Here is a 113,321-nt window from a genome sequence, read left to right on the forward strand (position 1 = left end):
TGACTGGTAGTGACACCCCCAGCATCCGCCGGGAACGTCACGAGGAGCGGAGGCCCCGCCCCTTCATCGCATCAACGGGGAAAGCGGAAGGTCACTCGTTCTGGAAGTAGCTGAGCAGACGCAGGATCTCCAGGTACAGCCAGACCAGCGTCACGGTCAGACCGAGGGCGATACCCCAGGCCGCCTTCTCCGGCGCACCGGCCCGGATCAGCTGATCCGCCGCGTCGAAGTCGATCAGGAAGCTGAACGCGGCGATGCCGATGCAGACCAGCGAGAACACGATCGACAGCGTGCCGCCGCTACGCAGGCCCAGGCCCTCACCCCCGCCGACGCCGAACAGCGACAGCACCAGGTTGCCGATCATCAGGGCCAGCACACCGAACATGCCGGCAACAAGCATCCGGGTGAACTTCGGGGTGACGCGGATGGCGCCGGTCTTGTAGACCACCAGCATGCCGCCGAACACCCCGAGGGTGCCCATCACGGCCTGTCCGATCATCGAGCCGGCGTTGCCGGTGCCCACCGTGAAGGCGGTCAGCACCCAGGAGATGGCGCCGAGGAACAGCCCCTCCAGCACCGCGTAGCCGAGCACCAGCGCCTTGCTGTCCTGCTTGCGCGCGAACATGGCCACCATGACCAGCGCCAGCCCGCCGAACGCGCCGACGAAGGTCAGCGGACCGGCCAGGGCCTGGTTGGCCGACACCAGGAAGAAGGACACGATCGCGGCGACGCTCAGCACCCCCAGCGTGATGCCGGTCTTGGTGACGACGTCGTCAATGGTGAGCGGGCGACTGACTTCCCGCCGGTAGTCGGTCTGCGGGCTCTGCAGACCGGGGTAACCCTGGCTCATCTGCTGCGTTGCCCCGGCAGCACCGAAGCCGGTTCCGAACTGCGCGTAACCGCCCTGTTTGGGCAACGAACGAAATACCGGGTTGCTGGTTTCCCGCACCTTCCCGATCCTCTCTAATGCTGTCTTGTGCTCTGACACGAAAGTTGTGCGAACAACTTGATCAACGATCCAGGATCCGCCGGGGTTCCCAACATCCGGGCCGTTCTTCCGCCAAACCTTACCCGCGGATCAGCGACAGCGGGAAGGGATCTACATTGCGAAGGCGTGACAGGTGAATCTGACGAGGTAGTGGCCCACGTCGAGCGCGGGGTCGGGGTGCTGACGCTCAACCGTCCGCAGGCGATCAACTCCCTGAACCTGCCGATGGTGACCGCGATGACCGCGACCCTTTCCGCGTGGGCCGATGACCCGGCGGTCAGCGCGGTGGTGCTGGCCGGGGCCGGCGAGCGCGGCCTGTGCGCCGGCGGTGACGTGGTCGCGATCTATCACAGCGCCAAAGCCGACGGCGCCGACGCGCGGCGCTTCTGGCACGACGAGTATCTGCTCAATGCCCAGATCGGCGAGTTTCCCAAGCCGTACGTGTCGCTGATGGACGGCATCGTGATGGGCGGCGGCGTCGGGGTCGGCGCGCACGCCAACACCCGGGTGGTCACCGACACCACGAAGATGGCCATGCCCGAAGTGGGTATCGGCTTCATTCCCGACGTCGGCGGCACCTACCTGTTGTCGCGCGCACCGGGCCACCTGGGTCTGCACGCGGCGCTGACCGGGGCACCGTTCTCCGGGGCCGATGCCATCGCGCTGGGCTTCGCCGACCACTTCGTTCCGCATGACCGATTGGGTGAGTTCACTTCGGCGGTGATCGCCGACGGGGTGGAGGCCGCGCTGGCCGCCCATGCGGTCGAGCCGCCGCCGAGCCCGCTTGCCGCAGACCGCGACTGGATCGACGAGTGCTATGCGCACGACACGGTCGCCGAGATCGTGGCGGCGCTGGCCGGCCATTCCAACCCGGCCGCCAATGCCGCCGCCGACCTGATCGGCACCCGCTCGCCGATCGCCTGCTCGGTGACGCTGGAATCGGTGCGCCGGGCGGGTGAGCTGGCCACACTGGAAGACGTTCTGGTCCAGGAGTTCCGGGTGTCGACCGCCTCGCTGCGTTCCCACGACCTGGTGGAGGGCATCCGCGCCCAACTGGTCGACAAGGACCGCAACCCGCAGTGGTCACCGGCCACCCTGGCCGAGGTGAGCGCCGCCGACATCGAAACCTATTTCGCCCCAGCCGAACCCGATCTAGCTTTTTAAGGAGAACCCCATGAGCTACGAGACCATCCTGGTCGACCGTGACGGACGCGTCGGAACCATCACGCTGAACCGGCCGCAGGCACTCAACGCCCTCAACAGCCAAGTGATGACCGAAGTCACCACCGCGGCAGCCGAATTCGACGCCGACCCGGGCATCGGCGCGATCATCATCACCGGCAGCGCCAAGGCGTTCGCCGCCGGTGCGGACATCAAGGAGATGGCCGATCTGAGCTTCGCCGAGGTGTTCGCCGCCGACTTCTTCGCCGCCTGGTCGAAGCTGGCCGCGGTCCGCACCCCGACCATCGCCGCGGTGGCCGGGCACGCGCTGGGCGGCGGTTGCGAACTGGCGATGATGTGCGACCTGCTGATCGCCGCCGACACCGCGAAGTTCGGCCAGCCGGAGATCAAGCTCGGCGTGCTGCCGGGTATGGGCGGCTCTCAGCGACTGACCCGCGCCATCGGCAAGGCCAAAGCGATGGATTTGATCCTGACCGGCCGCACCATCGATGCCGCCGAGGCCGAACGCAGCGGCCTGGTCTCCCGGGTGGTCCCCGCCGATGACCTGTTGGCCGAGGCCGGAAAGGTCGCTGCCACCATCGCGGGAATGAGCCTGTCGGCGGCCCGGATGGCCAAGGAAGCCGTCAACCGGGCATTCGAATCCACCCTGGCCGAGGGACTGCTCTACGAGCGCCGGCTCTTCCATTCGGCGTTCGCCACCGACGACCAGACCGAGGGCATGGCGGCGTTCACCGAGAAGCGCACACCGAATTTCACCCACCGCTAGCCGATGGCCCGGTCGGCCGAAACGCCTTGGTGGATCAGGCACTACACATTCACCGGCACCGCCACCGGACTGGTGTTCATCTGGCTGTCGATGACGCCGTCCCTGCTGCCCCGCGGGCCGCTGTTCCAGGGTCTGGTCAGCGGCGCATCCGGCGCCGCCGGTTACGGGCTCGGGGTACTGATCGTGTGGCTGGTGCGATACATGCGTTCCAAGGACACCAGCCCACCGGCGCCGGGTTGGGCCTGGGCGGTGCTGATCCCGGTCGCCGTCGTCACCCACGTGGTGATGATCGTCCGCTTCCACGACTGGCAGTGGCAGGTCCGCTCGCTGATGGGTGTGCCGCAACTGGCCTGGCACTGCTTCCCGATGGCGGCCGGACTGGCGGTGCTGACACTGTTCGTGCTGGTGGAACTGGGCCAACTGCTGCGCATACTGGTCCGGACCGGTGTGCGTCAGCTGAATCGCATTGCCCCGGCGCGGGTTTCCGTGGTCGTTGTGGTGGCGCTGCTGGTCGGATTGACCATCGCGCTGCTCAACGGCGTGGTGGTGAAGTTCAGCATGCGCGCGCTGAACAACACCTTCGCGGCGGTCAATGAAGAGATGGATCCCGACCGGGCGGCTCCGACGAGCCGGCTGCGGTCCGGGGGTCCCGAATCACTGGCCTCCTGGGAGACGCTGGGCCATCAGGGCCGCATCTTCGTGGCCGGCGGACCGAGCGTCGCGCAGCTCACCGCATTCAACGCCACACCGGCGACCGAGCCGATCCGGGCCTACGCCGGACTGAATTCCGCCGAAGGAATCAGCGCGACAGCCGAACTGGCCGCAGCGGAACTGGCCCGCACCGGTGGGCTGAACCGCGCCGTGGTGGCCGTGGCGACCACGACCGGCACCGGCTGGATCAACGAGGCGGAGGCCTCCGCCCTGGAGTACATGTTCAACGGCGACACCGCGATCGTGAGCATGCAGTATTCGTTTTTGCCCAGCTGGCTGTCCTTCCTGGTCGACAGGGAGAGCGCCCGCCAGGCCGGACAGGCATTGTTCGAGGCGGTCGACAAACAGGTGCGGGCCATGCCGGAGTCCGGGCGCCCCAAGCTGGTGGTGTTCGGCGAGAGTCTCGGCTCGTTCGGCGGCGAGGCCCCGTTCATGAGCCTCAACAATGTGCTGGCGCGCACCGACGGTGCGTTGTTCTCCGGCCCGACGTTTCAGAACACCATCTGGAAAGACTTGACGATCAGCCGCGATCCCGGTTCCCCGCAATGGCTTCCGACCTACGACGACGGCCGCAACGCTCGGTTCGTCGCCCGCGGCGGCGATCTGGCGCGCCCGGACGCCCCCTGGAGCACCCCGCGCGTGGTGTACCTGCAGCACGCCTCGGACCCGATCGCCTGGTGGAACCCGGACCTGCTGTTCCACAAACCGGATTGGTTGTCCGAGCCACGCGGCTACGACGTGCTGCCGCAGGTGCAGTGGAAACCGATCGTGACGTTCCTGCAGGTCTCCGCCGACATGGCAGTGGCTGTCGACGTGCCCGACGGGTACGGCCACCGCTACGTCGCCGACGTCGCCGATGCCTGGGCGGCGATATTACATCCAGCGGGGTGGACCGCAGACAAAACCGAGCGGCTCCGACCGCTGCTGCACTCGAACGCGTGATGGTTTCGACTCCACCAGCGCACCGGCGGCGACCAGGGCGTGATACCCGCCGATGACGTCGGTGGCGCGATGCAAGCCCAGGTCCACCAGCGCGGCCGCGGCCAGGCTCGAGGTGTAGCCCTCCGAGCACAGGATCACCCACTGCACGTCGTCGCCGACCGCCTGCGGCAGCCGGGCCTCGCTGGTCGGGTCGCAGCGCCACTCCAGCACATTGCGCTCGATCACCAAAGCGGCGGGCACCTGGCCCTCCTGCGCGCGCTGGGCCGCCGGCCGGATGTCGACCAGAATCGCGCCGTTGCGCAGCGCCGCGGGCACCTGCTCGGCGGTCATCCGGTTCAGCCGCGCCCGCGCCGCGGCGAGCATCCCGTCGATACGACTGGCCAGCTGGGTGGTGGTCACGATGCCTCCGGGTGTTCGGTGAGCTCGGTGCGTTGCCGGCGCAAGGTGTTGTCGTCCGCGACGTCGTAGTAGGACATCTGCACCAGCGGCGGCGAGTAGGCGTGCACGCTCAGCGTCGGCCCGGGATCGGACGGCGCCCAGACGACGTCATGCACCCAGCCACGCGAAAACGAGGCCTGGTCGCCGGCATTGAGCCGACGCTGCGCCAACTGTTCGCCGTCCCAATGGAATTCGTCCAGTGAGCCGGAAAGCACCGTCAGCGCGCCGAGCGAGTCGCCGTGGTCGTGCAGTTCGGTGGCGTGGCCGGGCGCCCAGCTGATCAGCCAGATGTCGAGCCGCTCGTCGCCGTGGATCCGGGTGAACCAGCGGCTGTCGGTGGGCAGGCCGGATGCCGGCAGCAGGTGCTGGTAGCGCCCGTCGAGCACCGCGTCGGCGGCCAGGTCGGTGGTTTGCAGGAGGTCGGGCAGGCGCAGCGAGCGGGGCCGGGAGGCCGAAGGCCGCAACGCGATGGGATCAGCGATAACCATGGGGAAAACTCCAGAACGGATGGGGTGGATTCAAGACAGGGGTCGGCGGCAGCGTTCAGCTGCGGCAACAACAGCCCTGGAATCCGACGTGCTCCATCACGCGACTCACACTACATCGCCAGGCAGCGTCAGTTCCGCGTCGCCGGCTCCTACCCCGCCAACGGCGACCGCCCTGACCAGCGATGATGTCCGTGATGAGCGAACCGCATGGGTTTTAATCAGCCGTGCGAAAAACTCGCCGGTGGCCCGCCCGTCACAATGGAGGCCGTGACATCTTCTGCTTCCAAGCGGGTGGCACTGACGCTCGGCAGCGGCGGCGCCCGCGGCTACGCCCATATCGGGGTTATCGACGAACTGACCGCGCGCGGCTACGAGATTGTCGGCATATCCGGCTCGTCGATGGGCGCGCTGGTCGGCGGTCTGCAGGCGGCCGGCCGGCTGCATGAATTCGCCGACTGGGCCCAGACGCTGACGCAGGGTGCGGTGCTGCGGTTGTTGGATCCGACCTTCACCGCGGCGGGGGTGCTGCGCGCCGGGAAGATCCTCGATGTCGTCCGCGACATCGTCGGCGACATCAACATCGAGGAACTGCCGATCCCCTATACCGCGGTGACGACGGATCTCATCTCGGGACGATCGGTGTGGCTGCAGCGCGGACCGCTGCACGCGGCGATCCGGGCGTCCATCGCCATCCCCGGCGTGATCTCCCCGCACGTCGTCGAAGGGCGGCTGCTGGCCGACGGGGGAATCCTCGATCCGGTGCCGATGGGACCGATCGCCGCCGTCAACGCCGATCTGACCGTCGCGGTCAACCTGAGCGGCGCCAACGCCGCCGACATCCTCGCGCCCGAGGACTGCGAGGACACCGACGCGGAGGCGAGCCGGGGCTCGACGCCGGCGTGGCTGACGCGAATGCTGCAGAGCACCTCTGCGCTGATGGACAGCAACGCGGCCCACGCGTTGTTCGGCCGTTTCGGCAACGGCGAGACCGAATCCGACGGCGAGACCGAGTCCGAGCCGGAGGTTCCCAAGCTCGGCAGCTTTGAGGTGATGAACCGCACTATCGATATCGCCCAGGCGGCGCTGACCCGCCACCATCTGGCCACACACCCGCCGGATCTCTTGATCGAGGTGCCCCGCACGACCTGCCGAAGCCTGGACTTCCATTGCGCCACAGAGATAATCGACATCGGCCGCAAGCTGACCGCCCAGGCCCTCGATTCCGAGAGACCGGACTAATCAAGGTATTCGGCGAGCGCGGCGGCATGTTGGCGGCCCTGCTCGCGTCCGGCCCACGCCGACGGCACCCGGCAGGCCGGGTCCAGCGGGTTGCTGCCGAAGGCCCGCAACGCCGCGCCGTCGGCGAACACCGGGTAGGCACGCCCGCCGAAGCCCGCGATCTCGGCGGCCGCACCGGCACTGAACGGCGACGGCGCCGATTCCCCGGACGGCACCAGAACTACGGCCACATCGCAATCGTCGGCGACGTCGAGGTTGACCGTGCTGCGCATTCCGCCGTCCATGTAGCGCCGCCCGTCGATCACGACCGGCGGCCAGACCCCCGGCACCGCGCAGCTGGCCGCCACCGCGTCGACGAGATCCACGCCTGAGTCCCGCTCGAACACCATCAGCTCACCGGTGTCGATATCGATCGCGGTGATGCGCAGACAACGATCCGGCCAGCGATGCGACGGCAGCCGACGCTCGATCACGCGCCGGCGCACCGCGACCGGGACCGTCTCGGCGGACAGCGCCACCGCACCGATGCTCTGCATCTTCTGCGCGGCAGTGGTGTTCGGTCTGGTCATGGCGGCCAGGAACAGCTCCGCGATCTCCTCGCCTCCGATCCCGGGGTCGAGTTCGGGCGAGGACTCGGCCACCTGACGGGCGAACAGCTCCTCAAAGCTCATTCCGCTACCGATCTGTGCGCTCACCGCCGAACCGGCCGAGGTGCCGACCAGCACATCGGATTCCAGCAGCGCCGCTGCGGTGGACGGCGACTCGTCTGCGATCCCGCACAGCACGCCGGTCTCCCAGGCGATGCCCGCCACTCCCCCGCCGGCCAGCACCAGGGCTCGCTTGCCTGTCACAACCACGGGTGTTGAGCCTCCTGCGTAGCAGCGGTCAGTTCCTCCCGGCGCAGTTGCCGGGAGGGCGGATCGGGGAAGGCCAGCTCGGTGCGCAGCTGCAGCCCGGCGTCGACGTGGACCAGTTCGCCCGGGGCGAGCAGCCGCCAGCGCGGATCGGTGTCCATCGGCTCGCTGGCGAAAACCACCGCCGGCCGGCCACGCAGCTGTTCGGACTGTGCCCGGATGCGCTGGGTGTACAGGTCCACCCCGAACGGCTCGGCGCCGTCGCGGCGGTCCAGCAGGTGCAGCTGGTGGGTGTCGGGATAGCGCAGCGCCCACATGTCGGTGGCGGTGGCCAGCAGGATGTTGAGCGCGTAGATCGGCACGTGGGCCGCCAGCCAACCGACCGCGTCGCGCAGGCCCGCGCCGACGTCGCCGTCGTGCGCCCGGACCGCGGCGGTGATCAGCGCGAAGACACGCTCGGAATCAGTCTGTCCGACAACCATATCGGCGGTGCCCAGCTCGCGGAGTCGGTCCTCGATGACATCGAGGCCGCGCAGCACGCCGTTGTGGGCGAAGATCCGGCCATCCTGCAGGAACGGGTGGGTGTTGGCGACGTCGCGGGCGCCGGTGGTGGCGTACCGCACGTGCGCGACGAAGGTGGTGCCGGTCAGTTCGTGTGCCTCCGTGGCGAAATCGCTGTCCTGCCAGGCGGCGACGGGTTCTTTGTGCAACTGCGGGCGACCGTCGCGGCCGAACACGCCCAGCCCGGTGCCGTCGGGGTTGCGCCGGCTCTGGGCGGCGAGGTTGTCCGGGGCGTTGAGCAACCAGAACGTGGCCGCGACGGCATCGGTGCCGGCGTGCAGTCCGAACAGGCGGCACATGGGTGCCTCAGCCCTCCAGCAGCGTGGCCAACTGCGCCAGGGCCCGCCGGGCGTAGCCCTTCCACAGTCGCCCGAGCACCGGCATCGCGACTGCGGCCGGCGCGGATCTCGGGTGGATGACCCACCGCCAGGTGACCGTGGTGCCCGCCGCGGTGGGAGTGAACTGCCATCGGCCCTCGACCAACTGAACCAGCGGCGCCAACGGGCCTTTGATCTCGGTCAGCCAGTAGCCGAACGAGCGCGGAGGGTCGACGCTGGTCAGCTCCTCGCGCATGCTGCCCCCGCCGGTCAGCCGCACGAGCCGGGTCTGGCCGACCGTCTCCCATGCCCCGGTCTGGCCCAGCACTTCTTTGATCGGGGGAATCGGCCCGTACCAGTGCCGAAACAGCTGCGGCAGCGGCAGCGGCAGGGTGCCGTCGAACGCGTCCTCGACGGCCACCGCTATCACGCGGGATTGCTCGACGGTGAAGGCCACTGTTCGAGGTTAGCGTTCAGCGCGCCAGTCGCGGGGCGGCCCGCCCGGTGATCAGCGGCAGGTCGAAGAACCCGGCGAACCCGGCCGGGGCCGCACAGGTCGCCGGAATCGCGTTGACGCAGTGCGCCGCGGTCGCCACGACACCAGGGTTGCTGATCAGGCCCTCCTCGACGGTCTCGGGCTGCCAGCCCTTGACGGTGACGAACGTGTCGGGGTTTCCCCGCACCTCCATCTCGTAGCGCTCGCCTGCCGGACCGAACGTCCATGGCGGGTCGAGGTTCTCCTGGCCCATCTGCCAGTTGACCGTGACCCGAGCCACCACCTCGTCGCCGACGGTCGCCTCCCAGTGGAACCGGCGCCCGGCCACCTGGCCGGGTTCGATGGAACCGATCGGCGAGTCGATCGGCGCGGTGGCCACCGCGACCTCCTGGGATGAGCGGACGTGCTCGTCGGCGGCGAAGCCCAATCGGTCGACGCACAGGCGTACCGATTGGCGGAACCCGCCGTCGAGCAGCTTCTGCATCGGGCCGCTCAACGCCTGGTCCGGGGTGCCGCCGAATCCCATCACATGGCGCAGCACGTCCGGCGCGTCATAAGTGCGCAGATCCGAATACTCTTCGCCGCGAATGAATGTCACGCCGGTGGACATCACCGACAGCAGCAGCGGGAACAGCTCGAAGGCCGCGCCCGGCCCGATACCGGCGCCGTGCAGGGTCACGCCACCTTCGCGCGCCGCAGCCTCCAACGGTCCCACCTCCTTCTCGGACGGGTAGAACCAGCCGACCGGGGTGACGACGTTCTTGCCGGAACGCAGCAGCGCGGCGACCTCATCGGGGTTGGGCAGCAGGGGCGCATAGATCACCGCGTCGGCATCGAGCGCCAAGATCTCCTCAACGCTGTCGGTGGCCGTCACGCCCAGTGGCTCGGCGCCGATGATCTCGCCGACGTCCTTGCCGCTCTTGGCTTTCGAGTGCACCCAGCAGCCGACCAATTCGAGGTCGGGATGCTCGAGCACACCCTTGATCGCGGCCACCCCCACCGATCCGGTCGCCCACTGGATCACCCGCAGTCTCATCAGTCACGCACCTCGCTCACCTGGTATTGATCTTCGGAGTATCGGGCCCGGATGGTCTTTTTGTCGTATTTGCCGACGCTGGTACGCGGAATGTCCTCGACGAATGTCCAGCGCTCCGGCAGCCACCAGCGGGCGACCTTGTCGGACAAGAAGCTTCGCAGTTCGGCCGCGCTCACCGAGGCGCCGTCGCGTGCCACCACGACGGCCAGCGGTCGTTCCTGCCAGCGTTCGTCGGGCACCCCCACCACAGCGGCTTCGACCACGTCCGGGTGGCCGATCAGTTCGTTCTCCAGCTCCACCGAGGAGATCCACTCCCCACCGGACTTGATCACGTCCTTGGCCCGGTCGGTCAAGGTGATGAAGCCTTGGGCGTCGATGCGGCCCACATCGCCGGTGCGCAGCCAGCCCGAGGAGAACTTGGACTCGTCCTGGCCGCGGTAGTAGGCGCCGGTGATCCACGGGCCCCGCACCTCCAGCTCGCCGACCGCTTCCCCGTCGTTGGGCAGCACCGCGCCGTCGTCGTCGACGATGCGTGCCTCGACCCCGCACACCGGCTGCCCTTGGGTGCCGCGCAGCGACCAGCGCTCCTCGGGCGGGGTGCCCGGCGGTGGCCAGGCCATGGTGGCCAGCGGCGAAGTCTCGGTCATGCCCCACAGTTGCCGCACCTGCACGCCGTAGCGCTCTTCGAACGCGCGCATCAGCGACACCGGGACCGCCGAACCGCCGCACGCCACCAGCCGCAGCGACGAGATGTCATGGCCGGGTTCGCGATCCAAGTAGTGCATGACGTCGTTCCAGATCGTCGGCACCGCGCCGGCCACCGTGGGTCGCTGCGTTTCGATGAGGGCGACCAGCGACGCGGCGTCCAGATGCCGGTCGGGCATCGCCAGATCCGCACCGGCCATCAGCGCCGAATAAGGCAGCCCCCACGCGTTGGCGTGAAACATCGGCACGATCGGCAGGACGCAGTCGCTTGAGCCGACTCCGATGCCGTTCGTGGTGCATCCCGCCATGGTGTGCAGGTAGCTGGACCGGTGGCTGTACACCACGCCCTTGGGGTTGCCGGTGGTGCCGCTGGTGTAGCACATGGCGGCCGCCGAATTCTCGTCGACGACCGGCCAGTCGAACTCGTCGGACTCGGCCGCCAGCACGTCGGAGTAGCGCAGCACGGTCTTACCGGAGGCCTCCAGCGCCGCGATGTCGCCCTCGCCGACCGCGATCACGGTGTGCACGGTGTCGAGCTGCGCCAACACCGGCGCCAGCAGTCCGGCCAGCGAGACGTCGACCAGGATCACCCGATCCTCGGCCTCGTTGGCGACGAACACGATCTGCTCGGCGAACAGCCGGATGTTGAGCGTGTGCAGCACCGCACCCATCGCCGGCACCGCCAGGTAAGCGGCCAGGTGCTCGGTGTTGTTCCACATGAACGTGGCAACCCGCTGGTCGCCGCTGATGCCGAGCCGCCGTAGGCCATTGGCCAGCCGCGCCACCTGGCCGCCCAGCTCGCGGTAGGTGGTGCTGCGAAAACCGTCGTCGGTCATGGTCGTCACGGTGCGGGCCCCGTGAATGCCGGTGGCGTGGTGCAGGATGGCACCGATCGTCAACGGCCAGTTCTGCATTGTGCTGCGCATCGACATATTCGACCATGCCGACGCGGGCCGTGTGACGGGGGCTACAAGGCGGGTTCGAGCTGAAGCATCCGCTTGACGGCGTCGTCGAGCGCCAGTTGCTCGTGCAGCGACGCCGACGGCGACGGCAGGCCGGCCAGCGAGGCGACGGTCACCGCGCCATCGAAGCCGGCGATGTACAGCCGGCTGCCATCCGGGCTCTCCACCGCGCAGGCCGGCGCCGTGGTCGCGGTCAGCGTGCCGAGGGCCTCGTTGGTGCGAGCGCACAGCACCAGCACACCGGCCGCGGTCACCAGGTAGGCGCGCTCGCCGTCGCGGCTCACGATCAGCTGGATCAGCTGAGTGTCGACGACGAACCCGGCGCCGACTGCGTGGGTGCGGGTGTCGATGGCGTGCACCGCCCCGCGACCATCAGACCCGCAAGTCGCCACGAACAGCCGGGCACCGTCCGGGCTGACGGCCACGTCGACGACGGTCGAGCCGACCTTGATGACGTCGACGACATTGAGTTCGCGGTCCAAGACGGTGACGGTGTCGCCGGCGGGCTGGCGGACCGCCACGTACAGCCGCCGGCCGTCGGGGCTGATCCGCAGGCCGGCTGCGCTGGCCACGGGACTGCTGGACACCTGGGCGACGCCGGCGGGACTCATGGTGGCATCGAGCGCGAGCACCTCGACGCCGGCCGAACCGGTACGGGTGACGTAGACGCGGCTGCCCATCGGGTCGGCGACCAGCTCACCGATGCCCAGGGCCACCGGGTAACACCCGGTGACCTCGGCGGAGTCGACGTCGATCGCCAGTACGGCATCGAGCGCCATGGAGCCGGCGGTGACGTAGGCCCGAGCGGTACCGGCGGGGCCGACGGCGACCGAGAACGGCTCGTCAGTGTGGAACACGGTGGCCACGACGGTGCCGCTGGCGGTGTCGATCACCGAGACGGTGTCGTCGCCGTAGTTGGTGGCCAGCAGCCGGCTGCCGTCCGCGGTGACCGCGAGGCCACCGATCGGGCCGCGCCCCAGCGTGACGGTGTCGATGGTGCGAGTCCTCGGGCCGGGCAATCCGTAAGCCACCACGTCGTCCACATCGCTCCCATCGATCACGTTTCGTATCGTCTTTGCACACACGCCCGCGTAGCTGCCGCAGCTTGGCCAGTACGACCGGGGTGCCAGGACGAGGTGTTCGGTCGATCCTAGCGGTGAATTCCGGGTAAAAGGAAAATGACGTAAGTATTGTGATTGACGTCGCAGGTTAATCCAGCGGACCTTGGGTCGCGGTGGGCGAAGCTCCTGCCTCTGGACATCGCCAGCAATGTATTGCGCTGCGCGTGAGGGGCTGTTATGCCCCTCTAGGCTAACTTGTGATCTGTATCGCAATTAGCATTGAATAAGAAACTAAGAAATCTCTACGGGCGAATTCCAGTTTTCTGGTCACATGATCTTGCAAAAAACCAGCTGGGCGGGTATGGAGGCACCGGGGTCTCGCCAGACAGGACGGCCGCGGGAAGAGATCCCCGAAACCCGAGGCGGCTCGGCTGGAAGGGAACTAACCTCGGCTCAGCTCTTGCCGAAGTCATGCCCGGGAGGTCTTGAATGATCCGTGCACTGTTGTTCGCTCTAGCGTTCGGGGCCGGCTTGTCCACCCTGACGATCCCGTCCATGCCCGCGGCCCACGCCGAAGTCCCGTACCGCAACTGCACCGAAGCAAGGGCAAACGGAGACTGCGACATTCCGGCAACATCCGATAAATACCAGTCCAAACTCGACCGCGACGGCGATGGCATCGGCTGTGAGTGCTAACCAGCCCTCCCAAGACGCGGTTTGATCATTCGCCGCGCGGCATCGGCAGTTCGGCATTCCGCCAGGCTCCGTAGCGGGCGGAGCATGCCGACCTCGGGCACACCGGGCATCTGTGGTGGCTGGACTACGAACCCAGTGCAGTGCGATGTGGTCACTCGGAAGTGCCGCCAGGTCACCACTTACCCCTGAATGCTGGCCGGCCAATGACAACCACCCAATACCGTGCGCAGGCGACGCCACCAGGCAGGAACAGCAGGCTGGCCGTTGCCTCACCACCGACGGCGATGTTTGCGTAGTAAACCACAGCTCTCACAAGAGTCACACGCGTTTCGCGTTACGGTTACGTGTAGCTTGCCTACATAATTGGATCGCACGCGACACGTCGGCACGCATACGCAACTCGTCTACGAACTCGTGTACTGTGCTCAGTATGAACGCAACGAGCGTCGAGCAAGTTCTTATTGAACTTCGACGTGAGTACGACCACGTGGGGTCTGAAGTCGAGGAGCTGCGGGTCCGACTGGAGACTGTGCAAACCCGTCGAGACCGCCTCGGCGATGCGATCCAAAAACTGGAGCTACTCACCGACGGTACCGAGACCGAGCCCGACTCCGTCAGGAACGACACGCCGGATACGCCGGATACGCCAGAAGAAGCCGCCCCAGGACCCGATGTGCTTTCGACCATGGTTGGTGACGAACCAGATACCGCAGTATTGCCACCGGATTCGCCTGTCGCGGAATATCTGCGTGGTGACGGGCATCGACTCCGCTCCACCGAAATGGTGGTTGACGTACTTAACGAAATCGACACAACCGTAAGTCGGAACGAGTTCAAGGCTGCCTTCTTCGCCAAGTTTCCCCGCGCGGACGTAGAGCTGATCTGGGAAAACGTGGACAACGCGATTTCGACGGCCTTGCGCCGGGCGGCGAAGGAAAACTTGATCACAAAGGGTCGTCGGAACGGCAAGATCGAGATCTACGCATCAAAACAGGTAGTTGCACGGATGGTGAAGGAACGGGAACAGCGCGAAGCCGCGTCGCCCAATCCTGTTACGGAGCAAAACGACCGGCGCACCGAACAGCCGGTCATGCACAGTGAAGAGGGCCACGACCAATGGCGATAAAGTTCCCGGCCGAATCCCACGAGTAGCCCACGGACGCGGGGTGGATAGGCCCGGGGTCTAGCAGGCGGCCACCTGCTAGACCCCCAACCTCCAGAGAGGGAGGAGACCGGATAGCGCATCCGGGGACCGCGTACATGCCCTGTACGTATCCTAGCCTGCCGGGCGACGGCCCGGCAGGCAAGCGTCGCGGCGGCACCCGTATCGAATTGTGATGGGGTGCCGCCGTCGTATTTGCGGCCCGGTCGTCTCGCCCGCTCGCCGGGGTGACGCCGGGGTGAAGCCCACCGGCGACCGGACCGACCGAACCAATAAGCGATCTACCAGCACAACCACCGTGCCCCCAGTCGGGCTCGAACCGACACTTGGCGGATTTTAAGAACGGGGCGGGGGCCGTTTTGACCTCGGCGTTAGCAACCCGATGTGACCCTAAACGGGCTGGTAATGAACATGTTTGGTCGATTCTAGCTACCTGACCTTTGGGTGCCCTTTCAGGGTTATCCCCTAGGGGTTGCGTAAAAGTTGCGTAACGGAACTCCGATTTTCCGTGTTTGCTGGCCCGGCGGCGACGGCTGGCGGGGGCGCCAGGACCGCGCCAGGTCAATTGAAGTAGATCGGTGTTCACCGTTGTGTACGATTGGACGTCTCTTGCTGCCGACTCCTGAAGGGAAACGTCTGTGGTGAAGTACCTCGTGGGAGTGTGCGCAGCCGTTTTTGCTGTGGCCGTTTTGGCAGCATGCGGTTCATCGCAAGACGACCCTGTCGCCAAGTCCAGACAGGCGTCGGCGTCGCAGATTGCACCGGCAGAAACGTTCCACGCTGATGTCTCGCCGGATGCGTCAGCAAACAACACGTCAGACTTGGCTATATACGAGAGGGCTCCACAGGAACAGATTCCTTCAGCCATGGCGTTAGCCGACCAAGTGTGGGAAAAATCTGCTCAGAACCCTCCAGCTAATACAGTGGGCACCATCATCGAGGGTATTAATCTGACCGACCTGCGGGATGGTGGACTGCAGAATTCCAAAGGTCTCACTGTGCATGGATACCCGGGCCGCTTCGGCAAGTGTGTCGGTGGTGTCTTGCTCTATACGGTGTTAGAGGGGTCGATGGGTCATCATCCGCCAGGCGATCGATACTTCGTCGTGAACCTCATGGGGCCTGTCACGCTCAAAGACCCAAGTGCGGCTGTCCCCGAATTCACTAACGCGGCAGACGCCAACGCCTTCTTGGCGGCAAATCACGCTCCCTGCTTCGACTGACCAGCACCCTTCCACACGCCACCACCGGTGCCGCGTGCCTCTCCTGCCGTCCCGAGGTTGTCGCCCCTCTACCCAAACAAGGGCACCACGTTCCCCACCACTGCCGGAACTGGCTTCGCCGGGGCCGGGGGCTCCGGCAGGGTGTTCAGCGCCCCGCCATCGGTCTGGGGGATGTAGTCGCCGTACACGTCCAGCGTCAGGGTGTAGGTGGAGTGACCAAGCCACTTGCTCACCTGCATGAAGTGGACCACGGCCGAGCTGCCGCCCCAAATCCCAGATTGGGCTTCGGTAACAATCATCGCCCCGCCGCAGTGCGGGCACCGCTCTGTCGGGTGCTCGTATGTCCTCAATGTTGACCCCGCTCCCGTTCTGGGTCCTGTTGCCTCACGTCAAGATGCGCGCGTAGGAGGATTCGTTGCCTCACGTACTCGTGCGCGTTTGTTGACCTGGGCCTCAGCGGTGGCGCCGGCCTTGGTGGTGGTGAGGGTGAGCAGTCGAGCAGTCAGAGCGTGGACCTGGCGCTGGGTGGCGGCGGGATTGATCAACGAGTAGGCGCGGGTCAGCGCGACGATGCGTTCCACCGTCGTGGTGGGGTGATCGATCACGCGGTGAAACGGGGTGGTGGCTTTGCCGTGCTTCTTGGATACCTTGGCGCCGGTGCGGACCCTGGAGATCAGTTTCTGTTGGGGGTAGAAGTAGTTGGTCAGCTTGGATTGCAGTTGCCAGATCTCGTTGAGTAGCAACACTTCTGCGGCGGTGTCGTAACGGTGGTAACCGACCAGCATGCGTACCACTGTCCAGTTCTTCTGCTCCACGTGACAACCGTCGTTCTTGTTGCCTGGACGTGCTCGGGTGAAGGTGATCTTGTGACGTTGACACCACCGAAACAGGTCGTCGTTGATGAACTCTGATCCGTTATCAGAGTCCACGCCCAGGATCGGGAACGGCATCACACAGGCGATGGCGTTGAGTGCCGCCAACACGCATGTGCTGGTCTTTTCCGGCACCGAGCGGTTCTCAGTCCAGCCCGTGGCAATGTCGGTGACCGTCAGCGTGAACGCGTGACCTCCGCCCCGAATACCGCCGTCATGCCAGACCAGGTCGATCTCCACGAACCCGGGCCGGGCATCGTCCCACTCGGCCCAGGTGCGCACCGGGATCTGACCTTTCAGCAGCGAACCCGGCTTCGTGCCAACACGCCCCCGCACCTGGCGTTTGGCTCGCTCATCGGCCAGCCGCCGGTCGATGGTGGCCGCCGACATCGACACCAGCAGTTCGACGGTGTCCTCGTCGATGGTCAGCTCCCGAAAATGACGCAGAACGCCGACCAGCTCCCCGAGCATCGGCGCCAGCCGCTTGCCGGCCGGCATGCCCAGCACCGTCCAGCACACCGTCAGCGCGGCGACGACATCGTCGCCATACTTCACCGGACGCGGACTGCGCGCAGTGACAATCTTGGGCTGCAGCGCCGACTTCAGCGCCTTACGGGCATGGTTGCGATGCCACCTCGTCGTGGCGCACAACTCGTCCAGAATCCGACTCTTCTCGCGCTTGCTCGCCAGGATGTAACGGACGGCGATCGCCTCCGTCACCGCCCTGCGCTCGGCCAAGGTCAACCCCATCAATCGGGCCTACGCGCGCATTTTTCCTCTTCCGGCGTCGAGATCTCGCCCGGCAATCGGCTCATCGGCCCGCCCCTCTTGTCGCCCGCGAGGGGAGTCCGCTCGCGGCAGTTGCGCCGCGTTCGTGCTGGTAGCCGAGGCCGAGCCGCCGAGTTTGCTACAGAGAACTTAGCGGGGCTAGGTTCCCGCACCATTGCGTAACGGTTGCGTAAGGGAAGTCCGGTGCCTAGCCGATCTAATAACCCAAAAACGCTTTGACCAGAGTAAATACGGTGCCCCCAGTCGGACTCGAACCGACACTGGGCGGATTTTAAGTCCGCTGCCTCTGCCAATTGGGCTATGGGGGCTCGCGGCGAATCTAACGCGGCGACGCCGACGGCAGCCCACCGGCACGGCGGTAGCGGACCCCGTAGCGACTCAGGCGTGCTGCGGGCAGTAGTTCTGCGCAGCGATGCGCGCGAACTCCGCGGCGCGCTGCAGGGTGAATCCCGGGTTGGTGGTCTGCACCGCGACGACGGTGTCCATCGGGGTCAGGCCGGCATCCATCAGCTGACACACGGAGTGACCGGCGGAGATCGCCACCTCGTCGGAGCCGCGGTGGCTCAGGCCAGCTCCGTTCAGCTGGGTCAGGAAGGCGGCGTCGCTACCGACCGGCTCGGCATGCGCGGGCACCGCCAGACCGACCATGGCGGTGAGGCCCGCCAGCAGCAGAAACCGTTTCATGGCTCGTAGTCTGCTGAGCGTTCGTTAAAAGCATGTTACGGAGCGTTTACTCCGCCGGATCAACATGTTAATTCCGCGTTACCGAGGGCTCACATCGTCAGCGAGTCGCATCACCGGCGTCATAACCGAGTCGGCTCGTCGTCGCTAAAGTCCTTGCGTACCAATAAATTTGGCGTGTGTGCGTCATTGGTAGAAATGCCGTCGTACGCACACTGCCGACACGCTGTGACCTGAACCACTTCGCGGGCAGCGACGAAAAGCTTGCCCTTGCCGCTCATAGCCGTCTTGCACGGCTTTTCGTTCCGAGGCCTCGCAAGCCCCGCGGGCTGCCCCGGTCCACCCCGCCTGTCAGAGCGCTGCGAAGGCGCTCGTAAAAAGTTGGGACACGCGGGTTAAGAAGCGGTTAACCAGCTTTCACAATCCCCCAGTGATACGGGACCGTGGTCGCAGGAATCCGGATAACGCTCGGATCCGTGAGGAGAAACCCAGATGTCTTTCGTGACCACGCAGCCGGAGGCCTTGGCGGCTGCCGCCGGCAACCTGCAAGCGATCGGTTCGTCGCTCAACGCCCAGAGCGCCGCTGCGTCCGCTCCGACTACCGGTGTCGTTCCGGCGGCCGCCGATGAAGTCTCGGCGCTGACCGCTGCGCAGTTCGCCGCCCACGCCAGCATGTACCAGTCGGTTGCCGCGCAGGCCGCGGCGATTCACGAGATGTTCGTGGCCACTTTGAACGGCAGCGCCGAGTCCTACGCGGCCACCGAAGCCGCCAACGCGCTCGCAGCGGGTTAGGCGGAATTCATGCTGGATTACGGAGCCCTGCCCCCCGAGATCAACTCCGGGCGGATGTACGCCGGCCCGGGGTCAGCGCCGATGATGTCGGCCGCCTCGGCCTGGCGCGCGATGGCCGGCGAACTCGCTTCTGCCGCACACTCTTACGAGACGGTGGTCTCCCAGCTGTCCAGTGAGGACTGGCTCGGGCCGGGTTCGGCGTCGATGTCTGCGGCGGCAACGCCCTACATCGCCTGGATGAACACCACCGCCGCGCAAGCCGAGCAGGCCGCCGCCCAGGCCACCGCCGCCGCGACCGTGTACGAGACGGCGCGGGCAGCGACGGTCCCTCCTGCGGCCGTCACCACCAACCGGGTGCAGCAGGCGGCACTGGTCGCAACCAACGTCCTGGGCATCAACACCCCGGCCATCGCAGCCCTCGATGCCCTCTACGCCGAGATGTGGGCCCAGGACGCCGCCGCGATGTACGGCTACGCCAGCGGATCGGCCGCCGCGTCGCAGGTGACCCCGTTCAGCGAACCCGCCCAGACCACCAACCCGGCAGGGCTGGCCGGACAGGCTGCTGCGGTCAGCCAGGCCGGCGGCAGCAGCACCGCCAACAGCACCGCACAGACGGCGCAGATGATCTCGGCGCTGCCGAATGCCCTGCAGTCCATGGCCGCCCCGGCAGCGTCGACCGACTGGATCGAGCAGATCATCGAATTCCTGTACAACGACCCGACCAACGGCTACGCGTACATGTTGGGCACCCCGCTGTACAACTTGTTCAACACCGCGGGTACCGGCGCGGCCTTCATTCCGTCTGCGCTGCTGCCAAGCCTCATCGGTTTCATGACCGGCGGGGGCTTCAACGGCGCCACCGGCAGTGCGCTCGGCAGTGGTCTGGGAGCGGCGTTGAGCCCCGGTGGCGCACTCGGCGCCCTGGGCGCGCTCGGCGGTGGCATGGCCAGCGGGGTCAGTAGCGCATTTGGGGTCAGTGCGGTCACCCCGGCGGTCACCGCCGGGATGGGTCAGGCCTCGCTGGTAGGAACGTCTTTCTCGGCGCCGGCCAGCTGGTCGGCCGCCACCCCCGGCGCCGCGGCCCTGACCGGGGGGCCCGGCGGTTGGGCGGTCCCCTCGGAGACCCACAACAACATGGCCTCCATGCCCCCTCCGGTGCCGACCGGCGTCGGTCGGGCCGGGATGAACTATGGCACCCCGCGTTACGGATTCCGGCCCAAATTCATGCCGAAGCCGATGGTGGTTTAGGAGCAACGATGATCGACTACGCACTCCTGCCACCCGAGGTCAACTCGGGGCGGCTGTACACCGGCCCCGGATCGACGCCGATGATGGCCGTCGCCTCCGCCTGGCGCGGCCTGGCCGCGGAGATCACCTCGGCCCTGACGTCCTACGAGACAACGTTCTCCCAGCTCGTCGACCAGGAATGGATGGGCCCGGCGTCGGCGTCGATGACCGCCGCCACCAAGCCGTATCTGGCGTGGATGGCCGACACCGCGGCGAAGGCCGAGGAGGCGGCCACCCAGGCCACGGCCGCAGCGGCCGCATTCGAGGCGGCCCACGCGGCCACCCCTCCCCCGGCAGTGATCGCCGCCAATCGCGCGCAGCAGAAGCAATTGGTGGCGACCAATGTCGTAGGGCAGAACTCCGCCGCGATCATGGCCAGCGACGCACAGTATCTCCAGATGTGGGCCCAGGCCACCGGTGTCATGTACAGCTACGCGGCGTCCTCGGCGGCGGCGACCAAGGTGACACCGTTCAGTGAGCCCACCCAGACCACGAATCCGGCCGGAACGGCCAACCAAGCGGCCGCCGTCAGTCAGGCCAACGGCACGGCCGCCGGCAATACCGCTCAGACGGCGCAAGCGATCTCGTCGCTGCCCAACGCGCTGCAGACCCTGACCTCGCCGGGTCCCGCCGACGCCGGCCTACCCCCGCCCACACTCGCCGGACTCCTCGAGGCCATCGGCAGGAACGCGTCGATCAATGGCGTCGTGTCGCTGTTCACCTACCCACTCAACGGCGGGATGAGCTTCGTCGGGACATCCGCAGCGTTCACCCCGGCGAGTTTGATCCCGACCATGACCACCTTCTTCTCCGGCGGGGGTTTCAACGCCTTCGGCGGTGGTTCGGCAGGTGCCGGCATCGGCGCCCTGCTGGCTCCCGGCGGCCCGCTGAGCAGCCTGGGCGCGCTCGGGGGTGAGGCGGGCGCCGCCTCAGCGGCGGCCGGAGCGTTCACTGCCGGCACCAGCGCGCCGACGGTCTCGGCGGGCGTGGGGCAGGCGACGCTGGTCGGCGAACTGTCCGCGCCGCCGGCGTGGGCCGCGGCAGCCCCAGCCGACGCCGCCGCGACCAGCGCACTCCAGGCCAGCAGTTGGGCTACCCCGGAGGAGATCGAGTCGATGGCGGCGGTGCCCGGCGGGATGCCGGTCGGCGCCGAGCGGGGCGGTTTCGGCCTCGGTACCCCCCGCTACGGCTTCAAGCCGACCGTGATGCCCCGTCCGGTCGTTGCCGGTTAACCTCTGCGACAACGAATTTCAGGTAAGGAGACACAGCGATGGCAACACGTTTTATGACCGATCCGGACGCGATGCGCAGCATGGCGGGGCGTTTCGATGTGCATGCTCAGACGGTGGAGGATGAGGCCCGGCGGATGTGGGCGTCGTCGACCAACATCTCGGGTGCGGGCTGGGGTGGTCTGGCCGAGCGGACCTCGATGGACACCATGGGTCAGATGCAGACGGCGTTTCGCAACATCGTGAACATGCTGCACGGGGTGCGTGATGGTCTGATTCGGGATGCGAACCACTACGAGCAGCAGGAAGCTGCTTCTCAGCAGATCCTGTCGAGCTAGAAGGAGAATCGCAGATGAGCATTAATTACCAGTTCGGTGACGTCAACGCCCACGGTGCGTTGATTCGTGCCCAGGCGGCGTCGTTGGAGGCCGAGCATCAGGCGATCGTGCATGACGTGCTGGCTGCCGGGGATTTCTGGGGTGGCGCGGGTTCGGTGGCCTGCCAGGAGTTCGTGGCGCAGTTGGGCCGCAACTTCGCGGTCATCTACGAGCAGGCCAACGCCCATGGTCAGAAGGTGCAGACCGCCGGCAACAACATGGCCAACACCGACGCTTCCGTCGGCTCCAGCTGGGCCTGACCAGGCCCTAACAAAGCAAACCGGCGCAGCGGAGGGGGCTGCGCCGGTTGTTTTGTCTTCGGCGACTTCACCATGCATCCGGTGGCGGCCGGCTGAGCGGGAAAAGCGGCGCCGGTCCGCATGACCTGCCAGGAATTCCTCACCCGGCTCGGACGAAACTTCCAGGTCATCGACGAACGGCCCAGCACCGACGCAGCGGTGGGAGTCCAGTCGGGCCTGCGCCGGGCCGCCCAGCGCTGTGAAGTACCTGTGCGAATAAACCGTCAAGAATCCTGGCAGGGGCGTTAAGAACCCGTAAACGACTTCTCCGATTCGGCCCTCGGCCGGAGACAGTGGACCCTGCATTCGGCCGAAGGCCGACCCCGTTTTCCACCAGGAGAAGTGATGTCCTTCGTGACCACCCAGCCCGAGGCGATGGCGGCGACCGCCAGCAACCTGCAGGCGATCGGCTCGGCGATGACCGCGCAGAGCGCCGCGGCCGCCGCACCCACCACCGGCATCGCCCCGGCGGGCGCCGACGAGGTCTCGGTCTTGCAGGCGACCCAGTTCGCCGCCTACGGGCAGCTCTACCAGCAGATCAGCGCACAGGCCGCGGCGATCCAGGAAATGTTCGTCAACACCTTGCGCACCAGCGCCGACTCCTACGGCAGCACCGAGACGGCCAACTCGGCCGCAGCCGGGCTGGGCACGGCAACCGCAGGACTGGGCGCCGGCTCGGGGGCCGCTGACCCGACGTTCGGGCTGGGCGGGATCGCCAGCAACAGCTCCATCCTGGCCGCCATGCAGGCCGGCACCATCGGCTCCGCCGCTTCGGAGTTCACCGGGTTGGGCAAGGGCTACATCACCTCCCCGTCCGGGGTGGTTCACCAAGTCGCACCCCCCGACATGCCCCAGGCGGGTCTCACCGGCCAGACCGCCCCGGCCGCCGCAGCAGCACCGGTCACCACGACCGCAGGTCAGGCCGCGGCACGGCCCCTCGGTGCGCCCACGCCACCGGCCTGGGCCGGCGAACCCGTGCCGGCGGGGGCCACGCCCGCGGCGCTCTCCGGCACGAATTCGGCAGCCGCCGCGCCCCGCGCCGCTACGGCGGCCGTGCCCGCTGGGCTGCCGGCGTCGTCTAGCGAGCAGGGCAGCCGCGGCCGGCTGCGCTATGGCATCAAGCCGAAGGTGATGCCGCGCCCACCGGTGGGCTGACGGCAGGCAATCGGTTACCAGCGAACGGAATTGACGAACATGGACTTTGGCGCGTTACCCCCGGAGATCAACTCCGGCCGCATGTACGCCGGCGCCGGTGCGGCCCCGATGATGGCGGCCGCTGCGGCGTGGAACAGTCTCGGCGCGGAGCTTTCCACGACCGCGACGTCCTACCAGTCGGCGATCGCGGCACTGACCGGCGAGGAGTGGCAGGGGCCGGCCTCGGCGTCGATGGCCGCGGCCGTGATGCCGTATGTCAACTGGCTCAACACCACCGCGGCCGCTGCCGAGCAGGCCGCCGCCCAGGCAACCGCGTCCGCGGCCGCATTCGAAGCGGCGTTTGCGATGATGGTGCCGCCCCCGGTGATCGCCGCCAACCGGGCGCAGCTGATGGCGCTGATCGCCTCGAACTTCCTGGGCATCAACACCCCGGCGATCGCGGCCACCGAGGCGCAGTACGCGGAGATGTGGGCGCAGGACGCCATCGCCATGTACGGCTATGCGGGTTCCTCGGCAAGCGCCGGAGTTCTGCAGCCGCTGTCCTCCCCCAATCCGATCAGCAACCCGCTCGGCACCGCCGGTCAGGCGGCCGCGGTCGCACAGGCATCGACCGGGAGCGCCCAGAACGGGTTGTCTCAGCTGGTTTCGGGGCTGCCCAACACCGTGCAGACCCTGTCCTCGCCGCTCAGCGCCGCGGCCGGTCCGGCCCAGGCGGGCGATTTCCTGACGAATTTCATCGATTCGACGCAGAACATCGGGATCTGGAACGCAATCCAGACCTACAGCACCTACGCGGTGACCGCCGGGTCTTGGCATCTGTTCGCCGGCATCGCCAGCGCGCTCGCCATCGCCTCACCCGGCGTGGGTGCCGCCGGTGGAGCGGTCCTGGTGGATTCGGTCGACGCCCCGGCCGGCGCGGCCGTCGCCGGCTCTGCGGCCACCGGCCGGACGCCGGTGCTGGCCGGCATGGCCCAGGCGGCCCCGGTCGGGGGACTGTCGGTGCCGTCGACCTGGCCGGGGGCACTGCCGGGCGGGACCGGTGCGGCGCCGTTGATCACCTCCGAGTGGATTCCCGGCGCGGTCGAGGAAGGGCAGTCGATGACCGCGGTGCCGGCCGGGATGGGTGCCGCCGGTGCGGCCGCAGCGCGCGGCGGTCGCGGTTTCAGCGATCCACACTACGGATTCAAACCCACTGTCATGGCACGCCCGGTCGCCGCTGGCTGAGAACGGCGGTTGCCGGGATGATGGTCGGGTGAGCGTCGTGAGTCAGCGCGGGGAACTCCGCATCTACCTCGGTGCCTCGCCCGGGGTCGGCAAGACCTACGCGATGCTCGGCGAAGCCCACCGGCGGGTCGAGCGCGGCACCGACGTGGTGGCCGCCGCCGTGGAAACCCACGGCCGCAGCAAGACCGCCGAACTGTTGCGGGGCATCGAGACCGTCGGCGCCCCCGACGCCGAACTCGACGGCCAACTCGATGTCGCCGCGGTGCTGGCCCGGCGCCCCGAGGTGGTCCTGGTCGACGATCTCGCGCACACCAACGCCGCCGGCAGCCGTAATCCGAAGCGCTGGCAGGACGTCGAGGAGTTGCTCGACGCCGGGATCACGGTGATCTCCACCGTCAACGTGCAGCAGCTGGAGAGCCTCAGCGACGTCGTCACCAAGATCACCGGCACCGTCCAGCACGACACCGTGCCCGACGCGGTCGTGCGCCAGGCGACTCAGATCGAACTCATCGATGTCGCCCCGGAAGCGCTGCGCCGCAGGCTCTCCCACGGCAACGTCTATCCGCCGGAGAAGGTCGACGCGGCGCTGGCCAACTACTTCCGCGGCGAGACGCTGACCGCGCTGCGCGAACTGGCGCTGCTGTGGCTGGCTGGACAGGTCGACGCGGCGCTGACGAAATACCGCGCCGACAAGAAGATCACCGAGACCTGGGAGGCCCGCGAACGCATCGTCGCCGCGGTCACCGGCGGCCCTGAGTCAGAGACCTTGGTACGTCGCGCCTCCCGGATCGCCTCCAAAGCCGGTGGCGAACTGCTGGTGCTGCATGTGCTGGGCGGCGACGGAATCTCCGGCGCACCGGCGCCCCGGGTGGGCAAGATCCGCCAGCTGGCGATCAGCCTGGGCGCCTCGCTGCACACGGTGATCGGCGACGACGTGCCGGCCGCGCTGCTGGAATTCGCCCGTGACGTCAACGCCACCCAACTGGTGATCGGCAGTTCGAGACGCTCCCGCTGGGCGCGCATCCTCGACGAGGGTGTCGGTGCGGCAGTGGTGCAGCAGTCCGGCGATATCGACGTGCACATCGTCACCGACGAGGACATCAAGCCGAGTTTCCGGGCATTCTCGGTCTCGCCGCGGGAACGGCGGGCGGTGTCCTGGCTGGCCGCGATCGTCGTTCCGTGCGTGATATGCGCAATCGTGGTCGGCTGGCTGGACCACTACCTCGAGACCGGCCAGAGTGCGCTGTTCGTCGTCGGTGTCCTGCTGGTGGCCCTGCTCGGCGGTATTGCCCCGGCGGTGCTCTCGGCGTTGCTGTCCGGGGTGCTGATGAACTACTTCCTGCTCACCCCGCGCCGCGACTTCACCATCGCCGAACACGACGCCGCGGTGACCGAGGTGGTGCTGCTGTTGGTGGCGGTCGCGGTGGCGGCCCTGGTCGACGGCGCCGCCAAACGGGCCCGAGAAGCCGGTCGCGCCTCCCGCGAGGCGGAATTGATGACGCTGTTCGCCGGGTCCGTGCTGCGCGGAGCGGACCTGGACACGCTGCTGGAGCGGGTTCGCGAGACCTACGCGCAGCGATCCGTCAGCCTGGTTCGCGTCCCGGCCGCAACGGCGAAGACCGCGGTCGCCCGCGCCACCAGGGTGGTGGCCTCGGTGGGCGAGCAGCCCTGCACCTCGGTGGATCTCGCCGACACCGCTATCGATGTCGGCGACGACGAGTTCTGGATGCTGATGGTCGGCCGGCAACTGGCCTCCCGGGACCGGCGGGTGCTGTCGGTGGTGGCCCGCCAAGCCGCCGGACTGGTCCGCCAGGAGGAGCTGGCGGCCGAGGCCAGCCGGGCCGACGCGGTGATGCGCACCGACGAATTACGCCGCTCCCTGCTCTCGGCGGTCAGCCACGACCTGCGCACCCCGCTGGCGGCGGCCAAGGCGGCGGTGTCGAGCCTGCGTGCCGACGACGTCGCCTTCTCACCGGACGACACCGCCGAACTGCTGGCCACCGTCGAGGAGTCCGTCGACCAGCTCACCGCCCTGGTGGGTAACCTGCTCGATTCCTCTCGACTGGCAGCCGGGGTGATCCGGCCCGCACTCACCAAGGTGTATCTGGAAGAGGTGGTCCAGCGCGCTTTGATCGGAATCGGCAAGCGCAGCAACGTCTTCGGGCGCGGCAGTTTGGAACAGGTGAAGGTCGAAGTGGGTCCGACAGTGGCTATGGCCGACGCCGGACTGTTGGAACGCGTGCTGGCCAACGTCATTGACAACGCGCTGCGCTACGCCTCGGACAGCGTGGTGCGCGTGACGGCGGGCCAAGTCGGCGACCGGGTGCTGATCAACGTCGCCGACGAGGGTTGTGGACTGCCGCGCGGTGGCGAACTGCACGCGTTCGATCCGTTCCAGCGACTCGGCGACCGCGACAACACCAGCGGTGTGGGACTTGGCTTGTCGGTGGCGCGGGGTTTCACTGAAGCGATGGGTGGCACCATCTCGGCGACGGAGACACCGGGTGGCGGGTTGACCATGGTGGTGGATCTGGCCGCACCGGCAGGAGAAGGCTGATGAGCACACGTGTTCTGGTAGTCGACGACGAGCCGCAGATCCTGCGTGCGCTGAAGATCAACTTGTCGGTGCGCGGCTACGCGGTCGTCACCGCGGCGACGGGTGCCGGTGCGCTGCGCGCCGCCGCCGAACAGCGCCCCGACGTGGTGATTCTCGACCTGGGACTACCTGACATCTCCGGCATCGAGGTGCTGGCCGGGCTGCGCGGCTGGCTGACCGTCCCGGTGATCGTGCTCTCGGCCCGCACCGACTCCGCTGACAAGGTCGAGGCGCTGGACGCCGGGGCCGACGACTACGTGACCAAACCGTTCGGCATGGACGAGTTTCTGGCCCGGCTCCGGGCAGCTGCACGCCGCAATGCCGCCACGGCCGAAATCGACCAGCCGATAGTGGAAACGGCATCGTTCACCGTTGATCTGGCCGCCAAGAAGGTCACCAAGAACGGCTGTGAGGTGCATCTGACCCCCACCGAGTGGGGCATGTTGGAGATGCTGGTGCGCAATCGCGGCAAACTGGTCGGCCGTGATGAGTTACTCACGCAGGTGTGGGGCCCGGCTTACGCCAAAGAAACCCAGTACCTGCGGGTTTATCTGGCGCAATTGCGGCGCAAACTCGAAGATGATCCGTCCAATCCCAAGCATCTGTTGACCGAAGCTGGCATGGGCTACCGTTTTGAGGTTTGAAAATCGCCCATGCGGATATGTATTTGGGACCTAGCGGAAGGAGTTTTACCGTGATGTTCTCCCAGATCGCCAAAAAGACGGCGGTGACAGCGGTCGGCCTCACAACGGCAGGAATGCTGGCGGTGGCACCGGCTTCTGCGGACCCGACAGTGGTCGGGTTCGGTCAAACACAGGAGATCCAAAGCCCAGGCGGTGCCATCGACTACACCGTCGAGAACCTGCAACCCAGCGGTCACAACGACGGAATCTGGTACTCCGACGTGACCGCGAGGGCGGTAAGCGGCTCTCCCACCCCGAACATCGCTGACTTCAACGCGCGCGCGGTCAACAGTTCGACGTTCGCGGTCATGAAGGGCAATGAGGTCGACGGCCTGCCCAACGGCCCGATCGCGCAGGGCAGCCAGACCAGCGGGCGGGTCTACTTCGACGTCAAGAACGGCACCGCGCCGGACAGCGTCGTCTACCGGGACGCCGGCGGCCAGGACAAAGTCGTCTGGAAGCAGGGCTAAGCCCGGCTAGTCGAAGTCGGTGATCGACAGCGCGATTCCGTCCAGGATGTCGTGTTCGCTGACCACCAGCTCCTCGATGCCGGCGTGGTCGGCCAAGGCGTGGGCGAGTTCCTGCACCACAATCGCCCCGCCGCCGATCACGTCGACACGTCCCGGGTGCATCGGCCCCAGCGCGGCGCGCTGCTCGCGGGTCATGCCGAGCAGCTGATCGCAGACCGCCAGTAGATCGCCGAAGCCAACCCGGGACAGGTGAATGACCCCCGGATCGTATTCGGTCAGGCGGTGGGCCAGCGCGGAGAGCGTTGTCATCGTTCCGGCCACCCCCACCCAGGTGCGGGCCTCCCGCACCGGCACCGCCCGCAGGGCCTCGCCGAGCAGTTCGCCGGCGAGGCCGCGGGCGGCGGCGATCTCTTCGGCGGTCGGCGGATCAGAATGCAGGCAGCGCTCGGTCAAACGGACGCACCCGATGTCGGCGGAGTAGCTGGCCCAGACCCCGCCCACCGGATCGCCCAGCACCACCTCGGTCGAGCCGCCACCGAGGTCGACGACAACGAACGGTCCATCCTCGCTGCCTAATTCGCCCACCGCCCCGCGAAAGGACAGCTCCGCCTCCTCGCGGCCGGTGATCACCTCGGCCACCGCACCGGGAACGGCTGCACCTAACACCTGCGCTGTCATGGCGAAGAACTCGTCGCGGTTGGCCGCATCGCGGCTCGCCGAGGTCGCCACCATCCGCACCCGCGAAACCTCATGTGCCGTCAGCAGTCCGGCGTAATCTGTCAACGCCGCGCGGGTGCGCTCCAACGCACCGGAGGCGAACCAACCGGTCGCATCGACCCCTTCACCCAACCGCACCACCCGCATCTCGCGGTGCACGTCATGCAGTCGGCCATCACGCGCATCGGCGATCAGCAGGCGAAGCGAGTTGGTGCCACAGTCGATTCCGGCGACCCGGCTCATTTGCGCGTCATAACCACTGCTCCGGTACCAAGATCCCGGCCATCCCCGGCTCGGCGGCCAGGATCGCCAACGCCTCGTCGCCAAACGGGTTGACGCCGCGCCCCTTGGCCAATGCGTGCGCGATCAGCACATGCAGGCACTTGACCCGGTCGGGCATGCCGCCGCCGGAAAAGGTGGTACCCAGCGGCTCGATCGCGTCCCGTTCGGCGAGAAAGGATTCGTGGGCGTCCCGGTAGCGCGCGGCGAGTTCGGCGTCATGCTGCAGTCGGGCGGTCATGTCAGCCATCAGCCCCGAGGACTCCAGCCGGCTGGCCGCGGCGGTCAACACCGGGTGCGTCAGGTAGTACAGCGTCGGAAACGGTGTGCCGTCAGGCAGTTTCGGCACCGTCTTCACCACGGCGGGCTCACCGTTGGGGCACCGGTAGGAGATCTCCAGGACACCGCGCGGTTCTCGGCCCAGCTGCCGGCCCACCACGTCCAGGTCGGCAGGGTCAACCACCGGGTGCACCCGGGACGGCAGGGGCGGGCAGGACGGCCGGGTTCGGCGGCAGAGCCGGGGCCGGCGGCGGATGCGGAACATCGGCGATGGTGTGCCACAGCGCGGTGTACCAGGGGTCACCACTGGGGCCCGCCTCCCCTTGCTCGACACCCGGTTCGCCGGGCTGCTCCGCGGCCCCCGGCAGCTGCACCTGATAGGGGATCTCCCCGGGCATAACGAAGCCGAGCCGCTGGCGGGCCTGCGCCCGGATATGCGCCGGGTCATCCATGTTGGCCTTCTGCTGCTGCAGGTCCGCGATCTGACCGCGCAGGGTGGCTTCCAGCTGGGACTGCTGCTTCATCTCCGCATGCTGGGCGAAGAAGGTGCGGACCGGGCCGGCGAGGGTCAAGGTGAGCACGCACATCACCGCCGCCAGGATGACCGCACGCCGCGCGGTGAAACCGACCCGCAGCTCCGAACGCTGCTCGGCCGCTGCCGATCGCTGGACCGGCTGGGCCGATGATTCCGGCGCGCTGCGCGAGGTGCCCGGTCCGCGGCGCACCGCCGGCGAGCGGCGTGGGCGGGCGCGTTCGGTTTCACCGGCCCGGCCCGGCCGCGACGTCGCGGAACGCCGCTTTTCGGGCCGTTTCGGATCGGACATGGCAGCGGCCCCGAAAGGCTATTTGCTCTCCGGCGCATAGCGGGGGAAGGCCAGGTCGCCGGCGTAGCGGGCGGCGTCGCCGAGTTCCTCCTCGATCCGCAGCAGCTGGTTGTACTTGGCCACCCGCTCACTGCGGGCCGGTGCACCGGTTTTGATCTGACCGCTGCTGACGGCCACCGCGAGGTCGGCGATGGTGGTGTCCTCGGTCTCGCCGCTGCGGTGGCTCATCATGGTGCGGTAGCCGCTGTGGTGGGCCAGTGTCACCGCATCCAGGGTTTCGGTCAGCGTGCCGATCTGGTTGACCTTGACCAGCAGCGCGTTCGCCGCACCGCGCTCGATGCCCTCCTCGAGACGCTCGGGGTTGGTGACGAACAGGTCGTCGCCGACGATCTGCACCCGGTCGCCGATCTCGGTGGTCAGCGCCACCCAGCCGTCCCAATCGTCTTCGGACAGCGGGTCTTCGATCGAGACCAGCGGATAGGAATCGAGCAGCTTGGCGTAGAACTCGGTCAACTGCGCAGCGGTACGGGTCTGCTTCTCGAACGCATACCCGCTGCCGTCGGTGTAGAACTCGGTGGCCGCGACATCGAGCGCCAACGCCACATCGGTGCCCAGCTTCAGTCCGGTGGACTCGATCGCCGAGCTGATCAGGTCCAGTGCCGCGGTGGTGCCCGCGACGTCGGGGGCGAAACCGCCCTCGTCCCCCAATCCGGTGGACAGCCCCTGCTTCTTGAGCACCGCCTTCAAGGCGTGGTAGACCTCGGCGCCCCAGCGCAGCGCCTCGGCGAAGCTGGGGGCGCCGATCGGGGCCACCATGAACTCCTGGACGTCGACGCCGGTGTCGGCGTGCGCGCCGCCGTTGAGGATGTTCATCATCGGCACCGGCAGGATGTGGGCGTTGGGGCCGCCGAGGTAGCGGTACAGCGGCAGCGCCGCGGAGTCCGCGGCGGCCTTGGCCACTGCCAGCGACACCCCGAGCATGGCGTTGGCGCCCAGCCGGGACTTGTCCGCGGTGCCGTCGAGGTCCACCAGGGCCTGGTCCACCAGCCGCTGGTCATCGGCGCTGATCCCGATGACCGCGGGCGCGATCTGGTCGAGTACCGCGGTGACCGCCTTCTGCACCCCCTTGCCGCCGTAGCGGGCGCCGCCGTCCCGCAGTTCGACGGCCTCGTGCTCACCGGTGGACGCCCCGGAGGGCACCGCGGCCCGGGCAAACGTCCCGTCCTCCAGCGCCACCTCGACCTCGACCGTGGGGTTGCCGCGGGAATCGAGGATCTCGCGGGCGCCGACCTGCTGGATGATGGGCACTGACTTCTCCTTGAGCTGGGTGGGGACGGGCCGTTGTCAGCCTATTGGGAGCCTAACGGTGGTCCCCGCCACCCACCTCACACACACCTCACAAGGGCCGCCCGGCCGCGTACGCGGCGGCCCAGTCCCGAACCGCGCGGGCGTAGATCTCCGACTCGTTGTAGGCCATCAACGCCGTCATCCAGCCTTTGGCGGTGGCGAGATCCTTTCCGCGCCAGCACAGATAGCCGGCCGCCGACAGCGCGGCGTCATCGATGTTGTCCGGGCTGACGATGCCGTCGTTGTTGGCGTCGACGCCGTAGAGACGCCAGGTCTCCGGGATGAACTGCATCGGGCCCATCGCGCGGACCACGCCGTCGTCGTCGGCCAGGTCCGGCTGCAGATTCTCGACGATGTGCAGCGTGCCGCCGGAGCCGTCGAGCCGCACGCCCCGGATCTTGGGGCGAACGTCGCCGTTGCGTGCCACCGTGGCGTGGTTGTAGCGACCGTGATGACTCTCGATCTGGCCGATGCCGGCCAGGGTGGTCCAGCCGAGGTGGCAGTTGGGGTTCTCCACCTCCGCGACGCGTGCCGCGTACGCGTAGGCCTCCAGCGCGGTGACCGGGATGTCGAGCACCGCGGCCCGCTCGGCGGCCCAGTGGTAGAGCTGGTCGGCCGGACGGCCCGCCACCAGCTCGGTGTCCACCGGCGGGACCGGGTCCCCGGGCGGCGGCGGCACACCCTGCGGGATGGGGTTACCGAGCTGCCAGCTGCAACTGGAAGCCAGCAGCACAGCCGTCGCAGCCACGACGGCGGTAGTCCGCAGCCAACGACGCGCCGACACCGCTCTCCCCAACCTCGAAACGCTGATCTGTGTCCATCGTTCCATGACCGCTGCGCCACTGACGGACGTCACCGGGCCGAGTCACGGCCTAACCGGTCAGCTCGTCGCGTTCCGAATCCGCGAGCAGCGCGTCCCGGGCGCGGGCGACCCGGGATCGGATGGTGCCCACCGGGCAGCCGCACACCGCGGCGGCGTCGCGGTAGGACAGCCCGAAGAGCTGAGTCAGCAGCAGCGCCTCGCGCTGTTCGGCCGAGAGCCCGGCAATCAGGGTGGTCACTTCGACGACGTCCTCGAAGCCGCGGCTGGGCCGGTCGCGGTCGAGCAGCAGCTCGGGGTCTGCGCCGGCCGCGGTGCGCGGACGCGACCGCAGATAGCGAATGTGGTCGGCGACCACCCGGCGTGCGATAGCCAGCAGCCAGGTCCGGGCACTGGAACGCCCGGAGAACCGCGGGATCGCGCCGATCGCCCGCAGGAAGGTCTCCTGCGTCAGGTCGTCGGCGTGGACACCGTCGAAGAGATAAGCCACGAACCGCCAGACATCGCGCTGGGTGGCCTTGATGAACGCCTCCAAAGCCCGGGCGTCCCCGTCGGCGGCGGCAAGAGCCAATGCGGTGACAGCTTCGTCGTCACCCCGGTCAGCTGCCGCCATGAACACCCACCTTAGACCCGGCGCCGGAACCGCCCTACGACGCATGGTCGTAGCCATATCCGGACCGTTCACCGACCGCAGGTGCCGGCCCCTCCGGCCGAACCCGCGGCGGTCGGTGTCCGCCGGCGGCAGCGCCTCGTCAGCATCGCCGTCAGCGGCCCGCGAGCCAGAGCCACCGGCCCGGTGACGCATCACCAGCAAAGCGAATACCAGCCCGATCAGGACCGGCAGATGGCTCGCGATCCGCGCGGCGGTCACCTGGCCATGGTAGGCGTCGATTGCCACGTACCCGGCCAAGGCCAGGGCGAACACCCCGGCGATCGCGGCGACGCCCGCCGCCACGCCGGGCCAGATGCCAGCCGCGATCATCGCCCCGCCCAGCGCCAACAGCCACGCGGTGGATTCGTGCAGCAAATGAGCCCCGGTGGCTGCCCCGTGGCCGTGCGCCGACACCATGCCGAAGTCGACGCCGACGATCTGGGCCAGCGCCATGGCCACCTGAAGCACCCCGACCGAGATCAGCGCCAGCCGCCGGTAACCCCAGCTCGACCAGCGTCCGCCGGCCGAGATTCCGCCGGTGACCGACGTCACCCCGGCGGCCGCCAGGATCTGTGCGGCCAGGTCAGGGCCGTCTCGGGAGTCGGCATCGCTGTCGATCGTGGTCAATCGGCGGGCCTGCGCGGCGGCACCGACCAGCCAGCGCCGGCAGCTGCGGCATGATGCCAGATGCGCGTCGACCTGTTGCGCCGGCAACTCCTGCTGCTCGCCGTCGAGCAGCGCCGACAGGGTTTCGCGCACCACCTCGCACCGCATGCCGACATAGTCGCCTATTCGGCGGCCTTTCACAAAGGTCACCGGCGCGGGAACCAAATCGGGCGCCGATGCGACCACTGGGTGTCGGAGACGAAATCACGATCGTTGGGAGAGGTGTTCCATGACCGCACCGGTCTGGCTGGCGTCGCCGCCGGAGGTGCACTCGGCGCTGCTGAGCGCCGGGCCCGGACCCGGTCCACTGCTGGAAGCGGCGTCGGCGTGGTCGGCGATGAGCATCGAGTACGCCGAGGTCGCCGCCGAGCTCGACGCGGTGCTGGCCGGGGTGGAAGCCGCCGCCTGGCAGGGGCCGAGCGCCCAGCAGTACGCGGCCGCGCACGTTCCCTATCTGAGCTGGCTGACCGAGAGCGCCGCCAAGAGCACCGCCGCGGCGGCCGTGCACCAGACGGCGGCCGCCGCCTACACCACCGCGCTGGCCGGTATGCCCACGCTGGCCGAACTCGCCACCAACCACGCCGTGCACGCCACGCTGGTCGCAACGAACTTCTTCGGCGTCAACACCATCCCGATCGCGTTGAACGAAGCCGACTACGCCCGGATGTGGGTTCAGGCCGCGGAGATGATGACCGTCTACCAGGGCGTCGCGGACGCGGCGCTGGCCTCGGTTCCGCCTGCCACCCCCGCGCCGCCGATCGTGGCCCCGGGGACCGCTGAGGCCGCCGCCGGTACCAGCTGGGAACAGCAGATCGCCGACTGGCTCACGCAGTTCAACATGGGCTTGGCGGACCCGATCGCCAAGTGGCTGTGGGCACAGTTGGGTGTCGACGGCTATCCGATCGAGGCGTTTCCGTTTGCCAGCGCGGTCACCCAGATGCTGGCGCAGATCCCGGGAATGTCTCCGATTCTGGCCGGGGCCCTGGGATGGACCACCTTCCACACGCTGATGCTGTTGTGGCCGATGGGGCAGATCGCCGTGCAGATGGCGATCCCGATCGTCATGGCCGCGGCACCCGCACTCGCGGCTGCCGCCGGCCTCGGTGCGCTCGGCGCGATCGGCGCGGTGGGCGGCGTGGAGCAGGCCGTCGAGCCGACCCCCGCGCTACCGGTGACGGGCGGCGTCGCTGGCGCCCCGGTCCTCAGCACCGTGGTACCGGCCGGCGCGGAGGTGTGCGCCTGTGCGGACCCGATCTCATCGGCCGGCCCCACTGCTCCGGGCACCGTCAGCGGCGGGATGCCGGCCGGCGGCGGCGCGGCCGGCGGCGGCCCGGGAGTCGGTTTCGGGCCGACCTCGTGTCTGTACCTGGTGAGCAGCGCCTCGTCATCGGCCCGGCAGTCCAGCGGCTCGCGGCGCTCCCGCAGCGCCGAAGAAGACGCTTCGGAGAGCCAAGGCGCCCCCGGCGAGGCCCAGACGGAGGCCCTAGCCCAGAAGCGCCAGCGCCGGCAGCGTGCCCAGCAGCGCGGGTTCGGCGACGAGTACATGGACATGAACATCGGAGTGGCCCCGGACTGGAGCGCACCCGGCGGTTCAGCGAGTCTCGACGGAGGAGAGGCGAAGGTGGGACCGCCGCATGCACCCGGAGCGTCTGATTCCGGTGCCGGCCCATTAGGCTTCGCCGGCACCGCCACCGCGGTTCGCCGCCGGGCGGCCGGGATCACCGTGCTCGCCGGCGACGGTCTCGACAACGAGCCGCGGATGCCGATGCTGCCGGGCGGTTGGGGCGAGGACTCCGAGTAGCGGTCGGCGCCGCACTACACCGGCCAGTGGGCGCGCCACTCCGGCTCGCTGATCTCACCGAGTGGCGCGGGATCATCGAGAACGTCCACCCCGCCGCGTGCCGCCGCGATCGCCTCCTCGACAGCGCGGACGGTATCCATGAATTCTAAAATCGCTGTGCGCAAACGGTTTTCGATGTCCCCGTCAGCGGTGATGGTGACCGCGGTGATCGCGTCGGGGATCAGCTCGGCGGGCAGGCCGGCGCGGGTGACGCGCTGCAGCACCTTGCTGGCCAACGCCAATGCCGGCTGGGCCGTCGACAGGTCGTCCATGATCGAGTTCCGGGACGCCTTCTCCAGTGCTTTTCGTTCGTGCCACTGCGCCACTTGGTCTTCGAGTGAGATCTCCTGGCCGGCAAGCACTGTCGGCACCCGATTGCCCAGTTTGCGCAGCAGTGCGTCGGCGACGTCGTCGATGCCGAACGGGTGCTCGGGGGCGTCCTCGGCGATGCGGGCGTGGAACAGCACCTGCAGCAGCACGTCGCCGAGCTCTTCGCGCAGTTCCTCGGCATCGCCGCTGCGCACCGCGTCGAACAACTCGTAGGTCTCCTCGAGCAAGAACCGCCGCAGTGAATCGTGGGTCTGCTCGCTTTCCCACGGGCCGGCCGTGCGCAACCGGTCCATGATCGCGACCGCGTCGATCAACCGCTCCCCCGGCGGCGCATCCGGTGCGGCGATCAGCGTCTCGCCGGCCGCCAGGCGCGCCACGACGGCGGGATGATCGCGATCCGAGGACAACAGCACCGCGGCCTGCCCGCAGGCACCGGAGAGCACCGACTGGGCCGACGGCAGCGACCACGGCACCGCGATCGGCAGTTCCTCGGTGTAGACGACGTCGCCGGTCAGCAGCGCCAGAGCTTCCACCGGCACCAGCGAGGGCCGGCGCGGGTCGACCAGGACGACGGTCATCGTCGGCCGGCCGGGGCGGCTTCCGAAACCGACGCCGTCACATCGACATGGCCCGGCGGCTTGCCATTCAGCGCCGAGATCAGATCCGCCACCATCTGGACCAGTTCGACGTCGCGGATGCGCGGCGCCCCTACCGAGGAGCCGGCGCGAGGGATGGGGACCTGCACGGTGGCGGTGGTGGCGCGGTAGCTGGCGGACGGGTGCAGCCGCTTGAGCCGCAACTGGGCCGAATCGGCCAGCGTCATGGGGGCCAGCCGCAGCGTCGTCGCCGAGGCAACGCTGATCTCGGTGACACCGACGCTGCGGCACAACAGCCGCAGCCGGGCCACCGCCACCAGCCGGCTCGCCGGCTCGGGCAGCGGCCCGTACCGGTCGGTCAGCTCGTCGATGACGGCGTTGATCGCCCCGTCATCGGGGGCAGCGGCCAGCCGGCGGTAGGCCTCCAGCCGCAGCCGGTCGGAGTTGATGTACTCCGGCGGGAGGTGGGCGTCGACCGGCAGGTCGATGCGGACGTCCTTGGTCTCCTCGCTGGTGACGGTCTCGCCGTTGAAGGCCGCCCGGTAAGCCTCGACGGCCTCGCCGACCAGCCGCACATACAGGTCGAAGCCCACCCCGGCGACGTGCCCGGACTGCTCCACCCCCAGCACGTTGCCCGCGCCCCGGATCTCCAGGTCCTTCATCGCCACTGCCATCCCGGCGCCGAGTTCGTTGTTCTGGGCGATGGTGGCCAGCCGGTCGTGGGCGGTCTCGGTCAGCGGCGATTCACGCGGGTAGAGGAAGTAGGCGTAGCCGCGTTCTCGGCTGCGGCCCACCCGGCCCCGCAGCTGGTGCAGCTGGGAGAGCCCGAAGGTGTCGGCGCGTTCGACGATCAGGGTGTTGGCGTTGGAGATGTCCAGACCGGTCTCGATGATCGTGGTGCACACCAGGATGTCGTACTCGCGGTTCCAGAAGCCCTGCACGGTGGTCTCCAGCAGTTCCTCGGGCATCTGGCCGTGCGCGACCACGACCCGGGCCTCGGGCACCAGCGCACGCACCCGAGCGGCGGCCGCGTCGATGGAGCGGACGCGGTTGTGCACGTAGAAGACCTGGCCGTCACGCAGCAACTCGCGCCGCAACGCCGCCGCCACCTGCTTCTCGTCGTGCGGGCCGACATAGGTCAGCACCGGGTAGCGGTCTTCGGGCGGGGTCAGGATCGTCGACATCTCCCGGATGCCGGCCAGGCTCATCTCCAGGGTGCGCGGGATCGGGGTGGCGCTCATGGTGAGCACGTCGACGTGGGTGCGCAGCGCTTTGATGTGCTCCTTGTGCTCGACGCCGAAGCGTTGCTCTTCGTCGACGATCACCAGGCCCAGGTTCTTCCAGCGCACGCCGGTCTGCAGCAGCCGGTGGGTGCCGATCACGACGTCGACGGAGCCGTCGGCCAGGCCGTCGATCACCGCCTTGGACTCCTTCGGGTCGGTGAACCGGGAGAGGCCCTTGACCGTCACGGGGAACCCGGCCATCCGGGTGCTGAACGTCTGCAGGTGCTGATCGGACAGCAGCGTGGTGGGCACCAGCACCGCGACCTGCTTGCCGTCTTGGACGGCTTTGAACGCCGCCCGCACCGCGATCTCGGTCTTGCCGTAGCCGACGTCGCCGCAGATCACCCGGTCCATCGGGACCGGTTTTTCCATGTCGGCCTTGACCTCGCCGATCGCGGTGAGCTGGTCGACGGTCTCGGTGAAACCGAAGGCGTCCTCCATCTCGGCCTGCCATGGGGTGTCCGGGGCGAACGCGTGGCCGGGCGCGGCTTGGCGCTTGGCGTAGAGCGCGACGAGTTCGTCGGCGATCTCGCGCACCGCCTTGCGGGCCTTGGTCTTGGTCTGGCTCCAGTCGCTGCCGCCGAGCCGGGACAGCGCCGGCGCCTGCCCGCCGACGTAGCGCGACAGCTGATCCAGCGAGTCCATCGGCACGTAGAGCTTGTCGGTACCGTTGGCGCCCCGTTTGCCCGAGGCGTATTCCAGCACCAGGTATTCGCGTCGCGCCCCACCCACGGTGCGCTCGGTCATCTCCACGAACTTGCCGATGCCGTGCTGATCGTGCACCACCAGGTCGCCCGCGGTCAGCGCCAGCGGGTCGACGGCGTTGCGGCGCTTGGCCGCCAGCCGCTTGCCCTCCGGCCCGGCGACCCGGTTGCCGGTCAAGTCGGTCTCGGTGACGATGACCAGGTTGGCACCCGCGATCACCAGACCGGTGTGCAACGGCCCGGCCAGCACCCCGACCACCCCGGGCTTGGGGGCCGCGCCGGGCTCCAACAACGTTGCCGCAGTGTCGGATTCGGCCAGCTGCTCCACCAGCCGCCGTGCGGTGCCGACACCGGGAGTCACGATCGCCGCGGTGCCACCGGTCGTGACGTGCGCGCGCAGCATGGCGAAGATCTCGTCGATATCGCGCTGTCGGCCCCGCGCCGCCGGTGACGGCCGCACCTCGAGTTGGATCGCCGCCTCGTCGGAGAGCTGACTCAGCGTCCACCACGGATGGCCGGCGGCCGCGGCGGCCTGCGCGACCTCGTCGAGCTCCCGGAATCCCGACCCGCCCAACTGCTCGATGTCGATCGGCGCGTCGCCGCCGATCGCCGCGACCGACCAGGACGCCTCCAGGAACTCGCGGCCGGTCTTGATCAGGTCGGCGCCGCGGGCACGCACCTTCTCCGGGTCGCAGATCAGCACCGGGGTGCCGGCGCCGAGCTGGTCGGTCAGCAGAGCCTGCGGGCCGGGCCGCAGCACCGGACCCAGCGCCTCCATCCCGTCGACCGGGATGCCCTCGGCGAGCTTGGCCAGCATGTCGCCGACGGTGCCGGTGACGGCGTTGCCCTCGGCGTGCGGTTGGTCGCGTGCCAGCGCCGACATTTCCATGGCCCGCTCCCGGACGCTGTCGGTGAGCAGCAGCTCCCGGCAGGCCACCGCCACCACGGTGCCGGCCTCGATCTCGGGGATGGAGCGCTGGTCGGCCACCGAGAACGGCCGCATCTCGGTGATCTCGTCGCCCCAGAACTCGACACGCACCGGGTGCTCGGCGGTCGGCGGGAAGACGTCGAGGATCCCGCCGCGCACCGCGAACTCGCCGCGTTTGCCGACCAGGTCCACCCGGGTGTAGGCCAGCTCGACCAGCCGGGCGATCACCGCCTCGAAGGGTGTTTCGTCGCCGACGGCCAGGATGACCGGTTCGATCGTGTCCAGTTGCGGGGTCATCGGCTGCAGCAGCGAGCGGGCCGCGGTCACCACCACCCGCAGCGGCGGCCCCAGCCGTGCGTCGTCGGGCCGCGCCAGCCGGCGCAGCAGCAGCATCCGGGCCCCCACGGTGTCCACGCCGGGTGAGAGCCGCTCGTGCGGCAGTGTCTCCCACGACGGGAACAGCGCCACCGTGTCGCCGTAGACTCCGCGCAGCTCGCTGGTCAGATCGTCGGCCTCGTGGCCGGTGGCGGTGACCACCAGCAGCGCAGTGTTGCGGGCCAGCGCGGCGGCGGCGAAGGGCCGGGCCGCGGCCGGACCCACCAGGTTGAGCTCGGCGGGCCGGTTACCGGCACGCTCGATGAGATCAGCGAAGGTCGGCGCGCTCAGTGCGGCTTCGACGAGCCCCGCGATCGGGGTCTGGACAGTCGGGTGCCCCGGTGCGGTCATGATGCGGACAATTCTAGGCGGTGCTGAGCCGGGCGCCGATTTGCGTTGGGGTGCATGCCTTATTCATCGTGCAGGGCCGGATCGACCTCGAGGTGCGACAGTCCGTTCCAGCACAGGTTGACCAAGTGCGCGGCCACCACTTCCTTCTTGGGTTCGCGCACATCCAGCCACCACTGGGCCGTCATCGACACCGACCCGACCAACGCCTGGGCATACAGCGGGGCGGTCTCCGGATCCAGGCCGCGCCGGGAGAAATCGCCGGCCAGAATCGACGACACCTGCCCGATCGCATCGTTGAGCAGGGTGGAATAGCTGCCGGAACTGATCGACGCCGGGGAGTCGCGGATCAGAATCCGGAAACCGTCGGTGTGCTCGTCGACGTAGGTCAGCAGCGCCAGTGCGACCCGTTCGACCCGCAGCCTCGACTGGTTGTTGGTCGACTTGGTCAGCGACGTGGTGATGCCGTCCAGCAATGCCGACATCTCCCGATCGACCACCACGGCGTAGAGCCCCTCTTTGCCGCCGAAGTGCTCGTAGACCACCGGTTTCGACACGTTGGCGCGCAGCGCGATCTCCTCGATGGAGGTGCCCTCGTAGCCGCGCTCGGCGAACAGCGACCGGGCGACGTCGATGAGTTGGTGACGACGCTCGCTGCCGGTCATCCGGGCCCGCGGGGGCCTACCATCCCTGTCCAGAGCAGCCACACGGTCCAGGATATCGAGTTCGGTAGAGTCTCCTTGCAATCCATCCGTCGTGGTGTAATCGGCAGCACCTCTGATTTTGGTTCAGATAGTTCAGGTTCGAGTCCTGGCGACGGAGCAATCCCCTGGTACATGCCCTTTGGATGTTCTAGACTCCCTTCCATACCGGCAGTCACTCGGTTGGGGATTGCGTCGCGACCGCCCCGGATCGATGCCTCAGATGCGCCAGCGAGGGCCCATGATCCTTCCGAAATGGCCTAGCCAGCTTCATTTTCGCGCGGACCTGGGAACTCTCCCTACCCGAACCTGCGAGGCGGACGGCGATCCGCAGCACGCTCCGGTGGCCCCGATAGGCAGCGTTTTCGCTCGAGCCGCGCTGCCGTGGCATTCACCGCCACGCCAAGATGAGCAGCAACGCCCACTCGGGCTGGCCAGCTCATGGCCGGGAGTCACCGCGACGTTCCTCTTCGACGTCGCGGTGCTGGTGGCGATCAGCCACCTGCCCGATGGCCGACCGGGGACCGTGGTGTGGTGGTTGGGCGTCACCGCCGCGGCGACGGTGACGATCGCAGCGGCACTCACCTACCACGGCGTCACGGTCGTCCCTGCTCTTGCCAAGTGGTTGTGGAGCTGGTTCCGCTACTGGAGGCAGTCGACCGCGACAGCGCAGCCGGCGTCGATCCCGGGAAGCCCCCCGGGCATTGATCACTGGCGCCGCTTCGGGCACGGAGTGGTAGGCATGCGTGAGCTCCGCGGCCAACTTGTCGCGGTGATCGCCGTGAACGATGCAGCGGACATGTCGCCGGGTGGGCGCCAGTACCCGACGGGCTCGTCGGCCACCTTGCCGGTTCCAGCGGTCGCAGCGGCGCTGCGCCAGTTCGATGTGCGCCTCGATGCCATCGACATCGTTTCGGTCCGGAAGCGCAACGCCACCGAGCGCACCGGTCCGCCGGTTCCGCACACCGTGGACAGTGCCCCCACCGGAGGCCAGAACGGTACGTGGCTGGTCTTGCGGATGGATACCCAGCACAACGTCGCCGCGGTCGCGGCGCGCGATTCGGTGGCCTCGACCTTGGCAGCGGCCGTCGAACGGCTCACCGGCGATCTGAACGCCCGGCGCTGCACGGCCCGGCCGGTGGCTGGGGACGAGTTCGCCCGCGTGGACGCCGCCGTGCGGGCGGGCCTGCAGCGGACTCCGATCCGGCCAGGATTGTGCAACCTCAGGCACCTCGACAAGTACGTGACCAGCTTCTGGGTGGCACCTCGACGCATCACGTCAGGGAACCTGAACATGCTGTGCCGGCAAAACACCGATGCGACCGTGATGACAGTTCGGCTGACCGCCACCGCAGGCCGGGCCGAGGTGTCGGCGTGGGTGCGCTATCACAGCAGCGAGCCGCTGGGTAAGGACTTCTGGACCGCGGCCGGCCTCAGCCGCCTTATGGGCCACCAGTTGGCGGCGGTTCGAGCCAGCCTGCCGACCCCGGTGCGACGGCCAACGCTGGTGGTGCCGTCACGGGAACTACGTGACCAGGACCAGCTCGCAGTGCGGGTGGGCACCGTTGAGGCTGAGCTGGCCGCGGTCACCCGACGCCCGAACCCCGGATTGAGCGACGGCGCCTGGCATGCGAAGGCCATCGGCGCGTGCAAGGGGGCGGCTGTTCGGACGGCGGGGCTTCTGGGACACGGCATCAGACGCCGGCATGATGGGCTTCCCGCACGCCCCGACGAGAAGTCGCCGTTACCGCTGGTGGCGAAGTGACCGCCAACCGGCGCGATGGCCACCGCCCGCGCTGGACGGGTCTGCTGAAATCAGCCGCAGCCGCGCTGGCCATGTGGATCGTCTTCGGCGTTCCCCTGGGTGCCGACGACCGGAACGCGGTCAGCCGGGCGGACGCCGGAAACGCCTGTCCGCCGGCACCACGGGCGGTGGTCGACGACTTCTCCGGTCCCGCCGGTGCGCCGCCCAATCCGCAGCTGTGGAGCTACTTCCTGGGCGCCGGCGGCGCGGACGGCCAACTGCAGGCATACACCAACAGTCCCCGCAACGCGTCCCTGGACGGCAACGGGAACCTCGCGATCAATGCCTTCAACGAGCCGGTCGACGTGCCAGGATTCGGCACGTTCCCCTACAGCAGCGCCTGGCTGAACACCCCCGGGCAGCTCGACTTCTGCTTCGGCACGGTCGCCGCCCGCATCAAGCTGCCTGCCGGCTCAGGCCTGCGGCCCACGTTCTGGCTGTTGGGCTCCAACGTCGGCACGGTGGGTTGGCCCGATGCCGGCGAAATCGACATCATGGAATTGCCCGACGGCGGGTCGACCCTGCACGGCGTCGGCGGGTACCTGCTGCCGTTCCGCGTGCCGCTCGCCGTCGGTACGGGTTGGCATGAGTATTCGCTGAATTGGCGGCGCGACGAAATCTCCACCTTCATGGACGGACAGCTGGTGGGTACTTGGACGCCGGCGTCGCTGCCCCCCGGTACGCCATGGACATTCAACGACAACCCGATGTTCGTGATCCTCAGCATGCCGATCGGCGGGCCCTATGGGATGCCGGACGCTTCGACCCCGTTCCCGGCCACGATGCTTGTCGACTGGGTGCGCTACACACCTCTCGCATGATCCGGCTCGCCGCAGCTGCCCTGGAAGCGCGCCTTGAGAAACGCCAACTCCTGATACAGCGACGTGCCCTCCCACTCCGCGAGCGATATCAGTTCGTCCCGCGGCACTGCTCGCATGATCACGACACCGGGTTGACCCGAAAAACATTGTGAGAAAACAAACCGCGCCCGTGGCAGGTGATGGCGCCAACTGACCACGATGATCCGCTTCCAGTGCCGTTCGGTCGCCAACTGGCGGGCCGCCAGCGCCTCCCCGCGCGTGGTCGCCGGCGCCGGGCGGGGGCAGATGACGGTAATACCCCGGCCAGAACCGGCGCAGGCACGCCGCATGACCGGGTCGTCGGCGGCATACGGGTCGGACAGCACCAGTACTGCTGCCGAGACCTGCCGGGCCACCGCAAGGCCATATGATTCGCGGCCATCATGGGCCCCCGCCAGCACGACAACGGCGTCGGCGTGCTGCAGCGCGTCATCACGCACCCGTCCCAGCCACAGATACCCACCGAGACCGACGACGATCAGCACCGCCAGCAGCGCGGTCGCCGCCGCGGTGACAACGCAACCGAGAATCGCCGCCGCCGTCTCCTTGGCGCGCGATTTCGACCGAACCGGCATTTCCTGGGCTTCATCCGGCGCGGGAATGCAGGGCGAGGTCATCGCTGTGGCCCCGCCGCCCCGGTGTCACGGCGTAGCGCCGCATGCCGCGCCCATAACGGCCGCGACTGACCTGTCGAAAGCCGAGCCGGCGTCACCGACCCGGTCAGCCGATCTGCCGATGCCTCGACGCGGTTGACCGCGACGATCGCTGCTGCACAGCCCACCATGTAATACAGGAAACGGTCGGTCAGCTGATTCTCCACCGCACCGATGGCCAGCCATGCCACAACCGATATCATCAGATAGGCCCCGAGCACTTCGCCGTCGCGCTTCGCCACCCGGCACGATTGGATCGTGCCGAACCAATAAACAAGCATCCCGACGAGAAGAACGCTCCCCCCAGCCGACACGATCTGCAGATAGATGTTGTGCGCTTCGTTGATGTGTTTTATTCCGATGCCGAAAAAAGGATGATCTTCGAAGTCGGACCACGCTTGGGCGAAAAGCTGGCTGCGCTCTTCATCACTGGATGCACTGGTACTCACCCCGGGCAGCGTGATGCCGGCTCCGAACCGAAACAGTTTGTCGAGAATTCCAGGGACCAATTGGCCCAGCACAGTGACCACGCCGAGGAACGACGCGACGAGGGTAACCGCCAGCCATCCCACGACCTTCTTCTTATGCGGCGAGGCGAAGACCGCAGCGAGTACCGCGACCGGCAAGGCCAGTTGCGCCCCCCGCGACCCGGACGCCACCACACCCCCGCCGAGCAGCACCAGCGCGGCGCACGGCAGCCAGCGACGTCGCGACTCGCTGATGAGGTGCACCGCGAAGGGTGTTGCGATGACGCAGACCAGGCCGAGCGTATTGGGATGGTCGGAGAGGCCGGTTTGCCTATCGGAGTCGAATTGGTAATCGAGCGAACGCGCGAAATGGGTGAGTTTGGTCAGATCAGTCAGGGCGATAAGACTGGAAACGCACACCCCCGCAAGGAAAGACGCGGCAATCCACTCCGGTGCGCGTGGCTCCAGTGCGGTAGCGGCGAGAGCGGCGATCGGCACGACCACCAGCGCGATGATCCAGAAGGCCGACTTGACGATACTGCCCGGCGTGCTGGAGACATCGACGCCTGCGCTTTGAAGAGTGTGTTCGTACCGCACTGCAAAAGACGCGGCCGGAATAGGACGGTATGTCAAGGCGGTGGAGCATACGAGCAATGAGACAGCCGGCGCCCAGAGCCATCGGGGAATACGGAAGCGCAGGTTTCCGAATACCGCCATCGCCGCCGCAACGACGAAGGTGAAAAGAAGAAAAACGTCGGCCGGCTGAATGCCGCCGAGGTGGATGCCGCCCCACGTCGCGGTGAAAGATGCCACCAGGAAGGAACCCACCACCGCCTTCGCCAGCCACGGCGGAAACGCCACCGCGCCCGGGACATTCCCCCGGGTCACTCGTCCGGCCGTCAGGCTCGCCATCCGCCCGGGACCCCCCACGCGACACCGCAGGGCCTTCCGCTGCTGCACATGCTGACCATCTCCACCGTTCGTCTCGAGCGATCGGCCGACATAACCATCATCTGAGGGGATACTCTCAAAGGTCAACACGCGGTATGTTAGATCCGGGTAAATCATGCAGTATGACTCTTATCGCCGCTGAGATGAGGGACCCGGGATGCGATCTACCGAGTCGGCCGGCAAGCGAGACTGGCTAAACGTCCTTGTCCGCGAGTGGAAACTCACCATGGGCATCCCGGTCGTCTTCGGCTTGCTGACACTGCTCGTGTGTTCGCTGCAGACGCCGGTCTACGAAGCCACCGCCACCCTGTACGTGACGGCGGGTACGAACGGTGAAGGCCGTGCTCAGCCCTACGAGAATGTGCTGGGCGCGGCGGGCCGGGTCACCTCGTACGTCAAACTGGCCTACGCCGACGAGGTGATCGCGAGCGCAATCAACGATGTCGGCCTTGACATGACGACAGCTGAGGCGCGGGCATCGGTGCGATCCGCGGTGGTGCCGGAGAGCGAAATGTTCACCATCAGCGCCCAGCATAAGAATCGCGAAGTAGCCCGACGCTTTGCCGGCGCACTGGCCCATGCGATCACCGACACCGTCGCCTTCCTGGAAGTCCCCAACGGCGGAGGGCACCCGGCCGCCAGGCTCAGTACCGTGACCCCGGCCACGGTCAATCCAAATCCCGTGGCGCCGAACACCTTAATGAACGTGATCCTGGCAACGATCGGCGGTCTGGTGATCGGCGCGGCCGCCGCCTTGACCCGTGAGCGGCTCAATAACACCGTCCGCGACGAGCGGGACATCGAGAGTCTCTTCGGAACAAGCCTGCTCGGGTGCATCCCTCATGACGACATCCTCGGCGCTGAGAAGACCATCGACTTCGGGGCTCCGGCCACCGCGGCGGCCGGAGCATTCCGGCATCTGCGCACTGCCCTGGCTGTCGCGCATGCGAAACGTTCGCTTACCACGATCCTGGTGACGAGTCCCCGTAGAGGCGAAGGAAAGTCCACGCTCGCACTCAATCTCGCAGCCGCATTAGCCGAGAGTGGCAGCACGGTGGTCGTCGTCGACGCCGATCTCGACCATCCTGCGGTGGCGAAACGTACCGGAAATTTCGAAGGCCCAGGGCTCGCTGACGCCATCCGCACCCAGATTCCACTACTGCAACCGTCGACGATCGATAACTTGAAAGTGATCAGCGCCGGAGGCATGAGCGACGACACCCTCGCCGACCTGCTGGCGTCCAGCGCGTGCGGGATATTCTTCGACCGCTTGGTGGGCCCCTTCGATTACGTCATCGTGGACGCTGCCGCGCTGTCCGACGGTCCGGAAGCCGAGGAGCTCGCGCAGTGGACCGATGGGGTTCTGCTGGTCGTCAGACAGGGCCGATCGAAAATCTCCGAATGCTATGAATCGGCCGCCCAACTCGCCGCCGTCGGTGCCGAACTCGTCGGAGTGGTGCTCAACGATGCGCGTCTACCCAAGAGTCACCCGCTGGCGGCGTCCGCGCCTGCAGTGCGGTCGCGGCTGCCCCGATCGGCATCCGCAACCTCGTCAACCACTTCGCCCAACGGGTCTCCGGCGACGCGGCCGGACTCGCCCGCCATGAAGGCGCGAGACCGAAACGCCTGACACTGCACTGTTTCTCTCCTTGTCTGCGAGGCTATCGATGGAGCGACACAACAACACCACAAACGGGGACACGACCGTGAGATCCCGGCCGAAACGAGCGCTGATCACCGGGATCACCGGACAAGACGGGTCTTACCTCGCGGAATTACTGCTGCGCAAAGGATATGAAGTCCACGGCCTGATTCGGCGTGCGTCGACGTTCAACACGGTGCGGATCGATCACCTCTACGTTGATCCGCACGACCCCGGCGCACGACTGTTCCTGCACTACGGCGATCTCAGCGACGGTACCCGTTTGGTCACACTGCTGGGAGCCATCGAACCCGACGAGGTGTACAACCTTGCCGCACAGTCGCACGTGCGGGTGAGCTTCGACGAACCGGTGCACACCGGCTACACCACCGGTATGGGCTCCATGCGATTGCTCGAAGCGGTTCGGCTGTCCCGGGTCCAGTGTCGCTACTACCAAGCGTCCTCATCAGAGATGTTCGGTGCATCGCCCCCGCCGCAGAACGAACTGACGCCGTTCTATCCGCGGTCCCCCTACGGCGCGGCCAAGGTGTACTCGTACTGGGTGACCCGCAACTATCGCGAAGCGTACGGCCTGTTCGCCGTGAACGGCATCCTCTTCAATCACGAATCGCCGCGGCGCGGTGAGACGTTCGTGACCCGCAAACTCACTCGCGCTGCGGCACGCATCCAAGCCGGAATCGAGTCCGAGGTCTACATGGGCAATCTCAGTGCGATTCGCGACTGGGGGTATGCGCCGGAATACGTCGAAGGGATGTGGCGGATGCTGCAAGCTTCTGACCCGGACGACTTCGTGCTGGCCACCGGCCGCGGCTACACCGTGCAAGAGTTTGCCCAGGCCGCATTCGACCACGCCGGGCTGGACTGGCAGAAGCATGTCAAATTCGACGAACGGTATCTGCGGCCCACCGAGGTGGACGCACTGATAGGCGACGCCGCCAAGGCTGCGGAGGTGCTCGGTTGGAAGGCCGTCACCCACACGGCCGGACTGGCGCAGCTCATGGTGGATGCGGATATCGCGGCCTTGGAGTGCGAAGGCAAGCCCTGGATCGACGTGCCGACACCGGCCGGCCTGCCATGAGCGCCGGGATCTCCGCAGGCACGCTCGACCGTGCCGCACCGGTGTACATCGCCGGACACCGCGGCCTGGTCGGGTCGGCTCTGGAACGCAGGTTCCACGCGGAGGGATTCACGAAACTTGTTGTGCGGAACCGCGACGAACTCGATCTGACGGACCGAGCGGCGACATTCGACTTCCTTCTCACGACCAGACCCGCCGTCGTCATCGACGCGGCGGCAAAGGTCGGCGGCATCATGGCCAACAGCAGCCAACCCGCCGAGTTTCTCTCCGAGAACCTCCAGATCCAGGTCAATCTGCTCGACGCCGCACTGGCCGCCCGGGTGCCGCGACTGTTGTTCCTGGGCTCGTCGTGCATCTACCCGAAATTCAGTCGGCAGCCCATCACCGAAAGTGCGCTGCTCACAGGGTCGCTGGAGCCGACGAACGAGGCTTACGCGATCGCCAAGATCGCCGGTCTCCTTCAGGTGCAGGCGGTCAGACGTCAGTACGGACTTTCGTGGATCTCTGCGATGCCCACCAATCTCTACGGACCGGGTGACAATTTCTCACCGTCAGGCTCGCATCTACTGCCTGCCCTGATCCGCAGGTACGAAGAGGCCCGGGCCAGTGGTGCCCCTCGGGTGACGAACTGGGGCAGCGGAGAACCGCGACGAGAACTCCTGCATGTCGACGACCTGGCGCGCGCGTGCCTGTGTCTGCTGGAGCATTTCGACGGTTCGACCCACGTCAACGTGGGCACCGGCGTCGACCACACCATCCGTGACATCGCCGACATGGTGGCCGACGCTGTCGGTTACACCGGCGAAACCGATTGGGATACAACCAAGCCGGACGGCACTCCGCGCAAGCTGTTGGACGTCTCCCTGTTACGCGGCGTGGGATGGCAACCTCAGATCCCGCTGCGCGACGGTATTGAGTCGACGGTGGCGTGGTACCGCGCGAATGCCGGCGCGGCGAGGACCTGACCGTGCGCATCAGCATCGTCGGCATCAACTATGCGCCGGAGCGATCCGGCATCGCGCCGTACACCACCGCTATGGCTGTCGGTCTGGCGGCTCGCGGACATGATGTCGAGGTTCTCACCGGCCTTCCGCATTACCCGGAGTGGCGCGTCGATCCGGCCTATCGCGGCTCGTCGGGAACGGCGCGTGCGATCGACGGCGTCGCCGTGCGACGCTTCGCGCACTACGTACCCGCCAACCCCACGACCCGCAACCGGGTGGTTTTCGAGACAACCTTCGGTGCCCGCGCGGTGTCTGCGCGCTGGAACAAGCCCGAGGTCGTCCTCACCGTGAGTCCAGCACTGCTGGCCAGCGCCATGGTCATCTCCCGCGCCAGGAGGGCCGGCATTCCGGTGGGCATCATTGCCCAGGACCTGTACGGCAAGGGTATTGCCGAAACCACGGCCATGCCTGCCGTGATGGCCGGATCAGCAGCCCGGTTCGAGGGTGCGGTCTTCAACCGTGCGACGGGTACCGCCGTCATCCACGACCGCTTTGCGCAGGCCGCAGCCAGCATGGGGGTAGACCCAAACCGAATCGCCGTCATCCGAAACTGGGTTCACGTCGAGGCGCCGAGTACCGCCGACACGGCGGCGATACGCATCAAACACGGCTGGCTGCCGCGAGAACGCATCGTTCTGCACAGCGGCAACATGGGCGCGAAGCAGGGCCTGGAAAACGTCGTCGCGGCGGCTCGGCTCGCCGACGAACAGCGGGTCGATATCCGATTCGTGCTGCTGGGCGACGGCAATCAGCGCCGAGCCCTGCAGCAGTCGGCCGACGGCGTACAACGGATCGAGTTCAAGGCCCCGCTGGCCGAGGAGGACTACTGTCAGACGCTCGCGTGTGCGGACGTTCTACTGGTCAATGAACGCCCGGGGGTGGGTGAAATGGCGGTGCCCAGCAAGCTGACTTCCTATTTTTCGGCCGGTCGCCCGGTGCTGGCCGCCACAGACATCAATGGAGTGACTGCCGCCGAGATTCGGGACGCCGGCGCCGGTGTCGTGGTCCCCGCCGGAGATCCGGCCGCGCTGCTCGGCGCGGCGGTGCGGTTGGCTGACGATCACGACGCCGGCAAGCGACTAGGCATCTCCGGCCGGCGCTATGCCTGCCAGCTGCTGGGCGCGGAACGGGCACTGAACGAGTACGAAGGCTGGTGCCGGCGACTCGTCGAGAGCCATCCGAACTCCAAGCACTGAATCAGCCAGCACCGCAACCGCTCTCTGCGCCCGCGCTACTGCCCACGGAATCTTTCGTCATCGAAGGGTGTCACCTCCGTGTAGTTCTCGGCGCGATCCCAGACCGCAGACTTCTCGATCTGCCGGATCAGGCGCGCCGGAACTCCGCCGTACAGGGCGGCAATCGGCATGGTCTCGCCCTTCTTGGCCTTGAGAAGCACCGAACCCGCTGCGAGCACCGACCGTTCGGGCAGGGCCGAGTCCTTGAGGAGGATGCAGCCGGTTGAGGTCACCGCCATGCTGCCCACGATGACCCGGCCGGGTTCCGTCTTGTTCTCCACCAGATCGAGTTCGTGGCTCTGAATGATGCTCTTCAGACCGCCCACCGCCGCGGCCGGTTCGAGGATGACCTGCCCGGAGCAGTCGACGTAGTGGCGGTTCGTGATGACCCCGAATTCCCCGATCAACAACTTGCCCACCAGCGGGCTGTATCGCTGATAATCGGCGGCCGCGGTGAACTGGTTGAAATTGCCGATGAACCCTTTCCGGCCGACCTCGACGCTGGATAGCGATTTGAAGATGTTGAGGGTCCCCAACACGACCCCGTCGGCGAGGGCGAACGGACCGCAATTGAGCACCAGGGTGGGCGCGAGAACGACGTCACGTCCGATGTCGTTGCCCAACAACCGCAATGCCCAGTGTTTGGCGCCGCAGTTCGGCAACAGCCAGGCGACCACCGACAGCCACTTGTTCGGACGACGATCTGCCACTTCGCCCTCCAATCCCGTCTATTCGATGTGACGACGGTATCGGCACCGCGATGGACCTGGGTTAAATCCGCGAGAAATTATCCAGTATCGCCAACCCCGCCGAACGGGCTGGCGCAGCGGCCGCCGGCGTATAAGCTCAACACCGTGAGCCGGGTGATGGGCGCCGGGCGGGCGAATGTCATCGACAGGGCGTCGATCGGGGACGGCCCGCTGGGTCGTGCGTGGCGATTGCGACGGCACCGAGGCCGGTGAGATGCCGCCGGTACGTCTGCTTCAGGTAGCAGGCACACTCAACCCGACCTACGGGGGCCCGTGCGTCGTGGTCAATCAGCTCACCCGAAGCCTAACCGAGTTGGGGCATTGCGTCGACGTGGTCACCACGGATCCCCCGTCAGCGCGGTGGCTCACCGACCTGCCCGGCACTCCGCGCCCCTTCGGTCCGGCACGCGGAAGATACGGCTACTCAAGGCAGTTGAGACTGTGGCTGCAACGGCATGTCACCGACTACGACGCCGTGACCGTCCACGGCATCTGGCAATACCAGAGCCGAGCGGTGCACGCGGCGTGCCGCGGAACCGGGGTGCCGTACTTCCTTTTCGTCCATGGCGCGCTGGATCCCTGGTTCGAGCAGCGCTATCCCGGTAAACACCTCAAGAAATCGCTCTACTGGCGGCTAGTCGAGCATCGAACACTCCGCGATGCCCGAGCCGTGCTCTACACCTGCGAGGAGGAACGGCGGCTGGCCCGGACCGCGTTCACGCCCTACCAGGCGCGGGAAGCCATCGTCGGTATCGGGATCGAACGGCCGCCGGGCGATCCGGCGCGTCAGCGCGAGGTTTTCCTGGCGCAGAACCCGCACCTTGAAGGCCGTCGCACCCTGCTGTTCCTCGGCAGGTTGCATCCCAAGAAGGGATGCGACCTGTTGATCGAGGCGTTCGCGCAGGTCTGCCATCAAGATGAGCGGCTCCACTTGGTCGTGGCCGGACCTGACGAATCGGGAACGGAGACCAAGCTGCGGATGCTCGCCGAATCGCTGCGAGTGGCAGATCGCATCACCTTTCTCGGGATGCTGAATGACGACGCCAAGTGGGGCGCATACCGATCAGCTGATGCGTTTGTGCTGCCATCGCATTCCGAGAACTTCGGGATTGTGATCGCTGAGGCGCTCGCGTGTGGTCTGCCCGTCCTCATCAGCGACAAAGTGAACATCTGGCGCGAGATTCAGCGTTGCGACGCAGGCCTTGTCGAGACCGACACCCTCCCCGGCGCCATCTCGCTGTTGCAGCGCTGGATAGCACTGCCCGACATCGAACGTGCAGAAATGCGGCGCCGTGCGCAGGCCTGCTTCCTGGACAACTTCGAAGCGCGGGGTGCTGCACTCGGATTCATCACATCGATTGCCGAGGCGATCGGAGAGGCAGGCGCTGCATGAGACGCTCGGCGAAACTTCTCGCCATCCTGCGGGTGGCGCCGTATAGAACCGCCCTGCTGCGGCATCGGGTCGCCGCGGCCGTCGAGCACCGCGAAGGACTCGCGGGGCTGACGTTGCGCACTGTCGTCGACGTCGGCGCCAACCGTGGCCAGTTCGCGCTCTTCGCCCGGCATGCCTTCCCCGCCGCGCGGATCGTCTCGCTGGAACCGCTCGCAGCGCCCGCGGCGCGCTTCCAGCGGGTCTTCGCCCACGAGCCACGGGTCACGCTGCACCACGCCGCGCTGGCCCCGGCGAGCGGAGAATCCACCATGCACGTCTCCGGCCATGATGATTCGTCGTCGTTGCTGCCCATCACCGCCACCCAGCGGCAGCTCTTTCATGGCACCGGTGAAGTGGGCACCGAGACGGTCCGAATCGGCCCGCTGTCCGAGTTTCTCGACGGCGGTTCCATCGACGAACCGGCGCTGCTGAAGCTCGACGTTCAAGGCTACGAGTTGGAGGCGTTGCGCGGCTGCGGTGAACTGCTCGACCGTTTCACCTACGTCTGCGCGGAGGGCTCGTTCATCGAGCTGTACGAAGGGCAGGTGCTGGCCGACGAGCTCACCGGATGGCTGCGCGAACGGGGCTTTGAGCTGGTCCGCAGCTACGGCGCCGTCAGCGATGAGAACGGGCGGGCAATCCAAACCGACATGCTGTTCAAGCGCGGCACGCCGGGCTGATCCCAGGGCTCACCGGCCCCGCGCTCTCCGCCCAGATTTCGGTGAATCCCACCTGCGAGTCGGTCAAGCCGTGATTGGCGTAGGCCTCGAATGTCGCGAACGGTCCCGCCCACTCGCCGATGCGGGGATCGCGCACGCTCTGGTGTCGGCCGTCCGGCAGCTCGATGTCCGCCCGGTCGCCGTCGAGGTCGGCCCGCGCCTCATAGACCCGGGTGCCGTCCTGGTCGAGCGGCCGGCGAAAGCAGCCCGATCGCAGCGTCTGAAGTCCATTCGGTGTGGCGCCCGCTGGGGGCCAGACGCCGAAGCTCCACCTGTCGGGGGTAACGACCAGATGCATGGGCAGCGGCCAGTCCAGTGCCGTCTGAGAGACCAGCAGCGCCATCACACCCGGTGTCCCACGCCGCGCGGTGAACGTCCAGCGAGCGCCGATGGCGGTGATCGGCGCCCCCAGGTTCGCCGACGTGTAGTAGCCGGCCGCACGACCGCCGACGGTAGGCGCGTTCGTCAGTTTTCCGCTTACGACGCTCAGGTGCGTAGTGGGATCGTCGGGCGGGTCGGCTGTCGATAAGGCGGCGCCAGGACCGAAACGGGCCGGCGCCGGACCGTCCGCAAGACCGCGGAAATCCAGCCGGGCCTGGGTCCGATAGCGGGACACAGGAATATGATCGCGCGGTGGTGACTGTTTCGCCAAGGAACCGCGCCTCTCGACTGTGGCCCTACGTTGCTTCCGGCGCGGCGGTCGGTGTCGCGGTCCGCGAAGTGTCCGCGTCGATGTGGCCGCTGCTGGCGCAGCGATGGATCTCGATGCTGCTGTTCACCGCGGCAGCATCGTTCGCTCTGGGTTGGATGCTCGCGGTTCGGGCACAACCTCGCCTGCTGGCGACCGTGTGGGGCGGATCCGGGGCATTGTGCAGTATCAGCGTGATCACGACGCTGACGATCGGCAGTGCTCCGATGTGGGGCTTGCCCTGCATGGCATTGATCCCGGTGAGCGCCGCTGCCGGCGTCGTCGCGGGAGCGTTCGTGAGCATCAGACGTCGTCGACGGCCCCGCGCGACAGACGAGCATTCCGGATGACTGCGCTGCCGCTCATGTGCGTCGGCGGCGCCGGCGCGGCAGTCCTGTTGTCATTGTTCTATTTCCGGCAACCGTCGATACGGCTGGTGATCGCCGGGAACTGTGGCGCCTGCGCGCTGGTGGCCGCATTGACGGTCTATCCGCACTACTACCCCGTGTTGACGCCGGTGGCCGCCGGCTTCCTCTCCACGGCGGCTCCTTTGACATCGGTTTTCCAGCCCTGGCCGGCCATTGAAACCATGTCTGAGGCACTACGGTTCGCCGCCCGAGTTGGCGGACTACTGGCGCTGAATCTGCTCTATGGCACAGCATTCGCGATGATCGGATTCCTGAGCGTATTTCTCGTCGCTACGCCCACACTGCGTTGACGCCGCCGCAAGACTCTTCCCCTCGCCGTTGTTTTCGCGGTCCGACAGCGCTATTTCGTGAGAAGCTGGATGCTGGCAAGTCCGGCTACGTTCGGATGCCTGGCACAACCCGGGGGCGCGGCGCCGACAATGAGATCAAGGACAAAGGGTTCAGGGAACACACCGCTCATGACGCGGATGATCGTGGCGATCATCGTGACGGTGCTGGCGGCGTTGCTGTTGTATTTCGTTTTCCTCTACGGCTAGCGCTCGATTCACGGCGAGGTGCAGCGCATGGGTCGTCACAGCGAAACCTTCACCGGCTCCGGCAGCCGGCGGGTCTCCCGCCTGCGGGTCGGTGAAAGCGACGCCGAAACAGTAATGGCGCCCGCGAAATCGAGCCGCCGGGCCCGGATCTTCTCGGCGACGATCGACCAGGGTTTCTCCAGCGCCAGCAACGGGATCTTCACATTCGCCGTCGCGGTCGTGTCCACGACAGAAGAGTTCGGCGGAATCGTTCTGATGATCACCGCCCTCATCGCGATCCTGGTGACGCAACGGGGCGCGCTCGGCACTCCGCTGCTGCTGAAGTCCGATCAGACGACCGAGCGAATACGCCGGGAGGGTTCCTTCGCCATCTCCGCCGGCTTAGCGATCGGCTGCGCCGCGCTCGCCGTGATGGTGCTCTTCGGGCGCACGCTCGGCCTTCCCGCTCTCCTGCTCGGCGTCGCTGCGCCGATCGTTTTGTGCCAGGACGTCTTGCGGTACGTCACGATTGCCGAAGGCCGACCGCACGTCGCGGCGATCTGGGATGGCGTCTGGTTTCTGGGGACTGTTCTGCTCATCGTCTCGGCCTGGCTGAAGATCTCGACAGTGTCCTGGTTGATCGGAGGGTGGGCGAGCCTCGGCCTGATTGCCGCTGTTGGTATCGCGACCGATCTCCGGGTACGGCCCAGGGTCGCCGGTCTGCGACGATGGGCGACGGCCGGCTGGCAACACCGCATCAGGTACGGCGTCGATGCTGGGCTCGAGCAGACCACTGTCTTCCTGGTTCTCGCGATGGCCGCGGCACTTGTGAGCGCCACGGCGACGGCGGCGCTCCGCGGTGCAACTGTCCTGCTGTCGCCCATTGCGATATTGGCATCGGCCCTGCAGCTGGTCGTTATCTCGGAGAGCACCCGCGATTCCGCCCCGCCCCGGACCGTCTGGTTCGCCTCCTTACGACTGTTGGGCGGCATCGCCGCGTTGGCTGTGATCGTAGGCGTGGTGCTGTGTTCGTTGCCGGGCAGCATCGGCGCTTACCTGCTGGGGGAATCGTTCGAACCCGCACGGCAGGTGCTTCCCATCGTGGTGATCGAGTATTGCGCAACCGCAGTCGCGTTCGCGTTGGGTGTCTTTCTCAGAACGTTCAATCGGAGCTCGGCCGTGGTGCGGTTCAAGATCGTGCTGATGACGGCGACGCTCTCGACTTCCTGCTGCGGCGCATTGTTATTCCGCAGCGCAACCGGCATCGCCGTCGGCCTGGCGGTGGGAACGATTCTGGCGTCCTCGCTCGGACTGGCCTATTTCGCGCCGTGGGAGGCGCGTAAACGGGCGTCGTCGGTGGACGTCGCCGCCGTAGCAGAAGTTACCGAGTAATGCCTCTGGCCCGGCACCACTCGGTCCGGGCCGGAACCTAGGCCGGGGTGCGTGAATCGCTTGTGTCACTTGCCGAGTGGAGCCGACCCTGGGCGAACAGACTCGGGCTTCCCCGCATCGTCCGTGCCGGCGGGACGTTGAGGAGATTGGCCAGTAGCGATGGGGCGACGTCCAGGACATCGACCTCTTTGCGCGATGAATCCGGGGCGATACCTGCGCCATAGGCCAGCAGCATCCCGTGCGGGATGTGATAGGCGGTGTTGCCTCCGCCAAGTCTCTGACGCACCGCCAACCCCAGGTCTGCCGGCGTCCCGATCGCCTCGGCATCGGCGCCGATTGGCAGATAACGCAATCGGGTGCGTTGGCGCGACTCCGCGTCGAGATTGATCATGAACGTTACGCTCCGGCCTTCTTGTCTGCAGGGAAGTTCCGCCGAACTGAACAGCTGCCTGCCGTTGTTGGTCCGCACCGACTCCAGGGGAATGATCGCCTCGCGCGCCGCGACATCATCAGCGAACACCAGGGAGATGCCCGGATACATCGCCAGACGGACCTCGGCGGGTTTCAGACCGAGCCGCGAGAGCAGCTGCGCGGGATCCTCGAGAACAAACAGATCGCGGTCGGTGAATCCGGTCGGTATCGGGCCCTGCCCCATGCTCGCCGCAATCACCAACATCGATGCCGGATTGGCTGCCAGGTGCTTACGTATGCGACCCAACTGCCGATCGGTGTAATCCATCGCGGTCATGATGAAATTGCCGTACACCTCATCAGTCTCGTATTCGTAGGCGTAATCGGGCATGGCATCGCCCCAGTAGCGGTGCATCATGCCTGCCACGTGGTTGGTGAAAAAGATGCTGAGCCGCGGTCGGTACGTCTGATGCAGGCGCCAATACAGGTCGAAAGCGGGCAGAGCCTGGAGGGCCGATCGCCTGGCCTTGTATCGGCTATCACGCTTCTCGCTGACGAGATGGGCGACGAGCGTGCAGGCCGATCGCAGTGTGAGCCCGCGCCGAACAAGATCAAACCCCTCAGCGAGTAACGCCGTCGGTTTCAGTGGCGTGTTCGATGAGAAACCCTGCTCGAAGGTCATCGCCAGGTTGAATCGTTGAAATCTCTCCAACGCGGCGGGATATGTCTTGCTGTCTTGACTGAAGGTGTCGGGGATGTAGAAACCACCACTTCGAAACTGCCGGGCCGGCCAACTCTGCATCGGACCGAAGATTCCCACGCTGAGACCTGCTCGGTCTGCGACGTCCCAGATCGGGTCACCGCGAAACGTGGCAGGATCTTGACCCAGATCAAACGAGTTGTGGTCATAAGTCGACGTGTGCAAGCTGGGCCACGTCCGCCATGGACTCAGGTGTAATGAATCATCGTGGCGCGTGGTCAACGACTCGCCTCCGCGGACCAGCGCGGCCAGGTGGGAGTCGGGGCGCCGCTCGATGTAGTAGTCGACTACACGCCACGGAACCTCATTGAGTTCATAGAGGATCACATCCCTCCTGAGCTCCCGGGGCAATTCCTTCGCGTTGGTCATCATGTCTCCCTCCGCATGAAGCCGGATCGGGTCTGGAGTTTCACGGGGAACGCTGCGCTAGGCTGTTGCGGCTCAATCACGGTGTGTGCGACCGCACCCGGGCCGCCTGAGCCGTTCTGCCGGAAATGCGTGGCGCATTCGCCGTTGCTCCGCCACCACGCCTGCCCGGCCGCGGGCAAGCTGTCGATCGGGTCGTAGTACGGGTAGACCTGATTGAATGCATCGACATCGATGGCATCCAGGCCGGTGCGGTAGTTCTTGCTCCAGTACGAGATTCCCAGCGTCCGGTCGTATTCCACCACCTGGTGGACCCACCGTTTGCCGACGTAGGGCACATCGCATACGAGCCGCGGCGTCGCGAAGCCCGGTAGATAACCCATGATCGCCGACTGCAGTTGTTGCGCATCTCCCAGTGCGATCCGCCAGTGTTCGGCGTTGGGGATCATGTCGCACATGTAGAAGTAGTACGGCAGGATGTTCGCTTCGCCCTGCAGCGCAAAGCACAGGTCCAGCAGGTCGTCGGCGGTGGTGTTCACCCCGCGCAACAACACTCCTTGGTTGCGCACGTCTCGCAGCCCGGCGTCGAGCAGGGCTCGCGTCGCTTCCGCGACCAGCGGCGTCACCGACTGCACGTGGTTGATATGGGTGTGCATCGCCAGGTTGACCCCGCGGTCGGCCGCAACACGCGCCGTGCGGGCGACTCCTTCGAGCACCTTGGGCTGCAACCAGTGCTGCGGCAGCCCGGCCAGCGCTTTGGTCGCCAGGCGAATGTCACGGATAGTGTCGATGTCGAGCAACTGCATGAGAAACGATTCCAGCCGGGGCCAGGGAACGTTCGCGACGTCCCCGCCGGAGACCACCACGTCCCGGACCGTCGGTGTCGCGCGCAAGTAGTCCAGCATCCGGCCTTGCCGGTCATCAGGGCGCAGGCCCAGCCTGGCTTTGCTGACCGTCGGTGTGGAGTTGCCGACCAGATCCATCCGCGTGCAGTGCCCGCAGTATTGCGTACAGGTTGCCACCAGTTCAGCGAGTACCTTGGTCGGATAGCGATGCGTCAAGCCCTCCACTACCCACATCTCGCTCTCGTGCAACGAGTCTCGTTGAGCGTAGGGGTGCGATCCCCACTCCACGTCACGATCGCTGAACAGCGGCAACATGTAACGCCGAATCGGATCGGCGTAGAACGCATCGGTGAGCCCGCCGCCTTCGGGCACGCAGTGCGAGGCAATGGTGTTCAGCATCTGCGGCGGCAGCAGCATCGACATGGTGGCCCGCCGCTGCTGATCGGCGGCCAAGTCGGCATAGAAGCATTCGTCGAGCAGGTCACCCATCACCCTACGCAGCTCTGCGATGTTCTTCACCGAGTGCGCCCGTTGCCACTGCGGATCGCGCCACTGCGCCTCGGTGACTCCCGCCCAGCCCGGAAAACGGCACCAATCCGGCTCGGACAAGCGTTTGCGCACATAGTTATACGGCTGATCGGTGGCGGGCATGAATTCGGCAGGCACCGATTCTTCGAGCGCGGTCATCGGACGACGACCTCTGGCGGCACGGTCGCCGGTTCGGCCGCGTGAATCAGTTCGGCGGCGACCCGCCGGCCCGACCTGATGGCTCCCTCCATCAGACCGAAGAACTCCAAGCTGGTTTCGGTTCCCGCCCAGTGGACTCGGCCATGCGGTGTGGTCAGCGCTGGGCCGAGGCGCAGCCAGTCGCCGAGACCGAAAAGGGCGGCATATCCTCCCCTGCTGTACTTCTCGGCCGGCCAGTCGGTGACGGTGCATCGAGTCGGCGCCGGCAGCTGTGGAAAAAGATGATGCACGTGCGCGACTGCAGCGTCACGTTGCTTGGTTGACGACAGTTCGCCGAACAACGAGGTCGCGGCGCCGGTCACAAAGCCGGTGAGCACCCCGGCGGAGTCGTCTGGCGGGGAATCGTCGACTGTCGACAGCAGCGGCCCATTGGTACTCAGCGACCATCCGGACAATCCGTGCTTGCGCCATAGCGGAGCCGGAAAAGTCAGATGCACCTTGGTCGCGCAACCTGGGCGGGTCGCCGCCGTCGCGCGCGGCGTCGGCAGACCTGGCCGGAACTCTATGCGTTGCGCCAACAGTGGCGGGACTGCGACCACCACACGATCAGCGGGATAATCCTGTCGGGCGCGGTCAGCCGCCGAAACGCAACGCACTACCGCACCGCCGGCATTCTGGTCGATCGCATACACCGGATGCCCCAGTAGTACTCGCTGACCGAGCCGCTGGCTGAGCGCGGCGCACAGCCGATGAGCGCCGCCGTCGATCCGCCATTGCTGGGCGCCGCCCTCGAAGGCGTTGAGATAGCGGATTCCACCGCCGGAACGCAAGTAGAAGGCCATGTGTAATGCGGAGATCGCGGATGGGTCAGCCGCCATCATCTCGCCGATGAACAGTGGAAAGAAGGTGCGCGCATCCGGATGCACACCCTGATCGTCCATCCAGTCACCGGCGGTGATCTGGTCGAGGTATTCGGCTCGTGGGCTCCGCCATGGCGCCTCGGCGTCGATTTGGCCGACGAGTTCCTCGAGCCGGTCGAACAACTTGCCGAGCGCGACGCCGCGCAGCGGGGGCATCCGATTCGCAGATGTCGTCCGATTGTCGTACATCAGGAACGTGCTGTCTCCGGCCATCCCGGTCGGGACCAGACCGAGTCGGTGCTTGCGCAGCAGCGCAAGCAGTTCCGTGTGCCGGACACCCAGATACGCAGCACCGGCATCGGCGACGACGTTGTCGGCCACCGGAACTCCGTGTACCCGGCCGCCTACCCGATCACGCGCCTCCAGGACGGTGACCTCCGCCCCGGCCGCGACCAATTCGACCGCTGCGGTCAGCCCAGCCAGACCGGCGCCCACCACGACAACCCGCGAAGCTGCCCCGTTCATCGCGTCGCACCTGCGACTTTCGCAAAAAGTCCGTCCGCGCAGGGATCGTCGACGAAGTCCTCAAACATCAGTTCTGTGCCGAACTCCCGCGCGATCGCGCTGAGCACTCGGGTGGCGAGCAGAGAATCGCCCCCGAGTTCGAAGAAATCGGAATCGGTATCCACGTCCGCGGTGTCGAGAATGCGGCGAAAGACCTGGACGATGAAATCAGCGCTCATCGAGATACTCCTCTACTGTGGCAATCGGTTGCAGCCTGTCGTGTCGCCGCCCGATCGATCTTTCCGCTGCTCGTATAGGACAGGGCAGCAACGAATTGCACGCGACTTGGTACGAATTGCGCGGGTAGCCGCTCACGCAGATGTCGTCTCAACTCGGCCGCCGTAGTACCGGCTGCCGCGACCACGTACGCACACAACGTCATGTGCCCGAGCCTCCGCTCACCGACCACGACCGCACCCGCGACCGCAGGATGGGTTTGCAGTTGTGCCTCCACCTCAGCCGGATGGACCCGCACGCCGAGGACCTTCACTTGGTCGTCGCGGCGCCCCCGCGGATACAGCAAGCCGGCATCGCGACGGACTACCACGTCACCGGTTCGGAACCAGCGCGTCGGCCCAAAGCCGTAGTCAGCAACCGGAAAGCCGATCGCGGTGAGCTCGGGCAAGCCGAGATACCCGGTGGCCAGGTTGGGGCCAGCCACCAGCAACTCACCGTCGTCACTGACGTGATCGCGCACATGCGCCAGGGCACGCCCCAGCGGCACCTCGCCCTCGTGAGCCGCGACTCCCCGTTCGGTGCCCGGGCCACTCAGCCGGACTGCGTGCGTCACCATCGTCGTTTCGGTGCACCCATAGGTGTTGAGCAGCATCACCTGTCCGGTGTCGAGATTCCGCCACTGCCGCAGCCGGGTTGGATCGACCCGCTCGCCCCCGATCACCACCAGCCGGACGCAGTCGGGCAGGGTCTCGCGTTCTTCATGCAGGAAGAGCACCAGTTCGTGCCAGAACGCCGTCGGCAAATCGAGTACCGTAATTCCGCGTTCCGCCACCATGCGGACGAAACGCGGGAATGAGCCCGAGTGTGCCGCGTCGTCGAAAACGACTGCGGCGCCGGCGGTCAATGCCGGCAACATCTCCTCCAGGCAGGTGTCCCAGCCCAGCGAGGCGAATTGGAGCACCCGGTCGTTGGGGGTGAGCGCGAATAACCGCCGCAGCATGCGCACCGTGACTGCCAGTGCGTGCTGGGAGATCACCACCGGTTTCGGCGCCCCGGTAGAGCCCGAGGTGCACAGCATGTATGCAGGATGGTCCTGCTCCCACGAAAGGTCCCCGCGGGCTACTGGGGTCTCGTCAAGGTCTTGGAGCCGCAGGTTGGTCACCCCGCAGTGTTCGGGGGCCAGCGTCACGAGACGGTCGACCCCGAGTGCCGCGGCGAGCGCCATCTTCCGCCCGGCGGGCAGAGCCGCGTCGATCGGGCAGTAGGTTTCGCCGGACTGCAGCATCGCGAGCAGGTGCTCCGCCACGGTGGGTGTCGGCGAGACCAGCGCGCCGATCAGAGCGTCCGGCCGTTCCGCGGCGGATCGACGCCGCCGGTAGCGCGACGCGGTACGGCAGACCCGTGCCGCAAGTTCTCGATAGGTGATAGCCCTCCCGTTGTGCACGATGGCCGGGAGGTCAGCCGCATGTCGCGCCGCGGCGGCGAAGTCGGCCATCACCTCGCCGACCCCGGCGGTGTCCGCGAAGGCGATGTCGGCGTCGGAGAAGATGGTGTGTGTCATGGCTTCCTCGTCGTTCTCGTAGGCATCGGCCGCTGGCCGACCGGAATACGCTGCTACCACCTCAGGCCTCCTCGACCGGAACCGGGGCTTCGCGCCGACGGCGGGTAGATGCGGCGCCGAAGACCAGGGACACGTTGTGCCCGCCGAAGGCGAACGAGTTGGACATCGCGATCTCAACGGACTTCGCGACCGCGTGGTCGCGAAGGTGGTTGAGATCGCACCGGCTGTCCGGCGCGTCCAGATTCATCGTCGGCGGGAGTTGCTCGCGCGCCAGTGCGAGCACGGTTGCGGCTGCCTCGACCACGCCGGCCCCGCCCAGGAGATGCCCTGTGACGCCTTTCGTCGAACTCACCATTGGCTGGCGCTCGCCGAAGACCGCGCGGATGCCCTTTGCCTCAGTGACATCACCGATTCGGGTACTGGTGCCGTGGGCATTCAGATAGCCGATCTCGGCGGGTACGACACCCGCGTTGCGCAACGCGAGGCGCATGCTGTCGGCGATGCCACTGGCATCCGGTCGCGGAATTGCCAGATGGTAGCCATCGCTTGTGGCGCCACAGCCGATGAGATCGGCGTATCCGCTGCCGCCGCGCGCATCGGCGAGATCGCCACGTTCGATCACCAGTACGCCGCCGCCTTCGGCCGTCACGAAGCCGTTACGGTCGGTGTCGAACGGCCTGCTCGCGGCGGCCGGTTCGGCCCATCCGGTGGCGAGTGCGCCGGCGTTGCGAAACCCGGCCAGGCCGGTGGGCCCCAGTGGGCCTTCGGTGCCACCGCAGATCACCACGTCGGCGTCCCGCGCACGGATCAGCCGTAACGCCTCGGCAATCGCGTGCGCGCTGGCCGTACATGCCGAAGCGATCGCGAAGCTCGGTCCGCGGATACCGTGTTTGATGGCGATGCGGGCCGCCGCCATGTTCGGCAGAAATCCGTTGAACAGATGGCGGTCCACCGCGTCGAACCCGCGGTTGTGCTGCATGATCGCCTGCCGTTCGAACGTTTCCATGCCGCCGGTGGCCGAGGCTATGACCGCTGCGACCCGCAACGGGTCGACATCGACACCGATCCTGATGCCGGAATCTGCGATCGCATCATCGGCAGCAGCCAATGCGGTCACCGAGAAGCGGTCTGCCACAACCGCATCGTTGTCGGGAAGCACACTGAAGGCGTCGATCTGCGGGGCGATACCGACCGCGTCGACCAAGCCTGCCGCGAAGTGCCCCGCTGGTGGGCGTACCAGGCCGGAGGTCGGAGCACACAATGCAGCGAAGAAGTCATCGACTCCGCGACCGACCGGTGTGACGAGGCCGATCCCGGTTACCACCGCGTGCGGGAACGCATTTCGACGCATGGCCCACCTTTCCGTCCGGTGTTCGCTTTCAGCGGCAGAATCGTTGTTGGGATGACTTATTGCGGGATCAATATGCGCCGTTCGCACCGCAGACCGCCCCGATCGTTTTCGCGGCGATCACCAAGTCGTTGAGCATCGACCAGTTCTCCACATAAGACAGGTCCAACCGCACCGAGTCGTCCCAGCACAGATCAGATCGGCCGCTGACCTGCCACAGTCCGGTGATGCCCGGACGCACGAGCAGCCGACGACGGACCCTATGGTCGTAAGTCTCAACTTCACATCGCAGTGGCGGCCGGGGGCCGACCACACTCATTTCGCCACGAAGGACGTTGATGAACTGTGGGAGTTCATCGATGCTGTACCTACGCAGAATCTTTCCCGCTCTGGTGATTCTGGGATCCTCGCGAGCCTTGAACAGCACCCCGCCGACGCTGTCGTTGAGACTGGCCACCTCCGTCAGCCTGCGGTCGGCACCGTCGACCATGGTGCGGAATTTGATCATGCAGAACGGCACACCATCGAGGCCGATGCGTTCCGCCCGATAGAGCACCGGTCCCGGGCTGGTCGCCTTTACCGCCAGCGCGGCAACCACCATGACGGGCGATGCCGCCAGCAGCGCCGCCAGCGAAAAGCAGACGTCGAACGCCCGCTTCTGAAAGCGCTTGGCCCCGTGGTATTTCGGCTTGTCCACGTGAATCAGCGGCAAGTCGGCCACCGGCCGCACGGTAAGTCGCGGACCTGCGACATCGACGATTCCCGGAGAGACGACGAGATCAACGCCGAGTTTCTCCAATTGCCATGACAGATCGCGGATTCCCTCCGGCCCCAACTCCCCTGACGAGGTCAATGCGACCGTGTCAGCCTGCGATGCCGTGATGGCGGATCGGATGTCGGCCTCGTAGGGGAACACCCGCAGCGGACCAAGTCCGGGAACGATAAGCGTGAAGTCTTCGTCCTGGGGAACTCCGGGGGTACAGACACCGACCACGGTGTAACCGTCAGCCGGATGCCGTGCCAGCGACTGCGCAAGGTCTGTGACCGATTCAGCCCCGCCGACGGCCAGCACGGCAGTCATGAATCGGCCGTTGCGGCGCTGCCCTGCGATATACCTCCGGGCCAGGTGGCGGTTTACCGAAAGTGCGAGTAGTCCGAGCGGAAACGCGACCGCAAGATAGCCGCGAGCGATGTCGAGTTTGAACAGTGTCGAGACGACGGCGATGGCTCCGAACAGTGACAACGTCGCCGTCCACACCCGACGGAACTCCTCGGGGCCGGCCCCGATCACTTGATGTGCACGGGTGTGATAAATCGTCAGCGCCAGCGCCCACATCGACCCGATCAGCACCGAGACGGCCAAGTAGGAAACCGACGTGTGCCCCGTCCACAGGCTGCCGCTCGTCATGTTGCCGAACCGCAGAATGTGCGCCGCCACCACAACAACACTCACGACGATGCCATCGGAGACCAGCAGCCAATTGCCGTACCGGTGCTGCCATCGTGCCCGAAGAGACAGCGTCGCGAAGTAGTCACGGGGCTCGGTGCGCGACGAATCAAGTTCGGCCCCTCCGGGTTTGACTACCGACTGGGAGCGCAGCCGTTGATTCCAACCGCTCACCGCCGGACGCAGAACGGCGGATGCGACGTCCGGGTGCTCGACGGGCGCGTGGCGCCGAGGCGGAGCTTCAGCCCGCTGCAACAGCCCCTGAGTATCGGCCGCGCGGTAACCGGTCGTCACGGTCGGTCCCCCACTCCGACAACCCGTCCCCGCCACGTGCCGCCGACCCGGCGGGATTCACCGAGCTCGGCAGCAGCGAGTCGGTAGCGAATCCCGGCCGATCCCGTCGGCACCCGGGCTTCTGCGGTTACGGCTGACAACACGGCCATCAGATGTCTCCGGGTTCGGCTCGGTGCTGCTAGGCCCAGCTGGACCCGACAGCCGCATCGGTGCTGGCCATGTTGTTGCCCGCGGTCTGAATCTTCTGGCCGTGGGCGTTGGCCTGCTCGTAGATGACCGCGAAGTTGCGTCCCAACTGGGTGATGAACTCCTGACAGGCCACCGAGCCGGCGCCGCCCCAGAAGTCTCCGGCGGCCAGCACGTCGTGCACGATCGCCTGATGCTCTGCCTCGAGAGAGGCCGACTGGGCACGCACCAGCGCACCATGCGCGTCGACGTCACCGAACTGATAGTTGATCGTCATAGCACTCGTCTCCCAATTACTTTCAGCTGCTCAATATCTGTTGCGAGGCAGTTTCCTGCTGCTCGTAGTTGTTGGCGTCGCGAACCAGGCCGTCCCGTACGCCGTGCAGCATGGTCACGATGTTGCGGAACGCGGTCTGCATCTGGCCCATCGTGTCGTAGGACGTGCGTTCGGCCAGGCCACCCCAGCCGCTGCCGGAGATGTTGGTCGATGACGCCCACATCCGGCGGGCCTCATCCTCGACGGTCTGGGCGTGCACATCGAACCGGCCCGCCATCGAACGCATCGCGTCCGGATCGGTCATAAAACGTGTTGGCATTTCATCTCCTTACCTTGAGGTTGTCTAAGTGACAGTTGGTTGTTGCGTCCGGCGGATCTGACCGCGCTGGAGCGCGCGGGGGCCTTCCCGGCCCGTCATACGGTGGCCGGTTCGTCGTCGGTGATCGGCAAGTAGACGATCGCCGCCCGGTAGCCGGCGGGCGTGTGCCCGTTGAGCGAATACCCGTCGACCGTCGGGTAGCGGTATTTGGTGATCGGCGGGTCGGTCGATTCGGCGGCGTACCCGGCCGCGGCCGGCCGGGAGACCACCTTGAGGGGCGGGTCGTACTTGCTTGCGGCAGAGCCCAACCCGGCGACAGCTACCGGGCCACTTGAGCTTGCCGCCATCGCGGCACGGGGTAACGCGCTCAGGAACATTGGGGCGCCGACCATTCCGACGCCGCCCATTTCGCCGGCCGACATCGCCATCGGAAGGGCCGCCGGAGCCAGTGCTTCCAACGGTGTCGCCGCGGCGACGGCCCAGGTCGGCGGCACCGACAATGCGCCGACCGAGGTTGCCGCGCCCACACTCGATGCCAGACCCGCCGACAGCGCCCCCCCGCCGGCCATTCCCCCCAGGGACCCCGCCGCCATGCCCGGCATCGCGGCAATACCCGGCAAGCCAGCGATGGGCGACAGGCCGGCGATCGGCGCGGCGGCTGACGCGCCCGCGGAGGTCAGAGCCATATTCATCGGGGTCGCCATGAGCGGCCCCAGTGCGTTGGCCCCCATGAACATGCCGAACAGCCCGGGAAGGAAGCCGTACTGAGACGCCATGCTCTGCACGAGATTTGAGGGGTCGATCGTGCCGAAGAGGCCACCGCCGGTGGGCGTCGGCGTCGGCGTGGGCGTGGGCGTCGGTGTCGGCGCCGCGGCGAGGCCGGTCGGGGAGGTACCCGGTGATGCGAAGCTGTTCAGCAAAGAGGTGATCAGCTGCGATATGGATCCCTGCCCGGTCCCGGCCGAGGTCCCGGAGGCCTGTGCGGTCGCGGCAGCCTGGTTACCAACGCCGGCCGGGCTGGTCGTGGTCGGCGGCGGCGTGAACGGCGTCAGGGTCGATGCGGCCGCCGAGTCTCCGGCGTAGCCGTACATCGCGGTGGCGTCCTGAGCCCACATTTCCATGTAGTGCGCCTCGGTAATCATGATTGCCGGGGTGTTCTGGCCCAGGATGTTCGTCGCGATCAGGCTGGCCTGCAGAACGCGGTTGGCGGCGATCACCGGCGGTGGCACCGTCATCGCGAACGCCGCCGCATGGGCGGCCGCCGCTGCCTTCGCGTGCAGGCCCGTCTGCTCGGCTTGCGCGGCCGTGTCGTTTAGCCACGTCACGTAGGGCGCAGCAGCGGCCGCCATTGTGGTCGACGAGGGACCCACCCATGCCTCGCTGGTCAGATCGGATATCGCCGACGAGTAGGCGGCCGCCGCGGACTGCAACTCCGCGGCCAACGAATCCCAGGAGGAGGCCGCCGCAAGCATCGGGCCAGACCCCGGACCGGCATACATGCGTCCGGAGTTGACTTCTGGTGGTAAAGCCGCGAAATCCATGGCCATGGCTACACCTGCTGCCTCTTTAGCCGGTCGCAACCGCGTTGGCGGCCTCAGTCACCGCATACGAACCGGCGCTGACGCCCAGCGTGTTCACGAACATCTCGTGGATTGCGGCGGCTTGGGCGCTCACCGCTTGATACATCTGCGCGTGAGCCGCAAACTGTGCCGCCGTCAGCGCGGATACTTCGTCGGCAGCCGCCGGCACCACCCCGGTGGTGGGGGCGGCCGCGGCCGCATTACTCGCCGTTACCGAAGAGCCGACAGCCTGGAGGGTGCTAGCTGTCAACGCCAACGTATCCGGCTGTGCAGTTACGAAGGACATGTGCTTCTCCTCACGCTTCCCATGGGCTTGATCGGCAGTTGCCGCCTCTGGGGCCGCACATCGCGCATACGGCGATCCCGCCCCAGCGACTGCGATCCGACAGCCGACAAACCGATTCATTGCGTGAGGGCGATATTACGTACCTTTAGGATGCTGTCTAGAGTAGTCGATTACCTGAAGTCTCCCTCGCCGGTGACATGACGGCGCGCCCGTCGAAGTAGCCCCCACCAGGGCATCACCCCTCCTGCCATGCGGTTCGCCCGGCGCAGGAGCCGCAGTGCCATCGCCGCGAGGGTCGCCGAGCGGCCACGAGCACACGTTCGATCAGCCTGAATTCCTTGCACCCAACAACCCGTAACATTCTAAGAGTATGATTTCTAGCCTGACGAGTTACCATGAGTATGTCCTCGGAAGGACGATGTGCGTGGATGGTCGAACAGCATCGTGGCGAATACTCCACCCGGGCGCCGGTCCGTGTCGCCAGCCGTAGCCCTCGAAACCGCCCGGTAGCGTTTCCGACCATGCAGGTGGCGAAGCCGGCGACTGCGAGGCCGCGCCGCGATCACTCTTCACCCGGGGCACCGCGTGAGGTTCGACCGTGACCGGTACGACCGACAAGCCGGCGGACGCGACGCGGTATGAGGTCCTGCGTGCCGCATCGCACCAGTTCGCGATGCGCGCATACCACCAAGTCGGCCTCGACGACATCTTGGCGGAAGCCGAATTGACCAAGGGGGCACTGTATTTCCACTTCCACTCCAAGCATGCCCTGGCGTTGGCGGTAATCACCGAGCAGATCGACAACTACATCGCGGTGATCGAGGACCTGGTCGCCCGCAGACTTTCTGGGCTTGAGACCCTCATCGACTCCTTCTACCTCATTGCCGTCGAGGACCTCACGGAAGATGCCGCCAGAGCGAGCCTGCATCTACTCGAGTCGGTCGGCCGATTCGAGGGCCTGCAGGTCCAGTTGTTCGGGCGCTGGATGGACTGGCTCGCGTCCATTGCCGCACGCGCGGCCACCGACGGCGACATCATTGAACAGTGCGACCCGCAAGACATCGCGCGCATGTTCGTGGCGTTGTACGCGGGCCTGCGCCAGACCGGCAATCTGGACAACCCGGAAGAGTTCCTCCTCGACCTGGAGAGAATCTGGATCGTCGTGTTGACCGGCATCATACGGCCGGATCGGACCGAGTATTTCCACCAATTCATCCGCCGACGCACTGCCCTGGCGATCAACAAGACCTCAGCTCCGCGCGATCCCAGTTGACAGGCCCACCGCTGGTCAGACTCGCCAACGACGCAGCAACCGAGGTGCGCCGCCGGTTACCTGTGCGAAGCGGGATCGCTTGGACGCCAAGAGGTCTCGGAATTAGCCCGCCGTCATCGTCTGGTTACCGCACGGGAACCTCTGTTGGACAAGTGATTTACGCCGCGGCGGAACGCAAACATCGACGGATTCGGCAGCGGCCAGATCCTGTCGGCGTGGATAGCCAAGGAAGAAAGAACTGCGCATGCTGCTCGCCGGCGCACGCACCGGCCCCAATGCCCCCAGTCTCGCCACCGCTGATCCGTTGTCAGAAAGCGGCTTTCACAACATATTCGTGGCCGCAGAACTCCTCACTTCCAACTGAGTGGCCCCAACATCTCACCAATTTGGCTGTGCCTCAGGATGATTCAATGAATCGGCGTCAAACGTCTGCACCAACTGGACGGAAGGAAATGACCGCTCCGGTCCGGGTTGCGGCCTCCGAGGGCGTCCTCCGGGCGGATCTGGATCCGCACGAGGTCAGCGAGTCGCTCATCAGCGAAACCTATGGTGCGCAAGTGGTTGGGCAAAAATTACGTCGGGCGACGACCTAATTGCACGGTAGGCAGATGCCGGGCATCGGGATTCGCTGACGCGCTCGAAAGGGAAACCGAAAACCATTGCGTCGAGCATGGGCGGTCCGGTAATTTGAGCAACGCTACCCAGGCCCCCGGTCGGCGTCGGATGTGCAGGGATGGCGGGGGCGGCCTTATGGTTCAATTTCTCACACACTGGCCCAAGGGGACTGCGCATCGAGCGCGGTGGCGGCGTACTCCTCCACTCATTGCCGGGTCCGCCCCGGTGGCGGGAGTAGTTGCTCAATATGCGTTGGAGTTGCCCCGGCTGACGACGCTCGATCCCACCGGATGGGTTCGGAGCCGACCGCACCAGATCAACCGCCGCAGCGGCCAGCCTGGCTATGGGCGCGAGCGCTGGTATCGGCACAGCGGTAGGGGACTCCAGACGCCAGCGGAACGGCTGAAGGAGCTGCCGGCGCTGGTCCTGCTCGAGCGGATGCCGGTTCCCGCGCTTGCGGTCGACCGTGACGGCGCCATCTTCTTCGCGAACCCGGCATTCGCCGCGTTGCTCGGCTTCACTACCGAAGCGTTGATGTCGATGACACTGCCGGACCTCACTCCCGATGCACCGGCGGCCGATGCGATGACAACGCTCGACGAATGCCATTCCCGCATCATTGGATTCACCCATGCGGACGGCTGGATCGTACGAACAAGAATGAGCAGATCGGTCCTATGGCCGGCCGACGATTCGGCCTTTTTGGCGACGCTCGACGATCTGACCGAGAGTCTGTGGACCAACGAGCCATAGCCGAACGCATAGCCGAACGGTGGTGGTCACAAATGCAGACCGAGCGGAGTCCTTCCCCGCGGGCATTGGCGTCCTCGAACGTCGACCGGAGGATATCGGCGACCGCTTGGCAAGGCGGTCAAACAAATTCCTTTTCGGTAAAATCCGTTCCGGGGAGGGGGTGTGTATGACGTATTGCGAACGCCTGGCGCAGGCATTCGTCCGCTTGGCTGACACCGTGGTCGCCGATTACGACGCCGCTGAATTGGCGCAGCAACTCAGCGACAGTTCATTGTCATTGTTGCCGGTCGCGGCGGCCGGCATCATGCTCAGCGACACCACCGGCAGGCTGAATGTGGTGGCCGTCAGCGGCGAACAGAGCCGGCTTCTGGAGTTGTTGCAACGGGAGACTGACAACGGCCCATGGGCACATGCATTCCGCACGGGCGAGCCGTTCTTCGTCGACGATCTCACAGTGGAGCAATCGTGCCGGCAGGAATTCACCGCACTCAGTATCGAATGCGGCTTTCGCACGACGGCAGCACTGCCGCTCCGACTTCGTGACGAACGCATCGGCGTCCTGAACTTATTCGTCTCCCAAGCGGGTCCTATGTCGGACACCGACATAGCGATGGCTCAGGCTTTGGCGGACGTGGCGACCATCGGCCTGGTACAGCAACGGATTTTGATGCATTCGGAACTGATCAATCAACAGTTGCAGACAGCGCTGAACTCTCGAGTGGTCATCGAGCAGGCCAAGGGCGTCCTCGCCGAACGCGGCCATATCGACATCGGGCGGGCCTTCACACTCTTGCGCGCACATGCCCGCCGCACTAATCAGCGTCTGACCGAACTCGCTCACGCCGTGGTCGACGGCGCCGACACGGTCGCTATATTCGACCAGGCAATCTAACCTCGACGGGGTCAGGACCGCCGTCGCTCCCAGGACCGACCGCGCCTGCGACGCTTCCGCGGGAGCACACGGATACTGACACGCTGAGCGGCGCGTCGGCGAACACAGACTCACGGCGGACAGCCGGGGGAGGCTTGATGGGTAACCACGTCGAATCGGCGGTCCTGGTCTTGGCGGCCGGCGCCGGAACCCGGATGGTCTCCGACACCCCCAAGGTGCTGCACACCCTGGGCGGGCGCAGCATGCTGTCGCATTGCCTGCGCGCGGCCGCCGGGATCAACCCCCGCCATCTCGTGGTGGTGCTGGGCCACGCTCACGAACGCATCGCCGGCCCGGTCGCCGAACTGGCGCAGGCCCTGGACTGCCGCATCGACATCGCCCGGCAAGACCAGCAGCTGGGCACCGGGCACGCGGTGCTGTGCGGCCTGTCGGCGCTGCCGGAGGACTTCGCGGGCACCGTCGTCGTCACCTCCGGCGACATACCGCTGCTGGACAGCGCCACTTTGGCGACGCTGGTCGACACCCACCGCAATGCCCCGGCCGCGGTCACCGTACTGACCACCACGATGGCCGACCCCACCGGTTACGGGCGAATTTTGCATACCCAAGACGGTGAGGTGACCGCGATCGTCGAACAGGCCGACGCCACCGAATCGCAGCGCGAGATCCGCGAGGTCAACGCCGGGGTGTACGCCTTCGACATCACGCCGCTGCGTTCAGCGCTGGGCCGGCTGGGCTCGGACAACGCCCAGCACGAGCTGTACCTGACCGACGTGATCGGCATCGTGCGCGGGGACGGCCAGGCAGTGCACGCCCGGCATGTCGACGACGCCGCCCTGGTCGCCGGCGTCAACGACCGGGTGCAGCTGGCCGCGTTGGCCGCCGAACTCAACCGCCGGCTCATCGCCGCCCATCAACGCGCCGGTGTCACGGTCGTCGACCCCGCCACGACCTGGATCGACGTGGAGGTGACCATCGGGCGTGACACCACCGTCGCACCCGGAACCCAGCTGCTCGGCACCACCAGGATCGGGGCGCACTGCGAGATCGGGCCGGACACCACCCTGACCGACGTCACGGTGGGCGACGGTGCCTCGGTGATCCGCAGCCACGCCGCCTCCTCCTCGATCGGAGCCGGGGCGGCGGTCGGACCGTTCAGCTATCTGCGGCCCGGTACCGCACTGGGCGCCGACGCCAAGCTGGGCGCGTTCGTCGAGACCAAGAACTCCACCATCGGCACCGGGACCAAGGTCCCGCACCTGACCTACGTCGGCGACGCCGACATCGGCGAGCACTCCAACATCGGCGCGTCCAGCGTGTTCGTCAACTACGACGGCCAGAACAAGCGGCGGACCACGGTCGGCTCGCACGTGCGCACCGGCTCGGACACCATGTTCGTCGCGCCGGTCAGCATCGGCGACGGTGCCTACACCGGCGCAGGCACCGTGGTGCGCGACGACGTGCCGCCGGGTGCGTTGGCGGTCTCGGCCGGCCCGCAGCGCAACATCGAGAACTGGGTGCAGCACAAGCGCCCCGGCAGCCCCGCCGCCGAGGCGGCCGAAAAGGCCCAGGCGAGCGGCGATGAACCGGATCGATCATCGTGAGGTTGGTCGCGTTGCGGCAACCCGAGGCGAAATCACACGTCGGGCTACGTACCATAAGGCCCGAGTTAACTCGACCATTTTCCCAGATCTCCGACGGCGGGGGCAGCGCGTGAGCCACGAGTGGACAGACAACCGCAAAAACCTGATGCTCTTCGCTGGTCGTTCGCACCCGGAGTTGGCTGATCAGGTCGCCAAAGAGCTGGACGTCCCGGTCACAGCGCAGACCGCCCGCGACTTTGCCAACGGCGAGATCTTCGTGCGCTTCGAGGAGTCGGTGCGCGGCTGCGACGCCTTCGTGCTGCAGTCCCATCCGGCGCCGCTGAACCAGTGGCTGATGGAACAGCTGATCATGATCGACGCACTCAAGCGGGGCAGCGCCAAGCGGATCACCGCGATCCTGCCGTTCTACCCCTATGCCCGCCAGGACAAGAAGCACCGGGGCCGCGAGCCGATCTCCGCTCGCCTGGTGGCCGACCTGCTCAAGACCGCCGGCGCCGACCGGATCGTCACGGTGGACCTGCACACCGACCAGATCCAGGGCTTTTTCGACGGCCCGGTCGACCACATGCGCGCCCAGCCGCTGCTGATCGGCTACATCAGGGAGAACTACAGCGACTCCGACATCGTGGTGGTCTCCCCCGACTCCGGCCGGGTGCGCATCGCCGAGAAGTGGGCGGACTCGCTGGGCGGGGTGCCGCTGGCTTTCATCCACAAGACCCGCGACCCGCTGGTGCCCAACCAGGTGAAGTCGAACCGCGTCGTCGGTGAGGTCGCCGGTAAGACCTGCGTGCTGATCGACGACATGATCGACACCGGCGGCACCATCGCGGCGGCGGTGAACCTGCTGCGCGAGGACGGCGCCAAGGACGTCGTCATCGCGGCCACCCACGGGGTGCTGTCCGAGCCGGCCGCCGAGCGGCTGGCGGACTCCGGTGCCTGCGAGGTGATCGTCACCAACACCTTGCCGATCACCGCGGACAAGGTATTCCCGCAGCTGACCGTGCTCTCGATCGCCCCGCTGCTGGCCAGTACCATCCGAGCGGTGTTCGAAAACGGCTCGGTCACCGGACTTTTCAACGGAGACGCCTGAATGACCGACGGGACCATCTACCACAACCCACGCTGCTCCACCTCGCGCAAGACGCTGGAACTGCTGCGCGACAACGGTATCGAGCCGACGATCGTGGAGTACCTGAAGAACCCTCCGTCGCGTGCGGAGCTGGCGGAGATGATCAGCGCCGCGGGCATCGGCGTGCGCGACGCGGTGCGCACCGGCGAGGCGGTGTACGCCGAACTGAACCTGGCTGATGCCTCTGACGACGAACTGCTCGACGCGATGGCCGCCCACCCCATTCTGATCCAGCGGCCGTTCGTCGTCACCGACAACGGAACCCGGCTGGCCCGCCCGATTGACGCGGTCCGCGAGATCCTGTGATCCGCCGGGCGGCCCTGGCGTGCACCGCAGCGCTGGCGTGCGCGGCACTGGCTGCAGCGGCGGCTGGTTGCGGCACCAAAACGCCTGACTACCAATCTATTTGGGATAACGGCAGCACCACCACCACGTCGGAGGAACCGCAGGCCCCGGTGACGGTCGGACGTTACCTGGAAGACCAGGGGGTAGCCGCCGAGGCGGTGGCCCCGAACGCACTGACCGACCTGACCGTGTCGATCCCGACGCCGCCGGGTTGGACCAAGAAGGACAGCCCGACGTTGCCGAAGACCACACTGGTCATCGGCAAGGGCGAGACGTTTCCACGGGCGATCCTGAGCGCGGTCAAACTCGACGGCAACTTCGATTCGCACGAGGCCATCAAGCATGGTGTGGTCGACGCCCAACTGTCGCCCAAGTTCCGGCTGCTGGACGCCTCCAACGAGGACTACCAGGGCTTCCCGTCGTCGATGGTGCAGGGCACCTACGAGATGAACGGTCAGCGCCTGCACAGCTGGTTCCGGATGGTGATGGCCACCGGCTCGGCACCGGCCGACCAGCGCTACCTGGTGCAGTTGGCGATCACCGGCCTCCACGACGAGGCGCCCAAACAGGCCGCCGACGTCGAGGCGATCATGAACGGGTTCACCGTCGCCGCGAAGTGACCCCCCACGGCGTCTGCGGCTGCTAACGTGCAGCGGGCCAGCTGAAAGGGAGTTCTGCCATGGCCCGTGCCCCCATCCGTTCGACAGTGCTGCGCTGTGGTGTCGGCGTGGCCGCACTCGCCGTAGGCCTGTTGGCACCGTCGGCGGCGATGGCCGACCCGCCGCCGGGCTGCACCGCCGCCGACCTCGCCGACGTGGCCGCCGGCGTCGCCGCGTCGACCTCCGGTTACCTGTTCGCCCATCCCGACGTCAACGCGTTCTACACCGGCCTGCACGACCGGCCCGGTAACGAGGTGCCCGACGCCGTCCGCGACTACTTCGACGGCAATCCGCAGGCACACGCCGACCTGCTCGGCATCCGCCGGCCGCTGGTCGATTTCCGCAGCCGCTGCGGACTGCCCGAGGCCGATTCCCCCCTCCTGGGGCAGTGATGCCCCGCCGGATCTGCGCCGCCGCAGCACTGGCATTGGGCGCGTTGCCGGGAGCCGCGGTGATCACGCCCGCCGGCACCGCTGCCGCCGACGTCTGCGTCGGTGTGGGCCGCCGCGTCCATGTCAGCACCTGCACCGACCTCACGCCGCCGCCGGCCTATTACGCCCCGCTGCCCGAGGACGTGCCGCCACCGCCGCCGCCCCCGCCGCAGACGTGCGTCGGCTACAACGGCCGCTGGATCGACACCAACAACTGCCACTGAGCCGTGCGACGGTCATTAAGGTTGCAGCCATGACCGCATGGACCGCCGCTGATCTCCCGTCGTTCTCCGGCCGCACAGTCATCGTCACCGGTGCCAACAGCGGACTGGGCGCCGTGACCGCCCGCGAGCTGGCCCGGGCGGGAGCCGGCGTCACTCTGGCGGTCCGCGACACCGCCAAAGGTCAGGCCGCCGCGGCGGGCATGCCCGGTGATGTGACGGTGCGGGCCCTGGATCTGGCGGACCTGTCCTCAGTGCGGCGCTTCGCCGACGAGACGCCGGCCGTCGACGTGCTGATCAACAACGCCGGGATCATGGCGGTGCCCTACGCAACCACGGTCGACGGGTTCGAGAGCCAGATCGGCACCAACCATCTGGGCCACTTCGCGCTGACCAACCTGTTGTTGCCCAAGCTCACCGACCGGGTGGTGACGGTGTCGTCGTTCATGCACCAGATGGGCTACATCAGCCTTAAAGACCTGAATTGGGAGTCGCGGCGGTATTCGGCTTGGCTGGCCTACGGCCAATCCAAGCTGGCCAATCTGCTGTTCACCAGCGAGCTGCAGCACCGGCTGGTGGCGGCCGGCTCACCGCTGCTGGCGCTGGCCGCCCACCCCGGGTATTCGAGCACCAACCTGCAAGGCCACACCGGCAATCGGATCGGCGATGCGCTGATGCGCACGATCGGCAACGGCCTGTTGGCCACCAGCCCCGATTTCGGTGCGCGCCAGACCCTGTATGCGGCTTCGCAGGAGCTGTCCGGCAACACTTTCGTCGGGCCGCGTTTCGCCTTCCTCGGCCGCACCGGCTCGGTGGGCCGCAGCCTGCTCGCCAAGCGCGGCGCCACCGCCGCCGCGCTGTGGGAGCTGTCCGCCCAGCTCACCGGGGTGCAATTTCCGCTCTGAGGTGCTGGTGCGCTAGCCTGACCAGGCGTCACGGCGAGGGCGGCCAGTTCGGCCGCCGTTATCGGCGAGGACCTCCTAGGGTGGTTGTCGCGATCTGGCCGTGCCCCTGCACGCCGTAGCAACCACAGGAGTAACGATGGCCAAGGCCCCGACCACCAACCAGCTCACCGTCGCGGTGCGTTCCGAGACCGGTAAGGGCGCATCTCGCCGGGCCCGCCGCGACGGCAAGGTCCCCGCGGTGCTCTACGGCCACGGCACCGAGCCGCAGCACCTGGAGCTGCCCGCCCACGACTACGCGGCCGTGCTGCGGAACTCCGGCACCAACGCGGTGCTCGTCCTCGACATCGACGGCAAGGAGCAGCTGGCGCTGACCAAGGCGCTGGACATCCACCCGATCCGTCGCACCATTCAGCACGCCGACCTGCTGGTGGTCAAGCGTGGCGAGAAGGTCATCGTCGAGGTCAACGTGGTGCTCGAGGGCGAATCGTTCCCCGGCACCCTGGTCACGTCGGATGCCACCGTGGTGGAGATCGAGGCCGAGGCGCTGTCGATTCCCGAGCAGCTGACCATCTCGATCGAGGGCGCCGAGGCCGGCACCCAGGTCACCGCCGGCGAGCTCGAGCTGCCCAAGGGCGTGAGCCTGATCTCGGACCCCGAGCTGCTGCTGGTCAACGTGGTCGAGCCCAAGGTTGTCGAGGAGCCGTCGGAGGAAGAGGCAGGTGCGGAAGCTGCCGCCGAAGGCGGCGCAGCCCCGGCCCCCGAGGCCGAGTAGACCGAGCACAGCGTGGCCGAGTCACCGCCGGTACTGGTGGTCGGCCTGGGCAACCCGGGGCCGAACTACGCCCGCACCCGGCACAACGTGGGCTTCATGGTCGTCGACCTGCTCGCCGAGCGGATCGGCTCGGGGTTCAAGCTGCACAAGCGCTCCGGTGCCGACGTGGCGACCGGGCGCCTGAGCGGACGTGCGGTGGTGCTGGCCCGTCCGCGCTGCTACATGAACGAATCGGGCCGCCAGGTGGGTCCGCTGGCCAAGTTCTACTCGGTGCCGCCGGCTGGCATGGTGGTGATCCACGACGATCTGGACTTGGACTTCGGCCGGATCCGGCTCAAGCAGGGCGGCGGCGAAGGCGGCCACAACGGGCTGCGTTCCATCGCAACGGTGTTGGGCAGCAAAGAATTTCAGCGCGTCCGCTGGGGAATCGGCCGGCCGCCCGGGCGCCAGGACCCGGCGGCGTTCGTGCTGCAGGCGTTCGGTTCCCGTGAGCGCGAGGAGGTGCCGACGATCTGCGAGCAGGCCGCCGACGCCACCGAGTTACTGATCGAATTGGGCTTGGAGCCGGCGCAGAACGTCGTGCACGCCTGGCCTTAGTTGCGCGACCAGTCCCCCGCAAGCGGGAGGTACCCCCAGCGAAGGCCCCTAAATCGCGACCGATTTGGGGGCCTTCGTGTCTGCTCGCGGGAAAAACTAGGTGACCAGGGCGACAGAGTTGGCCCGACGCAACTTGCCCGACGGGGTCTTGGGGATACTGCCCGGCCCCAGCACCACCACATTGCGGGGCCGCATGTCGACCTCGGTGACCACCTCGTGGGCCACCTGATGCTCGATCCGGCGCACCTCGGCGGGATCCTGCCAGGCGTTGGACTCCACCGCGACCGCGAACGTCTCGCGGGAGTGCCCGGCGTCCAGGCGCACCGCGACCGCGCAGCCCGGCCGCACGCCATCGACCCGGCCGGCGGCCCGCTCGATGTCGGTCGGGTAGATGTTGCGGCCGGCCATGATGATGACGTCCTTGACGCGGCCGCAGACCACGACGTGGCCGTCCTCCATCTGGTAGCCCAGGTCGCCGGTGTCGTACCAGCCGTGCTCGTCCTGTGCCGGCAGGAAGCCCGCCATGGTCAGATAACCCGGGGTCACCGGCTCGCCACGCAGCTGGATCACGCCGACCCCGCGCGGCGGCAACGAGGCGCCGTGCTCGTCGACGATCCGGATCTCGATGCCCTCCAGCAACGGTCCCAGTGAGGCCAGCCGCCGGGTGTTGCCCTTGGTGGCCGGCACCGCGCGGCGCAGGGCGGCCAGCAGATCGGCATCGACCTCGTCGACCACCAGTCCCGCTCCGCACTTGGAGAACGACACCGCCAGCACCGTCTCGGCCATCCCGTAGGCGGGCAGGATCGCCGCCGGGCTGAGCCCGAACGGCTTGCCGGCGTCGATCAGGTCCTCGACGTCGGCCGGCTCGACCGGTTCGGCGCCCGACAGCGCGAACCGCAGCGTCGACAGGTCGAACTGGCCCGGCGTGGCCTGCTTGCGCAGCCGCTTGGCGAACAGCGCGTAGGCGAAGTTCGGGGCCGCGGTCATGGTGCCCTTGTACTTGTCGATCAGCTTGGCCCACAGCAGCGTGTCGCGCAGGAAGTCCATCGGGGTGATCTTGACCAGCTCGGCACCGAAGTACATCGGCACCGTCAGGAAGCCGATCATGCCCATGTCGTGGAAGCACGGCAGCCAACTGACCATGACGTCCTTCTCGACGTCGTACTCGGCGCTGATGAACATCGCCTCGGCGTTGGAGTAGATGTTGCGGTGGGTGATCTGCACGGCCTTGGGCGAACCCGTCGATCCCGACGTCAACTGCATCAGCGCCAGGTCGTCCTCGCCGGCCTCCACCGGGTCGATCGGGTCGGCCACCAGCAGCTCGGCGACGGTCAGGACCTTCAGGCCCTTCTCCTGCAGCACCGGCATCGCGGCCAGGAACGGGTCGGAGATGATCACCGCCTTGGCGTCGATCATGTCGACGACGGTCATGGTGTCTTCGGCCCAGACCGCCAGGTCGGTGCGCGGGGTGGGCTGGTGCAGCATGGTCAGGCTGGCGGCGCGGATCCACACACCCTGCGCGGTGGGGGCGATTTCCACCGGGGCGCCGGCCAGCACCCCGACCGCATCGCCTGGTCCGACGCCGGCCGCGGCCAGTCCGCCGGCGATGCGGCGAGCGCGCTCGTGAACTTCGGCCCAGGTGTGCCGGACCGGCTCGTGCGGCTCACCGGTGACCATGCCCTTGGTGGATTCGCGTGCGCTGCGGAACATGTTGTCGGTAAACCTGCTCACGACGGCCTCCTAGCCGGCACCGGTACTTTGCCAACGGGCTGAAATTTCATGTTCCACCTGCTGGAGACCACTTCGCGAGAGGCGCGCGCACACAAATCGGTGGCGTTTGCATCTCGAAACCGTAATGGGCGGCCCACCAGATCGGCACGCCTCTGGTTGGCAGGGATGTCCTGGCCGCAACTAGTCACCGCGCTGTATCTTAAACTCCTCTTAATCGAGGGGCAAATCCTGGCCGTCATTGGAGCCGCCGTCACACTCCGGTCACTGACGACGGCACCACCCGGGCGCCGTAGACCGGGCCGCTGGCCACCCGTACCGCACGGCCCGCACCGAGCGCGGCCAGCTCGACGGCGACATCGGCCGCCGAGGCGCCCGAGGCGCACAGGAACGCGCACGTCGGCCCGGACCCGGTCACGATGCCCGCCAGCGCGCCGGCCTCCACGCCGGCACGCAGCGTGCGCCGCAACGCGGGATTGAGACTGATCGCCGCCGCCTGCAGGTCATTGCCGAGCAGCCCGGCCAGCTGCTGCGGGTCGCCGGCGGCCAACGCCGCCAGCACCGGCTCGGACTCGCCCAACTCCGGCAGGGTCCGCCCGGTGTCGCGCAGCCGGTCCAGCTCGGCGAAGACGGCGGGCGTGGACAGGCCGGCGTCGGCGAAGACCAGCACCCAGTGGAACGTCTCGCGGGTGAGCACCGTCGCCAGTTCTTCGCCGCGGCCGGTGCCCAGTGCGGTGCCGCCGTGCAGGGCGAACGGCACATCGCTGCCCAGCCGGGCGGCCACGGCGTGCAGGTCGCGGCGCGGCACGCCCAGCTCCCAGAGCACGTTCATCCCGACCAGCACTGCTGCGGCGTCGGCGCTGCCGCCGGCCATACCGCCGGCCACCGGGATGGATTTGTCGATGGTGATCGCGACATCGGGGGCCCGGCCGACGTGCTCGGCCATCAGCTCGGCGGCCTGCCAGGCCAGATTGCGCTCATCGGTGGGCAGCACGTCGGCGCCCTCGCCGGTGATCCGCAGCGAGAGCACGTCCGCGTCGCGCACGGTCACCTCGTCGACCAGCGAAACGGCGTGGAACACCGTGGTCAGCTCGTGGTAGCCGTCATCGCGGCGGTCACCGACGGCCAGGTAGAGGTTGAGCTTGCCCGGCACCCGCACGGTGACCGACCCGGTCGGGGACCACTCGGTGGCGGCGTTTCCGTCGGATGCGGTCACGCCGATGAGACTAGCGGGTGCATACCTGCGGGCGGTTATCCGAACAGGTCGGCGAAGTCGGCCTGGATCGAGCTCAGCGCACTGCTCATGACCATGAACTCGAAGCCGGCCGCCATGGTGACCAGCCCGGTGCTGGCCGCCAGCGGCAGCCCGATCGCGTTGAGCAGGTCACCGGAGGCCAGCTCTTGGGCGAACAGCGTCGTGGCGTAGGCCGGCAGCGTGGTGAATAAGGAGTTGAGGATGTCGGCGGTCGGCAGCAGCGTGCTGTACAAGGTCGCGCTGGCACTGGTGAACGCGTTGACGATGTCGGTCAGGCTGGGCATGACGAACTCCGCGCCGCCCGTGTCGAAATTCCACAAGTCCGCCGCACTGCCCGACGAGAGGTTCTGCAGGTCGTCGGTGAAGTCGGTCCACCCCTGCTGGGCGCCGTTGACCAGCGCGGTGAACACGTCTTGCAGGCTGACGTCCGGGAACACCCCGAACGGGGTGGACACATCGGCCGGTCCCTGGGACCAGCCGTGCTCGATGTCCCCGTAACCGAGGTTGACCAGCACCCGCAGGCTCGGCTGCAGCAGGTCGGCGATCGCGTTGCCGAATCCGCTGCCCCGCAACGGCTGCAGCAGCGGCAGGTCCTCGGTGGGGATCATGAAGTACCGCGTGTTGCCGGCGTAGTCGTCGCTGACCGGCAGTTCGATGGCCGACGCCAGCTGGGCGTCGGTCAGCGTTGGGTAGGTGCCGTGCACGTACATGATGCCCATGAAGGCGTTGAGGTCGGATATGAAGTTCAGCGGGTACTTGGGGAAGTCGGCGAAGCCGTCGTACTCCTGGGTGTAAAACGCGGTCTCCCACGGGGTGTCGGCCGGGGTGCCGCCGCTGAAGGTGACGCCCAGGCTGGGCAGCGTCAGCTCCGGCAGGTTCGGGTTGATGCTGGTCAGGTCGAAGCGGGACAGCAGGCCGCCATCGGGGGTGCTGGGGCTGCCCAGCATCACGAAGGACAGTTGGTCGGCGCCCGGCCGCTGGTCCTCGGGCAGGCTCAGCAGCTGCTTGATCTCCAGCGCGTTGATGACACCACTCTGCGAATAACCCAGCACGACAAGGTTATTGCCGGCGGCGGTCTCTTCCATGATCTTCTGGTGCAGGATCTCGACGCCCTGGTCCAGCGAGGTGTCCAGCGGCAGCGACTTCACGCCGGTGAGCGGGTACAGCCCCTCCGGGGTGAACAGCGGATTGGTGACGTCGACCGGGAACAGCGGCTGGCCGGCGAACTTGGGCGTCGCCGGGTCCAGGAACCGCTCGGTGAGGGCCGTCAGGTACTGCGGCGGCGGGACCGGCAGACCACTTCCGCCCATGATCCAGGACTCGGTGTCCAGCAAGGTTGCTTGGGCCACCACGGTTTCCGCGCTCGCGGCCGGCCCGGGCGCCACCGCGGGCGCTATCCCGAGTGCGAGCATGCCGGCGACGGCCAGCGGCACGGCGCCCAGCGTGCGCAGGTCAGGACGGGACAGCGTGGTCATGGCGAACCTCCCCAGGAAGACGACGGGACGATTATCACTCGGTAACAGCGAAATGTCATCGATTTTTAGCTGTTTGATCATCTTTTTCTTAGTTTCATGCCACCGTTGCCCGATTGGCGCGCTTCGAGGCCCAAGCCGGTGCCGTCGCCATAATCTGGTGCACATGGGTGAGGCCGGCGGGGACTTCGGCGGCTACCTGATCGACCGGGAGATCGGGCGCGGGGGGCACGCCAGCGTGTATCGGGCTCATCATCCCGAGGACGACCCGGGCACGCCGGTGGCGCTGAAGATCCTCGACGAATTGCACCGCACCCCCGTGGAGCAGGCCCGGCTGGATCGCGAGTTCGAGTTCGCGCGCGTCCTGGACCACCCGAACGTCATCACGGTCTACCGCCATGGGCCGTGCTGGCTGGCGATGCAGTTCGTCGACGGCGGCAAATCGACCGGCCTGCAGACGTTGCCGGATCAACTGGCCGCGCTGGCCCAGATCGCCGACGCCCTCGACTACGCCCACCACCGCGGCATCGTGCACTGCGACGTCAAACCCGCCAATATCCTGGTTCCCGCGGACTTCCCGCGTACCGGGGCGGTGCTGACCGACTTCGGCTCGGCCCACGCCGTCGTCGAGGACGTCTGGTCACGGCCCCGCAGACCGGGCAGTCCCGAGGTCTCACTGCCCTACACCGCGCCAGAGATCCTGTGCGGCAAAGCCCCCTCGGCCGCCACCGACGAATATGCGTTGGCCTGCACCGCGGTCGAGTTGCTCACCGGAGCGCCGCCCTTCCCCGCCGACAACGCGCCCGAACTGGTGGATGCGCACCTACGGCGGCTGCCGCCGCCGGTCTCGGCGGCGTTCGGTCCGGCCGGCCGGGCCCTCGACGTGGTGGTGGAGCGGGCGATGGCGAAACTGCCGGCGCGGCGCTATGACTCCTGCACCGAGTTCGTCGGTCAGCTGTCCCGGGTGCTCGCTGAACCGCCGGGTTGATGCGGCGGTCCCAGCTTCGCCTCTCCTCCGTCGAGCCTCGCTGAACCGCCGGGTTGATGCGGCGGTCCCAGCTTCGCCTCTCCTCCGTCGAGCCTCGCTGAACCGTCGGAAACCTGAAGCAGACGCACGAAATCGGCGATCGACAGGGTCTCACCGCGCCGCGCCGGGTCGATCCCGGCCGCCTCCAGGCGCTGGGCGGACTGCGCGCCCGATCCCGCCCACTCGGCCAACGCGTTACGAATGGTCTTGCGGCGCTGGGCGAATGCGACATCGATCAACGCGAAGACCTGCCGGCGGAACGCGTCGTCGACCGGCCACGGCGCGGCGTCATACCGGTCGATGCGCACCAGTCCGGAGTTCACCCGCGGCACCGGCCAGAACACGCTCGGCGGCACCGTGCCGCACCGGCGCACCTCTCCGAAGAACCGCGCCTTGGCGCTGGGCACCCCGTAGTCCTTGCCGCCCGGCTCGGCGGCCAGCCGCTCGGCCACCTCCAACTGCACCATCACCATCACGGTGCGGATGGAGGCGAACTCGGCCAGCAGGTGCAACAGCGCCGGGACGGCGACGTTATAGGGCAGGTTCGCCACCACCGCGGTCGGTGCGGTGGCCAACTCGTCGCGGCGCAAGGTCAACACGTCGCGGCCCAGCACCGCCAGGCGGTCAGCGTCTGTGGGTGCGTGCTCGGCGACGGTTGCCGGCAGCCGCTGTGCCAGCACCGGATCCTTCTCGACGGCGATGACCGAGGGACCGTGCTCGAGCAGGGCCAGGGTCAGCGATCCGAGTCCGGGCCCGACTTCCAGAACGTGGTCGGCCGGGGTGATACCGGCACCGGCGACGATCCGGCGCACGGTGTTGGCGTCGTGAACGAAGTTCTGGCCCAGCGCTTTACGGGGCCGCAGGTCGAGTTCTGACGCCAGGGCTCTGATGTCGCCGGCCCCGAGCAGCCCGATGGTCAGCGTCTCCCGCTGCACACCGGCCAGGCGCCCCAGCCCTGCCGCGCCTGGGTGACCTCGGCGATCGCGATCTGCTCCTCGCGGGTGGCCATGTCGGCGCGCGGGGCATACTTCAGCCCGCCGTTGGCGATCCAGGTGCCGTAGTCGAACTGCACCCCGCCGTAGAAGCCGTTGCCGGTGTTGATCGCCCAGTTGCCGTGCGACTCACAGTTGGCGATGCGGTCCCACGCCGCGCCGTACACCGACTCCGGCACCTCGGTGCCCGGCTTGGCGCCGACGCGCAGCACCGAGTCGCGGGCCGGAGCCACCACGGCGTTGGACACCGGCAGCCGGCCGGTCTCGGCGCCGTTGACGGTGGCCACCGAGTAGGTCACGTCCTGGGTACCCGGGGTGCCGGGGTCCTCCACGACCTGACGGCTGATGTTCATCTCCGGGTCTTCGACGCGCCGCGCCGTCGGCGGCAGCGGCACCCGCTCGGTGACGTGGGTGACGCGGATGCGGGTCACCTGAATCTCCATGCCCTCGGTGACCGGGGTCGAGGCCGCGGGGCTGACCTTGTCGGCCTGTTCCAGCGGGGTGCCGTCGGCGGCCAGCAGTTCGCTGACGTTGCGCGCGGCCAGGCGCACCGTGCGCACCACACCGCCGTCGTCGATCCGGACGTTCTTGGCGCTGAGCACCGGCAGCGCCATGCCCGCCAGCGGCACGCGGCTGCCGCGCGAGGCCGCGGCCGGTGCGGTGTCGGTCATCGACAGTTGCGCCAGCGCCTCGTCGACGGACAACGCCGTCGTCCAGACCTGCTGGGGCTCGCGGCCGTCCAGGGACAGCTGCAGCGGCCGGCTGCGCCGCACCACGATGGTGTCGGCGTTCTGCACCCGGGCGTCGCGCGCCGGGGTCACGTCGTCACGCTCGCCCAGGTCGAACCCGTTCTCGGCGACGACGTCGATCACCCGCGACCGCATCGTGGTCACGGTCACCGGGGTGCCGTCGACGTCCAGCATGACGGTCTTGGTACTGGCGACTGCGAAGCCGCCGGCGAAGGTCAGCACCAGCAAGAGCGCGCCGACCAGCATCCGCAGCATCGGCGAGGGCGCCTGATGCAGCCTGGTCAAAGTGTTCAAGGAACAAAAACCTCACGACGCTGAAGACATGGCAAAGGGGCCCTTGCGGTGCCCCGATTTATAACGAGACGGTAACGAACCCACCAGCGTCGGGCAACCGAATGTGACCTGCACGACGTTTCAGCGCAAGTCGTACACCCGACGGGCGTTGCGGTTCGTAGCCTGCGCCAGTTCAGCTGCCGACACTCCCAGCAGCTCAGCCAGCGCCCGGACAGTGTATGGCAGACAGTAGGGCTCATTGGGCGCGCCACGGTAGGGGTGCGGGGTCAAAAACGGCGCATCGGTCTCCACCAGCAGCTGCTCTGCCGGGATCGACGGCACCGCTTCGCGCAGGTCACGGGCGTTTTTAAAGCTGACCGTGCCGGACAGGCTCAGCATCCAGCCGGCCTGGACGCAAGTGTGAGCCATCTCCGGACCGGACGAGAAACAGTGGAAGATCACCGTCTCGGGTGCGCCCTCGGCGCGCAAGACGTCCAGCACCGCGGCGTCGGCGTCGCGATTGTGGATCATCAGCGGTTTGCCGGTGCGTTTGGCCAGGTCGATGTGCCAGGCGAAGGCCTCTTTCTGCGTCGCGGGATCGGCGCAGCCCTGCAGGCGGCCCGGCCAGTACAGGTCCATGCCGGTCTCGCCGATCGCCACCACCCGCGGGTGGGCGGCCAGCGCCTCGATCTCGGCGCGAGCGGCGTCGGTGAGCGTGTTGGCACGGGTGGGGTGCAGCGCCACGGCGGCGTAGACCCGCTCGTCGGCGTCGGCGGCCCGGGTCACCCAGCGCGCCGAGTCCAGGTCGTCGGCGACGGTCACCGCCGCCTGCACGCCGGCCGCGGCGGCGCGGTCCATGATCGCGCGCAGGCCGGCGTCATCGTCGGCGCCGCACGCATCCAGGTGGGTATGCGCGTCGACCAGCGGACTCAGCGGCTCCGGCGCGGGCGGCGCTTGGCGTTCGGCTGACCGTTTGGAGCTCACCAGCACACCATAAGGTGGGGCGTGATGAAGCCCTTCTACGTCACCACCGCGATCACCTACCCCAACGGTGACCCGCACATCGGCCACGCCTACGAGTACATCGCCACCGACGCGATCGCCCGGTTCCACCGGCTCGACGGCTTCGACGTGCGGTATCTGACCGGAACCGACGAGCACGGGCTGAAGATGGCCGAGACCGCCGAGGCCGAAGGGATCCCGACGGCGGAGCTGGCACGGCGCAACTCCGACGTGTTTCAGCGCCTGCAGCGCAAGCTCAACATCTCCTTCGACCGGTTCATCCGCACCACCGACCCCGATCACCTGGAGGCGTCCAAGGCGATCTGGCAGCGCATGGTCGATGCCGGCGACATCTATTTGGACACCTACAGCGGCTGGTACTCGGTGCGCGACGAGCGGTTCTTCACCGAGGGCGAGACCCGGGAGGCTGACGACGGCGTGCGGGTGGCGGCCGAGACCGGGGCGCCGCTGACCTGGACCGAGGAGCAGACCTACTTCTTCCGGCTGTCGGCCTACACCGAGCGGCTGCTGGCCCACTACGAGGCCAACCCGGGGTTCGTCGCTCCGGAGGTGCGCCGCAACGAGGTGGTCAGCTTCGTCTCCGGCGGGCTGCGCGACCTGTCGATCTCGCGGACCTCGTTCGACTGGGGTGTGCCAGTGCCCGGCCACCCCGATCACGTGATGTACGTCTGGGTGGACGCCCTGACCAACTATCTGACCGGGGTCGGCTACCCCGACACCGACTCCGAGTCCTTCCGCCGATACTGGCCGGCCGATCTGCACATGATCGGCAAGGACATCATCCGGTTCCACACCGTGTACTGGCCGGCCTTTCTGATGTCGGCCGGGATCGAGCTGCCGCGCAAGGTTTTCGCGCACGGTTTCCTGCTCAACAGCGGCGAGAAGATGAGCAAGTCGGTGGGCAACGTGATCGACCCGGTCGAGTTCGTGGACCGGTTCGGCGTCGATCAGGTGCGGTATTTCCTCCTGCGGGAGATCCCGTTCGGCCAGGACGGCAGCATCTCCGAGGACGCGATGATCAGCCGGGTCAACGCGGACCTGGCCAACGAGCTGGGCAACCTGGCGCAGCGGTCGCTGTCAATGGTGGCCAAGAACCTCGGCGGGGTGGTGCCCTCGCCGGTGGCGCCAACCGCCGAGGACAACGAGCTGCTGGCGCTGGCCGACGGACTACTGGAGAAAGTGCGGGCGGCCTTCGGCGCCCAGGCCATGCACCTGGGGCTGGAAGCGATCTGGCTGATGCTGGGCGCGGCCAACCGGTATTTCTCCGCCAACGAGCCGTGGAAGCTGGCCAAGAGCGAGGCGGCGTCCGATCAGGACCGTTTCGGCACCGTTTTGTACACCACGCTCGAGGTGGTGCGCATCGCGGCGCTGCTGGTGCAGCCGGTGATGCCCGAATCGGCGGGCAAGCTGCTGGACCTGCTGGGCCAGCCGGGCGAGCAGCGGATGTTCACCGCGGTGGCCGAGCGGCTGACGCCGGGCCTGACGCTGCCGGCGCCGTCCGGGGTGTTCCCGCGCTACCAGTGAGCGCGAGCAATTTTGGCGCGAACAGACGCGAAAGCCCCTTCTTGGAGCCCGAATTGGGGGCTTTCGCGTCTGCTCGCCAGTGAAACAGCTCACAGTGCGTCACAACTGGAACGGCTGCGGTGTCTTGAGGGCATAACCACGAGAGACAGGAGCACCTCATGACCCGCACCCGCGTCGTCATCATCGGCGGAGGCTACGCCGGCACCATGGCTGCCAACCGCCTGCTGGCCCAACCCGACATCGACGTCACCCTGGTCAATTCGCGTCCGGCGTTCGTCGAACGGATCCGGTTGCACCAGCACGTGGCCGGCACCTACCGGGCCGACCGGCAATACAGCGACCTGCTCGGCGACGGCGTCCGGCTGATGGTCGACACCGCCGACCGGATCGACGCTGCCGACCGTCGCATCCGGCTGGCCTCGGGCACCACACTGCGCTACGACTACCTCATCTACGCGGTGGGCAGCACCGGCGCAATCAGCACCGCGGTGCCCGGCGCCGCCGAATACGGCTATGCCATCAGCGAATTCGAGTCTGCCCAACGACTGCTGACGCGCCTCGACGAATTGCCGCCGGACGCCCCGGTGGCCGTGGTCGGCGGCGGTCTGACCGGAATCGAGGCGGCAGCGGAGTTCGCCGGGCAGGGCCGGTCGGTCACCCTGGTCTGCGGCGGAATCCTGGGTCCCTCACTGGGCGCCCCGGGCCGCCGCTCGGTGGCCAAGGCGCTGCGCAAGCTGGGCGTCACGGTCCTGGAAGCCGCCACCGTCGCCGAGGTGCGCGCCGGCGCCGTGGTGCTGCAGGATGCCGCTGTGCTGCCCAGCGCAGCGACGGTGTGGACGGCCGGCTTCGGCGTCCCGGACCTGGCCGCCCGCAGCGGGCTGGCCACCGACGCACTGGGCCGCCTGCTCACCGATGAGACGCTGACCAGCATCGACAATCCGTGGATCGTGGCGGCCGGGGACGCGGTGGCACCGGCGGGCCGGCCGCTGCGGATGAGCTGCCAGGCCGCGATTCCACTGGGCGCCCAGGCCGCCGACACCGTGCTGGCCCGCATCGCCGGCACCCCGGCCACTGCCCTGGATCAGGCGTTCACCGGGCAGTGCATCAGCGTCGGCCGCCAATTGGCCACCATCCAGCTGGCCCGTCGCGACGACACCCCGGTCAAGGCATTCGTCGGCGGCCGGTTGGCCGCGGTGATCAAGGAGGCCATCTGCAAAGCCACCGTGTGGGGGATTCGCCGCGAGGGGGCCAAGCCCGGCTCGTACCGTTGGCTCAAGGGCGGCACCCAGCCGGCCTCGACGCCGCAGGAGGCGGCGGTGTGATGGGCGAACATATCCAGCGGTTCACCGAACTGCGGCCGCTGCTGTTCACCATCGCCTACGAAATCCTCGGGTCCGCAACCGAATCCGACGACGTGCTGCAGGACAGCTACCTGCGGTGGGCGGAGGTGGATCTGGCGCAGGTCCGCGACGCCAAGTCGTATCTGGCCCAGCTGGTCACCCGCCAGGCGCTCAATGCGCTGCGAGCGGGCGCCCGGCGCCGCGAGGAGTACGTCGGCCCGTGGCTGCCCGAGCCGCTGCTGCTGGACGAACACGACCCGGCGACCGACATGGTGCTCGCCGAATCGGTGTCGATGGCAATGCTGGTGGTGCTGGAGACGCTCAGCCCGGACGAACGCGCGGTGTTCGTGCTGCGCGAGGTGTTCGGGTTCGACTACGACGAGATCGCCGCCGCGGTGGGCAAGTCGCCCACCGCGGCGCGTCAGGTCGCCCATCGGGCCCGCGGCCACGTCCAGGCCCGGCGGCCGCGCTTCACCCCGGTGGACCCGGCCGAGAATGCCCGCATCACCGAGGAGTTCATGACGGCGGCGGCCGGCGGCGACCTCGCGACCGTGCTGTCGATGCTCTCCCCCGACGTGGTGTGGACCGCCGACAGCGGCGGCAAGGCCAGCGCGGCGCGCCGGCCCATCCTCGGCGCCGACAAGGTCGCCCGCTCGATCATCGGACTGCTGCGCATCGGGGCGCAGCAGCCCGACGTCCGGGCCGAGATGGCGGTCTGCAACTCCGCCCCCGCGGTGCTGCTCTACCGCGCGGGCCAGCTCGAAGGCGTGTTCACCGTCGAGATCGTCGACGGCCTGATCACCAACTTCTACGCGATGCGCAACCCGGACAAGCTGTCGGCACTTGCCGCCGCCCGGGAGATCACCCGCAGCTGAAACGTCTGACAAGCTAGTGCGATGCGCATCGAACGGCTCGGCAGCCTGGGCGCGGCACCGGAAGTGCTGCGTGCGGTCGCCGATGCCGCCACCCGGAACGGGCTGCCGCCGCCGGCCGCGCTGACCGGCGAGTGGTTCGACGCCCGGGCGGTGATCGCGCCCAGCGTGGGCGTCGAGCCGGTGCACCCCGGCGAGGTGTTCGAACTCGGAGGCCGGCACGCCGCTGGTGCCGGGTCCGGCACGGTGGGCGGCGGCTGGATCGGTTATCTGTCCTACCCCGACCCCGGCGCCGACGGCCGGGCGCCCCGGATCCCGGAGGCGGCCGGGGGCTGGACCGACTGCGTGCTGCGGCAGGACGCTGACCGGCAGTGGTGGTTCGAGAGCCTGTCCGGTGCGCCGATGCCGGGCTGGCTGGCCGAGGCGCTGACCACGCCCGCACCGGCCCGCGGCTGTCGCATCTACTGGGAAACCCCGGACCGGCAGGCGCATCGCGCCGGAGTGCTGGCCTGTCTGGAGGCCATCCGGGCCGGCGAGGTCTACCAGGCCTGCGTGTGCACCCGATTCACCGGAACGGTCACCGGCGCCCCGCTGGACTTCTTCGCCGACGCGGTGGCCCGCACCGGACCCGCCCGGGCCGCCTATGTCGCCGGCGACTGGGGTGCGGTGGCGTCGCTGTCACCGGAGCTGTTCCTGCGCCGCCGCGGCACCGTCGTGACCTCCAGCCCGATCAAGGGCACGCTGCCGCTGGACGCGCGCCCGTCGGCGCTGCGGGCCTCGACCAAGGACGTCGCGGAGAACATCATGATCGTGGACCTGGTCCGCAATGACCTGGGCCGGGTGGCGATCACCGGCACCGTGACGGTTCCCGAACTGTTGGCGGTACGCCCGGCGCCGGGCGTGTGGCATCTGGTGTCGACGGTGTCGGCCGAGGTGCCCGCCGAGCTGGGCATGCCGGCGCTGCTGGATGCCACGTTCCCCCCGGCCTCGGTCACCGGGACGCCCAAACACCGGGCCCGCCAATTGCTTTCGCAGTGGGAGCCGTATCGGCGCGGGATCTACTGTGGCACCGTAGGGTTGGCGTCCCCGGTGTCGGGCTGCGAGCTCAACGTGGCAATCCGCACCGTGGAATTCGACGCCGACGGCGGCGCGGTACTCGGGGTCGGCGGCGGAATCACCGCGGACTCCGACGTCGACGCCGAATGGCAAGAGTGCCTGCACAAGGCCGCACCGATTGTGGCCGCCGATCAATCCCGGGCCCGCAGCACCGCGTCGTAGAGCTCACGGCGCGATACCGAACCGGGCGCCGCGGAGATCACCTGCGCGCAAGCGTCTTTGACCCGCATACCCTCCGCTGCCAGCCGGGTGACCTCAGCCACCAACGCCGGCAGGTCGGCGCGCGGAGTCGCCCCGGCCAGCACCACGGTGATCTCCCCCAGCACGCCGCCGACCGCCCACTCGGCCAGCTCGGCCAGCGTCCCGCGCAGTACCTCCTCGTGGGTCTTGGTCAGCTCCCGGCACACCACCGCCTGCCGCTGCCCACCGAGCTCATCGACCGCATCACGCAGGCAGTCGGCGAGGCGCCGCGGCGATTCGAAGAAGACGCAGGTACGCCGTTCGCCGGCCAGCGTCGCCAGCCACGCCCGCCGGGCCGCGGCCTTGCGCGGCGCAAAGCCTTCGAAGCAGAACTTCTCGCCGGGCAGCCCCGAGACCGCCAGCGCGGTCGTCACCGCCGACGGGCCGGGCAGGCAGCTCACCGGCAGGCCCGCCTCCGCGCACGCGACCACCAGGCGGTACCCCGGGTCGCTGATCAGCGGCATCCCCGCGTCGCTGACTACCAGCACGGTGGCGCCGGCCTCGATGTCGGCCAGCAGCGCGGGCACCCGGGCCGCCTCGTTGGCGTCGAACAGGCTGACCACCTTCCCGGCGATCTGCACCTCGAGCGCCTTGGCCAGCGTCCGCACCCGCCGGGTGTCCTCGGCGGCCACCACGTCGGCGGTACCCAGGGCCGCGATGAGCCGCGGCGATGCGTCGGCGGGCTGGCCGAGGGGGGTCGCACCCAGCAGCAATCGACCATCGGGCATGGCGCACAGCCTACGATCGTGGGGATGAGCGCTCCGACCGCTACCAGCTCCGCGGCCGTGCCGGAGCGCACCGCTCCCATGATCAGCCCGGGATTGCTGGTGCCGGTGGCCGATTTCGGGCCGACCGACCGCGCCCGCGGCTGGGCGGTGACCGCGGCGGTCACCACGCTGGCGGCGGTGACCCGGTTCTCGAATCTGTACATCCCCACCGACGCCGGCACGCCGATCTTCGACGAGAAGCACTACGCGCCGCAGGCCTGGCAGATGCTGCACAACCACGGCGTGGAGGACAACCCCGGCTACGGACTGGTGGTCCACCCGCCGGTAGGCAAGCAGCTGATCGCGATCGGCGAGGCGCTGTTCGGCTACAACGGCCTGGGCTGGCGATTCACCAGCGCGCTGCTCGGGGTGCTCGCGATCGCGCTGCTGGTGCGCATCGTGCGCCGGATGACCCGCTCGACGCTGGCCGGCGGGGTGGCCGGGCTGCTGCTGGTCGGTGACGGCGTCAGCTTCGTCGCCGCCCGCACCGCACTGCTGGACGGCTTCCTGACCTTCTTCGTGATTGCGGCGTTCGGGGCGCTGATCGTCGACCGCGACCAGGTGCGCACGCGGATGCATACCGTGTTGACCGACGGCCGGAGCGCCGTAACGCCGTGGGGGCCGCGGCTGGGGGTGCGCTGGTGGCGCTTCGGCGCCGGGGTGCTGCTCGGATTGGCGTGTGCCACCAAGTGGTCCGGGCTGTATTTCGTGGTGTTCTTCGCGGCGATGTCGCTGGCGTTCGACGTCGCCGCTCGTCGGCAGTACCGGGTGCGCCGGCCGTGGCTGGGAACGTTGCGCCGTGATGTGGTGCCCACCGGCTACGCCATGGCACTGATTCCGTTCGGGGTGTATCTGGCGTCGTATGCGGCGTGGTTCGCCTCGGAGACCGGGGTGGATCGCCACGAGGAAGGCCAGTCGATCGGGTTCGAGAGCCGGTTCCCGGTGCCCGACGCGCTGCGCTCGCTGTGGCACTACACCTACCAGGCGTATCACTTCCATGCCGGCCTGACGAACGCCGCCGGCAACCACCACCCGTGGGAATCCAAGCCGTGGGCCTGGCCGATGTCGCTGCGTCCGGTGCTCTATGCGATCGATCAGCACGACGTGCCCGGCTGCGGCGCCCAGTCCTGCGTCAAGGCGGTGCTGCTGGTGGGCACGCCGGCGATGTGGTGGCTCGCCGTGCCGGTGCTGGGCTACGCGGCGTGGCGCACGCTGGTGCGCCATGACTGGCGCTACGCGGCGGCGCTGGTGGGCTACTGCGCCGGCTGGCTGCCATGGTTCGCCGGCATCGACCGGCAGATGTATTTCTTCTACGCGGTGCCGATGGCACCGTTCCTGGCGACGCTGCTGGCGTTGATCTGCATCGACATCATCAACGACGGACATGGTCGCACCGAGGAGCGCCAGACGCTCGGGCTGCTCGCGGTCTGTTGTTACGTCGCTGTGGTGCTGACGAACTTCGCCTGGCTGTACCCGATTCTGACCGGGGTGCCGATCTCGCCGGCCACCTGGAACATGGAGATCTGGCTGCCGAGCTGGTCCTAACGCATCTCGACGAATCGAACTGATGTGCGATAGACTGCGTGTCGTGGCGATACCGGTACAGGAGTCGCTGTTCGACCTGAGCGAACGCCGACAGCTGGGCGACGGCGCCTGGCTCGACGTGCGTCCGGGCTGGCTCTCCGATGAGAGCGCGCTGGTCGGCGAACTGCAGTCCGTCATCCCCTGGCGGGCCGAGCGCCGCCGGATGTATGACCGGGTGCTCGACGTTCCCCGGTTGGTCAGCTTCCACGACCTGGCCGCCGCGGAGGCGCCGCATCCCGCGATCGCCCGGCTGCGCCGCCGGCTCAATGACATCTACGCCGGGGAACTCGGCGAGCCGTTCACCACGGTGGGGCTGTGCCTGTACCGCGACGGCGGCGACAGCGTGGCCTGGCACGGCGACACCCTCGGTCGCGGCGCCCACCACGACACCATGGTCGCGATCGTCAGCGTCGGCGCCACCCGCACGTTTGCGCTGCGCCCCCGCGGCGGCGGTACCGCACTGCGGTTGGCACAGCGCCACGGCGACCTCTTGGTGATGGGCGGCTCGTGCCAACGGACCTGGGAGCATTCCATCCCGAAGACGGCCACTCCGACCGGCCCACGCATCAGCATCCAGTTCCGGCCGCGCGGCGTGCGCTAGCTGATGGCGATCAGCCCCGCACCGCGTTCACCGCGGCCACCAGCAGATCGCGAGCCCGCTGGGTGTCCACGGGGGTGATGGGCTTGTCCGGCGCCACCAGCGGGTTCGCGGTGACAAGCACCTGGTACGGGCCGAAATACGCCGAGTAGTTGTAGAGCTCCCCGACACGGGCCTGACCCCCCGCAACGGCCTCGACCACCCGGTGCACCCCCAGCGTCTGCACGCCGTCGATGCGCGGCGCCTCGACCGTTTCGACCAGGCCACGCATCCGTTCCCCGGCGAAGCCGATCCGGCGGCAGGACCGTCCCGGCTCACTGACCACGACCGGCTCGGAGGTCTCCAGGGCGATGGTGATGAAGCGGTTGCCGTTGCCCTCGGCGGCCACGGCGGCCATGTTGCCCTGCACGCCCTGCGGCAGCTGCTGGCCGACCGCGTACCTCGAACAGTCCGCGGGTTCAAACGTCAGGCCCGGAGGCAATGTGTTGCCCGCCAGCAGTTTTGGGTCCAGCCCGGTGGGCGCGACGTTCTTGACCTGGAACTCCGGGCCGAACGAGGACTTGATGTCGGCGACCTTGCTGATGTCGGCGGTCACCTCAGCGGGCCCGGAGCTGCAGGCGGCGAGCAGACCGACACAGCAGAGCGCCGGCACCGCGCGAAGGTTCAACATCGCAGCCAATCTACCCAACGCCGACCTGCCTACCCGGCGGCGGTCAGCCCACGGCCTGGATCGCTTGGCGGCCAACCTCTTTGATCTGATCGGCAACGTCCTTGCCGAACGGCAGCTGGTCCGCACCGGGTACGTCGATCACGGTGGTGACGATGCCCGGGTCGTCGCGCTGCCAGTAGGCGCCCAGGCGGTCCAGGATCGCGCGCATCGGCGCGTTCTCCGACAGCACCCGCGCGGTGAACTTCTCGATGCCCTCCAGCCGGGCGATGACGGACACCGCCCCCATCAGGTAGGTGCCGATCCCGCGGCCCTGGAAGCTGTCGCCGACGATGAACGCAATCTCGGCGACGGTGGGGTCCTCGAGGTCCCGGACGAACCGCGCGTCGGCGACGAACGAGCCGTCCAGCTCGGTGACCACCCAGACGAAGTGATCGACGTAGTCGACCTCGAACAAGTAGTGCATGAGCGCCGGGTTGGGGGTGCGGGTGGACATGAACCGGCGGTAGAGCGTCTCGGTGGAGAACTCGACATGGCCCTGGACGGTCCGGGCGCTGTCACCGGGCAAGACCGGCCGCAGTAGCAGCTGCGTACCGTCGCGGGCCCGGATCGGCACGGCTTGGATGTAGGCGGCCAGCCGTTGGCGCGCGGTGCGCACCAGCCGGTCCATCACCTGCGGGATCTGCACCATCTCGTCGAAGGCCTGCTCATCGCCGATCCAGCCGGTCAGCGGCGTCGAGGTGGTGACCGTCGCGGTTCGGCAGCCTTTGCGCAGCAGCGCGATCTCGCCGACCACCATCCCGGCCGATACGTCGTTGACGACCACCGCACCGTCGTCTCCGAGGTGTTTGACCTGGGCCGAACCCGACGAGATCAGCAGGAAGGACACGGCTCGCTCGCCCTGACGCATGAGTTCTGTACCGGCCTCGGCCCGCAATGGCTGCAAATAGGCGGCCAGCGGCCTCAGGTCGGTGTCGGTACAATTGGCGAAGATCGCCATCGCCGCGAGTTTCGTGGTGGACAGCGTCTCCCTCACCCGGTCTCGCCGCGACATCACCATGGATTGCTCCGCCTTTGTTCGCCAATCAAGGCTAACCGGTGCCTCCTGAGCGGTAATGATTTAACAGCGACGTAACGGACTGGATTCGGCGTTAGCGATTTAGGCGGCTAGCCTGTGCCCGCTGACAGCGACACGCGAGGAAGAGATCACACGATATGAGCGAACTGAATCCGAAGCTGCATGACATCTACGACGAGGTCCTGCGCCGCAACCCGGGTGAAGCCGAGTTCCACCAGGCCGTCTTCGAGGTGCTCAGCAGCCTCGGGCCGGTGGTGGCCAAGCACCCCGACTACGTCGACAGCGCGGTCATCCGTCGGATGTGCGAACCGGAACGTCAGATCATCTTCCGGGTGCCGTGGCTCGACGACGACGGCAACGTGCAGATCAACCGTGGTTTCCGGGTGGAGTTCAACTCGGCCCTGGGCCCGTACAAGGGCGGTCTGCGGTTCCACCCGTCGGTGTACCTCGGCATCATCAAGTTCCTGGGCTTCGAGCAGATCTTCAAGAACTCCCTGACCGGCCTGCCGATCGGCGGCGGCAAGGGCGGCTCGGACTTCGACCCCAAGGGCCGCTCGACCAACGAGATCATGCGGTTCTGCCAGTCGTTCATGACCGAGCTCTACCGCCACCTAGGCGAGTACACCGACGTCCCGGCCGGTGACATCGGTGTCGGCGGTCGCGAGATCGGCTACCTGTTCGGCCAGTACAAGCGGATCACCAACCGCTACGAGTCCGGAGTGCTGACCGGCAAGGGCCTGACCTGGGGCGGCTCGCAGGTCCGCACCGAGGCGACCGGGTACGGCGCGGTGTTCTTCGCCGACGAGATCCTCAAGACGGCCAAGGACTCCTTCGAGGGCAAGCGGGCCGTGGTCTCGGGTTCGGGCAACGTGGCGATCTACGCGATCGAGAAGATCCACCAGCTGGGCGGCACCGTGGTGGCTTGCTCGGACTCCTCGGGCTACATAGTCGACGAGAAGGGCATCGACCTGGAGCTGCTCAAGGAGATCAAGGAGATCAAGCGCGAGCGCATCGAGGCCTACGCCACCGCTCGCGGCGGCGCGACGCAATTCGTCAGCAACGGCTCCATCTGGGACGTGCCCTGCCAGATCGCCCTTCCCTCGGCCACCCAGAACGAGCTGGACGGCAACCACGCCGCCACGCTGGCCAAGAACGGCTGCAAGATCGTCGCCGAGGGCGCCAACATGCCCTGCACCCCGGACGCGGTCAAGCTGTTCACCGACGCCGGCGTGACCGTGGCCCCGGGCAAGGCGGCCAACGCCGGCGGGGTGGCCACCAGCGCCCTGGAGATGCAGCAGAACGCCTCGCGCGATTCGTGGAGCTTCGAGTACACCGAGCAGCGCCTGGCGGCGATCATGCAGAGCATCCACCACCGCTGTGTGGTCACCGCCGACGAGTACGGCGCGCCCGGCAACTACGTGGTCGGCGCCAACATCGCCGGCTTCATCCAGGTTGCCGACGCGATGACCGCGCTGGGCCTGATTTAACCCCTGGCCTGATTTACCCCGGTTGACTCTGCGTCCACAGCGGTGTGCACTCGCACTTTTCCGCAGTGGACGCAGAGTCAACTGCTTTTCGACGTAACATCGCCGGTATGAGTTGGATTCTGCGCACCGGCGCATCCCTCGGTGCCGCCGCCCTGGCGCTGCTCGGCAGCGCGCCGGCCCACGCCGACGACGCCAGCTACATCGCCGCCCTGGACGCCAACGGGGTCTTTCGGTCCGGTCCGCCCAATGCGCGGCTGTCGGCGGGGCACCGGTTCTGCAGCCAGTTGCGCAACGGCGAAAGCCCCGATCAGATCGTCGCGACGTTCCCGCGCCGGCCGTCGTTCGGCGGACCCTCGATGGTCGACGATCTGCAGAGCAACCCGCGCCCGGTGATCGACATCGCCCAGCGCGAGCTGTGCCCTGACACCTTGCGCTAGTCCGTAACGCCCTGGGCGTCGCCGGGTTGCGAATCGAGCTCCGCATCGAGCACCTCGTCGACCAACGGGACGTCGATGATCTCGCCCGAATCCACCGCCGGCGCCCACTGGCGGGCGTCCAGGCCGTGCTTTTCGGTGAGGAACCGTAGCCGGTAGGCCTGTTGGGCCCGCTCGAACGTCCGTTGCGCGATGCGGGCGTTGAGACCGCCGTTGACGACCGCACCGAGTACCGGAACAGCCTGCGCCAGCTTGTGTTTGGCCATCCGGAATCCCAGCGCCACCGAGATCTGCTGGATTACGTTGTCCGCTTGCTGCGGCTGCAGGTGGCGCCACGACGCCTGCCGCATCATCTGCTGTGTCAATCGCGAAAGCGACGCCAGCGCTGCCGCCTTCTCGGCGGGGCTGCCCGCGGCAGAGTAGGCGATCACCCCGGACGCGAAGGCCTGCTCGCCTGGCTCGCGCACGTCGTAACCGTAGTGCGCCGCAACCAATGCCACGATGCGGCCCATCCCGACCATCACGGCGGTGACGTCAGCGACGACCGCCGACGCCGCGACCGTCATGCTCGTGCCTCCGGTGACCGCGCTCGATATCACCGAACCCGTCACCGCCAGCGAGGACGCCGCACCTCCGGCCACCGCGAGCGCGATGTAGCGCTCCTTGCGGCGCGGAACCGAGCGGTCGCAGTGCTGTAGGTCGAGTTGTCGAACTTCGTCGTAGGACGCCACCACGACGCCCTCGTCGGCGAACATCCCAAACACGTTGTCCGGCTTGACCGAATTGAGTCCTCGCTCGACCAGCACGATGTGCAGGGTCTCCATCGTCTTGGTGGTCAGATCGTCGACCTTGCCGATGACGGCGGTGGCCCCAGGGACTTGTTCGACGGTCGATCGGGCTTGGGCGGCCAACTCCTGGGCGCGTTGCTTGACGCCCTGACTCAGGGTTTCAAACCGGCCGGATCGCTCGGGCCTGACGGCCGCATCCAGCAGCTCATCCCAGGCCTTGCGCTCGTAAGCGGACATGCCGGGCTGAACAGTCTGCGCCACGCCCCAAATGCTACCGGCGGAATTTCGCTGACGCCCGTCATTGACGTCCGTCAGCTAGGGGCGTACGGTGCGGATATGCAGCCACGAGGGGACCTGACCGTACCGCCACCGGCTGCCGGGGGCGTCCGGGAAACTCGGCGACTCGAAACCCGCGCGCGGCTCTTCGACGCCGCGCTGGCCGAGATCGCGCAACGCGGGCTGGCCGCCGCTGACGTCAGTGCGATCGCCGCTGCGGCAGGCGTGGTGAGGGGAACGTTCTACTTCCACTTCCCCACCAAGGAGCACGTCCTTATCGAAGCGGAGCGCAACGAGGAGACGAGGATCATCAGCGAGCTCGGCGCAGCCGGTGGCAACCTTACCTCCGTGCTTTCTCAGCTCGTACATCACGTACTCAGTGCTGAAAGCCGTTTGGGTGCGGTGGTTTTCCGGGACATGCTCGGCCTGCATTTCTCGTCGTCCCGTCCGGTCGAAGACGAACTGGCGCAGCACCCTCTTGCCGCGTTTGTGGTTGGCCTGATCGCGCACGCGCAGGACTCAGGGCAGGTCTCGTCGGATCTCGATGCGGCGGAGCTCGGAACATTCTTCCTGACCGGATTATTCGCCCTGCTGGCCACCGGTGCGCACGATGCGGCACTGCTGAACCGTTACGTGACGACGATTGTCAAGGGAATGGAGAACCGATGAATCGCACCGGCATCGAGGGCTACCGGGACTACCTGGCCGAACGTGATGGCGAAGCGGACCTGCTCAACAGGCGATTGACCAATCGAGAACTGTTCTTCGAGGAGCTCGAAGACAATCCCGTCCGGTCCGCTCAACCTGCCGACCGATCAACCTTCCTTCGCAACCTGCGGCGCCGGCGGCCCGAGCCCGGCCTGGACCGGAAGATGCTGTTTTTGTTGGCGACCGCCAAACTCAATCAGGCGGAACGGTTCGGCGTCGGCCTGGGCGAGACCTACGGCCGCAACAGCGACGAGAATCTGCCGCCCGAGAACGTCTACCTCGAACTCGAAGAGCACTATCACACCCGCCTGCTGGCATACGTTCTCGACGTATTCGGCGTGCCCTTCCAGGTCGTCCCCCCGCCGCTTGTGATGCGACAGTTCGTCAAAACCGGTGTGTTTCTCCCCGAGCGACTCGGCTTCGTGTTCGTCGGAGCCGCAGAGATGGCGGGCTGCATCATGTTCGACGAACTGCGCCGCCTCGGTGCCGAGCTGTTCGCGGACGAACCGCAAGTCGCCGAACGAATCACGTTGCTCTACAGCGAGATTCTCACCGACGAGATCGGTCATGTCGGCTACTGCGCATCGCGTTGCACCTCAGCAGAGCGAGTGTTCATGCGGCGCCTCTACCCGTTGATCGGGCGATTGGTCGCCCGGCAGACCGCCGAGATCAGCCTCTTGGTCGACCCGAAGGCTTTGCGTGCACGCTTGGACCGACCTTTCGACGTACGGGAACTCTCCGAAGGGCTGGACAACGCGACGTACCTCGTCACGCACCCTTGAGTTGTTCGGCATTCGAGGTCAGCGGATGTTCAGCTGCAACCGCTCAAGGCGACGGACCAAGATGCTGGGCAGCCAGTGGCCGACGTCGGCGGCCTCGATCCACGTGGTCTGCTCGAGCAGCATCCGAAAGACAATCTGGGCCTCCAGACGGGCCAGCGAGGCCCCAACGCAGAAGTGTGCGCCCTTACCGAATGCCAGGTGCCCTCTCCCGCCACTGCGATCGAGTCGAAAGTCGTTGGGGCCGTCGAAATGCCGGGGATCTCGATTGGCTGCACCCCACATCAGCAGCAGCCGCGAACCGGCGGGCAGCTCGACTCCGGCCAGGGTGGTATCTGCGACCACGTGCCGATAGTGGCCGCGAAATGGTGATTCGTAGCGCAGTGCCTCCTCGATGAAAGCACCCAGCAGGTCGGGGCGGGCACGCAGCTGCTCCTGGACGGTGGGGCGCTCGGCCAGGATCCGCGCGGCGCTGCCGAGCAGCGAAGCCGTCGACTCACCTGCCGCGCTGAACAGGGTGAGCATGATCGCGAGCGCCGGAAGCTGTTCCAACTCCCCGGATCTGGTGCGTGCGGCGAGGTCGCCGATCAGGCCGGGCCGGGGGTGATCGGCCGCCTTCTCGAAATGCTCCAGAACGTAGCCGGACAGCTCTATGGCGGCCACGCCGGCCGCCTCGAGCTGGGCCGCACTGACAATCCCGTCGAGCAGGGTGGTGGTGGCGTAGCCCAGCCGGATCAGCTTGTCGACATCATCATCCGGTAGCCCGAGCAGCCGGGCGACCACCGTCATCGGCAGCCGGTTGGCCATGGCGCTCATCCATTCAACCTGACCGCCGCCCTGTGCTTCCGACCACAGTCGCTTGGCAGTGGCGTCGGCGAACTCCTCGATGACGCGCACCCGCTTCGCCGAGAGGTGGGGCAGCAGCAACTTGCGGTGTCCGGCGTGCAGCGGATCGTCGGCGGTGGCCAGCGCATGCATCGGCCCGCCGAGCGGTCCCATGTCAAACGGTGTCACGGTCCCGTCGTCGTGGTAGACCATCGTGGCCGTCAGGTTCGACGAGAAGTCGTCGACGCGGTTCACGGCTTCGATGACGGCGTCCCAGCTGCACACCGCGTAGAAGACGGAATCGCCGATCCGATTCACTCCTCCGCGGCTGCGCATCGTGTCGTACAGCGGGTTGGGGTCTTGGATTGCGGCGTGGGCGAAGAAGTCGGTCGGGTCCACCACGGCACTCATGGCCACCAGGCTGGACTGGGCCCGTGACCTGCGTCAATGGTGCGGATCGAACTTGCGAGACGGTCTCGTCGACGACGCGCGCGGCCTTTCTCAGCCGCCCGGGCCGACCAGCACCGCAGCTGAGAGAAATGCCGAACTAGTTCTCACGGTGATAAAACAATGTCATGACTTCGCGCCAGGGAAATGGCTGACCGGTGGCGGCAAACGACTGGCTGATCGGCCGGGATCGCCACAGTGAGGGCGCTGACCGGATATACGCCGCAGCCGCTGAGCTCATGTCGCGTCAGGGCTACGACGCCTTCACCATCGACGCACTGGCTGCCCGCGTGCACTGCTCACCGGCGACCATCTACCGCCATGCCGGAGGTAAGACGGCGATCCGGGATGCGGTACTGACCAGGCAAGCAGAACGCATTCTCGACTCGGTCCGCGAAGCCATCACCGGGTTGTCGGGGTCTGAGCGCATCGTCACCGCGACCGTCGTCGCCCTGCAGCGCATGCGGGCCGAACCACTCGCACAGATCATGCGCACCATGACCGCGCCTCCCGGCACGGACTGGCTGACCAACTCCCCCGTAATCGCCCGGTTCGCCGCCGAAATGATCGGTGCCGACAACTCGGACCCACTGGCCGCGCAGTGGCTGATCCGGGTATTCCTGGCGCTCTGGTTTTGGCCTTTTCAGGACAGCGACGACGAAGAAGCCGCGGTACGCCGATTCCTTGGGCCGCCCTATATGGTCTGCTAACCGCCCCTGACCTGTCCAAACTCTGTGGAGCTAAGGGGAATCGAACCCCTGACCTTCTCGATGCGAACGAGACGCGCTACCAACTGCGCTATAGCCCCTGACGGCTTGTCAGGTTACCAGCCCCGGGCCGGTGTCCTGAAACCGAGACGCTATTGACCCGACGCCCGCGGCAGGTCGCCGCGCCAGTCGTATTCGCGCGCCGAGGTCGCGTACTCCAGGTGCTCGAACACCGGGTCCTCGTCGTCGATCTCCAGCACCGCGACGCCGGGGCGCCGCAGCCGCGACGGCACCACCTCGAACGCCTCGGCGCCGGCGTTGTCGCGCTGCGCCCGCGGACGCTCCGAACGCCGGGCCCGGCGCGCGCGCACCTGCTGCTCGATACGGGTCTGCCGGCGCAGGTAGGCCAGGTAGAGCACGGTCGCACCGGCCGCACCGCCGAAGATCCACCACGCCGTCGGTGCCACGGTGAAAGCCGTGAGCGCCGAGAGCACCAGGATCACCGCCAGCGACATCAGCACCCGCTTGCGGAACTCGTACTTGCGGGCGCTGACGGCGGCGGCCGTCTTGGTGTCGTAGCGACGTGGCCGCGCCGTTACGGTCGCCGACGAGTCGGCTTCGGCCTCCAAACCTGAGCTGTCCTCGACGTATTCGTACTCGTGGCCATCGGCGTCCGCCTCGGCAACGGCTTCCGGTTCGGCCTCCGCCTCGGCTTCGGCCTGAGCTTCAGCCTCCGCCTGCGCTTCAGCCTCCGCCTGCGCTTCAGCCTCCGCCTGTGCTTCAGCCTCGGCCTGGGCCCGCGCTTCGGCCTCAGCCCGTGCCTCGGCCTCTGCCTGCGCTCGCGCCTGCGCTTCGGCCTCGGCAACCAAACCCGCCTCCGAGAGCGGCAGCACGTCGGAATCCTCGGCGACGACTTCGACGTCGAGAACGTCGAGGTAGTCCAACTCGCCCTGCTCACCGGCCGCGGCGACGAAGACCCGCGGCCCGCTCTCGGCCGGCTCGTCGTCGTCGATGTCGTCGTCGACGTCGGCGTCGCTGCGCTGCCAGTCGGGATCACTGCGGTGACCGGCGGCCGGACCGCCGCGCTTGAGCAGCCGTGCGCTGGACCCACTGGTCAGCACCCGGGTCGCCAACGCCACGTCACTGGTGCGGCGCACCGCGTCTCGCTTGCTCACCAGCATCGGCACCAGTACGAACAGCCAGAGGACGACCAGTGAGATCCAGAGCAATGATTGCGGGATGCTGGGCATGAGGGCCTGCTCCTTTCCCAGCCAAGGCTAGGTCTCCTGACCCCACGGCCGGACGGCGCGCCGAGCCAATTACATAGATGTAATTTACTCGCTGACCTCGATAGTCACAACTATCACACGGGCAACACGACGGACGAATTCGCTCAGGTCCATGCGGCCCGGCCGGCGTGCACCAGGGCCGCGGTCACCGAGCCGGCGATTTCCTCGGCGGTGATCGCCACCAGCAGGTGGTCCCGCCACGCGCCGTCGACGTCCAGGTAGCGCTGCAACAGCCCTTCCTCGCGAAAGCCGGCCTTGGCCAACACCGCCCGGCTGGCCCCGTTCTCCGGCCGGACGGTGGCCTCCACCCGGTGCAGCCGCACCGGCCCGAAACAGTGGTCGAGCCCGAGCGCCACCGCCCCGGTCGCCACGCCCCCGCCGGCTACCGCACTCGACACCCAGTAGCCGATCCAGGCCGAACGCAGCGCACCGTGGGCGATGTTGCCGACCGTCAGCTGGCCGCAGAAGCGACCGTCGAGCTCGATCACGAACGGCAGCATCCGCCCATACCGGGCCTCGGTGCGCAGGCTCGAACACACCGGCGGCCACGCCGCCGAACTGTGCCGGGTGACCCAGTCCGCTTCGACGCTGGGCTCCCACGGCTCCAGGTGGGCACGGTCGGCCAACCGGATCCGGCTCCAGGCCACGCCGTCGCGCATCCGCACCGGTCGCAGCCGGATCACCCCCGCGGCCACCCGCAGCGGCCCGAGCACCGTCGGCCAGCCGGGGTGCTGGACGGCCTTGAACGGCCACAGGTTCACCAGCATCTACCCGGACTCAACCGCGCTGCGCCAAAAAGGCGACGTCCACGATCTCGCCGGTGGCGATCTGCTCGACCTCTTCGGGAACTACGACCAGACAGTTCGCCTCGGCCAGGGTCGCCAGCAGGTGCGAGGAGGTGCCCCCGCTCGCCCCGAGCACTTGCACCAGGTACTCGTCGGTCTGGTCGTCACGCATCAGCTGGCCCCGCAGATAGCCTTTGCGCCCGGGCATCGAACTGATCGGCCCCAGGGTGCGCGCCCGCACGACCCGGCGCATCGGCTCGCGTTTGCCCAGCGACAGCCGGATCAGCGGACGGATCATCACCTCGAACACCACCAGGGCGCTGACGGGGTTGGTCGGCAACAGGAACGTCGGTACCCCTTCCGGCCCGAGCTGGCCGAAGCCCTGCACCGAGCCGGGATGCATCGCGATCCGGGCGACTTCGATCTCACCGAGGTCTGACAGCGCCGCGCGCACCTCGTCAGCCGCCGCACCGCCCACGCCGCCGGCGATCACCACCACCTCGGCGCGGTTGAGCTGACCCTCGACCACCTCGCGCAGCTTCCGGGGCTCGCTGCTGACGATGCCCACCCGGTTCACCTCGGCCCCCGCGTCACGGCCGGCGGCGGCCAGCGCGTAGGAGTCCACGTCGTAGACCTGCCCGTTGCCGGGCGTACGGGTTACGTCGACCAGTTCGCCGCCCACAGCCAGCACCGACAGCCTCGGACGCGGATGCACCAGCACCCGGTCGCGGCCGACGGCGGCCAGCAGGCCCACCTGGGCGGCGCCGACGACGGTGCCCGCGCGGACGGCAACATCGCCGGGCTGCACGTCGTCACCTATACGGCGCACGTAGTCGCCCGGGCGCACGCCGCGCAGCACCCGGACCCGGGAATTGCCGCCGTCGGTCCAGCGCAGCGGCAGCACCGCGTCGGCCAGCGTAGGCATCGGAGCCCCGGTCTGGATCCGGGTCGCCAGCTTCGGTTGCAGCCGGGTGGGAGTGCGCGCCCCGGCTTCGATGGTGCCCAGCACCGGAAGGGTGACCGCGGAGGCATCGCGCTCGGCCGCCTCCGAGCTGTCTCCGATCGCCTCAGCACCGAACACGTCGACGCTGCGCACCGCGTAACCGTCGATGGCGGCCTGGTCGAAGGCGGGCATGGGCCGCTCGGCGATCACCTCTTCGGCACACATCAAGCCCTGCGCCTCGGCGATCGCCACCCGGACCGGACGCGGCGCCACCGCGGCAGCCGAAACCCGGGCCTGCTGCTCCTCAACCGAACGCACGGTGCGCCTTTCTCACAGCATCGGTCCGATTCGGGTTGGCCAGGACTGACTCCGCCTCAGTTCTCCGCCAAGCCCAGCCGCGCCACCAGCCACCGGCGCAGGTCCGGACCGTAGTCGTCACGATCCAAGGCAAAGTCAACCGCAGCTTTGAGGTAGCCGCCCGGATTTCCCAGGTCGTGTCGCGATCCGCGGTGTACGACCACGTGCACCGGGTGGCCTTCGGCGATCATCAGCGCGATGGCGTCGGTGAGCTGCACCTCGCCGCCGGCGCCGCGGTCGATGCGCCGCAACGCGTCGAACACGGCCCGGTCCAGCACGTAACGTCCCGCAGCGGCGAACGTCGACGGTGCGTCGGCGGCCTTGGGCTTCTCGACCATTCCCTTGACCCGCAGCACATCGGGGTTGTCGCTGTCGGGAACGGGCTCGACGTCGAAAACGCCGTAGGCACTGACGTCTTCGGGGCTGACCTCGATCGCGCACAGCACGGTGCCGCCGCGGCGGGCGCGCACCGCCGACATCGTCTCCAACACCCCGGTGGGCAGCACCAGGTCGTCGGGGAGCAGCACGGCGACGGCGTCCTCGTCGGCGGACAGGGTGGGTTCCACGCAACTGATGGCATGGCCCAGCCCGAGCGGCTCGGCCTGCACCACCGACTCCACCTTGATCAACTGCGGGGCCCGGCGCACCTTGGCCAGCATGGCCTTCTTGCCGCGCGCCTCCAGCGTGCCTTCCAGCACCAGGTCTTCGACGAAGTGGGCGACGACGCCGTCCTTGCCCTCGGAGGTGATGATCACCAGCCGCTCGGCACCGGCCTCGGCCGCCTCGGCGGCGACCAGCTCGATGCCGGGGGTGTCGACGACGGGCAGCAACTCCTTGGGCACCGTCTTGGTCGCCGGCAGAAACCGGGTGCCCAAACCGGCCGCGGGCACAATGGCGGTGCGCGGAATCGGAACCTTCGGAGTGGGCATTGTTCACACGATAACCGCAATCAACTCCACCTCCTCCCCTGGCGGTGGGCGAGCCGCTACTGACACGCTGAAGGCGTGACCGACAACGCGGCGATGGCCGCCAAGTCCGCGTTGCGCGCGCGCGTGCTCGCAGCCCGCCGCGCGGTACCGACTGACGTCCACGACGCCGAGGCCCGCGCCCTGGCCGGCCACCTGGAGCAGCTCGCCGAGGGCGCCCGCACCGTCTGCGCCCACCTGCCGGTGGGCGACGAGCCCGGTTCGGCCGCCATGCTCGACCGGCTGACCCAGCGCGGTATCCGCGTGCTGCTGCCGGTGGTGCGCACCCGCGACGACGGCACGCCGCTGGCGCTGATGTGGGGCGATTACGAGCCCGAGACCCTGGTTGCGGCCCGGTTCGGCCTGCTCGAACCGGCGCCACCGTGGTTACCGGCGGAGGCGCTGGCCGAGGCGGACCTGGTCGTGGTCCCGGCGCTGGCGCTCGACCGCCGGGGCGCGCGACTGGGCCGCGGCGCCGGCTTCTACGACCGCTCCCTGCTGCTGCGCCGGCCGCAGATACCGCTGGTGGGTGTCGTGCGCGACGACGAGCTGCTCCAGATGCTGCCCGCCGAGCCGCACGATGTGCCGATGACGCACGCCCTGACTCCGGAAAAAGGCCTCGTTGTGCTGGAATGCCGACGATCAAATAGTGGTTCTAGCACTTAGCACGGTAGAGTGCTAAGCCGATTGCCCGACTCACGGAGGTTCGCGTGCCCACTTACAGCTACGCCTGCACCGAGTGCAGCAACCGCTTCGACGTGGTCCAGGCCTTTACCGACGATGCGTTGACCACCTGCGAGGAGTGCAACGGTCGCCTCCGCAAGATCTTCGGCAAGGTGGGCGTGGTGTTCAAAGGCAGCGGTTTCTACCGCACCGACAGCCGCGATGCGGGTAAGAGCTCCTCGAATGGCAGCAGCACCACCAAGGCGGCCTCCGATTCCGGATCCGGCGGTTCCGGCGACGGCGGCAGCAAGCCGGCCGAGAAGTCCGCTGCAGACGGCGGCAGCAAGCCCGCCGACAAGCCCAAGGCACCGGCGGCCGCCGCCTCGGCCTAACCCGTTATCCACAGGCCCGCACCCGGACCGACTGTCCCGGGCGGGCCGGGCGCTTACCGTGGCGCCATGAGCGAGTCGCTCAACCCGACCTTGATCTCCCGCGTCTCGCAGGCGCTGCGCCCGGACTGGAGCCGCACGATGCGCGCACGGCGGGTGGCCGCCGGCGCCCTGGTGGTGTTGGCCGGCGTCGCGGCGATCCGCTCCGATCCGCAGGGCGACCACATCGACGTGGTGGTGGCCAGCCACGACCTCGCCCCCGGCACGACGCTGACCGCCGCTGACGTCTCAGTCGAAAACCACTCTGCGGAAACGGTTCCCGACGGTGTTGTCACCGAGATCTCGTCGGTGCTGCACACCACGCTGGCCGGTCCGGCACGCCGCGGCGAGGTGCTCACCGATGTCCGTCTACTGGGCAGCCGGCTGACCGAAGCGACCGCAGGGCCGGACGCGCGCATCGTCGGCGTGCACCCGGCCGATGCCGCATTGGTCGACCTGGTTCGCCCCGGCGACGTCGTCGATGTGGTGACGGCCGACGACGCGGCCGAGCCCCTGGGCGCGCCCAGGGTGCTGGCGTCCGGCGGCATCGTGGTGCTGGTGTCGGACAAGCAGAATCACGACGATCGGGTGGTGTTGGTGGCGTTGCCGGCCACCGCCGCGGTGGCGGTGGCCGGTGCCGCCCTGGCTCAGGCGGTGACGCTCACCTTGCGCTGAATCGTCAAGCAGCGACAGCGGGTTGCGGGCTGGCGCAGAACTTGCACTTGGTCGCTTCCGGGTCGATCTCGGACTTGCACTCCGGGCAGGTCTTGGTCGGCGCCGGGTCGCCGAACACCGTCTTGCCCCGTCGCTTCTGAATGCCCTTGTAGGGCAACACGATGAAGAAGTAGATGGTGGCCATGAACACGATGAAGTAGATGATCGCCGAGATGAACGCGCCGAGGTCGATGAAGGTCGCCTCGTTACCTTCCGCCCCCAGTTGGTAACCCAGCCCCAGCCCGGCGGTGTCCGGCTGCGCGGCCGAGACCAGCGGGTTGATCACGCTGTCGGTGAAGGCTTTGACCAGGTTGGAGAACGCCAGCGCGACCACCAGACCGATGGCGACGGTGATGACGTCGTCTCGCATCAGAAAGTTTTTGAACCCTTTTAACACCCGTTGCACCCCTTCCGGCCGGAATCACTGCGGGCAGCCTGCGCCGCCCAAGCGAACCGTAATTGCCGTTAACAGATCGGCGCGGGTGATTCGGCGAAGTCGAATCTCAACCGTGATGTGGCGGGACGTTGTCCCGCAGCCACCGCTCACGCTCCTGGATCTCGCGGGCGTCATCCGGATCGCGCTCGTCGGAAGACTCCTGGTGCTCGCCGAGGCCGGGCATAGGCGCTAGATTTCCAGGCTGGACAGCTGACCGATGATGTTGGCCGCCAGCGGGTTCAGCGTCGCCATCCCGTCGCGCACCGCAGCTCGGGAACCGGCCAGGTTGACCACCAGAGTGCTGCCCGAGACGCCGGCCAGGCCGCGCGACAACCCGGCGTCGGTGATCCCGGCGGACAGCCCGGAGGCCCGCAGCGCCTCGGAGATGCCGAGGATCTCGCGGTCCAGGATGTCGCGAGTGGCCTCCGGGGCGACATCGCGCGGGGTGACCCCGGTGCCGCCGACCGACACCACCAGGTCGACGCCGCCGATCACCGCCGTGTTCAGCGCGTTGCGGATCTCGACCTCGTCGTTGGCGACGGCGACCACGCCGTCGACCATGAACCCGCCCTCGGCCAGCAGTTCGGTGACCAACGGACCGCTGTGGTCCTCGTCGCCGTGCGCGGTGCGGTCGTCGACGACGACGACGAGCGCGCGGCCGGCGAGTTCTGTGGTCTGTTCCATGGGTGCAACCGTATATCGCGGATCCGACGGCGGTTTAGCGAGGCTCGACGAAGGAGAGGCGAAGCTGGAACCGCCGCATGAGCATGGAGTCACCAACCCGTCACTGCTGGGCTTTACCCAGGGTGACCTGCGCCGTCTTGGAGGCTCCGCTGGCATCCAGGTAGGTCAGCGTCACCTGGTCGCCGGGCGCCTTGGACCGAACGGCGGCCACCAGGGCGTCGGCGCTGCCGATCGGGCGTTTGTCGAACGCGGTCACTGTCACGCCTTCCGGCAGACCGCCTTTCGCCGCCGCCTCGCCCGGCACCACCTCGACCACCTTCGCGCCGTGCAGGCTGCGCTCACTGGTGACCCGCACCCCCAGCGAGGCGTGCGATGCGGTGTGATCCGGCGAGTTGATGAGTTCGTCGGCGATCCGCTTGGCCTGGTCCACCGGAATCGCGAAACCCAGGCCGATGGAGCCGCTCTGGGCTTCGGCGGAGTCCCCGCCCATCGTCGCGATCGCCGAGTTGATCCCCACCAGGTCGCCGTTCATGTTGACCAGCGCCCCGCCCGAGTTGCCCGGGTTGATCGCGGCATCGGTCTGGATCGCGTCCAGCACGGTGTTCTGGTTGCCCGCCTCACCGCTGGTGGACACCGGCCGGTTGAGCGCGCTGACGATGCCGGTGGTCACCGTGCCCTCCAGGCCCAGCGGCGACCCGACCGCCACCACGTGCTGGCCCACCCGCAGGTCAGCCGAGGACCCGAGCGTGATCGGGGTCAGATCGGAGACCCCCTGCACGCGCACCACGGCGATGTCGCTGGCCGGGTCCGTGCCCACCACGGTGAACGCTGCGGTGCGTCCGTCGAAGAACGTCACCGTGGTCCTCGGCGGCGCCTTGGAGGTCGCATCGGCCTTGGCCGCGGCGGCCACCACGTGGTTGTTGGTCAAGATCATTCCGTCGGCCGACAGGATGATGCCCGAGCCCTCCTCGGACTGGCGGCCCAGATCGGTCTCCAGCATGACGACGCTGGGCACCACCTTCGCCGCGACCTTCTCGACCGAACCGTCGGGCAGGGTCACCGCAGCGGGCACACCCGGCGACTGGAGGCTGCTGTGGCTGCCACCGGCGACCGGTTTGTGGTCGGAGCGCATTGCCGAGCCCACCACGCCGCCGGTCACGCCCGACAACACAGCGATGGCGGCCGCACCGGCCACCAGCGCCCCGGCGCGCGGGCGCTTCGGGGGCAGGCCCGAACCCGGGAGCGGCGGCCGGCCGTAGGAGCCGTCATAGCCGGAGCGGTAGGCGGGCTGCTGCGGCTGCTGGGCCGGTGACTGGGCATAGCGCCAGTCGTACGGCTGCTGTGGCTGGGGCCGCTGCCCGCCCTGGCCCGGCTGTTGCCGCGCCGGGGGGTAGCCCGGGTGGTTCATCATGTCGTTGCCTGCTCCTAGAGACCCGAAGTTTGCCTCACCACCATGCCTAGGTGGACTGAGAACCGCCTGTGACCGCCGTGGCCGGTACCTCGCCGGCCGAGGTGGCCCCGCCGGGCAGCACCATCCGGATCGATGTCCCGGGCGGGTCACCTCCGACGACGGTGTCTTCGATGGTGATCGCCCCACCATGCTTGAGCACCACCTGTTTGACGATCGCCAGGCCCAGGCCGGACCCGGGCATCGCGCGCGCCTGGTCGGACCGGAAGAAGCGCTCGAACACCAAGTCCCGCTCGTGCTCCGGGATCCCCGGCCCCTGGTCGGACACCACCATCTCCATGTGCGTCGGGTCGAGCTGGCGCATCCGCAGCCCGACGACCCCACCGGAGGGGCTCCACTTGGCGGCGTTGTCGAGCATGTTCAGCACCGCCCGCGACAGGCCCGCGGCGTCGCCGTAGACGTGCCAGGGAACCACCTGGATGTCGAAGTCGATGTCGTTGCGGCGCCGTCTGACTCGCTCCATGCTGCGGTCGACGACCTCGGTGATATCGACCTGTTCGAACGCCGCCTCGCGCCGGTCGTCACGGGTGAGGTCCACCAAATCGCCTACCAGCGTGGACAATTCCTCGATCTGGCCGATTGCATCAGCGCGCAGCTCGGCCATCTCCTCCTCGGGCAGCTGCGGTGCGCCCGGCGCCGCGGACGCCATCAGCAACTCCACGTTGGTGCGCAACGACGTCAGCGGGGTCTTCAGTTCGTGACCGGCATCGGCGACCAGCCGCGCCTGCCGTTCCCGCGACTCGGCCAGCGCCCGCAGCATCGCGTTGAACGCCTCGGTGAGCCGGGCCAATTCGTCGCTGCCGTAGACCGGGATGGGCCGCAGATCATCCGTGCGCGCGACCCGTTCGGCCGCCTCGGTCAGCCGGCCCACCGGCCGCAGGCCGGTCCGGGTAACCATCCCGCCGGCGATGGCGGCCACCACCACGCCGACCCCGCCGACGACCAGCAGCACCCAGCGCAGCTTCATGGTCACCGCCCGGGTGGGCGCCAGGCTCTTGGAGATCAACAACGTGCTGCCGTTGGGCAGATGCACTGCCAGCACCCGCTGGCCGGCCGCGGTG

The 113,321-nt window shown here is 67.6% G+C and carries 110 protein-coding genes, 3 tRNA genes and 2 pseudogenes (1 of these 115 running past the window's edge); 57 read left to right on the top strand and 58 right to left on the bottom strand.

The features are described from left to right. Positions 1-91: 91 nt before the first annotated feature. On the bottom strand, positions 92-949 hold the full coding sequence (locus A5648_RS17305; RefSeq protein ID WP_065025726.1) for a Bax inhibitor-1/YccA family protein: 858 nt from the start codon (positions 947-949) through the stop codon (positions 92-94). 165 nt (positions 950-1,114) lie between these two features. Between A5648_RS17305 and A5648_RS17310 the strand changes: the two genes are divergently transcribed. From A5648_RS17310 to A5648_RS17320, 3 genes are read left to right on the top strand one after another with little or no spacing between them, the layout of a single operon-like run. Beyond that, positions 1,115-2,152: an enoyl-CoA hydratase/isomerase family protein gene (locus tag A5648_RS17310; RefSeq protein ID WP_065025727.1), complete on the top strand. Its 1,038-nt coding sequence runs from the start codon at positions 1,115-1,117 to the stop codon at positions 2,150-2,152. A 10-nt stretch (positions 2,153-2,162) separates the two neighbouring features. Next, positions 2,163-2,936 (top strand): enoyl-CoA hydratase, encoded by a 774-nt coding sequence (locus A5648_RS17315; protein ID WP_065025728.1) that lies wholly within the window; start codon positions 2,163-2,165, stop codon positions 2,934-2,936. A 3-nt stretch (positions 2,937-2,939) separates the two neighbouring features. Continuing rightward, positions 2,940-4,589 carry an alpha/beta hydrolase gene (locus A5648_RS17320; protein ID WP_065025729.1) on the top strand — a complete coding sequence of 550 codons (1,650 nt, stop codon included), beginning with the start codon at positions 2,940-2,942 and terminating at the stop codon, positions 4,587-4,589. Here the strand turns inward: A5648_RS17320 and A5648_RS17325 are convergent. Beyond that, positions 4,521-4,952, bottom strand: a complete 432-nt coding sequence (locus A5648_RS17325; RefSeq protein WP_234787468.1) for a rhodanese-like domain-containing protein — start codon at positions 4,950-4,952, stop codon at positions 4,521-4,523. The genes A5648_RS17320 and A5648_RS17325 overlap by 69 nt on opposite strands. A gap of 32 nt (positions 4,953-4,984) precedes the next feature. Continuing rightward, positions 4,985-5,515, bottom strand: coding sequence for a cysteine dioxygenase (locus A5648_RS17330; protein WP_065025730.1), 531 nt, complete (start codon positions 5,513-5,515; stop codon positions 4,985-4,987). A gap of 258 nt (positions 5,516-5,773) precedes the next feature. Between A5648_RS17330 and A5648_RS17335 the strand changes: the two genes are divergently transcribed. Next, positions 5,774-6,754: a patatin-like phospholipase family protein gene (locus tag A5648_RS17335; RefSeq protein WP_065025731.1), complete on the top strand. Its 981-nt coding sequence runs from the start codon at positions 5,774-5,776 to the stop codon at positions 6,752-6,754. Here A5648_RS17335 and A5648_RS17340 read toward each other — a convergent pair. From A5648_RS17340 to A5648_RS17365, 6 genes are read right to left on the bottom strand one after another with little or no spacing between them, the layout of a single operon-like run. Beyond that, positions 6,751-7,605 carry a patatin-like phospholipase family protein gene (locus tag A5648_RS17340; RefSeq protein ID WP_065025732.1) on the bottom strand — a complete coding sequence of 285 codons (855 nt, stop codon included), beginning with the start codon at positions 7,603-7,605 and terminating at the stop codon, positions 6,751-6,753. The two genes, A5648_RS17335 and A5648_RS17340, sit on opposite strands and share 4 nt — an antisense overlap. Beyond that, complete coding sequence (locus A5648_RS17345; protein ID WP_065025733.1) at positions 7,602-8,468, bottom strand: class II glutamine amidotransferase; 867 nt, start codon at positions 8,466-8,468, stop codon at positions 7,602-7,604. Before A5648_RS17345 ends, A5648_RS17340 begins: the two co-directional genes overlap by 4 nt. 7 nt (positions 8,469-8,475) lie before the next feature. Then, a complete protein-coding gene (locus A5648_RS17350) occupies positions 8,476-8,943 on the bottom strand; it encodes an SRPBCC family protein (protein ID WP_065025734.1) in 468 nt (155 codons plus the stop codon). Positions 8,944-8,959: 16 nt separating this feature from the next. Further along, positions 8,960-10,018, bottom strand: coding sequence for an NAD(P)H-dependent amine dehydrogenase family protein (locus A5648_RS17355; RefSeq protein ID WP_065025735.1), 1,059 nt, complete (start codon positions 10,016-10,018; stop codon positions 8,960-8,962). After that, complete coding sequence (locus A5648_RS17360) at positions 10,018-11,649, bottom strand: long-chain fatty acid--CoA ligase (RefSeq protein WP_065025860.1); 1,632 nt, start codon at positions 11,647-11,649, stop codon at positions 10,018-10,020. The genes A5648_RS17355 and A5648_RS17360 overlap by 1 nt, the downstream gene beginning before the upstream one ends. 41 nt (positions 11,650-11,690) lie before the next feature. After that, positions 11,691-12,746 carry a YncE family protein gene (locus A5648_RS17365; RefSeq protein WP_234787462.1) on the bottom strand — a complete coding sequence of 352 codons (1,056 nt, stop codon included), beginning with the start codon at positions 12,744-12,746 and terminating at the stop codon, positions 11,691-11,693. 489 nt (positions 12,747-13,235) lie between these two features. On the opposite strand from A5648_RS17365, the gene A5648_RS17370 reads away from it, so the two are divergent. The 3 genes from A5648_RS17370 (at position 13,236) to A5648_RS23830 (ending at position 15,827) form a co-directional block, all read left to right on the top strand. Further along, entirely contained in the window at positions 13,236-13,442 is a 207-nt protein-coding gene (locus A5648_RS17370; protein WP_065025737.1) for an excalibur calcium-binding domain-containing protein, read from the top strand. Positions 13,443-13,872: 430 nt separating this feature from the next. Next, the gene (locus tag A5648_RS23825) at positions 13,873-14,568 is read left to right on the top strand and encodes a hypothetical protein (RefSeq protein WP_131810590.1); all 696 of its coding nucleotides are present in this window, start codon (positions 13,873-13,875) and stop codon (positions 14,566-14,568) included. Between the two features lie 674 nt (positions 14,569-15,242). After that, entirely contained in the window at positions 15,243-15,827 is a 585-nt protein-coding gene (locus A5648_RS23830; protein WP_131810591.1) for a hypothetical protein, read from the top strand. Positions 15,828-15,895: 68 nt separating this feature from the next. Here A5648_RS23830 and A5648_RS17380 read toward each other — a convergent pair whose 3' ends face one another. From A5648_RS17380 to A5648_RS17395, 4 genes are all read right to left on the bottom strand, one after another. Beyond that, positions 15,896-16,060 (bottom strand): hypothetical protein, encoded by a 165-nt coding sequence (locus A5648_RS17380; RefSeq protein WP_428844355.1) that lies wholly within the window; start codon positions 16,058-16,060, stop codon positions 15,896-15,898. 156 nt (positions 16,061-16,216) lie between these two features. Further along, positions 16,217-17,449 carry an integrase catalytic domain-containing protein gene (locus A5648_RS17385; RefSeq protein ID WP_065025740.1) on the bottom strand — a complete coding sequence of 411 codons (1,233 nt, stop codon included), beginning with the start codon at positions 17,447-17,449 and terminating at the stop codon, positions 16,217-16,219. Between the two features lie 273 nt (positions 17,450-17,722). Further along, a tRNA-Leu gene (locus A5648_RS17390) sits at positions 17,723-17,796 on the bottom strand. 70 nt (positions 17,797-17,866) lie between these two features. Continuing rightward, entirely contained in the window at positions 17,867-18,172 is a 306-nt protein-coding gene (locus A5648_RS17395) for a DUF732 domain-containing protein (protein WP_082966555.1), read from the bottom strand. 489 nt (positions 18,173-18,661) lie between these two features. Here A5648_RS17395 and A5648_RS17400 point away from each other — a divergent pair, with 489 nt between their 5' ends. From A5648_RS17400 to A5648_RS17445, 10 genes are all read left to right on the top strand, one after another. Beyond that, entirely contained in the window at positions 18,662-18,961 is a 300-nt protein-coding gene (locus tag A5648_RS17400; protein WP_064854099.1) for a PE family protein, read from the top strand. Positions 18,962-18,970: 9 nt separating this feature from the next. Further along, positions 18,971-20,209 (top strand): PPE family protein, encoded by a 1,239-nt coding sequence (locus tag A5648_RS17405; protein ID WP_065025741.1) that lies wholly within the window; start codon positions 18,971-18,973, stop codon positions 20,207-20,209. A gap of 8 nt (positions 20,210-20,217) precedes the next feature. Continuing rightward, entirely contained in the window at positions 20,218-21,480 is a 1,263-nt protein-coding gene (locus tag A5648_RS17410; protein ID WP_065025742.1) for a PPE family protein, read from the top strand. A gap of 38 nt (positions 21,481-21,518) precedes the next feature. Then, positions 21,519-21,815, top strand: coding sequence for a WXG100 family type VII secretion target (locus A5648_RS17415; protein WP_047317297.1), 297 nt, complete (start codon positions 21,519-21,521; stop codon positions 21,813-21,815). A 14-nt stretch (positions 21,816-21,829) separates the two neighbouring features. Continuing rightward, a complete protein-coding gene (locus A5648_RS17420; RefSeq protein WP_013827941.1) occupies positions 21,830-22,114 on the top strand; it encodes a WXG100 family type VII secretion target in 285 nt (94 codons plus the stop codon). A 384-nt stretch (positions 22,115-22,498) separates the two neighbouring features. Then, complete coding sequence (locus tag A5648_RS25000; RefSeq protein WP_065025743.1) at positions 22,499-23,308, top strand: PE family protein; 810 nt, start codon at positions 22,499-22,501, stop codon at positions 23,306-23,308. A 39-nt stretch (positions 23,309-23,347) separates the two neighbouring features. Further along, positions 23,348-24,532, top strand: a complete 1,185-nt coding sequence (locus A5648_RS17430; RefSeq protein WP_065025744.1) for a PPE family protein — start codon at positions 23,348-23,350, stop codon at positions 24,530-24,532. Positions 24,533-24,560: 28 nt separating this feature from the next. After that, positions 24,561-27,089, top strand: a complete 2,529-nt coding sequence (locus A5648_RS17435; RefSeq protein ID WP_065025745.1) for a sensor histidine kinase — start codon at positions 24,561-24,563, stop codon at positions 27,087-27,089. Continuing rightward, positions 27,089-27,772 carry a response regulator gene (locus A5648_RS17440; protein ID WP_065025746.1) on the top strand — a complete coding sequence of 228 codons (684 nt, stop codon included), beginning with the start codon at positions 27,089-27,091 and terminating at the stop codon, positions 27,770-27,772. Before A5648_RS17435 ends, A5648_RS17440 begins: the two co-directional genes overlap by 1 nt. 50 nt (positions 27,773-27,822) lie before the next feature. After that, positions 27,823-28,281: an MPT63 family protein gene (locus A5648_RS17445; protein WP_065025747.1), complete on the top strand. Its 459-nt coding sequence runs from the start codon at positions 27,823-27,825 to the stop codon at positions 28,279-28,281. Positions 28,282-28,287: 6 nt separating this feature from the next. Here A5648_RS17445 and A5648_RS17450 read toward each other — a convergent pair whose 3' ends face one another. The 7 genes and pseudogenes from A5648_RS17450 to A5648_RS24720 form a co-directional block, all read right to left on the bottom strand. Then, positions 28,288-29,241, bottom strand: coding sequence for a Ppx/GppA phosphatase family protein (locus A5648_RS17450; RefSeq protein WP_065025748.1), 954 nt, complete (start codon positions 29,239-29,241; stop codon positions 28,288-28,290). Between the two features lie 7 nt (positions 29,242-29,248). Next, positions 29,249-29,740 (bottom strand): DUF501 domain-containing protein, encoded by a 492-nt coding sequence (locus A5648_RS17455; RefSeq protein ID WP_065025862.1) that lies wholly within the window; start codon positions 29,738-29,740, stop codon positions 29,249-29,251. Continuing rightward, positions 29,733-30,380, bottom strand: coding sequence for an FtsB family cell division protein (locus A5648_RS17460; RefSeq protein WP_065025749.1), 648 nt, complete (start codon positions 30,378-30,380; stop codon positions 29,733-29,735). Before A5648_RS17460 ends, A5648_RS17455 begins: the two co-directional genes overlap by 8 nt. An 18-nt stretch (positions 30,381-30,398) precedes the next feature. Next, positions 30,399-31,688, bottom strand: a complete 1,290-nt coding sequence (gene eno, locus A5648_RS17465) for a phosphopyruvate hydratase (protein ID WP_065025750.1) — start codon at positions 31,686-31,688, stop codon at positions 30,399-30,401. A gap of 88 nt (positions 31,689-31,776) precedes the next feature. After that, on the bottom strand, positions 31,777-32,511 hold the full coding sequence (locus tag A5648_RS17470; protein WP_065025751.1) for a lytic transglycosylase domain-containing protein: 735 nt from the start codon (positions 32,509-32,511) through the stop codon (positions 31,777-31,779). Between the two features lie 88 nt (positions 32,512-32,599). Further along, on the bottom strand, positions 32,600-33,160 hold the full coding sequence (gene sigC / locus A5648_RS24715) for an RNA polymerase sigma factor SigC (protein WP_234787471.1): 561 nt from the start codon (positions 33,158-33,160) through the stop codon (positions 32,600-32,602). Between the two features lie 180 nt (positions 33,161-33,340). Beyond that, a pseudogene (locus tag A5648_RS24720) lies at positions 33,341-33,973 on the bottom strand (DUF2275 domain-containing protein); the annotation flags it as partial. A 121-nt stretch (positions 33,974-34,094) separates the two neighbouring features. Between A5648_RS24720 and A5648_RS17480 the strand changes: the two are divergent. Continuing rightward, positions 34,095-35,666 carry a PPE family protein gene (locus A5648_RS17480; RefSeq protein ID WP_065025752.1) on the top strand — a complete coding sequence of 524 codons (1,572 nt, stop codon included), beginning with the start codon at positions 34,095-34,097 and terminating at the stop codon, positions 35,664-35,666. Between the two features lie 14 nt (positions 35,667-35,680). On the opposite strand, the gene A5648_RS17485 is transcribed toward A5648_RS17480, so the two are convergent. From A5648_RS17485 to A5648_RS17495, 3 genes are read right to left on the bottom strand one after another with little or no spacing between them, the layout of a single operon-like run. After that, positions 35,681-36,613 (bottom strand): nucleoside triphosphate pyrophosphohydrolase, encoded by a 933-nt coding sequence (locus tag A5648_RS17485; protein ID WP_065025753.1) that lies wholly within the window; start codon positions 36,611-36,613, stop codon positions 35,681-35,683. Continuing rightward, positions 36,610-40,272, bottom strand: coding sequence for a transcription-repair coupling factor (mfd, locus tag A5648_RS17490; RefSeq protein WP_065025754.1), 3,663 nt, complete (start codon positions 40,270-40,272; stop codon positions 36,610-36,612). The genes A5648_RS17485 and mfd overlap by 4 nt, the downstream gene beginning before the upstream one ends. A gap of 59 nt (positions 40,273-40,331) precedes the next feature. Continuing rightward, on the bottom strand, positions 40,332-40,934 hold the full coding sequence (locus A5648_RS17495) for a TetR/AcrR family transcriptional regulator (RefSeq protein WP_065025755.1): 603 nt from the start codon (positions 40,932-40,934) through the stop codon (positions 40,332-40,334). A gap of 85 nt (positions 40,935-41,019) precedes the next feature. Here A5648_RS17495 and A5648_RS17500 point away from each other — a divergent pair. The 3 genes from A5648_RS17500 to A5648_RS17510 all read left to right on the top strand — a co-directional run bounded on the left by A5648_RS17500 (position 41,020) and on the right by A5648_RS17510 (position 43,595). After that, positions 41,020-41,091: transfer RNA gene (locus A5648_RS17500), tRNA-Gln, on the top strand. Positions 41,092-41,313: 222 nt separating this feature from the next. Next, positions 41,314-42,735 carry a type VII secretion protein EccE gene (gene eccE, locus A5648_RS17505; protein WP_428844353.1) on the top strand — a complete coding sequence of 474 codons (1,422 nt, stop codon included), beginning with the start codon at positions 41,314-41,316 and terminating at the stop codon, positions 42,733-42,735. After that, a complete protein-coding gene (locus tag A5648_RS17510) occupies positions 42,732-43,595 on the top strand; it encodes a glycoside hydrolase family 16 protein (RefSeq protein ID WP_234787463.1) in 864 nt (287 codons plus the stop codon). The genes eccE and A5648_RS17510 overlap by 4 nt, the downstream gene beginning before the upstream one ends. On the opposite strand, the gene A5648_RS17515 is transcribed toward A5648_RS17510, so the two are convergent. After that, the gene (locus A5648_RS17515) at positions 43,577-44,251 is read right to left on the bottom strand and encodes a YdcF family protein (RefSeq protein WP_234787464.1); all 675 of its coding nucleotides are present in this window, start codon (positions 44,249-44,251) and stop codon (positions 43,577-43,579) included. The genes A5648_RS17510 and A5648_RS17515 overlap by 19 nt on opposite strands. Next, on the bottom strand, positions 44,248-45,666 hold the full coding sequence (locus tag A5648_RS17520; protein WP_131810592.1) for an O-antigen ligase family protein: 1,419 nt from the start codon (positions 45,664-45,666) through the stop codon (positions 44,248-44,250). The genes A5648_RS17515 and A5648_RS17520 overlap by 4 nt, the downstream gene beginning before the upstream one ends. A 196-nt stretch (positions 45,667-45,862) precedes the next feature. Here A5648_RS17520 and A5648_RS17525 point away from each other — a divergent pair, with 196 nt between their 5' ends. The 4 genes from A5648_RS17525 (at position 45,863) to A5648_RS17540 (ending at position 50,646) form a co-directional block, all read left to right on the top strand. After that, entirely contained in the window at positions 45,863-47,335 is a 1,473-nt protein-coding gene (locus A5648_RS17525) for a polysaccharide biosynthesis tyrosine autokinase (protein WP_082966560.1), read from the top strand. 76 nt (positions 47,336-47,411) lie between these two features. Beyond that, positions 47,412-48,446 carry a GDP-mannose 4,6-dehydratase gene (gene gmd / locus A5648_RS17530; protein WP_234787465.1) on the top strand — a complete coding sequence of 345 codons (1,035 nt, stop codon included), beginning with the start codon at positions 47,412-47,414 and terminating at the stop codon, positions 48,444-48,446. Then, positions 48,443-49,411, top strand: coding sequence for a GDP-L-fucose synthase family protein (locus tag A5648_RS17535; protein ID WP_065025760.1), 969 nt, complete (start codon positions 48,443-48,445; stop codon positions 49,409-49,411). Before gmd ends, A5648_RS17535 begins: the two co-directional genes overlap by 4 nt. Before the next feature lie 2 nt (positions 49,412-49,413). After that, complete coding sequence (locus tag A5648_RS17540; protein ID WP_065025866.1) at positions 49,414-50,646, top strand: glycosyltransferase; 1,233 nt, start codon at positions 49,414-49,416, stop codon at positions 50,644-50,646. Between the two features lie 35 nt (positions 50,647-50,681). On the opposite strand, the gene A5648_RS17545 is transcribed toward A5648_RS17540, so the two are convergent. After that, complete coding sequence (locus tag A5648_RS17545; protein WP_065025761.1) at positions 50,682-51,395, bottom strand: hypothetical protein; 714 nt, start codon at positions 51,393-51,395, stop codon at positions 50,682-50,684. A 253-nt stretch (positions 51,396-51,648) separates the two neighbouring features. Here A5648_RS17545 and A5648_RS17550 point away from each other — a divergent pair, with 253 nt between their 5' ends. Continuing rightward, entirely contained in the window at positions 51,649-52,827 is a 1,179-nt protein-coding gene (locus A5648_RS17550; RefSeq protein ID WP_065025867.1) for a glycosyltransferase, read from the top strand. After that, positions 52,824-53,546, top strand: a complete 723-nt coding sequence (locus A5648_RS17555; protein WP_065025762.1) for an FkbM family methyltransferase — start codon at positions 52,824-52,826, stop codon at positions 53,544-53,546. Before A5648_RS17550 ends, A5648_RS17555 begins: the two co-directional genes overlap by 4 nt. On the opposite strand, the gene A5648_RS17560 is transcribed toward A5648_RS17555, so the two are convergent. Further along, a complete protein-coding gene (locus A5648_RS17560; protein WP_065025763.1) occupies positions 53,524-54,201 on the bottom strand; it encodes a hypothetical protein in 678 nt (225 codons plus the stop codon). The genes A5648_RS17555 and A5648_RS17560 overlap by 23 nt on opposite strands. 17 nt (positions 54,202-54,218) lie before the next feature. On the opposite strand from A5648_RS17560, the gene A5648_RS23835 reads away from it, so the two are divergent. From A5648_RS23835 to A5648_RS17575, 3 genes are all read left to right on the top strand, one after another. Then, positions 54,219-54,623 carry a hypothetical protein gene (locus A5648_RS23835; protein ID WP_131810593.1) on the top strand — a complete coding sequence of 135 codons (405 nt, stop codon included), beginning with the start codon at positions 54,219-54,221 and terminating at the stop codon, positions 54,621-54,623. Beyond that, positions 54,620-54,991 carry a hypothetical protein gene (locus tag A5648_RS17570; protein WP_065025765.1) on the top strand — a complete coding sequence of 124 codons (372 nt, stop codon included), beginning with the start codon at positions 54,620-54,622 and terminating at the stop codon, positions 54,989-54,991. The genes A5648_RS23835 and A5648_RS17570 overlap by 4 nt, the downstream gene beginning before the upstream one ends. Positions 54,992-55,264: 273 nt before the next feature. Then, the gene (locus tag A5648_RS17575; RefSeq protein ID WP_131810594.1) at positions 55,265-56,608 is read left to right on the top strand and encodes a hypothetical protein; all 1,344 of its coding nucleotides are present in this window, start codon (positions 55,265-55,267) and stop codon (positions 56,606-56,608) included. A gap of 37 nt (positions 56,609-56,645) precedes the next feature. On the opposite strand, the gene A5648_RS17580 is transcribed toward A5648_RS17575, so the two are convergent. The 11 genes from A5648_RS17580 to A5648_RS17630 all read right to left on the bottom strand — a co-directional run bounded on the left by A5648_RS17580 (position 56,646) and on the right by A5648_RS17630 (position 68,576). Further along, positions 56,646-58,151 (bottom strand): hypothetical protein, encoded by a 1,506-nt coding sequence (locus A5648_RS17580; protein ID WP_131810595.1) that lies wholly within the window; start codon positions 58,149-58,151, stop codon positions 56,646-56,648. After that, complete coding sequence (locus A5648_RS17585; RefSeq protein ID WP_234787466.1) at positions 58,148-59,677, bottom strand: KamA family radical SAM protein; 1,530 nt, start codon at positions 59,675-59,677, stop codon at positions 58,148-58,150. The genes A5648_RS17580 and A5648_RS17585 overlap by 4 nt, the downstream gene beginning before the upstream one ends. After that, positions 59,674-61,062, bottom strand: coding sequence for a flavin monoamine oxidase family protein (locus A5648_RS17590; RefSeq protein WP_065025768.1), 1,389 nt, complete (start codon positions 61,060-61,062; stop codon positions 59,674-59,676). Before A5648_RS17590 ends, A5648_RS17585 begins: the two co-directional genes overlap by 4 nt. Then, the gene (locus tag A5648_RS17595; RefSeq protein ID WP_065025769.1) at positions 61,059-61,280 is read right to left on the bottom strand and encodes an acyl carrier protein; all 222 of its coding nucleotides are present in this window, start codon (positions 61,278-61,280) and stop codon (positions 61,059-61,061) included. Before A5648_RS17595 ends, A5648_RS17590 begins: the two co-directional genes overlap by 4 nt. Next, complete coding sequence (locus tag A5648_RS17600; protein ID WP_065025868.1) at positions 61,277-62,839, bottom strand: AMP-binding protein; 1,563 nt, start codon at positions 62,837-62,839, stop codon at positions 61,277-61,279. Before A5648_RS17600 ends, A5648_RS17595 begins: the two co-directional genes overlap by 4 nt. A gap of 61 nt (positions 62,840-62,900) precedes the next feature. Then, positions 62,901-64,190 (bottom strand): beta-ketoacyl-[acyl-carrier-protein] synthase family protein, encoded by a 1,290-nt coding sequence (locus A5648_RS17605; protein ID WP_065025770.1) that lies wholly within the window; start codon positions 64,188-64,190, stop codon positions 62,901-62,903. Between the two features lie 67 nt (positions 64,191-64,257). Next, positions 64,258-65,928 (bottom strand): exopolysaccharide biosynthesis polyprenyl glycosylphosphotransferase, encoded by a 1,671-nt coding sequence (locus tag A5648_RS17610; protein ID WP_267887836.1) that lies wholly within the window; start codon positions 65,926-65,928, stop codon positions 64,258-64,260. 178 nt (positions 65,929-66,106) lie between these two features. Further along, positions 66,107-66,391 (bottom strand): WXG100 family type VII secretion target, encoded by a 285-nt coding sequence (locus A5648_RS17615; RefSeq protein ID WP_064853237.1) that lies wholly within the window; start codon positions 66,389-66,391, stop codon positions 66,107-66,109. 22 nt (positions 66,392-66,413) lie between these two features. Then, complete coding sequence (locus A5648_RS17620; protein ID WP_065025771.1) at positions 66,414-66,710, bottom strand: WXG100 family type VII secretion target; 297 nt, start codon at positions 66,708-66,710, stop codon at positions 66,414-66,416. A gap of 95 nt (positions 66,711-66,805) precedes the next feature. Continuing rightward, positions 66,806-68,257, bottom strand: a complete 1,452-nt coding sequence (locus A5648_RS25005; RefSeq protein ID WP_082966561.1) for a PPE family protein, SVP subgroup — start codon at positions 68,255-68,257, stop codon at positions 66,806-66,808. 19 nt (positions 68,258-68,276) lie between these two features. Then, on the bottom strand, positions 68,277-68,576 hold the full coding sequence (locus tag A5648_RS17630) for a PE family protein (RefSeq protein WP_064855046.1): 300 nt from the start codon (positions 68,574-68,576) through the stop codon (positions 68,277-68,279). Positions 68,577-69,174: 598 nt separating this feature from the next. Between A5648_RS17630 and A5648_RS17635 the strand changes: the two genes are divergently transcribed. From A5648_RS17635 to pth, 12 genes are all read left to right on the top strand, one after another. Beyond that, positions 69,175-69,849, top strand: a complete 675-nt coding sequence (locus tag A5648_RS17635; protein ID WP_065025773.1) for a TetR/AcrR family transcriptional regulator — start codon at positions 69,175-69,177, stop codon at positions 69,847-69,849. 873 nt (positions 69,850-70,722) lie between these two features. Continuing rightward, entirely contained in the window at positions 70,723-71,217 is a 495-nt protein-coding gene (locus A5648_RS24120; RefSeq protein ID WP_165607365.1) for a PAS domain-containing protein, read from the top strand. Between the two features lie 166 nt (positions 71,218-71,383). After that, positions 71,384-72,109 carry a GAF and ANTAR domain-containing protein gene (locus A5648_RS17645; RefSeq protein WP_065025774.1) on the top strand — a complete coding sequence of 242 codons (726 nt, stop codon included), beginning with the start codon at positions 71,384-71,386 and terminating at the stop codon, positions 72,107-72,109. A 137-nt stretch (positions 72,110-72,246) separates the two neighbouring features. Beyond that, positions 72,247-73,713: a bifunctional UDP-N-acetylglucosamine diphosphorylase/glucosamine-1-phosphate N-acetyltransferase GlmU gene (glmU, locus tag A5648_RS17650; RefSeq protein ID WP_065025871.1), complete on the top strand. Its 1,467-nt coding sequence runs from the start codon at positions 72,247-72,249 to the stop codon at positions 73,711-73,713. A gap of 109 nt (positions 73,714-73,822) precedes the next feature. Then, positions 73,823-74,803, top strand: a complete 981-nt coding sequence (locus tag A5648_RS17655) for a ribose-phosphate diphosphokinase (protein WP_065025775.1) — start codon at positions 73,823-73,825, stop codon at positions 74,801-74,803. Next, a complete protein-coding gene (gene arsC / locus A5648_RS17660; RefSeq protein WP_064855050.1) occupies positions 74,804-75,148 on the top strand; it encodes an arsenate reductase (glutaredoxin) in 345 nt (114 codons plus the stop codon). Beyond that, positions 75,145-75,807, top strand: coding sequence for an LpqN/LpqT family lipoprotein (locus A5648_RS17665; RefSeq protein WP_082966563.1), 663 nt, complete (start codon positions 75,145-75,147; stop codon positions 75,805-75,807). Before arsC ends, A5648_RS17665 begins: the two co-directional genes overlap by 4 nt. A 59-nt stretch (positions 75,808-75,866) precedes the next feature. Continuing rightward, entirely contained in the window at positions 75,867-76,238 is a 372-nt protein-coding gene (locus A5648_RS17670; protein WP_065025776.1) for a heme-binding protein, read from the top strand. Next, complete coding sequence (locus A5648_RS17675) at positions 76,238-76,501, top strand: hypothetical protein (RefSeq protein WP_065025777.1); 264 nt, start codon at positions 76,238-76,240, stop codon at positions 76,499-76,501. The genes A5648_RS17670 and A5648_RS17675 overlap by 1 nt, the downstream gene beginning before the upstream one ends. A gap of 29 nt (positions 76,502-76,530) precedes the next feature. Continuing rightward, complete coding sequence (locus A5648_RS17680) at positions 76,531-77,403, top strand: oxidoreductase (RefSeq protein ID WP_065025778.1); 873 nt, start codon at positions 76,531-76,533, stop codon at positions 77,401-77,403. Between the two features lie 136 nt (positions 77,404-77,539). After that, positions 77,540-78,175 carry a 50S ribosomal protein L25/general stress protein Ctc gene (locus A5648_RS17685; RefSeq protein WP_065025779.1) on the top strand — a complete coding sequence of 212 codons (636 nt, stop codon included), beginning with the start codon at positions 77,540-77,542 and terminating at the stop codon, positions 78,173-78,175. 12 nt (positions 78,176-78,187) lie between these two features. Continuing rightward, entirely contained in the window at positions 78,188-78,772 is a 585-nt protein-coding gene (gene pth, locus A5648_RS17690) for an aminoacyl-tRNA hydrolase (RefSeq protein ID WP_065025780.1), read from the top strand. A gap of 96 nt (positions 78,773-78,868) precedes the next feature. On the opposite strand, the gene A5648_RS17695 is transcribed toward pth, so the two are convergent. From A5648_RS17695 to A5648_RS17705, 3 genes are all read right to left on the bottom strand, one after another. Then, positions 78,869-80,503, bottom strand: coding sequence for a fatty acyl-AMP ligase (locus tag A5648_RS17695; protein WP_065025781.1), 1,635 nt, complete (start codon positions 80,501-80,503; stop codon positions 78,869-78,871). A gap of 250 nt (positions 80,504-80,753) precedes the next feature. Beyond that, complete coding sequence (locus A5648_RS17700) at positions 80,754-81,716, bottom strand: 4-(cytidine 5'-diphospho)-2-C-methyl-D-erythritol kinase (RefSeq protein ID WP_065025782.1); 963 nt, start codon at positions 81,714-81,716, stop codon at positions 80,754-80,756. 35 nt (positions 81,717-81,751) lie between these two features. Continuing rightward, positions 81,752-83,230, bottom strand: coding sequence for a PE-PPE domain-containing protein (locus tag A5648_RS17705; protein WP_065025783.1), 1,479 nt, complete (start codon positions 83,228-83,230; stop codon positions 81,752-81,754). A 163-nt stretch (positions 83,231-83,393) separates the two neighbouring features. Here A5648_RS17705 and A5648_RS17710 point away from each other — a divergent pair, with 163 nt between their 5' ends. Further along, a complete protein-coding gene (locus tag A5648_RS17710) occupies positions 83,394-84,215 on the top strand; it encodes a serine/threonine-protein kinase (protein WP_065025784.1) in 822 nt (273 codons plus the stop codon). A 107-nt stretch (positions 84,216-84,322) separates the two neighbouring features. Here the strand turns inward: A5648_RS17710 and rsmA are convergent. The 3 genes and pseudogenes from rsmA to A5648_RS17725 form a co-directional block, all read right to left on the bottom strand. Beyond that, a pseudogene (gene rsmA / locus A5648_RS17715) lies at positions 84,323-85,198 on the bottom strand (16S rRNA (adenine(1518)-N(6)/adenine(1519)-N(6))-dimethyltransferase RsmA); the annotation flags it as partial. Beyond that, positions 85,171-86,289 carry a resuscitation-promoting factor gene (locus A5648_RS17720; RefSeq protein ID WP_065025785.1) on the bottom strand — a complete coding sequence of 373 codons (1,119 nt, stop codon included), beginning with the start codon at positions 86,287-86,289 and terminating at the stop codon, positions 85,171-85,173. The pseudogene rsmA and the gene A5648_RS17720, both read right to left, overlap by 28 nt. A gap of 120 nt (positions 86,290-86,409) precedes the next feature. Next, complete coding sequence (locus A5648_RS17725; protein ID WP_207511750.1) at positions 86,410-87,258, bottom strand: TatD family hydrolase; 849 nt, start codon at positions 87,256-87,258, stop codon at positions 86,410-86,412. A gap of 18 nt (positions 87,259-87,276) precedes the next feature. On the opposite strand from A5648_RS17725, the gene metG reads away from it, so the two are divergent. From metG to A5648_RS17745, 4 genes are all read left to right on the top strand, one after another. Further along, positions 87,277-88,815, top strand: coding sequence for a methionine--tRNA ligase (gene metG, locus A5648_RS17730; protein ID WP_065025786.1), 1,539 nt, complete (start codon positions 87,277-87,279; stop codon positions 88,813-88,815). A 158-nt stretch (positions 88,816-88,973) separates the two neighbouring features. Then, positions 88,974-90,137 carry an NAD(P)/FAD-dependent oxidoreductase gene (locus A5648_RS17735; protein WP_065025787.1) on the top strand — a complete coding sequence of 388 codons (1,164 nt, stop codon included), beginning with the start codon at positions 88,974-88,976 and terminating at the stop codon, positions 90,135-90,137. Continuing rightward, a complete protein-coding gene (locus tag A5648_RS17740; RefSeq protein ID WP_065025788.1) occupies positions 90,137-91,030 on the top strand; it encodes an RNA polymerase sigma-70 factor in 894 nt (297 codons plus the stop codon). The genes A5648_RS17735 and A5648_RS17740 overlap by 1 nt, the downstream gene beginning before the upstream one ends. Positions 91,031-91,051: 21 nt before the next feature. Further along, positions 91,052-92,305, top strand: a complete 1,254-nt coding sequence (locus A5648_RS17745; RefSeq protein WP_065025789.1) for an aminodeoxychorismate synthase component I — start codon at positions 91,052-91,054, stop codon at positions 92,303-92,305. On the opposite strand, the gene rsmI is transcribed toward A5648_RS17745, so the two are convergent. Beyond that, on the bottom strand, positions 92,275-93,111 hold the full coding sequence (rsmI, locus tag A5648_RS17750) for a 16S rRNA (cytidine(1402)-2'-O)-methyltransferase (RefSeq protein WP_065025790.1): 837 nt from the start codon (positions 93,109-93,111) through the stop codon (positions 92,275-92,277). The two genes, A5648_RS17745 and rsmI, sit on opposite strands and share 31 nt — an antisense overlap. Positions 93,112-93,135: 24 nt before the next feature. Here rsmI and A5648_RS17755 point away from each other — a divergent pair, with 24 nt between their 5' ends. Together A5648_RS17755 and A5648_RS17760 are read left to right on the top strand one after the other, a co-directional pair. After that, positions 93,136-94,695, top strand: coding sequence for a dolichyl-phosphate-mannose--protein mannosyltransferase (locus A5648_RS17755; RefSeq protein ID WP_065025791.1), 1,560 nt, complete (start codon positions 93,136-93,138; stop codon positions 94,693-94,695). Between the two features lie 43 nt (positions 94,696-94,738). Next, positions 94,739-95,335, top strand: a complete 597-nt coding sequence (locus A5648_RS17760; protein ID WP_065025792.1) for an alpha-ketoglutarate-dependent dioxygenase AlkB — start codon at positions 94,739-94,741, stop codon at positions 95,333-95,335. Between the two features lie 10 nt (positions 95,336-95,345). Here A5648_RS17760 and A5648_RS17765 read toward each other — a convergent pair whose 3' ends face one another. Together A5648_RS17765 and A5648_RS17770 are read right to left on the bottom strand one after the other, a co-directional pair. Beyond that, positions 95,346-96,002 carry a DUF5642 family protein gene (locus A5648_RS17765; protein ID WP_065025793.1) on the bottom strand — a complete coding sequence of 219 codons (657 nt, stop codon included), beginning with the start codon at positions 96,000-96,002 and terminating at the stop codon, positions 95,346-95,348. Between the two features lie 43 nt (positions 96,003-96,045). Further along, complete coding sequence (locus tag A5648_RS17770; RefSeq protein ID WP_065025794.1) at positions 96,046-97,059, bottom strand: GNAT family N-acetyltransferase; 1,014 nt, start codon at positions 97,057-97,059, stop codon at positions 96,046-96,048. A gap of 155 nt (positions 97,060-97,214) precedes the next feature. Here A5648_RS17770 and gdhA point away from each other — a divergent pair, with 155 nt between their 5' ends. Together gdhA and A5648_RS17780 are read left to right on the top strand one after the other, a co-directional pair. Beyond that, complete coding sequence (gene gdhA / locus A5648_RS17775) at positions 97,215-98,564, top strand: NADP-specific glutamate dehydrogenase (RefSeq protein ID WP_065025795.1); 1,350 nt, start codon at positions 97,215-97,217, stop codon at positions 98,562-98,564. A 107-nt stretch (positions 98,565-98,671) separates the two neighbouring features. Then, entirely contained in the window at positions 98,672-99,001 is a 330-nt protein-coding gene (locus A5648_RS17780) for a DUF732 domain-containing protein (protein ID WP_065025796.1), read from the top strand. Here the strand turns inward: A5648_RS17780 and A5648_RS17785 are convergent. After that, positions 98,998-100,047 carry an EcsC family protein gene (locus A5648_RS17785; RefSeq protein ID WP_131810596.1) on the bottom strand — a complete coding sequence of 350 codons (1,050 nt, stop codon included), beginning with the start codon at positions 100,045-100,047 and terminating at the stop codon, positions 98,998-99,000. The genes A5648_RS17780 and A5648_RS17785 overlap by 4 nt on opposite strands. Before the next feature lie 75 nt (positions 100,048-100,122). On the opposite strand from A5648_RS17785, the gene A5648_RS17790 reads away from it, so the two are divergent. Next, positions 100,123-100,731: a TetR/AcrR family transcriptional regulator gene (locus A5648_RS17790; RefSeq protein ID WP_065025798.1), complete on the top strand. Its 609-nt coding sequence runs from the start codon at positions 100,123-100,125 to the stop codon at positions 100,729-100,731. Then, on the top strand, positions 100,728-101,552 hold the full coding sequence (locus tag A5648_RS17795) for a hypothetical protein (protein WP_065025799.1): 825 nt from the start codon (positions 100,728-100,730) through the stop codon (positions 101,550-101,552). Before A5648_RS17790 ends, A5648_RS17795 begins: the two co-directional genes overlap by 4 nt. 18 nt (positions 101,553-101,570) lie before the next feature. On the opposite strand, the gene A5648_RS17800 is transcribed toward A5648_RS17795, so the two are convergent. After that, the gene (locus A5648_RS17800; protein ID WP_065025800.1) at positions 101,571-102,785 is read right to left on the bottom strand and encodes a cytochrome P450; all 1,215 of its coding nucleotides are present in this window, start codon (positions 102,783-102,785) and stop codon (positions 101,571-101,573) included. A 194-nt stretch (positions 102,786-102,979) separates the two neighbouring features. Between A5648_RS17800 and A5648_RS17805 the strand changes: the two genes are divergently transcribed. Then, complete coding sequence (locus A5648_RS17805) at positions 102,980-103,531, top strand: TetR/AcrR family transcriptional regulator (RefSeq protein WP_065025801.1); 552 nt, start codon at positions 102,980-102,982, stop codon at positions 103,529-103,531. Between the two features lie 25 nt (positions 103,532-103,556). Here the strand turns inward: A5648_RS17805 and A5648_RS17810 are convergent. From A5648_RS17810 to A5648_RS17830, 5 genes are all read right to left on the bottom strand, one after another. Beyond that, positions 103,557-103,629: transfer RNA gene (locus A5648_RS17810), tRNA-Ala, on the bottom strand. A gap of 51 nt (positions 103,630-103,680) precedes the next feature. Beyond that, the gene (gene sepX / locus A5648_RS17815; RefSeq protein ID WP_065025802.1) at positions 103,681-104,778 is read right to left on the bottom strand and encodes a divisome protein SepX/GlpR; all 1,098 of its coding nucleotides are present in this window, start codon (positions 104,776-104,778) and stop codon (positions 103,681-103,683) included. Between the two features lie 143 nt (positions 104,779-104,921). Next, positions 104,922-105,584 carry a GNAT family N-acetyltransferase gene (locus A5648_RS17820; protein WP_109470837.1) on the bottom strand — a complete coding sequence of 221 codons (663 nt, stop codon included), beginning with the start codon at positions 105,582-105,584 and terminating at the stop codon, positions 104,922-104,924. A gap of 10 nt (positions 105,585-105,594) precedes the next feature. Further along, positions 105,595-106,863, bottom strand: a complete 1,269-nt coding sequence (gene glp / locus A5648_RS17825; protein WP_065025803.1) for a molybdotransferase-like divisome protein Glp — start codon at positions 106,861-106,863, stop codon at positions 105,595-105,597. 56 nt (positions 106,864-106,919) lie between these two features. Further along, positions 106,920-107,831 carry a UTP--glucose-1-phosphate uridylyltransferase gene (locus A5648_RS17830; protein ID WP_064856450.1) on the bottom strand — a complete coding sequence of 304 codons (912 nt, stop codon included), beginning with the start codon at positions 107,829-107,831 and terminating at the stop codon, positions 106,920-106,922. Positions 107,832-107,924: 93 nt separating this feature from the next. On the opposite strand from A5648_RS17830, the gene A5648_RS17835 reads away from it, so the two are divergent. From A5648_RS17835 to A5648_RS17845, 3 genes are all read left to right on the top strand, one after another. Continuing rightward, a complete protein-coding gene (locus A5648_RS17835; protein WP_065025875.1) occupies positions 107,925-108,533 on the top strand; it encodes a 5-formyltetrahydrofolate cyclo-ligase in 609 nt (202 codons plus the stop codon). A gap of 44 nt (positions 108,534-108,577) precedes the next feature. Beyond that, positions 108,578-108,922: an FmdB family zinc ribbon protein gene (locus A5648_RS17840; protein WP_065025804.1), complete on the top strand. Its 345-nt coding sequence runs from the start codon at positions 108,578-108,580 to the stop codon at positions 108,920-108,922. Between the two features lie 66 nt (positions 108,923-108,988). After that, a complete protein-coding gene (locus A5648_RS17845; protein WP_065025805.1) occupies positions 108,989-109,633 on the top strand; it encodes an SAF domain-containing protein in 645 nt (214 codons plus the stop codon). 4 nt (positions 109,634-109,637) lie between these two features. Here the strand turns inward: A5648_RS17845 and A5648_RS17850 are convergent, their stop codons facing one another. From A5648_RS17850 to A5648_RS17865, 4 genes are all read right to left on the bottom strand, one after another. Continuing rightward, complete coding sequence (locus A5648_RS17850; RefSeq protein WP_342707276.1) at positions 109,638-110,078, bottom strand: MscL family protein; 441 nt, start codon at positions 110,076-110,078, stop codon at positions 109,638-109,640. 219 nt (positions 110,079-110,297) lie between these two features. Continuing rightward, entirely contained in the window at positions 110,298-110,792 is a 495-nt protein-coding gene (locus A5648_RS17855) for a MogA/MoaB family molybdenum cofactor biosynthesis protein (RefSeq protein WP_065025807.1), read from the bottom strand. A 100-nt stretch (positions 110,793-110,892) separates the two neighbouring features. After that, positions 110,893-112,203: a S1C family serine protease gene (locus A5648_RS17860; protein ID WP_065025808.1), complete on the bottom strand. Its 1,311-nt coding sequence runs from the start codon at positions 112,201-112,203 to the stop codon at positions 110,893-110,895. 46 nt (positions 112,204-112,249) lie between these two features. Then, a protein-coding gene (locus tag A5648_RS17865) for a HAMP domain-containing sensor histidine kinase (protein ID WP_065025809.1) crosses the window boundary here: on the bottom strand, positions 112,250-113,321 show its 3' portion. 383 nt of this gene lie beyond the right edge of the window; the window shows 1,072 of its 1,455 coding nt (coding positions 384-1,455); its start codon lies beyond the right edge, outside the window — the gene reads right to left on this strand; it ends in the stop codon at positions 112,250-112,252.

It is taken from the genome of Mycolicibacter sinensis, assembly GCF_001673565.1.
Taxonomy (GTDB): domain Bacteria; phylum Actinomycetota; class Actinomycetes; order Mycobacteriales; family Mycobacteriaceae; genus Mycobacterium; species Mycobacterium sinense_C.

Coding starts and splice junctions, on each gene's coding strand:
- A5648_RS17735 (WP_065025787.1), top strand. CDS start 88,974: ATGACCCGCACCCGCGTCGTCATCATCGGCGGAGGCTACGCCGGCACC.
- A5648_RS17480 (WP_065025752.1), top strand. CDS start 34,095: ATGACCGCACCGGTCTGGCTGGCGTCGCCGCCGGAGGTGCACTCGGCG.
- A5648_RS17370 (WP_065025737.1), top strand. CDS start 13,236: ATGATCCGTGCACTGTTGTTCGCTCTAGCGTTCGGGGCCGGCTTGTCC.
- A5648_RS17315 (WP_065025728.1), top strand. CDS start 2,163: ATGAGCTACGAGACCATCCTGGTCGACCGTGACGGACGCGTCGGAACC.
- A5648_RS25000 (WP_065025743.1), top strand. CDS start 22,499: ATGTCCTTCGTGACCACCCAGCCCGAGGCGATGGCGGCGACCGCCAGC.
- A5648_RS17800 (WP_065025800.1), bottom strand. CDS start 102,785: ATGAGTGCCGTGGTGGACCCGACCGACTTCTTCGCCCACGCCGCAATC.
- A5648_RS17675 (WP_065025777.1), top strand. CDS start 76,238: ATGCCCCGCCGGATCTGCGCCGCCGCAGCACTGGCATTGGGCGCGTTG.
- A5648_RS17770 (WP_065025794.1), bottom strand. CDS start 97,059: ATGGTGATGTCGCGGCGAGACCGGGTGAGGGAGACGCTGTCCACCACG.
- A5648_RS17630 (WP_064855046.1), bottom strand. CDS start 68,576: ATGTCCTTCGTAACTGCACAGCCGGATACGTTGGCGTTGACAGCTAGC.
- A5648_RS17740 (WP_065025788.1), top strand. CDS start 90,137: ATGGGCGAACATATCCAGCGGTTCACCGAACTGCGGCCGCTGCTGTTC.
- gdhA (WP_065025795.1), top strand. CDS start 97,215: ATGAGCGAACTGAATCCGAAGCTGCATGACATCTACGACGAGGTCCTG.
- A5648_RS17485 (WP_065025753.1), bottom strand. CDS start 36,613: ATGACCGTCGTCCTGGTCGACCCGCGCCGGCCCTCGCTGGTGCCGGTG.
- A5648_RS17645 (WP_065025774.1), top strand. CDS start 71,384: ATGACGTATTGCGAACGCCTGGCGCAGGCATTCGTCCGCTTGGCTGAC.
- A5648_RS17330 (WP_065025730.1), bottom strand. CDS start 5,515: ATGGTTATCGCTGATCCCATCGCGTTGCGGCCTTCGGCCTCCCGGCCC.
- A5648_RS17685 (WP_065025779.1), top strand. CDS start 77,540: ATGGCCAAGGCCCCGACCACCAACCAGCTCACCGTCGCGGTGCGTTCC.
- A5648_RS25005 (WP_082966561.1), bottom strand. CDS start 68,257: ATGGCCATGGATTTCGCGGCTTTACCACCAGAAGTCAACTCCGGACGC.
- A5648_RS17450 (WP_065025748.1), bottom strand. CDS start 29,241: ATGAGCCGGGTCGCCGGAATCGACTGTGGCACCAACTCGCTTCGCCTG.
- sepX (WP_065025802.1), bottom strand. CDS start 104,778: ATGCCCAGCATCCCGCAATCATTGCTCTGGATCTCACTGGTCGTCCTC.
- A5648_RS17395 (WP_082966555.1), bottom strand. CDS start 18,172: ATGAAACGGTTTCTGCTGCTGGCGGGCCTCACCGCCATGGTCGGTCTG.
- A5648_RS17570 (WP_065025765.1), top strand. CDS start 54,620: ATGACTGCGCTGCCGCTCATGTGCGTCGGCGGCGCCGGCGCGGCAGTC.
- A5648_RS17410 (WP_065025742.1), top strand. CDS start 20,218: ATGATCGACTACGCACTCCTGCCACCCGAGGTCAACTCGGGGCGGCTG.
- A5648_RS17745 (WP_065025789.1), top strand. CDS start 91,052: ATGCGCATCGAACGGCTCGGCAGCCTGGGCGCGGCACCGGAAGTGCTG.
- A5648_RS17605 (WP_065025770.1), bottom strand. CDS start 64,190: ATGCGTCGAAATGCGTTCCCGCACGCGGTGGTAACCGGGATCGGCCTC.
- A5648_RS17600 (WP_065025868.1), bottom strand. CDS start 62,839: ATGACACACACCATCTTCTCCGACGCCGACATCGCCTTCGCGGACACC.
- A5648_RS17415 (WP_047317297.1), top strand. CDS start 21,519: ATGGCAACACGTTTTATGACCGATCCGGACGCGATGCGCAGCATGGCG.
- A5648_RS17405 (WP_065025741.1), top strand. CDS start 18,971: ATGCTGGATTACGGAGCCCTGCCCCCCGAGATCAACTCCGGGCGGATG.
- A5648_RS17550 (WP_065025867.1), top strand. CDS start 51,649: ATGCCGCCGGTACGTCTGCTTCAGGTAGCAGGCACACTCAACCCGACC.
- A5648_RS17335 (WP_065025731.1), top strand. CDS start 5,774: ATGGAGGCCGTGACATCTTCTGCTTCCAAGCGGGTGGCACTGACGCTC.
- arsC (WP_064855050.1), top strand. CDS start 74,804: ATGACCGACGGGACCATCTACCACAACCCACGCTGCTCCACCTCGCGC.
- A5648_RS17385 (WP_065025740.1), bottom strand. CDS start 17,449: ATGGGGTTGACCTTGGCCGAGCGCAGGGCGGTGACGGAGGCGATCGCC.
- A5648_RS17325 (WP_234787468.1), bottom strand. CDS start 4,952: ATGCTCGCCGCGGCGCGGGCGCGGCTGAACCGGATGACCGCCGAGCAG.
- A5648_RS17780 (WP_065025796.1), top strand. CDS start 98,672: ATGAGTTGGATTCTGCGCACCGGCGCATCCCTCGGTGCCGCCGCCCTG.
- A5648_RS17830 (WP_064856450.1), bottom strand. CDS start 107,831: ATGCCCACTCCGAAGGTTCCGATTCCGCGCACCGCCATTGTGCCCGCG.
- A5648_RS17430 (WP_065025744.1), top strand. CDS start 23,348: ATGGACTTTGGCGCGTTACCCCCGGAGATCAACTCCGGCCGCATGTAC.
- A5648_RS17705 (WP_065025783.1), bottom strand. CDS start 83,230: ATGACCACGCTGTCCCGTCCTGACCTGCGCACGCTGGGCGCCGTGCCG.
- A5648_RS17515 (WP_234787464.1), bottom strand. CDS start 44,251: ATGACCTCGCCCTGCATTCCCGCGCCGGATGAAGCCCAGGAAATGCCG.
- A5648_RS17400 (WP_064854099.1), top strand. CDS start 18,662: ATGTCTTTCGTGACCACGCAGCCGGAGGCCTTGGCGGCTGCCGCCGGC.
- glmU (WP_065025871.1), top strand. CDS start 72,247: ATGGGTAACCACGTCGAATCGGCGGTCCTGGTCTTGGCGGCCGGCGCC.
- A5648_RS17585 (WP_234787466.1), bottom strand. CDS start 59,677: ATGACCGCGCTCGAAGAATCGGTGCCTGCCGAATTCATGCCCGCCACC.
- rsmI (WP_065025790.1), bottom strand. CDS start 93,111: ATGCCCGATGGTCGATTGCTGCTGGGTGCGACCCCCCTCGGCCAGCCC.
- A5648_RS17460 (WP_065025749.1), bottom strand. CDS start 30,380: ATGTCCGATCCGAAACGGCCCGAAAAGCGGCGTTCCGCGACGTCGCGG.
- mfd (WP_065025754.1), bottom strand. CDS start 40,272: ATGACCGCACCGGGGCACCCGACTGTCCAGACCCCGATCGCGGGGCTC.
- A5648_RS17615 (WP_064853237.1), bottom strand. CDS start 66,391: ATGACGATCAACTATCAGTTCGGTGACGTCGACGCGCATGGTGCGCTG.
- A5648_RS17620 (WP_065025771.1), bottom strand. CDS start 66,710: ATGCCAACACGTTTTATGACCGATCCGGACGCGATGCGTTCGATGGCG.
- A5648_RS17580 (WP_131810595.1), bottom strand. CDS start 58,151: ATGATGACCAACGCGAAGGAATTGCCCCGGGAGCTCAGGAGGGATGTG.
- A5648_RS23825 (WP_131810590.1), top strand. CDS start 13,873: ATGAACGCAACGAGCGTCGAGCAAGTTCTTATTGAACTTCGACGTGAG.
- A5648_RS17590 (WP_065025768.1), bottom strand. CDS start 61,062: ATGAACGGGGCAGCTTCGCGGGTTGTCGTGGTGGGCGCCGGTCTGGCT.
- A5648_RS17710 (WP_065025784.1), top strand. CDS start 83,394: ATGGGTGAGGCCGGCGGGGACTTCGGCGGCTACCTGATCGACCGGGAG.
- A5648_RS17670 (WP_065025776.1), top strand. CDS start 75,867: ATGGCCCGTGCCCCCATCCGTTCGACAGTGCTGCGCTGTGGTGTCGGC.
- A5648_RS17535 (WP_065025760.1), top strand. CDS start 48,443: ATGAGCGCCGGGATCTCCGCAGGCACGCTCGACCGTGCCGCACCGGTG.
- A5648_RS17355 (WP_065025735.1), bottom strand. CDS start 10,018: ATGAGACTGCGGGTGATCCAGTGGGCGACCGGATCGGTGGGGGTGGCC.
- A5648_RS17360 (WP_065025860.1), bottom strand. CDS start 11,649: ATGCGCAGCACAATGCAGAACTGGCCGTTGACGATCGGTGCCATCCTG.
- A5648_RS17575 (WP_131810594.1), top strand. CDS start 55,265: ATGGGTCGTCACAGCGAAACCTTCACCGGCTCCGGCAGCCGGCGGGTC.
- A5648_RS17320 (WP_065025729.1), top strand. CDS start 2,940: ATGGCCCGGTCGGCCGAAACGCCTTGGTGGATCAGGCACTACACATTC.
- A5648_RS17765 (WP_065025793.1), bottom strand. CDS start 96,002: ATGTTGAACCTTCGCGCGGTGCCGGCGCTCTGCTGTGTCGGTCTGCTC.
- A5648_RS17820 (WP_109470837.1), bottom strand. CDS start 105,584: ATGCTGGTGAACCTGTGGCCGTTCAAGGCCGTCCAGCACCCCGGCTGG.
- A5648_RS17420 (WP_013827941.1), top strand. CDS start 21,830: ATGAGCATTAATTACCAGTTCGGTGACGTCAACGCCCACGGTGCGTTG.
- A5648_RS17845 (WP_065025805.1), top strand. CDS start 108,989: ATGAGCGAGTCGCTCAACCCGACCTTGATCTCCCGCGTCTCGCAGGCG.
- A5648_RS17835 (WP_065025875.1), top strand. CDS start 107,925: ATGGCCGCCAAGTCCGCGTTGCGCGCGCGCGTGCTCGCAGCCCGCCGC.
- A5648_RS17440 (WP_065025746.1), top strand. CDS start 27,089: ATGAGCACACGTGTTCTGGTAGTCGACGACGAGCCGCAGATCCTGCGT.
- A5648_RS17495 (WP_065025755.1), bottom strand. CDS start 40,934: ATGACCGGCAGCGAGCGTCGTCACCAACTCATCGACGTCGCCCGGTCG.
- metG (WP_065025786.1), top strand. CDS start 87,277: ATGAAGCCCTTCTACGTCACCACCGCGATCACCTACCCCAACGGTGAC.
- A5648_RS17860 (WP_065025808.1), bottom strand. CDS start 112,203: ATGATGAACCACCCGGGCTACCCCCCGGCGCGGCAACAGCCGGGCCAG.
- A5648_RS17555 (WP_065025762.1), top strand. CDS start 52,824: ATGAGACGCTCGGCGAAACTTCTCGCCATCCTGCGGGTGGCGCCGTAT.
- A5648_RS17345 (WP_065025733.1), bottom strand. CDS start 8,468: ATGTGCCGCCTGTTCGGACTGCACGCCGGCACCGATGCCGTCGCGGCC.
- A5648_RS17680 (WP_065025778.1), top strand. CDS start 76,531: ATGACCGCATGGACCGCCGCTGATCTCCCGTCGTTCTCCGGCCGCACA.
- A5648_RS17520 (WP_131810592.1), bottom strand. CDS start 45,666: ATGGCGAGCCTGACGGCCGGACGAGTGACCCGGGGGAATGTCCCGGGC.
- A5648_RS17595 (WP_065025769.1), bottom strand. CDS start 61,280: ATGAGCGCTGATTTCATCGTCCAGGTCTTTCGCCGCATTCTCGACACC.
- A5648_RS17795 (WP_065025799.1), top strand. CDS start 100,728: ATGAATCGCACCGGCATCGAGGGCTACCGGGACTACCTGGCCGAACGT.
- sigC (WP_234787471.1), bottom strand. CDS start 33,160: ATGGCGGCAGCTGACCGGGGTGACGACGAAGCTGTCACCGCATTGGCT.
- A5648_RS17525 (WP_082966560.1), top strand. CDS start 45,863: ATGCGATCTACCGAGTCGGCCGGCAAGCGAGACTGGCTAAACGTCCTT.
- A5648_RS17790 (WP_065025798.1), top strand. CDS start 100,123: ATGCAGCCACGAGGGGACCTGACCGTACCGCCACCGGCTGCCGGGGGC.
- A5648_RS17855 (WP_065025807.1), bottom strand. CDS start 110,792: ATGGAACAGACCACAGAACTCGCCGGCCGCGCGCTCGTCGTCGTCGTC.
- A5648_RS17755 (WP_065025791.1), top strand. CDS start 93,136: ATGAGCGCTCCGACCGCTACCAGCTCCGCGGCCGTGCCGGAGCGCACC.